The 103,943-nt window shown below is 62.3% G+C and carries 138 protein-coding genes, 2 tRNA genes and 1 pseudogene (2 of these 141 running past the window's edge); 88 read left to right on the top strand and 53 right to left on the bottom strand.

All coding sequences use genetic code 11. The annotated features are described in order from the left end of the window. The 10 genes from AC2T3R_RS16135 to AC2T3R_RS16180 form a co-directional block, all read right to left on the bottom strand. Nucleotides 1-221, bottom strand: the 5' portion of a protein-coding gene (locus AC2T3R_RS16135) for a phiTE_015 family protein (RefSeq protein WP_486743948.1). It extends 106 nt beyond the left edge of the window; 221 of the gene's 327 nt are visible here — the first part of the coding sequence; the start codon lies at nt 219-221; its stop codon lies beyond the left edge, outside the window. Beyond that, the gene (locus tag AC2T3R_RS16140) at nt 218-433 is read right to left on the bottom strand and encodes a hypothetical protein (RefSeq protein ID WP_486743949.1); all 216 of its coding nucleotides are present in this window, start codon (nt 431-433) and stop codon (nt 218-220) included. Before AC2T3R_RS16140 ends, AC2T3R_RS16135 begins: the two co-directional genes overlap by 4 nt. Beyond that, nucleotides 433-642: a hypothetical protein gene (locus AC2T3R_RS16145; RefSeq protein WP_156510870.1), complete on the bottom strand. Its 210-nt coding sequence runs from the start codon at nt 640-642 to the stop codon at nt 433-435. Before AC2T3R_RS16145 ends, AC2T3R_RS16140 begins: the two co-directional genes overlap by 1 nt. Continuing rightward, nucleotides 642-1,403 (bottom strand): replication protein P, encoded by a 762-nt coding sequence (locus tag AC2T3R_RS16150; RefSeq protein ID WP_486743950.1) that lies wholly within the window; start codon nt 1,401-1,403, stop codon nt 642-644. The genes AC2T3R_RS16145 and AC2T3R_RS16150 overlap by 1 nt, the downstream gene beginning before the upstream one ends. Continuing rightward, nucleotides 1,400-2,179 carry a helix-turn-helix domain-containing protein gene (locus AC2T3R_RS16155; RefSeq protein ID WP_486743951.1) on the bottom strand — a complete coding sequence of 260 codons (780 nt, stop codon included), beginning with the start codon at nt 2,177-2,179 and terminating at the stop codon, nt 1,400-1,402. Before AC2T3R_RS16155 ends, AC2T3R_RS16150 begins: the two co-directional genes overlap by 4 nt. Beyond that, nucleotides 2,176-2,598, bottom strand: a complete 423-nt coding sequence (locus AC2T3R_RS16160; protein ID WP_486743952.1) for a hypothetical protein — start codon at nt 2,596-2,598, stop codon at nt 2,176-2,178. The genes AC2T3R_RS16155 and AC2T3R_RS16160 overlap by 4 nt, the downstream gene beginning before the upstream one ends. Then, nucleotides 2,595-3,443, bottom strand: coding sequence for a phage antirepressor KilAC domain-containing protein (locus AC2T3R_RS16165; RefSeq protein WP_486743953.1), 849 nt, complete (start codon nt 3,441-3,443; stop codon nt 2,595-2,597). Before AC2T3R_RS16165 ends, AC2T3R_RS16160 begins: the two co-directional genes overlap by 4 nt. A gap of 92 nt (nt 3,444-3,535) precedes the next feature. Beyond that, entirely contained in the window at nt 3,536-3,715 is a 180-nt protein-coding gene (locus tag AC2T3R_RS16170) for a hypothetical protein (RefSeq protein WP_064614162.1), read from the bottom strand. Between the two features lie 18 nt (nt 3,716-3,733). Then, nucleotides 3,734-3,922, bottom strand: a complete 189-nt coding sequence (locus AC2T3R_RS16175) for a hypothetical protein (RefSeq protein ID WP_004573832.1) — start codon at nt 3,920-3,922, stop codon at nt 3,734-3,736. Between the two features lie 30 nt (nt 3,923-3,952). Continuing rightward, complete coding sequence (locus tag AC2T3R_RS16180; RefSeq protein ID WP_024086961.1) at nt 3,953-4,162, bottom strand: hypothetical protein; 210 nt, start codon at nt 4,160-4,162, stop codon at nt 3,953-3,955. Nucleotides 4,163-4,252: 90 nt separating this feature from the next. On the opposite strand from AC2T3R_RS16180, the gene AC2T3R_RS16185 reads away from it, so the two are divergent. The 3 genes from AC2T3R_RS16185 to AC2T3R_RS16195 are packed head-to-tail and all read left to right on the top strand — an operon-like array spanning nt 4,253 to nt 6,343. Further along, entirely contained in the window at nt 4,253-5,074 is an 822-nt protein-coding gene (locus tag AC2T3R_RS16185) for a S24 family peptidase (RefSeq protein WP_024086960.1), read from the top strand. A 2-nt stretch (nt 5,075-5,076) separates the two neighbouring features. Then, nucleotides 5,077-5,307 (top strand): hypothetical protein, encoded by a 231-nt coding sequence (locus tag AC2T3R_RS16190; protein ID WP_486743954.1) that lies wholly within the window; start codon nt 5,077-5,079, stop codon nt 5,305-5,307. Nucleotides 5,308-5,356: 49 nt separating this feature from the next. Continuing rightward, entirely contained in the window at nt 5,357-6,343 is a 987-nt protein-coding gene (locus AC2T3R_RS16195) for an SDH family Clp fold serine proteinase (RefSeq protein WP_486743955.1), read from the top strand. A gap of 166 nt (nt 6,344-6,509) precedes the next feature. On the opposite strand, the gene AC2T3R_RS16200 is transcribed toward AC2T3R_RS16195, so the two are convergent. Beyond that, a complete protein-coding gene (locus tag AC2T3R_RS16200; RefSeq protein ID WP_392502034.1) occupies nt 6,510-6,824 on the bottom strand; it encodes a DUF1654 domain-containing protein in 315 nt (104 codons plus the stop codon). A 529-nt stretch (nt 6,825-7,353) separates the two neighbouring features. Between AC2T3R_RS16200 and AC2T3R_RS16205 the strand changes: the two genes are divergently transcribed. Further along, nucleotides 7,354-7,563, top strand: coding sequence for a hypothetical protein (locus AC2T3R_RS16205; RefSeq protein WP_486743956.1), 210 nt, complete (start codon nt 7,354-7,356; stop codon nt 7,561-7,563). Nucleotides 7,564-7,626: 63 nt separating this feature from the next. Continuing rightward, nucleotides 7,627-7,803, top strand: a complete 177-nt coding sequence (locus AC2T3R_RS16210; RefSeq protein WP_284384996.1) for a hypothetical protein — start codon at nt 7,627-7,629, stop codon at nt 7,801-7,803. Here the strand turns inward: AC2T3R_RS16210 and AC2T3R_RS16215 are convergent. Beyond that, nucleotides 7,788-8,081: a hypothetical protein gene (locus AC2T3R_RS16215; RefSeq protein ID WP_486743957.1), complete on the bottom strand. Its 294-nt coding sequence runs from the start codon at nt 8,079-8,081 to the stop codon at nt 7,788-7,790. The genes AC2T3R_RS16210 and AC2T3R_RS16215 overlap by 16 nt on opposite strands. A gap of 483 nt (nt 8,082-8,564) precedes the next feature. Here AC2T3R_RS16215 and AC2T3R_RS16220 point away from each other — a divergent pair, with 483 nt between their 5' ends. The 12 genes from AC2T3R_RS16220 to AC2T3R_RS16275 all read left to right on the top strand — a co-directional run bounded on the left by AC2T3R_RS16220 (nt 8,565) and on the right by AC2T3R_RS16275 (nt 12,987). Continuing rightward, nucleotides 8,565-8,843: a hypothetical protein gene (locus tag AC2T3R_RS16220; RefSeq protein ID WP_196183924.1), complete on the top strand. Its 279-nt coding sequence runs from the start codon at nt 8,565-8,567 to the stop codon at nt 8,841-8,843. Then, entirely contained in the window at nt 8,840-9,052 is a 213-nt protein-coding gene (locus AC2T3R_RS16225) for a DUF551 domain-containing protein (protein WP_207833645.1), read from the top strand. Before AC2T3R_RS16220 ends, AC2T3R_RS16225 begins: the two co-directional genes overlap by 4 nt. A 20-nt stretch (nt 9,053-9,072) precedes the next feature. Then, nucleotides 9,073-9,327 (top strand): hypothetical protein, encoded by a 255-nt coding sequence (locus AC2T3R_RS16230; protein WP_207833647.1) that lies wholly within the window; start codon nt 9,073-9,075, stop codon nt 9,325-9,327. After that, nucleotides 9,324-9,554 carry a hypothetical protein gene (locus tag AC2T3R_RS16235; RefSeq protein WP_279839608.1) on the top strand — a complete coding sequence of 77 codons (231 nt, stop codon included), beginning with the start codon at nt 9,324-9,326 and terminating at the stop codon, nt 9,552-9,554. The genes AC2T3R_RS16230 and AC2T3R_RS16235 overlap by 4 nt, the downstream gene beginning before the upstream one ends. Continuing rightward, nucleotides 9,551-9,745, top strand: a complete 195-nt coding sequence (locus AC2T3R_RS16240; RefSeq protein WP_486743958.1) for a hypothetical protein — start codon at nt 9,551-9,553, stop codon at nt 9,743-9,745. Before AC2T3R_RS16235 ends, AC2T3R_RS16240 begins: the two co-directional genes overlap by 4 nt. A 120-nt stretch (nt 9,746-9,865) precedes the next feature. Next, nucleotides 9,866-10,012, top strand: coding sequence for a hypothetical protein (locus tag AC2T3R_RS16245; protein ID WP_172227661.1), 147 nt, complete (start codon nt 9,866-9,868; stop codon nt 10,010-10,012). Between the two features lie 10 nt (nt 10,013-10,022). After that, nucleotides 10,023-10,889 (top strand): ATP-binding protein, encoded by an 867-nt coding sequence (locus AC2T3R_RS16250; protein ID WP_486743959.1) that lies wholly within the window; start codon nt 10,023-10,025, stop codon nt 10,887-10,889. Continuing rightward, nucleotides 10,886-11,557, top strand: coding sequence for a 3'-5' exonuclease (locus AC2T3R_RS16255; protein WP_180689651.1), 672 nt, complete (start codon nt 10,886-10,888; stop codon nt 11,555-11,557). The genes AC2T3R_RS16250 and AC2T3R_RS16255 overlap by 4 nt, the downstream gene beginning before the upstream one ends. An 8-nt stretch (nt 11,558-11,565) precedes the next feature. Continuing rightward, nucleotides 11,566-12,066 carry a single-stranded DNA-binding protein gene (locus AC2T3R_RS16260; protein WP_486743960.1) on the top strand — a complete coding sequence of 167 codons (501 nt, stop codon included), beginning with the start codon at nt 11,566-11,568 and terminating at the stop codon, nt 12,064-12,066. Between the two features lie 2 nt (nt 12,067-12,068). Then, entirely contained in the window at nt 12,069-12,257 is a 189-nt protein-coding gene (locus AC2T3R_RS16265) for a hypothetical protein (protein WP_486743961.1), read from the top strand. Between the two features lie 81 nt (nt 12,258-12,338). Further along, nucleotides 12,339-12,704 carry a DUF7740 domain-containing protein gene (locus AC2T3R_RS16270; protein WP_486743962.1) on the top strand — a complete coding sequence of 122 codons (366 nt, stop codon included), beginning with the start codon at nt 12,339-12,341 and terminating at the stop codon, nt 12,702-12,704. Continuing rightward, a complete protein-coding gene (locus AC2T3R_RS16275; protein ID WP_486743963.1) occupies nt 12,679-12,987 on the top strand; it encodes a hypothetical protein in 309 nt (102 codons plus the stop codon). The genes AC2T3R_RS16270 and AC2T3R_RS16275 overlap by 26 nt, the downstream gene beginning before the upstream one ends. Nucleotides 12,988-12,991: 4 nt before the next feature. On the opposite strand, the gene AC2T3R_RS16280 is transcribed toward AC2T3R_RS16275, so the two are convergent. Beyond that, nucleotides 12,992-13,684 (bottom strand): hypothetical protein, encoded by a 693-nt coding sequence (locus tag AC2T3R_RS16280; protein WP_486743964.1) that lies wholly within the window; start codon nt 13,682-13,684, stop codon nt 12,992-12,994. 11 nt (nt 13,685-13,695) lie between these two features. Here AC2T3R_RS16280 and AC2T3R_RS16285 point away from each other — a divergent pair, with 11 nt between their 5' ends. Next, a complete protein-coding gene (locus AC2T3R_RS16285; RefSeq protein WP_486743965.1) occupies nt 13,696-14,241 on the top strand; it encodes a phiTE_072 family protein in 546 nt (181 codons plus the stop codon). Nucleotides 14,242-14,264: 23 nt separating this feature from the next. Here the strand turns inward: AC2T3R_RS16285 and AC2T3R_RS16290 are convergent, their stop codons facing one another. Continuing rightward, nucleotides 14,265-14,486, bottom strand: coding sequence for a sigma-70 domain-containing protein (locus AC2T3R_RS16290; RefSeq protein WP_028697923.1), 222 nt, complete (start codon nt 14,484-14,486; stop codon nt 14,265-14,267). Between the two features lie 273 nt (nt 14,487-14,759). Further along, on the bottom strand, nt 14,760-14,939 hold the full coding sequence (locus AC2T3R_RS16295; protein ID WP_100413979.1) for a hypothetical protein: 180 nt from the start codon (nt 14,937-14,939) through the stop codon (nt 14,760-14,762). A 134-nt stretch (nt 14,940-15,073) separates the two neighbouring features. Between AC2T3R_RS16295 and AC2T3R_RS16300 the strand changes: the two genes are divergently transcribed. Next, nucleotides 15,074-16,858 carry a DNA cytosine methyltransferase gene (locus AC2T3R_RS16300; protein WP_486743966.1) on the top strand — a complete coding sequence of 595 codons (1,785 nt, stop codon included), beginning with the start codon at nt 15,074-15,076 and terminating at the stop codon, nt 16,856-16,858. Between the two features lie 17 nt (nt 16,859-16,875). On the opposite strand, the gene AC2T3R_RS16305 is transcribed toward AC2T3R_RS16300, so the two are convergent. Further along, a complete protein-coding gene (locus AC2T3R_RS16305; RefSeq protein ID WP_414933522.1) occupies nt 16,876-17,208 on the bottom strand; it encodes a hypothetical protein in 333 nt (110 codons plus the stop codon). Nucleotides 17,209-17,436: 228 nt separating this feature from the next. On the opposite strand from AC2T3R_RS16305, the gene AC2T3R_RS16310 reads away from it, so the two are divergent. The 10 genes from AC2T3R_RS16310 (at nt 17,437) to pbpG (ending at nt 22,436) form a co-directional block, all read left to right on the top strand. Further along, nucleotides 17,437-18,117 (top strand): morphogenetic protein, encoded by a 681-nt coding sequence (locus AC2T3R_RS16310; RefSeq protein WP_486743967.1) that lies wholly within the window; start codon nt 17,437-17,439, stop codon nt 18,115-18,117. Next, the gene (locus AC2T3R_RS16315) at nt 18,114-18,365 is read left to right on the top strand and encodes a hypothetical protein (RefSeq protein WP_486743968.1); all 252 of its coding nucleotides are present in this window, start codon (nt 18,114-18,116) and stop codon (nt 18,363-18,365) included. Before AC2T3R_RS16310 ends, AC2T3R_RS16315 begins: the two co-directional genes overlap by 4 nt. Continuing rightward, complete coding sequence (locus AC2T3R_RS16320) at nt 18,362-18,658, top strand: hypothetical protein (protein WP_486743969.1); 297 nt, start codon at nt 18,362-18,364, stop codon at nt 18,656-18,658. Before AC2T3R_RS16315 ends, AC2T3R_RS16320 begins: the two co-directional genes overlap by 4 nt. Beyond that, nucleotides 18,655-19,050 (top strand): DUF2591 domain-containing protein, encoded by a 396-nt coding sequence (locus AC2T3R_RS16325; protein ID WP_486743970.1) that lies wholly within the window; start codon nt 18,655-18,657, stop codon nt 19,048-19,050. Before AC2T3R_RS16320 ends, AC2T3R_RS16325 begins: the two co-directional genes overlap by 4 nt. Continuing rightward, entirely contained in the window at nt 19,047-19,202 is a 156-nt protein-coding gene (locus AC2T3R_RS16330) for a hypothetical protein (protein ID WP_023661632.1), read from the top strand. The genes AC2T3R_RS16325 and AC2T3R_RS16330 overlap by 4 nt, the downstream gene beginning before the upstream one ends. Before the next feature lie 49 nt (nt 19,203-19,251). Beyond that, nucleotides 19,252-19,425 carry a hypothetical protein gene (locus AC2T3R_RS16335; protein WP_023661633.1) on the top strand — a complete coding sequence of 58 codons (174 nt, stop codon included), beginning with the start codon at nt 19,252-19,254 and terminating at the stop codon, nt 19,423-19,425. 62 nt (nt 19,426-19,487) lie between these two features. Continuing rightward, the gene (locus tag AC2T3R_RS16340; protein ID WP_486743971.1) at nt 19,488-19,964 is read left to right on the top strand and encodes a hypothetical protein; all 477 of its coding nucleotides are present in this window, start codon (nt 19,488-19,490) and stop codon (nt 19,962-19,964) included. 38 nt (nt 19,965-20,002) lie between these two features. Beyond that, nucleotides 20,003-20,344 carry a hypothetical protein gene (locus AC2T3R_RS16345; protein WP_247727032.1) on the top strand — a complete coding sequence of 114 codons (342 nt, stop codon included), beginning with the start codon at nt 20,003-20,005 and terminating at the stop codon, nt 20,342-20,344. After that, nucleotides 20,245-21,378 (top strand): tyrosine-type recombinase/integrase, encoded by a 1,134-nt coding sequence (locus AC2T3R_RS16350; protein ID WP_285691317.1) that lies wholly within the window; start codon nt 20,245-20,247, stop codon nt 21,376-21,378. The genes AC2T3R_RS16345 and AC2T3R_RS16350 overlap by 100 nt, the downstream gene beginning before the upstream one ends. Before the next feature lie 131 nt (nt 21,379-21,509). Further along, nucleotides 21,510-22,436, top strand: a complete 927-nt coding sequence (gene pbpG, locus AC2T3R_RS16355) for a D-alanyl-D-alanine endopeptidase (protein ID WP_023662495.1) — start codon at nt 21,510-21,512, stop codon at nt 22,434-22,436. A gap of 151 nt (nt 22,437-22,587) precedes the next feature. Here pbpG and AC2T3R_RS16360 read toward each other — a convergent pair whose 3' ends face one another. Next, nucleotides 22,588-23,034, bottom strand: coding sequence for a hypothetical protein (locus tag AC2T3R_RS16360; protein WP_013973129.1), 447 nt, complete (start codon nt 23,032-23,034; stop codon nt 22,588-22,590). 171 nt (nt 23,035-23,205) lie between these two features. On the opposite strand from AC2T3R_RS16360, the gene AC2T3R_RS16365 reads away from it, so the two are divergent. The 9 genes from AC2T3R_RS16365 to AC2T3R_RS16405 all read left to right on the top strand — a co-directional run bounded on the left by AC2T3R_RS16365 (nt 23,206) and on the right by AC2T3R_RS16405 (nt 30,881). Further along, a complete protein-coding gene (locus AC2T3R_RS16365) occupies nt 23,206-24,540 on the top strand; it encodes a lysine N(6)-hydroxylase/L-ornithine N(5)-oxygenase family protein (RefSeq protein ID WP_486743972.1) in 1,335 nt (444 codons plus the stop codon). A 307-nt stretch (nt 24,541-24,847) separates the two neighbouring features. Next, the gene (locus AC2T3R_RS16370; RefSeq protein WP_015270822.1) at nt 24,848-26,041 is read left to right on the top strand and encodes a PepSY-associated TM helix domain-containing protein; all 1,194 of its coding nucleotides are present in this window, start codon (nt 24,848-24,850) and stop codon (nt 26,039-26,041) included. Next, a complete protein-coding gene (locus tag AC2T3R_RS16375; RefSeq protein ID WP_486743973.1) occupies nt 26,038-26,577 on the top strand; it encodes a thiamine pyrophosphate-binding protein in 540 nt (179 codons plus the stop codon). Before AC2T3R_RS16370 ends, AC2T3R_RS16375 begins: the two co-directional genes overlap by 4 nt. Beyond that, nucleotides 26,574-26,894: a hypothetical protein gene (locus tag AC2T3R_RS16380; RefSeq protein WP_013973133.1), complete on the top strand. Its 321-nt coding sequence runs from the start codon at nt 26,574-26,576 to the stop codon at nt 26,892-26,894. Before AC2T3R_RS16375 ends, AC2T3R_RS16380 begins: the two co-directional genes overlap by 4 nt. After that, nucleotides 26,891-27,460, top strand: coding sequence for a DUF6162 family protein (locus AC2T3R_RS16385; protein ID WP_367245590.1), 570 nt, complete (start codon nt 26,891-26,893; stop codon nt 27,458-27,460). The genes AC2T3R_RS16380 and AC2T3R_RS16385 overlap by 4 nt, the downstream gene beginning before the upstream one ends. A 16-nt stretch (nt 27,461-27,476) precedes the next feature. Further along, on the top strand, nt 27,477-28,379 hold the full coding sequence (locus tag AC2T3R_RS16390) for a metal ABC transporter substrate-binding protein (protein ID WP_015270825.1): 903 nt from the start codon (nt 27,477-27,479) through the stop codon (nt 28,377-28,379). Beyond that, entirely contained in the window at nt 28,376-29,122 is a 747-nt protein-coding gene (locus AC2T3R_RS16395) for a metal ABC transporter ATP-binding protein (RefSeq protein WP_486743974.1), read from the top strand. Before AC2T3R_RS16390 ends, AC2T3R_RS16395 begins: the two co-directional genes overlap by 4 nt. Continuing rightward, nucleotides 29,122-30,021, top strand: a complete 900-nt coding sequence (locus tag AC2T3R_RS16400; RefSeq protein WP_013973136.1) for a metal ABC transporter permease — start codon at nt 29,122-29,124, stop codon at nt 30,019-30,021. The genes AC2T3R_RS16395 and AC2T3R_RS16400 overlap by 1 nt, the downstream gene beginning before the upstream one ends. Beyond that, a complete protein-coding gene (locus AC2T3R_RS16405) occupies nt 30,018-30,881 on the top strand; it encodes a metal ABC transporter substrate-binding protein (protein WP_486743975.1) in 864 nt (287 codons plus the stop codon). The genes AC2T3R_RS16400 and AC2T3R_RS16405 overlap by 4 nt, the downstream gene beginning before the upstream one ends. A 125-nt stretch (nt 30,882-31,006) precedes the next feature. Here AC2T3R_RS16405 and AC2T3R_RS16410 read toward each other — a convergent pair whose 3' ends face one another. The 5 genes from AC2T3R_RS16410 to AC2T3R_RS16430 form a co-directional block, all read right to left on the bottom strand. After that, entirely contained in the window at nt 31,007-32,059 is a 1,053-nt protein-coding gene (locus AC2T3R_RS16410) for a DUF1615 domain-containing protein (RefSeq protein WP_486743976.1), read from the bottom strand. A 26-nt stretch (nt 32,060-32,085) separates the two neighbouring features. Beyond that, complete coding sequence (locus tag AC2T3R_RS16415) at nt 32,086-32,637, bottom strand: hydrolase (RefSeq protein ID WP_025338669.1); 552 nt, start codon at nt 32,635-32,637, stop codon at nt 32,086-32,088. A 58-nt stretch (nt 32,638-32,695) separates the two neighbouring features. Next, complete coding sequence (locus AC2T3R_RS16420; RefSeq protein WP_486743977.1) at nt 32,696-33,415, bottom strand: thioesterase II family protein; 720 nt, start codon at nt 33,413-33,415, stop codon at nt 32,696-32,698. Next, entirely contained in the window at nt 33,412-33,633 is a 222-nt protein-coding gene (locus tag AC2T3R_RS16425; protein ID WP_486743978.1) for an MbtH family protein, read from the bottom strand. The genes AC2T3R_RS16420 and AC2T3R_RS16425 overlap by 4 nt, the downstream gene beginning before the upstream one ends. A 103-nt stretch (nt 33,634-33,736) precedes the next feature. Continuing rightward, nucleotides 33,737-34,138, bottom strand: coding sequence for a hypothetical protein (locus AC2T3R_RS16430; protein ID WP_015270832.1), 402 nt, complete (start codon nt 34,136-34,138; stop codon nt 33,737-33,739). Nucleotides 34,139-34,378: 240 nt separating this feature from the next. On the opposite strand from AC2T3R_RS16430, the gene purU reads away from it, so the two are divergent. From purU to AC2T3R_RS16460, 6 genes are read left to right on the top strand one after another with little or no spacing between them, the layout of a single operon-like run. Continuing rightward, nucleotides 34,379-35,245: a formyltetrahydrofolate deformylase gene (gene purU, locus AC2T3R_RS16435; protein ID WP_013973142.1), complete on the top strand. Its 867-nt coding sequence runs from the start codon at nt 34,379-34,381 to the stop codon at nt 35,243-35,245. After that, nucleotides 35,242-36,153, top strand: a complete 912-nt coding sequence (folD, locus tag AC2T3R_RS16440) for a bifunctional methylenetetrahydrofolate dehydrogenase/methenyltetrahydrofolate cyclohydrolase FolD (protein ID WP_486743979.1) — start codon at nt 35,242-35,244, stop codon at nt 36,151-36,153. The genes purU and folD overlap by 4 nt, the downstream gene beginning before the upstream one ends. Further along, the gene (locus AC2T3R_RS16445; RefSeq protein WP_100412867.1) at nt 36,135-37,376 is read left to right on the top strand and encodes an FAD-dependent oxidoreductase; all 1,242 of its coding nucleotides are present in this window, start codon (nt 36,135-36,137) and stop codon (nt 37,374-37,376) included. The genes folD and AC2T3R_RS16445 overlap by 19 nt, the downstream gene beginning before the upstream one ends. Before the next feature lie 12 nt (nt 37,377-37,388). Beyond that, nucleotides 37,389-37,694: a sarcosine oxidase subunit delta gene (locus AC2T3R_RS16450; protein ID WP_486743980.1), complete on the top strand. Its 306-nt coding sequence runs from the start codon at nt 37,389-37,391 to the stop codon at nt 37,692-37,694. Continuing rightward, on the top strand, nt 37,691-40,594 hold the full coding sequence (locus AC2T3R_RS16455; RefSeq protein ID WP_486743981.1) for a 2Fe-2S iron-sulfur cluster-binding protein: 2,904 nt from the start codon (nt 37,691-37,693) through the stop codon (nt 40,592-40,594). Before AC2T3R_RS16450 ends, AC2T3R_RS16455 begins: the two co-directional genes overlap by 4 nt. 3 nt (nt 40,595-40,597) lie before the next feature. Beyond that, nucleotides 40,598-41,203: an aminomethyltransferase family protein gene (locus tag AC2T3R_RS16460; RefSeq protein WP_015270838.1), complete on the top strand. Its 606-nt coding sequence runs from the start codon at nt 40,598-40,600 to the stop codon at nt 41,201-41,203. Between the two features lie 236 nt (nt 41,204-41,439). Here AC2T3R_RS16460 and AC2T3R_RS16465 read toward each other — a convergent pair whose 3' ends face one another. Then, entirely contained in the window at nt 41,440-42,324 is an 885-nt protein-coding gene (locus AC2T3R_RS16465; RefSeq protein ID WP_486743982.1) for a LysR family transcriptional regulator, read from the bottom strand. Nucleotides 42,325-42,469: 145 nt separating this feature from the next. Between AC2T3R_RS16465 and AC2T3R_RS16470 the strand changes: the two genes are divergently transcribed. Continuing rightward, on the top strand, nt 42,470-43,489 hold the full coding sequence (locus AC2T3R_RS16470; protein WP_024087356.1) for an alpha/beta hydrolase: 1,020 nt from the start codon (nt 42,470-42,472) through the stop codon (nt 43,487-43,489). Nucleotides 43,490-43,543: 54 nt separating this feature from the next. Continuing rightward, entirely contained in the window at nt 43,544-44,266 is a 723-nt protein-coding gene (locus tag AC2T3R_RS16475; protein ID WP_486743983.1) for a pirin family protein, read from the top strand. 126 nt (nt 44,267-44,392) lie between these two features. Here AC2T3R_RS16475 and AC2T3R_RS16480 read toward each other — a convergent pair whose 3' ends face one another. Then, nucleotides 44,393-44,686: a DUF1330 domain-containing protein gene (locus tag AC2T3R_RS16480; protein ID WP_025339641.1), complete on the bottom strand. Its 294-nt coding sequence runs from the start codon at nt 44,684-44,686 to the stop codon at nt 44,393-44,395. Nucleotides 44,687-44,764: 78 nt separating this feature from the next. Between AC2T3R_RS16480 and ribBA the strand changes: the two genes are divergently transcribed. From ribBA to AC2T3R_RS16515, 7 genes are all read left to right on the top strand, one after another. Continuing rightward, nucleotides 44,765-45,886 (top strand): bifunctional 3,4-dihydroxy-2-butanone-4-phosphate synthase/GTP cyclohydrolase II, encoded by a 1,122-nt coding sequence (gene ribBA / locus AC2T3R_RS16485; protein ID WP_085720577.1) that lies wholly within the window; start codon nt 44,765-44,767, stop codon nt 45,884-45,886. Between the two features lie 329 nt (nt 45,887-46,215). Beyond that, on the top strand, nt 46,216-47,241 hold the full coding sequence (locus tag AC2T3R_RS16490) for an ABC transporter substrate-binding protein (protein WP_013973153.1): 1,026 nt from the start codon (nt 46,216-46,218) through the stop codon (nt 47,239-47,241). Continuing rightward, nucleotides 47,238-48,155, top strand: coding sequence for an ABC transporter permease (locus AC2T3R_RS16495; protein WP_015270844.1), 918 nt, complete (start codon nt 47,238-47,240; stop codon nt 48,153-48,155). The genes AC2T3R_RS16490 and AC2T3R_RS16495 overlap by 4 nt, the downstream gene beginning before the upstream one ends. Nucleotides 48,156-48,161: 6 nt before the next feature. Then, complete coding sequence (locus AC2T3R_RS16500) at nt 48,162-48,971, top strand: ABC transporter permease (RefSeq protein WP_015270845.1); 810 nt, start codon at nt 48,162-48,164, stop codon at nt 48,969-48,971. Between the two features lie 19 nt (nt 48,972-48,990). Then, on the top strand, nt 48,991-50,139 hold the full coding sequence (locus AC2T3R_RS16505; protein ID WP_061304049.1) for an ABC transporter ATP-binding protein: 1,149 nt from the start codon (nt 48,991-48,993) through the stop codon (nt 50,137-50,139). A 239-nt stretch (nt 50,140-50,378) separates the two neighbouring features. Next, the gene (locus tag AC2T3R_RS16510) at nt 50,379-51,686 is read left to right on the top strand and encodes a substrate-binding domain-containing protein (RefSeq protein WP_486743984.1); all 1,308 of its coding nucleotides are present in this window, start codon (nt 50,379-50,381) and stop codon (nt 51,684-51,686) included. A gap of 300 nt (nt 51,687-51,986) precedes the next feature. Further along, nucleotides 51,987-53,051 (top strand): TerC family protein, encoded by a 1,065-nt coding sequence (locus AC2T3R_RS16515; protein ID WP_322264302.1) that lies wholly within the window; start codon nt 51,987-51,989, stop codon nt 53,049-53,051. Between the two features lie 139 nt (nt 53,052-53,190). On the opposite strand, the gene AC2T3R_RS16520 is transcribed toward AC2T3R_RS16515, so the two are convergent. Further along, entirely contained in the window at nt 53,191-54,420 is a 1,230-nt protein-coding gene (locus tag AC2T3R_RS16520; protein WP_013973159.1) for an acyl-CoA dehydrogenase, read from the bottom strand. Between the two features lie 140 nt (nt 54,421-54,560). Between AC2T3R_RS16520 and AC2T3R_RS16525 the strand changes: the two genes are divergently transcribed. Both AC2T3R_RS16525 and AC2T3R_RS16530 read left to right on the top strand, forming a co-directional pair. Next, nucleotides 54,561-55,487 (top strand): LysR family transcriptional regulator, encoded by a 927-nt coding sequence (locus tag AC2T3R_RS16525; protein ID WP_015270849.1) that lies wholly within the window; start codon nt 54,561-54,563, stop codon nt 55,485-55,487. Between the two features lie 171 nt (nt 55,488-55,658). Beyond that, on the top strand, nt 55,659-56,813 hold the full coding sequence (locus tag AC2T3R_RS16530) for a cysteine desulfurase family protein (RefSeq protein ID WP_410952283.1): 1,155 nt from the start codon (nt 55,659-55,661) through the stop codon (nt 56,811-56,813). Between the two features lie 7 nt (nt 56,814-56,820). Here the strand turns inward: AC2T3R_RS16530 and AC2T3R_RS16535 are convergent, their stop codons facing one another. The 3 genes from AC2T3R_RS16535 to nfsB all read right to left on the bottom strand — a co-directional run bounded on the left by AC2T3R_RS16535 (nt 56,821) and on the right by nfsB (nt 58,456). Next, the gene (locus AC2T3R_RS16535; protein ID WP_025339649.1) at nt 56,821-57,258 is read right to left on the bottom strand and encodes an RES family NAD+ phosphorylase; all 438 of its coding nucleotides are present in this window, start codon (nt 57,256-57,258) and stop codon (nt 56,821-56,823) included. Beyond that, the gene (locus AC2T3R_RS16540) at nt 57,255-57,704 is read right to left on the bottom strand and encodes an antitoxin Xre/MbcA/ParS toxin-binding domain-containing protein (RefSeq protein ID WP_410952285.1); all 450 of its coding nucleotides are present in this window, start codon (nt 57,702-57,704) and stop codon (nt 57,255-57,257) included. The genes AC2T3R_RS16535 and AC2T3R_RS16540 overlap by 4 nt, the downstream gene beginning before the upstream one ends. 98 nt (nt 57,705-57,802) lie before the next feature. After that, a complete protein-coding gene (gene nfsB / locus AC2T3R_RS16545; RefSeq protein ID WP_486743985.1) occupies nt 57,803-58,456 on the bottom strand; it encodes an oxygen-insensitive NAD(P)H nitroreductase in 654 nt (217 codons plus the stop codon). 104 nt (nt 58,457-58,560) lie between these two features. Between nfsB and AC2T3R_RS16550 the strand changes: the two genes are divergently transcribed. From AC2T3R_RS16550 to AC2T3R_RS16560, 3 genes are read left to right on the top strand one after another with little or no spacing between them, the layout of a single operon-like run. Next, nucleotides 58,561-59,484: a LysR family transcriptional regulator gene (locus AC2T3R_RS16550; RefSeq protein ID WP_486743986.1), complete on the top strand. Its 924-nt coding sequence runs from the start codon at nt 58,561-58,563 to the stop codon at nt 59,482-59,484. 47 nt (nt 59,485-59,531) lie between these two features. Next, a complete protein-coding gene (locus AC2T3R_RS16555; RefSeq protein ID WP_015270854.1) occupies nt 59,532-60,362 on the top strand; it encodes an AraC family transcriptional regulator in 831 nt (276 codons plus the stop codon). Nucleotides 60,363-60,412: 50 nt separating this feature from the next. Then, on the top strand, nt 60,413-60,997 hold the full coding sequence (locus tag AC2T3R_RS16560) for a LysE family translocator (RefSeq protein ID WP_013973167.1): 585 nt from the start codon (nt 60,413-60,415) through the stop codon (nt 60,995-60,997). A gap of 120 nt (nt 60,998-61,117) precedes the next feature. Here AC2T3R_RS16560 and AC2T3R_RS16565 read toward each other — a convergent pair whose 3' ends face one another. Continuing rightward, nucleotides 61,118-62,335: a sugar transporter gene (locus tag AC2T3R_RS16565; protein ID WP_182329416.1), complete on the bottom strand. Its 1,218-nt coding sequence runs from the start codon at nt 62,333-62,335 to the stop codon at nt 61,118-61,120. A 204-nt stretch (nt 62,336-62,539) separates the two neighbouring features. Here AC2T3R_RS16565 and AC2T3R_RS16570 point away from each other — a divergent pair, with 204 nt between their 5' ends. Next, nucleotides 62,540-63,859 carry a PQQ-binding-like beta-propeller repeat protein gene (locus AC2T3R_RS16570; RefSeq protein WP_410952286.1) on the top strand — a complete coding sequence of 440 codons (1,320 nt, stop codon included), beginning with the start codon at nt 62,540-62,542 and terminating at the stop codon, nt 63,857-63,859. A 121-nt stretch (nt 63,860-63,980) separates the two neighbouring features. Here AC2T3R_RS16570 and calA read toward each other — a convergent pair whose 3' ends face one another. Next, nucleotides 63,981-65,033, bottom strand: coding sequence for a vanillin reductase (gene calA, locus AC2T3R_RS16575; RefSeq protein ID WP_486743987.1), 1,053 nt, complete (start codon nt 65,031-65,033; stop codon nt 63,981-63,983). Nucleotides 65,034-65,213: 180 nt separating this feature from the next. Between calA and AC2T3R_RS16580 the strand changes: the two genes are divergently transcribed. Beyond that, nucleotides 65,214-66,119 carry an AraC family transcriptional regulator gene (locus tag AC2T3R_RS16580; protein WP_004375934.1) on the top strand — a complete coding sequence of 302 codons (906 nt, stop codon included), beginning with the start codon at nt 65,214-65,216 and terminating at the stop codon, nt 66,117-66,119. Between the two features lie 329 nt (nt 66,120-66,448). Here AC2T3R_RS16580 and AC2T3R_RS16585 read toward each other — a convergent pair whose 3' ends face one another. Continuing rightward, nucleotides 66,449-67,045, bottom strand: a complete 597-nt coding sequence (locus AC2T3R_RS16585; RefSeq protein WP_486743988.1) for a TetR/AcrR family transcriptional regulator — start codon at nt 67,043-67,045, stop codon at nt 66,449-66,451. A 93-nt stretch (nt 67,046-67,138) separates the two neighbouring features. Here AC2T3R_RS16585 and AC2T3R_RS16590 point away from each other — a divergent pair, with 93 nt between their 5' ends. Beyond that, complete coding sequence (locus tag AC2T3R_RS16590; protein WP_100412871.1) at nt 67,139-67,735, top strand: NAD(P)H-dependent oxidoreductase; 597 nt, start codon at nt 67,139-67,141, stop codon at nt 67,733-67,735. A 1-nt stretch (nt 67,736) separates the two neighbouring features. On the opposite strand, the gene thpR is transcribed toward AC2T3R_RS16590, so the two are convergent. Further along, a complete protein-coding gene (thpR, locus tag AC2T3R_RS16595) occupies nt 67,737-68,282 on the bottom strand; it encodes an RNA 2',3'-cyclic phosphodiesterase (RefSeq protein WP_486743989.1) in 546 nt (181 codons plus the stop codon). A gap of 120 nt (nt 68,283-68,402) precedes the next feature. Here thpR and AC2T3R_RS16600 point away from each other — a divergent pair, with 120 nt between their 5' ends. The 6 genes from AC2T3R_RS16600 to AC2T3R_RS16625 all read left to right on the top strand — a co-directional run bounded on the left by AC2T3R_RS16600 (nt 68,403) and on the right by AC2T3R_RS16625 (nt 73,483). Beyond that, the gene (locus AC2T3R_RS16600; protein ID WP_486743990.1) at nt 68,403-69,206 is read left to right on the top strand and encodes a hypothetical protein; all 804 of its coding nucleotides are present in this window, start codon (nt 68,403-68,405) and stop codon (nt 69,204-69,206) included. A 148-nt stretch (nt 69,207-69,354) separates the two neighbouring features. Beyond that, entirely contained in the window at nt 69,355-70,254 is a 900-nt protein-coding gene (lpxO, locus tag AC2T3R_RS16605; RefSeq protein WP_015270864.1) for a lipid A hydroxylase LpxO, read from the top strand. Between the two features lie 119 nt (nt 70,255-70,373). After that, a complete protein-coding gene (locus AC2T3R_RS16610) occupies nt 70,374-70,718 on the top strand; it encodes a carboxymuconolactone decarboxylase family protein (RefSeq protein ID WP_039614473.1) in 345 nt (114 codons plus the stop codon). A 78-nt stretch (nt 70,719-70,796) separates the two neighbouring features. Next, nucleotides 70,797-71,366 (top strand): GNAT family N-acetyltransferase, encoded by a 570-nt coding sequence (locus AC2T3R_RS16615; protein WP_015270865.1) that lies wholly within the window; start codon nt 70,797-70,799, stop codon nt 71,364-71,366. A 78-nt stretch (nt 71,367-71,444) separates the two neighbouring features. Further along, nucleotides 71,445-72,656, top strand: coding sequence for a serine/threonine transporter SstT (gene sstT / locus AC2T3R_RS16620; RefSeq protein WP_015270866.1), 1,212 nt, complete (start codon nt 71,445-71,447; stop codon nt 72,654-72,656). Between the two features lie 179 nt (nt 72,657-72,835). Next, entirely contained in the window at nt 72,836-73,483 is a 648-nt protein-coding gene (locus AC2T3R_RS16625) for a YceH family protein (protein ID WP_025339663.1), read from the top strand. A gap of 4 nt (nt 73,484-73,487) precedes the next feature. Here AC2T3R_RS16625 and AC2T3R_RS16630 read toward each other — a convergent pair whose 3' ends face one another. The 8 genes from AC2T3R_RS16630 to AC2T3R_RS16665 all read right to left on the bottom strand — a co-directional run bounded on the left by AC2T3R_RS16630 (nt 73,488) and on the right by AC2T3R_RS16665 (nt 81,043). After that, nucleotides 73,488-73,676, bottom strand: coding sequence for a hypothetical protein (locus AC2T3R_RS16630; protein WP_013973178.1), 189 nt, complete (start codon nt 73,674-73,676; stop codon nt 73,488-73,490). Between the two features lie 169 nt (nt 73,677-73,845). After that, complete coding sequence (gene ahpF, locus AC2T3R_RS16635; protein ID WP_100412874.1) at nt 73,846-75,408, bottom strand: alkyl hydroperoxide reductase subunit F; 1,563 nt, start codon at nt 75,406-75,408, stop codon at nt 73,846-73,848. 124 nt (nt 75,409-75,532) lie between these two features. After that, nucleotides 75,533-76,096, bottom strand: coding sequence for an alkyl hydroperoxide reductase subunit C (gene ahpC, locus AC2T3R_RS16640; protein ID WP_004375926.1), 564 nt, complete (start codon nt 76,094-76,096; stop codon nt 75,533-75,535). 325 nt (nt 76,097-76,421) lie between these two features. After that, a complete protein-coding gene (gene gorA, locus AC2T3R_RS16645) occupies nt 76,422-77,777 on the bottom strand; it encodes a glutathione-disulfide reductase (protein ID WP_015270869.1) in 1,356 nt (451 codons plus the stop codon). A gap of 188 nt (nt 77,778-77,965) precedes the next feature. Beyond that, nucleotides 77,966-78,805 carry a UTP--glucose-1-phosphate uridylyltransferase GalU gene (gene galU, locus AC2T3R_RS16650; RefSeq protein ID WP_013973181.1) on the bottom strand — a complete coding sequence of 280 codons (840 nt, stop codon included), beginning with the start codon at nt 78,803-78,805 and terminating at the stop codon, nt 77,966-77,968. Nucleotides 78,806-79,044: 239 nt separating this feature from the next. Next, a complete protein-coding gene (locus AC2T3R_RS16655; RefSeq protein WP_054572095.1) occupies nt 79,045-79,959 on the bottom strand; it encodes a c-type cytochrome in 915 nt (304 codons plus the stop codon). After that, nucleotides 79,956-80,606 (bottom strand): c-type cytochrome, encoded by a 651-nt coding sequence (locus tag AC2T3R_RS16660; protein WP_015270871.1) that lies wholly within the window; start codon nt 80,604-80,606, stop codon nt 79,956-79,958. Before AC2T3R_RS16660 ends, AC2T3R_RS16655 begins: the two co-directional genes overlap by 4 nt. Nucleotides 80,607-80,683: 77 nt before the next feature. Next, complete coding sequence (locus AC2T3R_RS16665; protein ID WP_015270872.1) at nt 80,684-81,043, bottom strand: hypothetical protein; 360 nt, start codon at nt 81,041-81,043, stop codon at nt 80,684-80,686. A 160-nt stretch (nt 81,044-81,203) separates the two neighbouring features. Between AC2T3R_RS16665 and AC2T3R_RS16670 the strand changes: the two genes are divergently transcribed. The 8 genes from AC2T3R_RS16670 to csrA all read left to right on the top strand — a co-directional run bounded on the left by AC2T3R_RS16670 (nt 81,204) and on the right by csrA (nt 86,959). Then, nucleotides 81,204-81,506 (top strand): DUF1883 domain-containing protein, encoded by a 303-nt coding sequence (locus AC2T3R_RS16670; RefSeq protein ID WP_004375922.1) that lies wholly within the window; start codon nt 81,204-81,206, stop codon nt 81,504-81,506. Nucleotides 81,507-81,513: 7 nt separating this feature from the next. Next, entirely contained in the window at nt 81,514-81,684 is a 171-nt protein-coding gene (locus AC2T3R_RS16675) for a hypothetical protein (RefSeq protein ID WP_013973186.1), read from the top strand. Between the two features lie 43 nt (nt 81,685-81,727). After that, complete coding sequence (locus tag AC2T3R_RS16680) at nt 81,728-82,816, top strand: NAD(P)H-dependent flavin oxidoreductase (protein WP_015270873.1); 1,089 nt, start codon at nt 81,728-81,730, stop codon at nt 82,814-82,816. A gap of 80 nt (nt 82,817-82,896) precedes the next feature. Beyond that, a complete protein-coding gene (gene modA / locus AC2T3R_RS16685) occupies nt 82,897-83,655 on the top strand; it encodes a molybdate ABC transporter substrate-binding protein (protein ID WP_054572097.1) in 759 nt (252 codons plus the stop codon). Continuing rightward, nucleotides 83,655-84,335 carry a molybdate ABC transporter permease subunit gene (gene modB / locus AC2T3R_RS16690; RefSeq protein WP_015270875.1) on the top strand — a complete coding sequence of 227 codons (681 nt, stop codon included), beginning with the start codon at nt 83,655-83,657 and terminating at the stop codon, nt 84,333-84,335. Before modA ends, modB begins: the two co-directional genes overlap by 1 nt. A 1-nt stretch (nt 84,336) precedes the next feature. Then, nucleotides 84,337-85,428 carry a molybdenum ABC transporter ATP-binding protein gene (gene modC / locus AC2T3R_RS16695; RefSeq protein ID WP_054572098.1) on the top strand — a complete coding sequence of 364 codons (1,092 nt, stop codon included), beginning with the start codon at nt 84,337-84,339 and terminating at the stop codon, nt 85,426-85,428. A gap of 57 nt (nt 85,429-85,485) precedes the next feature. Next, nucleotides 85,486-86,508, top strand: a complete 1,023-nt coding sequence (locus AC2T3R_RS16700) for a DNA topoisomerase IB (protein ID WP_015270877.1) — start codon at nt 85,486-85,488, stop codon at nt 86,506-86,508. A 253-nt stretch (nt 86,509-86,761) separates the two neighbouring features. Then, nucleotides 86,762-86,959: a carbon storage regulator CsrA gene (gene csrA, locus AC2T3R_RS16705; protein WP_004375914.1), complete on the top strand. Its 198-nt coding sequence runs from the start codon at nt 86,762-86,764 to the stop codon at nt 86,957-86,959. Between the two features lie 45 nt (nt 86,960-87,004). Here the strand turns inward: csrA and AC2T3R_RS16710 are convergent, their stop codons facing one another. Genes AC2T3R_RS16710 through AC2T3R_RS16725 form a run of 4 tightly spaced genes read right to left on the bottom strand, consistent with a single transcriptional unit; the run spans nt 87,005 to nt 90,297 of the window. After that, nucleotides 87,005-87,358 carry a response regulator gene (locus AC2T3R_RS16710; protein ID WP_015270878.1) on the bottom strand — a complete coding sequence of 118 codons (354 nt, stop codon included), beginning with the start codon at nt 87,356-87,358 and terminating at the stop codon, nt 87,005-87,007. An 11-nt stretch (nt 87,359-87,369) separates the two neighbouring features. Beyond that, nucleotides 87,370-88,815 (bottom strand): ATPase domain-containing protein, encoded by a 1,446-nt coding sequence (locus tag AC2T3R_RS16715; protein ID WP_015270879.1) that lies wholly within the window; start codon nt 88,813-88,815, stop codon nt 87,370-87,372. Nucleotides 88,816-88,821: 6 nt separating this feature from the next. Further along, nucleotides 88,822-89,979: a two-component system sensor histidine kinase NtrB gene (locus AC2T3R_RS16720; RefSeq protein ID WP_486743991.1), complete on the bottom strand. Its 1,158-nt coding sequence runs from the start codon at nt 89,977-89,979 to the stop codon at nt 88,822-88,824. 42 nt (nt 89,980-90,021) lie between these two features. Then, a complete protein-coding gene (locus AC2T3R_RS16725; RefSeq protein ID WP_043935716.1) occupies nt 90,022-90,297 on the bottom strand; it encodes a hypothetical protein in 276 nt (91 codons plus the stop codon). 201 nt (nt 90,298-90,498) lie between these two features. Between AC2T3R_RS16725 and AC2T3R_RS16730 the strand changes: the two genes are divergently transcribed. After that, a tRNA-Leu gene (locus tag AC2T3R_RS16730) sits at nt 90,499-90,583 on the top strand. A 103-nt stretch (nt 90,584-90,686) separates the two neighbouring features. Beyond that, on the top strand, nt 90,687-91,100 hold the full coding sequence (locus tag AC2T3R_RS16735) for a DoxX family protein (protein WP_015270882.1): 414 nt from the start codon (nt 90,687-90,689) through the stop codon (nt 91,098-91,100). Between the two features lies 1 nt (nt 91,101). Here the strand turns inward: AC2T3R_RS16735 and AC2T3R_RS16740 are convergent, their stop codons facing one another. Further along, nucleotides 91,102-91,299 (bottom strand): hypothetical protein, encoded by a 198-nt coding sequence (locus tag AC2T3R_RS16740; RefSeq protein WP_015270883.1) that lies wholly within the window; start codon nt 91,297-91,299, stop codon nt 91,102-91,104. 459 nt (nt 91,300-91,758) lie between these two features. On the opposite strand from AC2T3R_RS16740, the gene adhP reads away from it, so the two are divergent. Together adhP and AC2T3R_RS16750 are read left to right on the top strand one after the other, a co-directional pair. Further along, nucleotides 91,759-92,769, top strand: coding sequence for an alcohol dehydrogenase AdhP (adhP, locus tag AC2T3R_RS16745; RefSeq protein WP_013973198.1), 1,011 nt, complete (start codon nt 91,759-91,761; stop codon nt 92,767-92,769). 165 nt (nt 92,770-92,934) lie between these two features. After that, a complete protein-coding gene (locus AC2T3R_RS16750) occupies nt 92,935-93,171 on the top strand; it encodes a hypothetical protein (protein ID WP_013973199.1) in 237 nt (78 codons plus the stop codon). A gap of 317 nt (nt 93,172-93,488) precedes the next feature. On the opposite strand, the gene AC2T3R_RS16755 is transcribed toward AC2T3R_RS16750, so the two are convergent. Further along, the gene (locus AC2T3R_RS16755) at nt 93,489-94,703 is read right to left on the bottom strand and encodes an aldose 1-epimerase family protein (RefSeq protein WP_264209573.1); all 1,215 of its coding nucleotides are present in this window, start codon (nt 94,701-94,703) and stop codon (nt 93,489-93,491) included. A gap of 217 nt (nt 94,704-94,920) precedes the next feature. On the opposite strand from AC2T3R_RS16755, the gene AC2T3R_RS16760 reads away from it, so the two are divergent. The 6 genes from AC2T3R_RS16760 (at nt 94,921) to AC2T3R_RS16785 (ending at nt 98,997) form a co-directional block, all read left to right on the top strand. Then, the gene (locus AC2T3R_RS16760; RefSeq protein ID WP_054572100.1) at nt 94,921-95,814 is read left to right on the top strand and encodes a LysR substrate-binding domain-containing protein; all 894 of its coding nucleotides are present in this window, start codon (nt 94,921-94,923) and stop codon (nt 95,812-95,814) included. Between the two features lie 98 nt (nt 95,815-95,912). Then, entirely contained in the window at nt 95,913-96,617 is a 705-nt protein-coding gene (locus tag AC2T3R_RS16765; protein ID WP_015270889.1) for an SDR family oxidoreductase, read from the top strand. Between the two features lie 55 nt (nt 96,618-96,672). Next, nucleotides 96,673-97,227 (top strand): pyridoxamine 5'-phosphate oxidase family protein, encoded by a 555-nt coding sequence (locus AC2T3R_RS16770; protein ID WP_217191291.1) that lies wholly within the window; start codon nt 96,673-96,675, stop codon nt 97,225-97,227. Between the two features lie 40 nt (nt 97,228-97,267). Further along, nucleotides 97,268-97,558: a DUF1330 domain-containing protein gene (locus tag AC2T3R_RS16775; protein ID WP_015270891.1), complete on the top strand. Its 291-nt coding sequence runs from the start codon at nt 97,268-97,270 to the stop codon at nt 97,556-97,558. A 721-nt stretch (nt 97,559-98,279) separates the two neighbouring features. Then, entirely contained in the window at nt 98,280-98,573 is a 294-nt protein-coding gene (locus AC2T3R_RS16780) for a hypothetical protein (protein ID WP_054572102.1), read from the top strand. A 202-nt stretch (nt 98,574-98,775) separates the two neighbouring features. Beyond that, a complete protein-coding gene (locus AC2T3R_RS16785) occupies nt 98,776-98,997 on the top strand; it encodes a hypothetical protein (RefSeq protein WP_015270895.1) in 222 nt (73 codons plus the stop codon). Nucleotides 98,998-99,455: 458 nt separating this feature from the next. Here the strand turns inward: AC2T3R_RS16785 and AC2T3R_RS16790 are convergent, their stop codons facing one another. Further along, nucleotides 99,456-99,680, bottom strand: a complete 225-nt coding sequence (locus tag AC2T3R_RS16790) for a hypothetical protein (RefSeq protein WP_080604889.1) — start codon at nt 99,678-99,680, stop codon at nt 99,456-99,458. A gap of 52 nt (nt 99,681-99,732) precedes the next feature. Next, nucleotides 99,733-99,918 (bottom strand): hypothetical protein, encoded by a 186-nt coding sequence (locus tag AC2T3R_RS16795; RefSeq protein ID WP_015270896.1) that lies wholly within the window; start codon nt 99,916-99,918, stop codon nt 99,733-99,735. Nucleotides 99,919-100,266: 348 nt separating this feature from the next. On the opposite strand from AC2T3R_RS16795, the pseudogene AC2T3R_RS16800 reads away from it, so the two are divergent. Beyond that, a pseudogene (locus AC2T3R_RS16800) lies at nt 100,267-100,705 on the top strand (Rad52/Rad22 family DNA repair protein); the annotation flags it as partial. A 35-nt stretch (nt 100,706-100,740) separates the two neighbouring features. Further along, a complete protein-coding gene (locus AC2T3R_RS16805; RefSeq protein WP_241523203.1) occupies nt 100,741-101,028 on the top strand; it encodes a hypothetical protein in 288 nt (95 codons plus the stop codon). Here the strand turns inward: AC2T3R_RS16805 and AC2T3R_RS16810 are convergent. The 3 genes from AC2T3R_RS16810 to AC2T3R_RS16820 all read right to left on the bottom strand — a co-directional run bounded on the left by AC2T3R_RS16810 (nt 100,989) and on the right by AC2T3R_RS16820 (nt 102,531). Next, nucleotides 100,989-101,672 (bottom strand): SLATT domain-containing protein, encoded by a 684-nt coding sequence (locus AC2T3R_RS16810; protein WP_486743992.1) that lies wholly within the window; start codon nt 101,670-101,672, stop codon nt 100,989-100,991. The genes AC2T3R_RS16805 and AC2T3R_RS16810 overlap by 40 nt on opposite strands. Before the next feature lie 235 nt (nt 101,673-101,907). After that, nucleotides 101,908-102,204: a hypothetical protein gene (locus AC2T3R_RS16815; protein WP_043935719.1), complete on the bottom strand. Its 297-nt coding sequence runs from the start codon at nt 102,202-102,204 to the stop codon at nt 101,908-101,910. Between the two features lie 114 nt (nt 102,205-102,318). Further along, nucleotides 102,319-102,531 carry a hypothetical protein gene (locus AC2T3R_RS16820; protein WP_139657807.1) on the bottom strand — a complete coding sequence of 71 codons (213 nt, stop codon included), beginning with the start codon at nt 102,529-102,531 and terminating at the stop codon, nt 102,319-102,321. A 399-nt stretch (nt 102,532-102,930) separates the two neighbouring features. Between AC2T3R_RS16820 and AC2T3R_RS16825 the strand changes: the two genes are divergently transcribed. Further along, nucleotides 102,931-103,197, top strand: coding sequence for a hypothetical protein (locus AC2T3R_RS16825; protein WP_139657808.1), 267 nt, complete (start codon nt 102,931-102,933; stop codon nt 103,195-103,197). Between the two features lie 92 nt (nt 103,198-103,289). Here AC2T3R_RS16825 and AC2T3R_RS16830 read toward each other — a convergent pair. Continuing rightward, nucleotides 103,290-103,363: transfer RNA gene (locus tag AC2T3R_RS16830), tRNA-Cys, on the bottom strand. Nucleotides 103,364-103,517: 154 nt separating this feature from the next. After that, nucleotides 103,518-103,943: the 3' end of a protease SohB gene (sohB, locus tag AC2T3R_RS16835; protein ID WP_015270902.1), read on the bottom strand. The gene runs 594 nt beyond the window's last position; 426 of the gene's 1,020 nt are visible here — the last part of the coding sequence; its start codon lies beyond the right edge, outside the window — the gene reads right to left on this strand; it ends in the stop codon at nt 103,518-103,520.

A 103,943-nucleotide genomic window follows, 5' to 3' on the forward strand; every position in this document is an offset into this window, starting at 1 on the left:
ACTGAGCCCAAGTGCTCGGTCAAGCCTTCGTATGCACATGCCGATGGAAGCTCCACCAGCACGGCCTCGCGGGAGGCCTGCCAGGCCCACGCTGCAGCCTTCAGCATGGCGGCAGCATCGTCGTTGGCGGTGGCGGTCATCTCGCCGAAGCCGAATTCTGCGCGGAAGGCGCCGAGGAATTCGGCCTTCATGGCCTCAGTCATACTGTGGATGTCGTTCATTTGCTCACCGCCTGCCAGTAGGTTGTCTGCGTCGGGGAAGTGACCACCAGGCCTTTTCGCTTGAGTCGCTGACAGGCCTTGGATACCTCTTCGCGGCTCAACCGGACGGCGCCGGACATGGCCCAAGCCGTCGAACCCAGGCAGCGTTGGAGGTACTGCAGCACTCGCGCATCAGCTTCTGCGCGCTGCTCGCGCATCTTGTTGGTGTCCATCAGTGCTTCTCCTCAAGCTTGTTCAGCAGCCAGGCGGTAGGAATGGCAGCCAGCAGGATCGCCGGGCCTGCCATGAGGACCAGCTTCGCGGGCAACCAAAGATCCAGCCCTACGGCGAACTTGACCCACAGGGTGAAGGCAGCAGATGCCGCGATGATCACGGTCGGAGCCAGGACGATCATCAGGACTGCCTTGAGGTAATTTCGCATCACACCCCTTCCCCGGCCGGCTGCCCAGCGCGCTTGATGTTCAACTTGGCCAGCAGGTGTGCACGGCACGCGGCGGCGCTGGTTGGGATCTGCTGGATCTCCAGCAGGCGGACCTGCTTCTGGGCGGCGTACTCGTCGGCCAACTGCGCGGCGCTCTTCTGGCTGTCGTGGCCGATGCCGGTGGCGATATCGCCCAGTGGCTCGCCGGCGACCAGCATGCGGATCGTGATGTCGTAGGCCCGGGCGAATACCTTCTCGGCTCGCTCCACCTCCATCGATCCAAGGTTCTGCGCCTCGCACTGCAGGGCCGCGTGGCGAACCGCTGCGTGCGTCCAAACGCGTGACCCTGCCCTGCTGGGGTGGAAGTTCTCCAGCGCCTCTGCCAGGGCCCGCGCAAGCGGCGGAATGCCCATCTCCTCCGGGGTCGGCTGGCACAGCTTGATGAACTTGCCGCTGCTCGGGGCGAAGTCGGTACCCAGCACCCGGCATTTCTGGATGCCGAAGCGGATCTGCTCGAGCGTGTTTATGCCAGCGGCGATGAAGGACTTGATCCAGCTGCGCTTGGCGGCCTTCAGCGCCTCGTCGTCCGGCCAGGCCTGCTTCCACGCCGGGAAGATGGCCTGCAGCTCCTTGAACAGGGCATTGACCACTTCGGTGGCGCCAGGGTCAAGCTGCTTGGCCGGAGCCTGCGCTTCGGCGGGCAGGTTACGGGCCGTGGCCATGATCTGCGTGACGCTGCGCAGTTTCGGTTGTGCGGTCATAAGCCCCCCAGGTCATCAGCCCAGCTGGTGTCATTGAAGTCCGGACCGCTGCGGCGCTGGCCCTGCTGGCCACCCGGCAGTACCTTCTCCGGGAACAGGCCGGTCCAGCCGTTGCTGATGGACTGGTTGATCACGGCGTCGGGCGCGTGGTGGCCGGCCAGGGTCTTGGCTTGGCGGTCACAGGTGGTCTTGGTCAGTCGCTTGCCGATCTCGCGGCGGTGCTGGCACCAGTCGGCCCATACGGCGTCGCTGACGTTTGCCGGCTTTGCAGTCATCGGATCGAACTTAGGAGCCTTCTTCAGAGCCGTAGGAGCGTCAGCGACTGGCCCCTTCGGTTCTTTGGTGGTTCCTTGATGGTTAATTGATGGATTGGGTGCAGCTCCTGCACCCCGTTCTGTCGTGGTTTGCACCCCGTTCTGTCGTGAGCTGCACCCCGTTGCGTCGCCATTTGCACCCCGTTCGGAACCGGGTGCAGCTGGTGCACCCCGTTCTACGCACAGGTCATAAACGGTTGGGCGGCGGTCGTGACGGTCGATGTAGGCACCGGCAATAGCCTGATTCCCAAGGCGAATTACCCCGATCTCCAGCAGGTGGTCGAGCTTGTACTTCACCGTGCGGATGGACAGGCCGGTGTCATCGCTGATGCTGGCGGAGGACGGAAAAGCCCCTCGGCCGTTCTTGTCGGCATAGTTGGCCAGGACCAGCAGCACGTAGCGCGCAGTGGCGTCTACGATGTCGCGCTGCTCCAAGGCCCAGGACATGGATTGAACGCTCACTGGGCACGCTCCAGGGACGCAGCATCACGCTGTTGGCAAACGAGCAGGAGCTCGGCATTACGCTCTTCACGTGCCGCTTTTCCACGGCGCCGCATGCCCACAACGTGCCGGTATGCCCTGAACTTCAGGCCAGTCCCCGGTGGAATGTCATTCGCAGCCTCCTCCAGATCGCAGCGGACTTCTCTGTAGCAGTAGGCGCCTTCCTCGTGGTCCCGGAAATCGGTTGAGTTGAGCTCGTTGACATAGAAGTCACGGGCTGCTTCGCACTGGGCGCAAGTCTTGTAGGTAGAAACGTCACCATCCCAGAGACCAGAGACGAATTCGTAGCGGTCGCCAGGCTCAATGTAGCCACGGCATTCCGTGCAGGTGTGACGTTTGCGCGCGATGCGGTGCGTCTCAGTGTGGAATGCGGGACTCATGCTGCACCCCCAAGCAGAGCAGCTTCACGACCAGCCCAGAGCGATTGCAACTTGGTGAAGCCTTTGCCAGTTACCTTGCAGGTGAACTTGGTCTTGCGCTCGCCTGTTTCAGGGCACTTGTAGGAGTGCGGCTCCGCAACCAGATACCCTGCCTCTACCTTCCCCTGGTACGGGGTGTTGTGGCGATCCAGCCAGCGCTGCTGCCGCATGAAGGCAAACAGCCGGTTCTGCCCGGTACCAATTGACTGGGCGACTTCGCGGACAGAATGAATGCTGGTCGAAGTAATGACGGCATTGAAGAACTCTACCTTCGGTGCGTCAGCCACCACCTTCTGCTCGAGCAGCTGATTTTCCTGGGCCAGCTCGGTGTTGTCTGCCTCAAGCGAGACGACCTTGCGCACGTTGTCGGTGAGCAGAGCAAGCAGGACTTTCGGGTCGCTTAGCGAGGAAATGTCAAAGGCGGGCTTGGCATGGGCCATCCTCCAGAACTCCTTGACCAAGCGCTTCTTGAAGTCGCGGACGATCGAAGTGTTACGCATGTAGGTGAGCAAGAGGGTCGCTTGCTGCTCGTTCAGCAGCGCGATCTCGCGGGACTGGGCGCCGCCAGCAGTTTCAAAGGGTTCGATTTGAAATCTGACCCCTCCGAATTCGCTGAAATCGGCCTGATACTTGCGAACCAGCGCGATCACGCTGGCGTGCTCGTTGTCAGTTTCGCGGGCGACGGTGACGGTGCTGGTGACAGCTTCACCATCGAAAACCGTGACTATTTCCGTGCGCGCCACGAAATCGTGGTTCGCATTTTGTGGCGCGGGCCGATTGAGGGCCTGTACACTTTGGGTCTGCATATGCATAATTCCCTTCAGAGTTTTGTGTTGCAGAGAGCCGGGCCGTAATCCCGGCTTTTTTGTGCCCGCAATTCGGGCTTATCAGGGCCTGTTCAGGCCTTGCGCTGGAACGGAAGAACCGCCCCCCTCGCGTTTCGAGGTTTCGTTCGGCTGGCCAGCTCTCGATCAATCAGCTCGGCTGCTAGCGCTTCCGGGGTAATCCCCCGCTTTCGCGCCTCTCGCTCAAGCAACTCCATCGATCCCTGATCCAGACCGAATTGTTCGGTCGGCATAGGGCCTCCTCGCGGCCTTCAGGCTGCGGTTTGATCGCCGGTATTCTCCGAAGCCAGGGCAGCCAGCTGCGCTTCCAGCAGTTCGCGGCACAACACGGCACGCTGGGTGCGGTGATACGCGGCTAATGCCTGGATCAGGTTGAATGTGTCCTCGTCGACCCGGACCTTGATCTCGCGGTCATGCAGGTGCTTGGGGTTGGCGTACATGCGGGGATAGCTCCTTGCAGTTGGAAATGGTTAGGCGGCGGATTTCTTGAGCGAGTTGGCCGGGTCGTCCTCACGTTTCGCGATCAGCGCCCCGCTCGACTCCTTTTCCAAAACGCATTGCATTGGGTAGGAGAACCCGCCTGTCGTACGGCACTGAGAAACGCGGCTGCCGGTAACGCCAAGGGCGTCTCCGATTGCGCGGCCGGTGCCGAAAAATTTCAGGGCTTCGTCGTAGGTCATGGGTGTTTCTCCGATGTCTGCCACCGAGTTTAGAGTTCTAAACAAAACAAGGCAAGTTATCTAAACAATGAAGTGTTTAGAATCCTTAATATGGAATTCAAAGACCGCGTCGTAGCGCGCATGAAGGAGCTAAATCTCAGCTCCACCGACCTCGTCAAACTGACTGGCGTGTCCAAGGGAACCGTGAGCTTCTGGATCAACGGAACGAACGGCGCCAAGGGCAAGAACCTGCTCGCCCTGGCGAAAGCACTTGAGTGCTCAGCCGAATGGCTGTCGGACGGCACTGGCCAGGCTACTGATCAGTTCTCATCTGCCGGTGCTGCGTCGACTACTGCAGAGCTGGTTGCGCAGATGCTGGCCTCCAAGGCCGGGAAGAACCTCTCCGAAAAGGCACGCGAGGTGATGATGGCCGCCGCGGCTGAGGCTGACAGCCCGGACCATGGCCAGGAGTACCTGCCTTCTGCCTACTCAAGCCTGAAGCCGACGCAGGAAGAGATTCTCATCCCCCAGTACGACGTTCGGGCAGCGATGGGCCATGGCCAGGTGCCGGCCGACTACAACGAGGCGGTACGCAACCTGGTGGTGCGCGAGGAGATCCTGCGCGAGAAAGGCGTGACCTATACCGCTCCCTCGGCACTGGCGATGATCACCGGCTGGGGCCAGAGCATGGAAGGCACGATCAACGACAAGGACCTGGTCATTGTCGATCGCGGGATCAACGAGTTCATCGGCGAAGGCATTTACGTGATCACCTGGCACCAGGAGCTGTACATCAAGCGCCTGATGCGCCTCGATGAGGACCACTTCCGCCTGATCTCGGACAACAAGCACTACGAGAACCAGACCGCGCGGATCGATGACGTTACGGTGCACGCTAAGGTGCTGCTGATCTGGAACGCAAAGAAGGCGTAGCCATGCCCCTAACCAAGCCCAACCAGCAGTTGCGCCGAGACCTGAAGGATGCAGCCTTCGCCTTGGAAAGCGCCGCCCTGGAGATCTTCCACAAGGCCCAAGGCGGTGAGGAAGCCCAGTTCCTAGAGGCGATGAAGCGTGTCGGGGAACTGCATGAGCTGGCGGATAGGTTGGTGGGGTATGGGGATGAGGTGAAGGTGGGAAGGATCTGCAGAGAAGCTGTGGGTAAGTAGGCTAGTGTCGGCCTTTCGAGCGACACAAACACGGAAGAGGTGTGTCTAATTGGCGATAGTTGAGGAAATCGCGAAGCTTAGCGCTCGCGCAAAGAAAGACTGCTACGTCTATGTCGGAGGCATTAGCAGGAATGGGTATCGAGAAATAAGCGACCACTTCAGGAAAAAGACCTTCCCTGAAGCTTACCTATTCCTAGCTACCTACGGCGGGGATCCTGACGCCGGCTTCCGCATAGCACGAGGGCTTAGACACCATTACGACAAGCTAACCATCATCGTCCCGTCCTACTGCAAGAGCGCCGGCACGCTTTTGGCTATCGGCGCGGATGAGCTCGTTATTTCCGACTTGGGTGAGCTTGGGCCTTTGGATATGCAGTTGAAAAAGCCGGATGAGCTTTTCGACATGTCATCGGGGTTGGACATTACCCAGGCAATGGCCTTCCTTCGAACCCAGTCAACAGATATCTTGAAATCGACGCTTGTCGACCTCAAGGTAGATCTCGAAGTGACGACAAAGCTTTCGGCGGAAATTGCGACGAAAATGGCGCACGGCCTGGTGTCACCTATCTATGCGCAAATCGATCCTTATAAAATCGGCGAATCGCAACGAGCAATTTCGATAGCATTTGCCTATGGAAAGCGCCTGAACGATAAGATCAAGAATCTAAAATCTGACGATTCCCTTCGCTCACTTGTCCTCGACTATCCGTCACACGGGTTCGTAATCGACCGTAAGGAGGCATCCAACGTTTTCAAAAACGTTCGCGCCCCAAACGAAATGGAACAAGCGGTCGTGGATGAAATCTACGATGTGTGCAAGAATCCATCTGGTGGACCACTGGTCTTCCTGATACCCCCTTCTTCTGATGATGACAACCTTGAAGGCAATGAAAATGCTGAAAATGGAACAGATAGAGAATCTGCTCAAGACAGCTCGCCAGAGCGATCAGGCGAGCTCGCTGCAGAGCCTGATGCGCGAAGTAACCAAGGATCAGATCAAAGCAGCCAACCAGTATCCGATTCCCAAAGCGAATAATCACTCCAGGCCCCACGCCTGCGCTTGAGATTTACTGGACCCTGAAAGCCCGCCTCGGCGGGCTTTTTCATGCCTTCACGCTTTTTTCACGCCCTACCCTGCACAGTGAAGGCTCATCCGATTCCCTACGTTAGCCCGCATAGCAGTGCGGGCTTTTTTGTGCTCGTCAGAAAGGCGCCTCCTCCTCGATCGCAACAAATTCATCATGAGTTTCTGCCTGGGGATCGTCCTCGGAGAATGCCTCCCAACGCAACGTGACCGAGGCATCCTCCTCGTTGAATTCCATTTCTATCCCATCAGTTTCCTTGAGAACCCCCATAACCTCTTCCCACTCGCGGTCGCCATCGGTATCCAGCCGGTGAATTACAACCCATCTCTGCTGCTGCGCGGTCGGGTGGTTGATCATCGACGACACCCGAAGGCCCAGGCGCTCCACGCCCGACATGACCGCTCTCTCCTGCTGCTTCTGGGACTTTGCCATCTGTCACTCCAATAACTGTATATCCATACAGGAACGGCACAAGAGTAGCCGATCTCCTACAGGCCCGGAAGTCTTGACATTGCGTCGCTTGTAGAGGCTTCCGTTCGTCTTGCCTGTTTAGATTCCTAAAATAATTCTTGACGCATTCTGTTTAGTTTTCTAAATTTGGCTCAAGCAGTCACTCACGAGGGACTGCAGAGGCCCTCAAGCCTCACCGCTCTTTCACATTGATGGGAACCTCGCGGATCGATCCCGGCAACGGCACAGCGCGAGCAATAAATTCGATCCCCATGCCAGCTCTGGAACTGGCCAGCTCGAAGCCATGCGGCGCGCTCCCTCACTGAAAGCGTCAAGCGGGCCAAGGGTTGAGCTGCAAACGCTCCCTGCCGGGTAGCCCTCAGAACGGGCTGGTGCACTGGTACAGCGGGTCACGCCGGGGAACCGGTGGAGGCTGCAGCAAGCAAGATCACGATTTCACTGATGCAGCTTGGCGACAGGCTGCATTGGGAAATCACAACGGATTACCCAAATGAAAATCACGTCACAGCAGAAGAAATTCAGCCTTCCATTGGCCGGCTTCATCGCCTCATGCATTGCCTGGTATCTGACCTTGGGCACGTTGTGGGCGATTCTCTGTGTGGCGCCTATGGTTGCCTGCTTCATGGTTTTCGCCACCTACAACGGTGACCGGATCCTCAAGCTGATCAAGTCTTGGCTTGAGCGAGACGGCTGGAAGTAACAGACGATTCCCCGGTGCGCCTCAAGCGGGTCGCATCAGGGGGAATCCACTGGAGGAATGGCGATGAACGAATCCCAGGTCAAGCAAGTTGAAGAGATTGTTCAAGAGGTCGCTATGAGCTGCGGTATCAGCTTCGATGCTGCCTTCGAAATGGCGATGGGCGTGCTAAGCCTGCACGCCATCGACACTGTACCCAGTGGCAAGGGGAAGGCTGGAGGCCCCGTTCAATCTGCTGTGTAGAGGAAGGCTGCCCACTGGTTCTGCTGAATTGCGCAAACAAAGACCGCTGCGTCTTTAGATGGCGATAATGGCTTTGAGGTAGCTCTGACCTTGTCTCTCAAAGCATCAAGGCTGAGCCCGCTGTCTCCGAAGTAAGTGCCAATTGGCATTGCGTAATCTTTTCCGTCACTAAACCTAACAGACCTCTTCATGCCCAAGATTTCCATCGACTCATGGAGATCTTCATAGCTACTGGCGCTGGCCCCAAACAGCTCAACACGCACTAAGTATTGCGTCATGCAGATGTTCCTTATCTCGACTGTGGAGCTAGGAGCATATGGTTTTCCCTCGACTGTGGAAAGCGAGGAAACAGGGAGCCTGCCCCTGTAAAAACAGGCGCCTATTCCCTTGACTGCCAGGAACAGACTGGCCCGATGCCCTGCTCCCCATCGCAGGCTGCATCGGAGTGTGATCTGAGTACCGTCACCCAGCGCGAGAGCAATGGACGGCAAACGTCATACAGATCACACCCCGATGCAGAGTAGCGCCCAGCTCAGGGCGCGGTTACCGAAGCACCTGTGGACGTCCCTTCCCTCGCACCGGGGGTAAACGAATTGCGCCGCTGGATGGGTCCACGCCAAGCCAGCTGCTGGGGTAGCGCCCGGCATCTGCATCCCCTTCCCTTCACATCGACCGCATTAGTCAGGCGCCAGGCCACCTTTCACGGTGGGTTTGGTCACCCGCGCATGGCGCCTGGCCAATGCGGTCCAGAGGATCACCACATGCACAATTGCACCGATACCCAGGCTGTGTGCCGGGGCTGCGGCCTCAAGTTGCGCGGGTCGCCTTCTTGGAAAGGCGGGCTGGCCTATCACCCCGACCCAAAAGGAGAAGTGCACCGCTGCCACTACGGCGGCTGGGTGTGCTCGCGGCGCTGTGACATCAAGGCCTGCGTCGAGCTGGAAGGAACCATGCCCGGGTGCGGCGGCGTGGATAGCTTCAGTCGCCTGTCGATCTACGCGAGACAGAGCATCAACAGCAATTGGCCGGAGGCAGCATGAGCGAATGGATCAAGTGCAGCGATGCTCTGCCCGGTGATCAGTACGACGGTGTCGCAGTGATCGTTGCTGCGCTCAATCACGCAGGACAGCTCATCTCGGAAACAGATGTTTGGCACAAGGGCCGCGGCCAAAATCGTCAGGGGCACTTCGAGTTTTGGACGAATACGGCCACCCACTGGCAGCCCCTCCCTTCCCCACCCACCGAGTAACCCACCACCTGGAGGCGACCATGGCTCGCGAGCATGAGCTTTACGCAGACAGCGCCCAGGCCCGCGAGGTCGACCGCCAGTACCAGCTCTTTGGTGACCCGTCGTGGGTTGACCATATGACTTCGGAGCAGGCCCGGGCGAACAACGAGGCCTGGAACACGATGATCCGCGAGCGTGATGAACGCCAGCAGGTTGAAACCCGCCGGGTGATCGCCTCGGCACTCGACAAGATGGAAGCCATGTGCGGCTCAGGTGCCGCCCGGAGGACAGCATGAACAAGAGTACCCGCCAGGCAGTGGTCGATATCATCGACTCTCGATTCACTGCCATCTGCGAGAACTTCAGCGACACGCTTCGCGGCGAACTGGTCATGGCCATTGACCTGGCCGGCCTGACTGGCGCCATCGACATTGGCGAGCAGCGCAGCTACACCGAGCGCCTTAACCGCATCATTGCACGCGACCACGAACAGTGGATGGAGATGCACGGGAGGGTGGCATGAGCACAACGCCTGTGAAATCGCTCATCGATGAGCAGTTGGAGCAGATCGAGCGCACCCTGGCGGTGATCAGCTTCGGCCTTCCGTTTAACGAGGCCGTCGGCCTTCCGCGAGAGACGCCAGTCTCCAGCCTGACCCGTCGCCTCGGCGCAACCATGAAGGGCCGGCGAATCGCCGTCCGTGTGCGGCCATGACCGGATATCAGCGCGCCCGACGATTCGCCATGTGGCGCGGGGGCTTCTTCACCATTTCCCTTTGCACTGCCTGGATGCTCGCCAGCGCTTACGCAGGCTGCATCACCTCCTGAGGCAAACATGAACACAACACCCCGCCTGGCCGCCCAGCTCGACTGGATGACGGTCGGATCGTTCTCGCCTGAGCGGTACCAGGGCGAAGAGCGCAAAGAGTACGAAGAAGAGGCCGCTCGCATTGAGCGGCAGTGGGACAACCAACCGAACTGAGGGCATCCCAATGTTCAAGAAAGCCGAACGTAAGCAGGCAAGGCTACGGCTAGCACTTACCGGCCCATCTGGATCAGGCAAGACCTATTCCGCGCTGCAACTGGCCATCGGCCTGGGCGGCCCGATCGCGGTAATCGATACCGAGCACGAAAGCGCCTCGCTGTACGCCGACCTGACCGACTTCGACGTCATGGGGCTGAGCGCGCCGTACTCGCCGGAGCGGTACATCGAGGCCATCAAGGCCGCTGAGGCCGGCGGCTATTCGACGCTGATCATCGACAGCTACTCGCATGAATGGGTCGGCTCCGGTGGCTGCCTTGAGATCAACGACACGATCGCCAAGCAGCGCTACAAGGGCAACACCTGGTCGGCTTGGAACGAGACGACGCCGCGCCATCGCAAGCTGGTCGACACCATCCTGACCAGCCCGCTGCACATCATCTGCACGATGCGCAGCAAGACCGAGACGGTCCAGGGCGAAGGCAAGAAGATCCTCAAGCTTGGCATGAAGTCCGAGCAGCGTGACGGATCTGACTACGAGTTCACCGTAGTGCTCGACCTCCTCCACGACGGCAACGTTGCCGTGGCCACCAAGGACCGTACCCGGCTCTTCGATCAGCCTGAAGTGATCAGCCCAGATACCGGCCGGCGCCTCTTGGCCTGGCTGAACGATGGCAAGTCTCAAGCTGATCTCCAGGCTGCGGCACTCGACGACGCCCTGTCGAAGATTCCGATCACAGAAACGATGCAGGAGCTGCAGAGCGTGTTCTCGGCAGCCTATCGCGTCCTCGAGCAGTCCCCTCACCTCCTTGCGCAGTTGAATGCCGCGAAGGACCAGCGCAAGTACGAACTCACCCCTCAGGAGCAATCAGCATGAAAGCCTGCATCTTCGACAGCGAAACCACCGGCCTGAACGACCCTCAACTGGTCGAGGCCGCCTACCTGCAACTGGCTGCCATTCCTGGCCTGCCGGTGGCTACCGAGTTCCTCCAGCGCTACAAGCCGGGCAAGCCGATCGAGCTCGGAGCCCTGGCCACCAGCCACATCCTCGACGAGGAGCTGGCGGATTGCCCGGACCATACGGAATTCCAGTTGCCCGCCGAGATTGAATACCTGGTCGGGCACAACGTCGACTACGACTGGGGCGTCATCGGAAAGCCAGAGCTCAAGCGCATCTGCACCGCGGCGCTGAGCCGTCGCCTGTGGCCTGACGCCGACAGCCACTCGCAATCGGCGATGATCTACCTCCACTACCGCGAGCAAGCGCCAGGCCTCCTGCGCAACGCCCACGCCGCGCTGGACGACGTGAAAAACTGCCGCCTGCTGCTGGTCAAGATCCTCGATGCACTGGCTACTGAGCTGGGCCGCCCGGTGACCGACTGGGAAGAGCTCTGGAGCATATCGGAAGACGCCCGCATCCCGACCGTGATTGGCTTCGGCAAGCATCGTGGGGCCAAGTTCAGCGACCTGCCAGCCGATTACCGCCGCTGGCTGCTCAACCAACCTGACCTCGACCCGTTCGTTCGCAAAGCACTGCAGCGCTAGGAGACACCATGGCCCGCGGAGTAAACAAAGTCATCCTGGTCGGCACCTGCGGCCAGGACCCCGAGGTCCGCTACATGCCCAATGGCAACGCGGTCACCAGCCTGAGCCTGGCTACCAGCGAGGCATGGACCGATAAACAGACCGGACAGAAGGTCGAAAAGACCGAATGGCACCGGGTAGTGCTGTTCGGCAAGGTCGCCGAGATTGCCGGCGAGTATCTGCGCAAAGGCTCGCAGTGCTACATCGAAGGCAAGCTGCAGACCCGCGAATGGGAAAAGGACGGAATCAAGCGGTACAGCACCGAGGTGCACGTCGATATCAACGGCACCATGCAGCTGCTGGGTGGTCGTCCAGACAACCAGGGCGGCGGCCAGCAGCAACATCGCCAGCCTCAACAGCAACGCCAGCAGCAACGCCAGGCCCCCCAGCAGAATCAGCAGGCCGCGCCGCCGGACAATTTCGACGACGACATCCCGTTTGCCCCGCTCCACGACCTCGCAGGTGCATAGCCATGCCACTCGCAACCATCCTCGACCTGCTCCAGCGCCGGAAGGAACTGGAGCAGCACCTGCAGCTGCTGTTCAACCGCAGCTGCCAGTGGGGCCGTGCCGAACGTGTGCGCGGCGCTGCCACCATCGAGAACCTGACCCAGCAGCTGTTCGAGATCACCGAGCAGATCGACGCGGCGCGCGCGGCATGAAGCGCATCAACACCCTGGTCCGCCAGCGCCGGCGGCAAGATCAGTTCCACCTGCCGCCAAGCGGCCTCACGGAGCAAAGACATGCAGAAAGCACCCTCTGGAGTCGTAACCCTACCGGCCTGGATGAATCGGCCGGTCAAGAAGCTGTACAACACCCGCAGCGGCGGCCAGTACCGGCCTGATGATGTGGCCCTGGCCTTTGCGCTGAGCCTGCGCGAGCACGACAGCGCCGATCACCTGCGCAGGCTGGCCCGGCGCCTGGTCGAAAAAGTCTGCCTCGAGCACCAGCCGAACATGAAGCGCCTGGCCCGCGAGCCGGACGACGCCAAGGTGTTCGACGCCGCGCTCAAGATCATCAACCGGGTGTGCGACCTGCTCGACATCGGGCCGGGCGCCACCTTCGTGCGCAATGGAGGCGATGATGGCTCTGACGCAGCAGCAGCGTGATGAGCGCCGGCGCGAGAAGGCCGAGCGCCTCCAGGAAGAAGACCTGCGCTTGAAGGTTCGACCAGGGACAAAACAGGCCCTGCAGGAACTGATGGAGTGGGCCGGCATCGAGGAACAGGGCGAGGCGATGACGCTGATGATTCATCACCTGCATGGGCTTGGGCCTGGCGGCGCGCTGCCGCTGCTGACACCTCCGCGCCACGAAATCACGGTTTCACCGGCTGTGGCGCTCAAGCTTCAACTGGCATATCTGCGTGAAGCCAGTAGACCGGCACTTGAGTGAGGCCCTAGACGTAAGATCGCAGTTTGTGTCCTGATAGCGCCTCTCCCGTGAGCCGCCGACATAACACATCCATGGCGACCTCACATTCTTTGATGCGGTCAATACCATACGAGTGCAGGCCCTTGATGAACGGTTTAATTTCGTCATCTTCCGAGAAGTTGATGAAGTGATCCCGAACATGCTTCACCTCGGCTAGCTTTTCGTAAAGCTCACTCGTCGCTTTGAAAAGGTCAGCATCAATCTCTGCCAGCCCGACGTAGAGCTTCTCGAAGACAGAGGTGTGTACCGGCCACAGTACGCTCGACTCCGAAAGCTTTTTTATGTGGAAGTGAATTCTCTCACTACCCGCTGAGGTCTTGTGGTACGAGATGCCCGTCAACCCAGGGTTGTCGATTAGCTCACACATCTCCTTGAGGGTAGAGACTGTCCAGGCATTTTTGCGCAACTCCTCCAGTAGAAGCTGCTTGTAAGCGGTCACCTTCCTGCTCCTCTCCTTCCGTCGCTTGCAGTACTCGATGATCTCTTTGAGGGTGAACAACCCGATAGCCGCGATGACGGTTGCTGGAAGAATGCTCTCTATATTCAACTGTTTGCCTCGCCGAGGTTTCACCGGCCATGCGCCGGCGGCAACCATATACCCCACCCAACAACAAATATCCACCATGCCGCTTCCGGCCACGGAGGGCGGCACATGCATGGAGTACCGTAATGCAAGTCGAGACCTCGACAGTCACCAAGCTGCTGATCACCGGCGCCGAAGGCCTGGACCCGATCAGCGTCTACCTCGAAGACTTCGAGCCCTGTAAGGGGAAGATCACCGTCAGCTGCTACGACAAGACCTGGCACGCTTACTGGGGCGGTATGTGGGATGACCTGACCATCGGCCAGTTCTTCTGCAAGCTGCACGACGCCTACATCATCGGCTACTTCGACCGGTCGCTGAGCTCTCGCCGGTTCAGCGCCGAGGCCTTGGCCGACAAGGCGCGGAAGGTGATCGTGCAAATGCGGCGGGACCGGGATCTGGACGCAGAAGACGCCAGGAGCCTGATCGACGAGGCCGAAGATGTTCGATACACCAGCTCGCTCGATGAGTGCGGCGGCGCCCACCGCGAGTTCCTGCACCGCGTATTCGGTGACGACTGGTGGAACCTGCCGGCCGACGCCATGGAGCGCAACCCTGACTGGGACTACCTCTGCAGCATCATCGCAGCAGTTCAGCAGGCCCTTGCCAAACAGTTCCCGATAGCCTCCTGACTGTCCTTCGCTGCCAGCCAGCCTCAGTCGACTGCGCGCCCGTCAACACAAGATTCAACGCACGCAACAATCGCCGTAAAGCTACCGGTGAAGCTGTGCCGAAGCTCTCTCGGCATGTCGTAGGAAAAGTGGACAAGCCAAGATCCGTCGCCCAGCAGCACAGCCTCCTGACGGTACTTATCAACCTGATCCTCATCAATGCCGAGAGCTGCTGCGATTTCCTGGTTTGTTGGCTCGCGGTCCATCGGGTATTCATCTCGTTGACTGGTATTACAATGAATAACCCAAATGCCATTAAATTGCCACTATCAGGTACAACACCGGCCAAGCCGGTGCATGCATGGAGAAAACCATGAGCGATAACCAGACCCCAATCGGCTGCATGGACCACGGAAAGACATAAAGGCGACCGAATGCCTGACTGGGTTGGCCAAAGCCACTGCTCGAACCTCAACTGCAGGTGCCAGGAATTCCTGAATCGAGCCTGACCCTCCGGCGCTGCCCGCGAGCGCCTTCCCCTATTCAACGACGGGGTCGGCACCCAGGCCTTTCCGGTAGCGCGCAATCGCGATGATCTGGCGCAGGCAGATGACCACTTCCTTCTTCAGGTGGTCATCCGGCAGACCGATCTTTTTCAGCATGGCCTGGGCTTCTTCCTCGATCGAGGCAAGGGCCTCGGTATCGCTTTTCAGCGTCATGGCGACCTCCTCCAGGTCGAGTCAGCCATGAATTGATAGCTCATCAGAACAATGCGCGCCAACTGCGGCGCCTTCCCCTATTCAACGATAACGCCTCCCCGGCGAGGGCGGCGCCTGCACGCAAGGACCACAACATGACCTGTATGACCTCCCTCGCCCTGCCCTTCGAAAAGGAGCTGGTCGTCGATCTCTTCGCCGGCGGTGGCGGCGCCAGCAGCGGCATCGCCGAGGCGTACCGCGAACCGGATGTGGCGGTAAACCACAACCCAATCGCCCTGGCCGTGCACCGCGCCAACCACCCGCAGACCGAGCACTACGTTGCGGACGTGTTCGAGGTCGACCCGATCTTGGCCACCAAAGGGCAGCCGGTCGGCATCCTGTGGGCATCGCCCGATTGCCGCCACCACAGCAAGGCCAAGGGCGGAAAGCCGCGCAACCGCAAGATTCGAGGCCTGGCCTGGGTGATCATCCGCTGGGCATACCAGACCAGCCCGCGGCTGATCTTCCTTGAAAACGTCGAAGAGTTCGCCGACTGGGGGCCGCTCGATGATGAAGGCAAGCCGATCAAGGCCGAGAAGGGGCGGACCTTCAAGGCTTTCGTTGCCGTTCTGGGTAACGGCATCCCGGAGGATCACCCAGACCTGCCAGAGATACTGGCCGAGATCGGCGAGCACGTACCGAAAGAGGCCCTGATCCGGGGCCTGCGCTACAACTTTGATCACCAGGTGCGGGTCGCTGCGGACCAGGGCGCACCTACCATCCGCAAGCGTCTGTACGGCATCGCCCGACGCGATGGCAAGCCGATCGTCTGGCCGGCGGCGCAGTACCACAAGAATCCAGCCAAGGGCCAGAAGGCCTGGCGCTCTGCCGCCGAATGCATCGACTGGGAACTGGAGGGCCGCACGATCTTCCGCGAAGACGCCCTGGTGGAGAACACCATGAACCGAATCGCGAAAGGCCTGTGGCGGCACACCCTGGCTTGCAACGACCCGTTCATTGTCCCTCTGCGCGGCACCTCGAAGTCGCACACCAGCACGCACAGCGTTGACGATCCAGTTTCCACCATCAGCGGCGGCGGCACCCATCACGCACTGGTGCAGCCCACAATGGCCGTGGCGTGCTGCCTCACTGAGCACGCCAACAGCTCTACACAGCGAACCTTCGATGCCGAAGAACCTCTGCGCACGCAAGTTGCTCAGGTCAAGGGCGGTCATTTCGCACTGATCACTGCCAACCTGGTGACGCTACGCAACGGCTGCGTGGGGTCACCGGCAACCAGCCCTGTCGGCTGCATCACACGCAGCGGCGGGCATCACGCCATAGCCTCGGCTCACCTTGAGCAAGCGAACGGCGGGTTCTACAAGGGCGACGGTCGCAGCGCGGATGATCCGTTCTCGACGATCCTGGGCAAGGGCTCCAATCAGCGCCTAGTCACGGCCTACATGGTCAAGTACTACGGCGCGGAGAAGGACGGCATCTCGATGCGGGAGCCGGTGCACACCATTCCGTCAAAGGATCGGATGGCAGTCGTACAGGTCGTCCAGCTGCACAGCCACACGCTGACCGACGAGCAACTGACTGGGGCTCGCAAGTGCGCAGCCTTCATGCGGAAGTACCTGCCCCAGCACTTCACCGAGCACGCCGACGTTGTGATGGTTGGCGATTACGTGATGGTCGACATCACTCTGCGCATGCTCAAGCCGCACGAACTGAAGCGCGCCCAAGGTTTCCGGCCCGACTACATCATCGACCGCGGGCTGTTCCTCGATGAGGAAACCGGCCAGCTGTACTGGAAGGGGATTTCTGGTGCAGACCAAGTCAAGCTGCTAGGCAACAGCGTCTGCAAGGACGAAGCCCGGGCGCTGGTCGCAGCCAATGCATCTGAGCTCATTGAACTCTACCAGCGCCTTGCAGCATAAATTAAATGGGTAGGCCTTCAGGCCTGCGGCGTAAGGGCAACGCCACTGGCGAGATAGAGCAGTCTGTTGATTTGGCGGACCGAGCTGGCGAGCTCATCCCCAACCACGCTTTCCAGCTCTGGTTCAAGATAATCGCTAAGCTCAGCAAGGATTGATTTGATGTCCTTAAGTGATAGTCGAACCTGCAGATCATACTGACCGGTCAAGGTAGGGTCTTCGGTAGCCTGCAATGTCATTGTCAAAGCAAGATTCTTCTTTGAATCCCCTTCAATGGCAAGAACGGGGTCTTTCTTCGACCGTATGACGGACCATCCTGTGCGGCGATTGGATCCCTGACGCTTGATTTCCATAGCTTTCTCCTGGTGGGTAGGTTCATCAAGGCGAAGATACCGGCAACAAAATAGAATTGGAAGAAATTAAAACTTCTTTACCCAAGCATTAATTCTATTTTAGGCGTTAGAACCCCCCGCTTCGCTATCCAATCTGCCCCGCTCAGGGGCTCTAGAATCGAGCTTTCAGACGCACCATCTACCCCTCCCCTCTATTCAATGCCGCGATATGGCGGCCAAGGCGAAGCTATGTCTCAAGCAAAGGAACGCCCGATGCTGTTCAACGGGCCGATGGCCAGCGCTGTGCTGGATGGCCGCAAAACGGTTACCCGCCGCGTGGTCAGCGCAAGGTCACTCAAGGAAATTGGCTATGGCGTTCAGTTGGGCGAGTGCCATGAGCTGCCGGCGGATGGCAAGGTGCACCCGAACAGCGCCGGCTACTACGCCGACCTCTGCCCTTATGGCCAACCAGGCGACCTGTTGTGGGGGCGAGAAAGCTTCTGGCAGGCGGGCGAATGGACGTCCTCATACCCCGAGGGCGACTGCGACAAGTGGAATGGCTCTCGCCGCATCCACTACCGCGCTGATGGCGAGCCGCCAAATGAGCCGAACCGCCACTATCCCCGCGCCTTGCGCAATGGTTCGTACTCTGCCGCCGACCCTGACCGTATCTGGCGTGCACGGCCAAGCATCCACATGCCCCGCTGGGCCAGCCGCATTCTGCTGGAGATCACCGAGGTTCGAATTGAGCTGCTGCAGCACATCACCATCGGCCAGATCTGCAAAGAGGGCCTGGCCCGGTCGATGTACGAATTCATTCCGGCAACCGCCGCTTTTGATGCCTTCGCCGAGCTTTGGAATTCCACCGGCGGGGACTGGGACGCCAACCCTTGGGTCTGGGCCATCGAGTTCAGGAGGGTGCAGCCATGACCCGCCTCGTCCTCTGCCTCCTGCTGCTGGCCACAGGCGCCAGCGCAACCGAGAACGTCATCGACGTGCAGCACGACAGCCAGCGCGGCGTCACCTGCTACCTGCTGAATGGGGTCGGCATCAGCTGCATCCCCGACAGCCAGCTGCAGGCCGGCAACCAGCGCCAGCTCTCCCCGCACGAAACCCAACCCGAACCTACACCCGCCATGGCGCCTGGGCGCTGGATTGATGAGAGGTATGAGCTGTGACCGAAACGACGACAGTGCAAGCGCAGTTCGAGGCCTGGCATCGGAACACCTTGAGAGTGCTCCAGGGTAGCGGGCAGGTCAGTGCTGCGCGGAAGATGATCGACCACAAGGATCTGATGCAGGTTGTTTGGGAAGAGTCTCGAGCAGAAGCCGTCGTGCAGTTCCCGATGCGAACGCCATACGTGGAGTACTTCTCTGATGTCGAGGGAGGTGAGTTCAACTACAGCCGCTACCTGGATGATCTCAAGAAGAACATCACCTCCCTGGGCTTGGGTGTGGAGGTGACGACATGACCGACCTGATCGAAGTGAAGACGGCAGACCTGGTCGGCGAGGCCTTGGGCTGGGCAGTAGGCAAGGCTGAAGGCCTGGACCTGCAGCTGGCTCCGCCCGGCTACAACGGCGTGCCGTGGCGGGTGTTCGCCCTGTACCGCGCCGCAGTGACCGAGCGCACCGAGCGCTTTAACCCGTCGGAGGACTGGGCGCTGGGCGGGCCGCTGGTCGAGAAACGCATGGTCAGCCTCCATTGCCCACAGAGCACAGACGACATCTGGGCCGGCTGGGTGATCACCGACAAGGGGGAGTTTTGCCAGGCCGGTGACAGCGCCCTGATCGCCGCCTGCCGCGCCATCGTCGCCGCCAAGCTCGGCGATACCGTCCAGGTGCCGAAGGAACTGTGCCAATGAGCAACTACCAATTCTGCCTGATCCTGTCGCTACTGTTCTTCATCGCGGCCAATGGCGTCGGCTCCAATGGCGCCGCGGCGATCGGCTACCTCATCGGTATTGCCTGCAGCTTTGCTGCGCTGGTCTGGTGCTTCCTGGAGCGAAAATCATGATCCTGCCCCTGATGTACATGGCCTACCTGATCTACAAAGGACCGCGACCATGAAAGCGCGCATGACCTACTGGAACGGCTCCTGGTGGTGCCGGCGAATGGGGTGCACCGGCCAGGGCTCGACGATGAAAGAGGCCTGGGACGACATGTGGAAGCTGTACTTCGAAGCCGTCCGTCCTGCTCGCCCGCAAACCTTCCATTCGCCGCGCGTCCGCTGCGGCTGAATAAAACTCACCCCTCCCCCCTACTACTCAAGCCCGCCGACATGCGCGGGCGAGGATTCCCTATGTCCGCAACTCAGCAATTTCATCAAACCGCCAATGACTGCCTGGAGCGCATCGCGGCCGATCTGTGGCCAGGCGCAAAGCTGGCCCTGGTCATCTATACCCCGGGCAAGCCCGAGCTCGACATCGTGCTCAAAGACAGCGGCCTGAATGTCGACGAGGTCGTCAACACTCTGCGCCGACGCGGTGGCCTGGGTCTGGATGGCGAGAACATCTACAAGCGGCTGCTCTGTGACGCAATCATCGGCGCCATGGCCTTCGGCAAGCAGAACAGCAACCCGCCGCCGGAAGGCCATTGGGGCAAAGAGTTCTGGGATATCGGCCGGGCCGAGGGCAAACAGCGCGATGAGCTTGTGGCCGCTCTTGAGCACCTGGTTGCCGTGACCACGCCTGATGCCAATGGCCGAGTCGGTGCCGAGGAAGAACACCTGGCATCCCTCGAGCATGCCCGCGAAATGATCAGGCTGCACCGCGGCTAACCACCAACCTGCCGCCACCGGCGGCGTGGAGAGCACCTATGCAGGAAGACCATAAGCCGTTGACTTGGGCCTTGGACAAGGTACCCGAGAAGAAAATGGCTGAATTGATTGGAATCACGCAACGCGCGCTGGAAGGAAAGCGCGTCCGTGGCGTGATCCCGGAAGGCGTTTGGAAAAAGATTGACAACCGGATTTTCTACAGCATTAGGAGATACGAAGCGTGGCTGGAAGGAGCATGGGGCTACCCGCTGGAGTTGAGTTCCACAGAAGCGCAATCCGCATCCGCTTCATTTGGAATGGTGAACGTCGAACTGAAACCCTCCCGTATCCCCAAACCGCAAAGGGGATCAAGGCGGCCGCAGATCTACGCGCTCAAGTAAAGAGCCTGATAAGGCATGGCGTACTGGATGAGCAGCGGTACGCCGAATTGTTCCCCAAATCGACTTACATCGACAGGGCAACAGAGATCACTTTCGGCGAATACGCTCAAAGCTGGCTTGACTGCCTTGAGGTCGTGAACGACACCAGGTCGAATTACAAAGGATTGTTGAATAGGTACTGGATGCCCAAGCTGGCGACACGCCCTATCAAGGGCATATCAACGCTGGACCTGAGGAGGGTGGTATCTGGTACCGCGTGGAAGAGTTCTACAGTGAAGAGAGCTGCGATTGCGATCGCGAAGCGGATGTTCAAGCAGGCAGTTTTTGATGAGGCAGTAGACAGGAGTCCTGCTGAGGCCATTCAGCTGCCGCAAAAGAATCGCAAGGCAGTAGAGCCATTCTCAGTAAAGGAAGCAGAAGTTCTGCTGGAATGGATGCGGTCGAACCTGTCCCGATGCAACCAGATCTACACTGCATTCTTCGAGTTTGCCTTCTTCACCGGCATGAGAACCGGCGAGATCATGGCGCTTCGATGGGACGAGATCGACCTTGAGAAAAAGACCGCGTTCATTTGTCGAATCGTGGTCGAGAAGCAGGTTATAGAGCGGACCAAGACAAAGTACACCCGGACCGTGATGCTCAACGCACGCGCTTTGGAGGCTCTGAGCAAGGCGCGTGAGATTGCAGAAGATCGGGCAACGCAGAAGCGCCGGGTCTCAACCTCGTCGCCGTATGTTTTTCAACCGTCAGGGTCATCGCCACACATGCTTTCCCCTGACACACCTGGAACACACTTTATCCAGGCCCTGAAGGGGACCGGCATACCTGCGCGGCCCCAGTACAATTGCAGGCACACATATGCAACGATGTGCCTAATGGCCGGCATGAATCCAGCCTTCATTGCAGGCCAGCTGGGGCACTCAGTTCAGGTTCTTCTGAGTACCTACGCAAAATGGCTAAACTCGGCGAACGACTGGGCAGAAATTGAAAAGCTTGGTCTGTCAGAAAATGGTACCAAAATGGTACCGGATTAAATTTCGTTCACGTTGCGCCCTTTAGTCATAAGGCATTCGACAGCAAATCAGCCATACTCCAGAATGCAGCGGTTTTTTGGGGGAAAACCCTTGCACAGCCAACGACATACCAACTTTTAGTGAGCCTCAACGTGAAAACATCCCTGTCCATCCTCAGCCTGCTGCTGTTGCTCACAGGTACTGCGACCCTTCCGTCGACCGCTGCTGCACAACCCCCGGCCCAGGTTCAACGTGACCCATCCAAGCTGCACCTCGCCTCGGGCAGCGCCCTGCTGATCGACCTGAACACCAACCAGGAGCTGTATTCGAGCCACGCCGACCGCGTGGTGCCGATTGCCTCGGTGACCAAACTGATGACGGCGATGGTAGTGCTGGATGCCAAGCAGCCCATGGATGAGATGCTCACCATGACCATTGCCAACAACCCGGAAATGAAAGGCGTGTATTCGCGTGTGCGGCTGGGCAGCCAGCTCGACCGCCGCGAAACCTTGCTGATTACCCTGATGTCATCGGAAAACCGTGCGGCCAACACCCTGGCCAACCATTACCCCGGCGGCTACCCGGCGTTCATCAAGGCGATGAACGCCAAGGCCCGCAGCCTGGGCATGGCGCACACCCGCTACGTCGAGCCGACCGGCCTGTCGACGCAGAACGTGTCCACGGCCCGTGACCTTGCCAAGCTGCTGATGGCGTCGCGCAAGTACCCGATGCTGAGCGAACTGTCGACCACCCGCGAGAAGACCGTGGCCTTTCGCAAGCCCAACTACACCCTGGGCTTCCGCAACACCGACCACCTGGTGAACAAGAGCAACTGGGACATCAAGCTGACCAAGACCGGCTTCACCAATGAAGCCGGCCACTGCCTGGTGCTGCTGACCCGCATGGACAACCGCCCGGTGGCCATGGTGATCCTCGACGCCTTTGGCAAGTACACCCACTTCGCCGATGCCAGCCGCATGCGCCAGTGGCTGGAAACCGGTGCTGCCAAGCCGGCGCCGGCGGTGGCCATGCAGTACAAGGCAGAGCGGCAGAACAAGGGGCGCCTGGCGGCCGAATGACCGGAGCCGGAATGATGGGGCCTGCACCGGCCCTATCGCCGGCAAGCCAGCTCCCACAGTGACAGCACCAGGCCTGCGAGAGCAACTGCCCTGCGCGGTCCATGTGGGAGCCGGCTTGCCGGCGATGGGCTGCACAGCAGCCCCAAGTTCGTCAGGCCGTGGCGCTGACCATTCCGCCCGCGCTGCTGCCACCCTCTTGCTGCAACAACTCCAGTAACTGCGCCGTGGCCGCCATGATCTGCCCGTTGATAGTGGCAATGCTCGCCTGCTTGGCTCCCACCGCAGCCGCCTTGGCAGCCTCGTCCATTTTGCTGTCCATCAATGCAGCAAGCTGCTTCTGCTCCTCGGCCAGCTGCTTCTGCAAATCCTTGATCAACTGACGCAGCTCGGACACGGCCTGTGACTCCCCACTGCCTTCACTGTCCGTGGATTGCGCCTGGCCAGCCCCGCCAACCTTCATGCTGTCGCTACTGATGCTCAAGGGCCCCAGTGCCTCACCAGCCTGTTTCGCCTGCTCGCGATCGGCAGTTGCGTTCGCACTCAGCGTCTGGGCCGAAACGCCGTTGATTATCAAATTGCTTGCTGTTATCCCGCTCATCTCGGTTCCTTGCCTCGAGTTGGCTCCTTGTCGTACCCCCTATCGGCCACCCCTCACAGTTCTTTAGTCCGCTTAAATTCCCCCCCGACTGGCTCGTTCCAACACATGTACTTGCGCAGGAGCCGGAGCCCCGGCGGGCGTCCAAATTCGACCATTCAGGGAATCGCAGCCATGAGCCAGCCCTCACAGCAGGAAACCATCAAAGATCTGATCGGCGTGGGCTTCGGCCCTTCCAACCTGGCCCTGGCCATCGCCCTGGAGGAACTCGCCGAGTCTCAGGGCCATGCCCTCGACGCGCTGTTCATCGACAAGCAGCAGGACTATCGCTGGCACGGCGAAACCCTGGCCACTCAGAGCGAGCTGCAGATCTCGTTCCTCAAGGACTTGGTGTCGCTGCGCAACCCCACCAGCCCCTACAGTTTCGTCAACTACCTGCACCAGAAGCAGCGCCTGGCCGACTTCATCAACCTCGGCACCTTCTACCCGTGCCGCCTCGAGTACAACGACTACCTGCGCTGGGCCGCCGAGCACTTCGCCACCCAGGCGGTATATGGCGAGGAAGTGCTGCGCATCGAGCCGGACGTGCAGGCCGGCCGGGTCGAGCACCTGCGCCTGGTCTCGCGCGACGCCCAAGGCCGCGAATACAGCCGCCGCACCCGTTCGGTGGTGGTAGGCAGCGGCGGCACGCCGAAAATCCCGGAAAAGTTCGGTGCCTTCAAGGACGACCCGCGGGTATTCCACCACTCCCAGTACCTGAGCAGCCTGAACAAGCTGCCATGCACCACCGGCAAGCCGATGCGCATTGCCGTGATCGGCTCGGGCCAGAGCGCCGCCGAGGCGTTCATCGACCTCAACGACAGCTATCCGTCGGTCAAGGTCGACATGATCCTGCGCGGTTCGGCCCTCAAGCCCGCCGATGACAGCCCGTTCGTCAACGAGATCTTCTCGCCGGACTACACCGACCTGGTCTACAACGAACCGGCCGACCAGCGCAGCAAGCTGCTGGGTGAATACCACAACACCAACTATTCGGTGGTCGACCTCAACCTGATCGAACGCATCTACGGCATCCTCTACCGGCAGAAGGTCGCCCACCAGTACCGCCACAACGTGCTGTGCCGGCGCCAGGTCGAAGCCGTGGTGGCCACCCGCGAAGGCCTGGAGCTGACACTGCGCGACCTCGCCACCGGCCAGCAGCAGACCCACCGCTACGACGCGGTGATACTCGCCACCGGTTACGAGCGCCGCTCGCACCGTGACCTGCTGGCGCCCCTGGCCGGCTACCTGGAAGATTTCAGCGTCGACCGCAACTACCGCGTGCTGGCCAGCCCCGACCTGCAGGCCTCGGTGTACCTGCAGGGCTTCTGCGAAAACAGCCACGGCCTGAGTGACACCCTGCTCTCGGTGCTGCCGGCGCGCGCTGCGGAAATTGGCCGCGCGCTGTACCAGGACCTGGCGCAGCTGCACGGCAAGCCGCAACCGGCCGTGGCCCTGACCCGCGCCTGATCCCCTGCAAGACCAGCACTGCCCTCCAGGCATGTACAGGTCCTGTAGGAGCGGCCTTGTGTCGCGAAAGGGCTGCGCAGCAGCCCCTGGGTTTCAGCGCAGGTGCACAAATTGCCGGGGCTGCTTTGCAGCCCTTTCGCGACACAAGGCCGCTCCTACAGGGTCGCGCCAGCTTTCAGGTTCCTTCGCATCCTGAAACATTTGCTTGCATTTAAAACGGCAGGTTTTCGATTCTCATTCGTCCTTATCAATACAGCCCCTCTTTGGCTGGGCACACGCTCGACTCCCCATTGCAGAAGACCGTCAGATGGCCAAATCACCAAAAAAATCCAAATCCAGGCTGTGGTTCCTGGTCCACAGCTGGCTCGCCTTGCCGATCTGGTTCTTTGTCCTGATCGTCTGCTTCACCGGCATGCTCGCGGTGGTCAGCCAGGAAATCGTCTGGCTGGCCGACCCCGCCGTGCGCGCCAACAAGCCCGACGCCGACGCCGAGCGCCTGAGCTTCCAGCAGGTACTGGACGCCCTGCACAAGGCCGAGCCGGACATGGTGGTGGAGCGGCTGATCCAGCCCGACGGTTCGCACTTCGCGGTCAAGGCCAATGTCACCCTGCCTGACGGCACCAGCCCGACGCTTTATGTAAACCCCTACACCGGGGCCATCCAGGGCAAGACCCCGGACTTCAACTTCGAAGCCTTCACCCGCGCCTTGCACGGCTGGTGGCTGGTGCCGTTCACCAGCGGTTTCAGCTGGGGCTGGTACCTGGTGTCGTTGCTCGGGCTGCCCATGCTGGCTTCGCTGGTAACCGGCCTGGTGGTGTACAAGAAGTTCTGGAGGGGCTTCTTCAAGCCGGTGCGCACCGGCCACGGTTCGCGAATTTTCTGGGGCGACCTGCACCGCCTGGCCGGGGTCTGGTCGATCTGGTTCATCGCGGTTATTTCCATCACCGGCACCTGGTTCCTGATCCAGGCAATCCTGGCCGACAACCACATCACCATTTCCAGCCGGCCCATCGTGCCGGTAATCGCCCGTGAAGACGTGCCGCAAACCCCGAATGGCAGCCCGGCAGCGCGCATCGACCTGGATGAAGCGGCACGCATCGCCGGCCTGGCGGTCCCGGGGCTGGAGATCAGCTTCATCTCGCTGCCGGCTACCGCCTACAGCCACATCACCCTGGCCGGACCAGGCTGGTACCCGCTGATGTTCCAAAGCGCCTCGGTCAACCCGTACACGCGCAATGTCGACAGTCAGTTCCTGATCAGCGACCGCTCCGCCCTGGAGTTCGTCACCGAATCCATGCGCCCGCTGCACACCGGCGATTTCGGCGGCCTGCCGATCAAGCTGGTGTGGTTCTTCTTCGGCCTGGTCCTCACCCTGATGGTGTTCAGCGGTTTGCTGATCTGGACCAAACGCACCGCCCAGGCCACCGCCGCCGCCCTCAAGCGCAGCGAACGCGCACCGCGCATGGCGCGCCATGAACCCACCGTGGAGATCCGCCCATGAGCCAGGCCCAAGCCGTGCCCATCAGCCCGCTGAAGCAACTGTGGCTGAAGTGGCGTTTTCACTTGAACATCCTGCTGATCCTCATCCCGCTGGGCTTCATGCCCAAGTACTTCGCCGAGGCCAAGCTGTTTCGCGGCGAAGCGGGGCTCGGCGCCAATGTGATCCACGACATCCAGGTCGGCCCCTATACCCTGGACCTGGCCGAGATGCGTGACGAGGCTCCCCGCGCCGATGGCCCGGCCGGCCACTTCAAGGTCTTCAATGCATCGCTGTGCAAGGCCTGCGTCAACGGCGTCAAGGCGGCCTACCTGCGCATCGGCAAACCGCGCAGCCTGCGCGCCGCCGGCACGATTTTCTTCGGCGCGCCGTACAACATGGGCACCTCGTTGCCGATCCCGCCACGCACCAAGCCCGACGCGCAGATCTGGATCACCCTGGAAGGCTGGGACGGCAGCATGCACCAGGCGTCCGTCCCTCTGGCCAAGGCATCGCCAGCCACCGTGGCCTGGCTCGAGAAACAAGGAGGCAAGAAATGAAACACCTGATACGCACCCTCGCCCTGCCCTTGCTGGTGCTGGCCGCCTGCCCGGCCCTGGCGCACAACCCGATGTGCGAGTGTGAAGAGCTGGCCGGCGGCCAGGTCAAGTGCACCGGCGGCTTCTCGGACGGCAGCGGCGCCCCCGGAGTTACCCTGGATGTGATCGGCTACGACGAACAGGTGCTGGTCGGCGGCAAGCTCGGTGATGACTCGACCCTGACCTTCAAGCGCCCGGACGGCGAGTTCTACGTGCTGTTCGATGCCGGCCCCGGGCACGTGGTGGAAGTCGACTACGCCGATATAGCCCAGCCATGAGCCGCGCCCAAGTGATTCGCCCGGCCGGCGCCGGGCACGAAACCCTGTACGTGCTGCTGGTCAGCCTGCTGATCGTGGTACTCGCCACCGGCGTGGTGCTGCTGCGCGGCGAACGCGAGGATGAACAGGCCATCGCCAGCCACCAGATAGACGCCCGTCGCGACCTGACCGCCGCCGAGCAAGGCCTGTACACCGACTTGCGGGTGGCCTTCGACGAAATCCAGCTGCTGCGTGAAGAGAACACCGCTGCGCCCAGCGTACAGGCACTTGCCGAGGAAGGCCTGCCACCGTTCGTGGTCGATGCCGGCAGCCAGAGCCGCGGCAGCCACCAATGGTCGTGGCTGGAGACCGGGGCCTACCTTGGCCGCAGCCAGGCCCCGGAAGTGGCCGGCAGCCTGCTGCTGATCCTGCCGGCCGACAGCACCGGCCAGGCCGATGTCTGGCTGCGCCGCGACAGCGCCGCCGTGACCCCGGACGACCTTGGCCAGGCCGCCCTGATCGCCGCCGGCTGGCAGCAGGTGGTCAGCCATTACGACGCCGGGGTCACCCGCGAACACCGTCATTGAACCCAAGGACTTCCCCATGCTCCGCTCCGCCCTCGCCCTGCTCCTGGCCATTGCCCTGCCGGCACAGGCCCTGGCCGATAACGGCAAGCCCCTGCGTATCGGCATTACCCTGCACCCCTACTACAGCTATGTGAGCAACATCGTCGGCGACAAGGCCGAAGTGGTGCCGCTGATTCCGGCAGGGTTCAACCCCCATGCCTACGAGCCACGGGCCGAGGACATCAAGCGCATCGGTACCCTGGACGTGGTGGTACTGAACGGCGTCGGCCATGACGATTTCGCCGACCGCATGATCGCCGCCAGCGAGAAGCCCGACATAAACACCATAGAGGCCAACCAGAACGTACCCTTGCTGGCGGCCACCGGCATTGCCGCCCGCGGCGCCGGCAAGGTGGTCAACCCGCACACCTTCCTGTCGATCAGCACCACCATCGCCCAGGTCAACAACATCGCCCGCGAACTGGGCAAGCTCGACCCGGACAACGCCAAGCTGTACACGCAAAACGCCCGCGCCTATGCCAAGCGCCTGCGCGCACTGCGCGCCGAAGCACTGGCCAAGGTCACCGAGGCGCCCAGCGCCACCTTCCGGGTCGCCACCATCCATGCCGCCTACGACTACCTGGTACGTGACTTCGGCCTGGAGGTGACTGCGGTGGTCGAGCCAGCCCATGGCATCGAACCCAGCCCGGCCCAGCTGAAGAAGACCATCGACCAGCTCAAGGCGCTGGACGTGCGGGTGATCTTCTCGGAAATGGACTTCCCGTCGGCCTATGTCGAAACCATCCAGCGTGAATCCGGCGTGCGCCTGTACCCGCTTACGCACATCTCCTACGGCGAATACACCAAGGACAAGTACGAAGTGGAGATGAAGCGCAACCTCGACACCGTGGTCCGCGCCATCCAGGAGAACCGCGCATGACCGCCGCCGCCAACCTGGTGACAGCCTGCGGGCCGCGCATCGAGTTTGCCGGCATCGACCTGACCCTGGGCCGCACCCGCATCCTCGAACAGGTCAGCTTCAACGTCGCCGCCGGCAGCGTGCATGCCATCGTCGGCCCCAACGGCGGCGGCAAGAGTTCGCTGATCAAGACCCTGCTTGGGCAAATGCCACACCAGGGCCAGCTGAGCCTGCACTGGCCCGGCGAACGCGAAGTGATCGGCTATGTGCCGCAGGCGCTGGAGTTCGACCGTGGCCTGCCGATGACCGTGGACGACTTCATGGCTGCCATGTGCCAGCGCCGCCCCGCCTTCCTCGGCCTGTCGCGCCGTGTGCAGCCAGCCATCGACGCGGCCCTGGCGCGGGTCGGCATGCTCGACAAGCGCAAACGGCGCATGGGCGCGCTTTCCGGTGGCGAACGCCAACGCGTGCTGCTGGCCCAGGGCCTGATTCCCGAGCCGCAACTGCTGGTGCTGGACGAGCCGATGTCGGCGCTGGATGAAGCCGGCATCCAGGTGTTCGAACAACTGCTGCAGGGCTGGCGCCAGGCCGGCACCACCGTGCTGTGGATCGAACACGACCTGGAAGCTGTGCTGCGCCTGGCCGACCGGGTTACCGGCCTGAGCCGCCAGGTACTGTTCGACGCCCCGCCCGCCCAGGCCCTTACCCCGGAGCGCCTGCTCGGCCTGTTCTCCGTTCACCCGCGTAGCGAGAGCCTTGCCTGATGAGTTTCGAAATCTTTCGGCAAACAGTCCAGGACTGGGCCACTGCCGGCTACCTGCCCGAGGCGCTGGCCTACGGCTTCGTGGTCAACGCTTTGCTGGCCGGTTTGATGATCGGCCCGGTGCTGGGCGGCCTGGGCACCCTGGTGGTGGTCAAGCGTTTTGCCTTCTTCTCCGAGGCGGTCGGCCATGCCGCGCTGACCGGCGTGGCCATCGGCATCCTGCTGGGCGAGCCCTACACCGGCCCCTACGGCAGCCTGTTCGGCTACTGCCTGCTGTTCGGCATCTTGCTCAACTTCCTGCGCAACCGCACCGGGCTGTCGCCGGACACACTGATCGGCGTATTCCTATCGGTGTCGCTGGCGCTGGGCGCCAGCCTGCTGCTGATGCTGGCGGGCAAGATCAACGTGCACATCCTCGAGAACGTGCTGTTCGGCTCGGTGCTGACCGTCAGCGGCCAGGACCTGGTGGTGCTGGGCATCGTCGCGGTGCTGGTGCTGGCATTGGCCGTGCCGCTGTACAACCGCATCATGCTGGCCAGTTTCAACCCACAGCTGGCGGCCGTGCGCGGGGTGGCGGTGAAAACCCTGGACTACCTGTTCGTGGTGCTGGTGACCCTGGTCACCGTGGCCTCGGTGAAGGTGATCGGGGCGATCCTGGTCGGGGCGCTGCTGGTGATCCCCGCTGCCGCCGCACGCCTGGTCAGCCAGTCGCTGAAGGGCTTTTTCTTCCTGTCGGTGCTGATCGCCACGCTGAGCACGCTGCTGGGCATCCTGCTGCCAATCGTTTTCGACCTGCCGGTGCCGTCCGGCGCCGCGATCATCCTGGTCGCGGGCATCTGCTTCGCGCTGGCGGCGCTGGCCCGCGCCCTCGTCCCCCGCCTGCAAGGAAACCCGGCATGAACCTGAAACGCCTGACCCTGGCGCTGGCCCTGGCCAGCCTGCCGTCGCTGTCTTTCGCCACGCAAGTGCTGACCACCCTGCCCGTCACCCACAGCCTGGCCAGCGCCTTGCTCGAGGGCACCAAGGTGCAACTCAAGCGTGCAGCACCCGCCAACCTGCCTGCCAGCCGCCAGCCTTCCTATTTCAGCGGTCGCGGTGGCGCCAGCCTGCACAAGGCCGCGCAGCAGGCCGACGCGGTGATCGGCGTGCGCTCGATCTGGCGTGACGACCCGCTGTACCCGATGGCCCGGCGTAGCAATATCCGGATCGTCGAAATCGACGCAGCACGGCCAGTGGATGGCGCGCTGCCGGGCATAGCGGTGAGCGGCGACGAGGCCTATGGCGCCTACCCCTGGCTCAACCCGACCAACTTCGGGCGCATGGCCGACGTGGTAGCCAATGACCTGGAGCGGTTGGCGCCGGGCGACAAGGCGCAGATCCAGGGCAACCTGGCCGGGCTCAAACGCCAGTTGCTGGAGCTTTCGGCCAGCAGCCAGACACGCTTGGCCAAGGTCGACAACCTGACGGTGGTGAGCCTGTCGGAACGGCTGGGTTATCTGGCCAGCGGGTTGAACCTGGACGTGGTCGAGCAGCCGCTGCCAGCCGAGTGGGATGCGACTGCGCTGAAGGCGCTGGGGGACAACCTGAAAGCGCAGGATGTGGCGCTGGTGCTGGACCATCGGCAGCCGGAAGCGGCTGTGGCCGAGGTGATCAAGGCGTCCGGGGCGAAGTTGGTGGTGGTGGAGAGTGACCCTGAGGATGCGTTTGCCGGGTTGAAGGCCAGTGTGGATCTGGTGGTTGCCGCCCTGGGCGAAAGCTGATGTTGGCTGTGCCGGCCTCTTCGCGGGCTTGCCCGCTCCCACAGGGATAGCACAGGGCCAGAGAACAGTGAGGTACCTGTGGGAGCGGGCAAGCCCGCGAAGAGGCCGGTGCAAGCAATGGACAGCTAGCGCTTCATGCACCGCTGATAACGCTCATCCACCCGCCCGGCAAACCACGCCGTGGTCAGCTTGCGGGTGATCTTCGGGCTTTTCAGCTGGATCCCCGGCAGCACCGCCCGTGGCACCGGCTTGCCGGCCGCTGCATCGGCCAGGGCGAACACCCCGCTGTACAGCTTGCTGTCCTCGAAGGCCAGACTATCGCCCTGCTCCAGCTGGCTGCGAATCTGCGGGTTGCGCAGGCCCAGCTTTCCTCCCAGTTTGCGTGCCGCCTTTTCAGTGGTCCCGGGCATGATCGAGCCCGGCGCCACCAGGTCGCCATCCAGCGCCAGCGTCGCCCCCGTCGCCTTGCTCAGTGCCGCCTGAAATGCCGCATTGCGGCTTGCGTACCAGCCCGCGTTGAAATCGGCAAAGCGATACAGCTGGCGATCATAGTTGGCCGAATAGCCTAGCAAGTGGGCGATACCGAAATACATGCCGCCGCGCCGGGTGAACACTTCCTGGCGAATGCTGCCATCATGGCTGTAGGGGTAATCCCGCGCATGCTTTTCGGCAAAGTCGATGCTGACCTGCATCGGCCCACCGGTATGCACCGGGTTCAGCCCGCCCAGCAAGGTCTTGCCCAGCGGCACGCGAGCGATGACTTCGTCATACAGTTCGCTCAACTGCTTCTCGCTGCGCACCGCCTGCAAACGCTGCTGGTAGCTCTTGCCATTACCCGACGGCGTCTTCAGTGCACCATCGACCAGCAGCTTGGGGATATGCAGGCGCGCGGCGCGGCGGTCGATTTCCTCCCGGGCGATACGCCCCAGGTTGGGCACCTGCGGGTCGGCATTGAAGGTCGATTCCTGTTCGGTCACCGCCAGCACCGCACACAGGTTGCTCTTGCTGGGGGCAATACGCTGGGCCTCGAACGCCACCTGAATGTCCCGGGCCCAGCCCTCGCGGTCCTTGGCCTGGGCGGGTAACAGCCGCAGCAGTTGGGAGCGGACCTTGGCCGGGTCCGCCTCGGGTGCTTCCTCACGGCGCCCGGCGCAGCCTTGCAGCAGCGCCAGGGCCATCAACCCGGCAGCCAGTAACCGGCCGTTCAGGGCTGTTCACCGACCAGGTAGGTCTTGCTGATGTGCCGGAACAGCGGGTGGCCGGCACTGCCCATAAGCTCGAACAAAACCATTTCGCGGGTCACCACCTGCGCCCCCGCAGCCCGCATGCGCGCCAGCCCTGCAGCCTTGCTCGCCGGGGTACGGCTGTCACAGGCATCCTCGACCACGAACACCTGCTTGCCCAGCGCCAGCAGGCCGAGCACGGTCTGCAGCACACACACGTGGGTTTCCATGCCACAGACAATCACTTGCTCGCGCGCCATCAAACTCGCTGGCAGGCATTCGGCGGCCACGCAGGAAAAATGGCTTTTCTCCACCACCTCGGCGGCCGGCGCTGCGGCCAGCAGTTCGGCCAGGGTATGGCCCAGGCCCTTGGGGTACTGCTCGGAAATCACCGTCGGCAGTTCCAGCTCGTTCGTCGCCGCCAGCAACCAGCGTGCCCGTGCGCGGGTGCCTTCAGGGTCGCTCATGGCGCCGATGAGTTTTTCCTGGATGTCGACGACCAGCAGCGTGGCCTTGTGGGGATCGATCAGCATTGTCTGCCTCTTGCCTGGGAAAAGGCCTAGCCTCCCCCAAGGCAAGCGGTGCCGTCAATCAGGCGGACAGCCGAAGCGGTTGCAGCGACGCGGTCAGCGCAGCGAGCACCCGGTCCTCATGCTCATGGATGAAGAAGTGGCCGCCAGGGAACATCTGCAGCGAGAACGCCCCGTGGGTTTCCTTGCGCCAGGCCTGCAACTGCTCGTCACTGGCGCGGTCCTGCATGCCGCCCAACACGTGCAGCGGGCACTGCAAGGCCGGCCGCTGTCGGTAGGCGTAGGTACCACACAGCAGGAAGTCGGCGCGCAGGGTGGGCAAGGTCAGGCTCATCAGCTCGGCGTTGGCCAGCACTTCCTCGGGCGTGCCCTGAAGCTCGCGCAACTCGCCGATCAACTCGGCGTCGCTCTTGGGCTCGCGCCAGTTCTTGCCGTCGTAGTCCTCGCGGCGGGTCGGCGCTGCGGTGCCGCAGGCAAACAGGGCCAGTGGCGCCGGGCAGCCCAGCGCCTGCAGCTCATGGGCCAGCTCGAAGGCCAGCAAGGCGCCCAGGCTATGGCCGAGCAGCGCGTAGGGGATGCTGGCCGCCAGGCGCTGTTCGGCGGCCAGTTGCCGGGCCAGGGCCTGCATGTCGGTGTGCAGTGGCTCGGCCATGCGCGCACCACGCCCGGGCAGTTCCACCGGGCGCACCTGCAGCCACGTCGGCAGCTTGCGCCGCCAGCGGCTGTAGACCATGGCGCTGGCCCCGGAATACGGCAGGCACAGCAGGTTCAATGCAGTCACTGGGCGACGGCTTCGGCCATTTTCTGGCGCAGGCTCAGCGGGCGCATGTCGGTCCAGACTTCATCGATGTAGGCCAGGCAGTCCTTCTTCAGGCCGCTCTTGCCTACGGCACGCCAGCCGCTGGGGATGGCTTTGTAGTCGGGCCAGATCGAGTATTGCTCTTCGTGGTTGACCACTACCTGGAACTGGATATCGTCGCGGTCGAAAACGGAAGTCATTGCCTGTCTCCTTGAGTGATGGGTGCCGCTGCGCGCCTGGCGCAGGGGGGCTTTCAAGTAGACGTGGCGTGCGGCGAAAAAATTAGTGGGGCTGACGCGGTCTTCAGGTATCCCGCAACAGGTCGTGGGTATCGAGCAAGCGGAAGGCCACCTGCGGGTTGCGCTCCAGCCCACGGCGGATCGCCGCCGGGATCGACTGCCGGGTCTTGCGGCATAGGCCGGGCTGGTCGTCCAGTTCGATGACGATGCCGCGCATGGTTCGCACTTCGTTGAAACCGGGGGCAATGTGCACGCGAATGCCGAGGTTTTCATACATCCGCTGCTGCAGGCGTTGCAGGTCTTCCAGGTCCTTGAGGTTTTCCAGGCGGTCGAGCAGGCGTTTCTCTTCCTGGCGGGTCAGCAGGAGGATGCGCTGAGCGGCCTGCGGGTGATCGACCAAGTGTTCGCGGCCGCAGTCGCAGGCGCCAGGGGGGCAAGGTTGGCGCAGAGGCGGTGTAGTGCTCATGGAGCAATCATAGCCTGTACCGGCCTATTCGCGGGTGAACCCGCTCCTACAGGTCCCGGCTAAAACTTTCCTGCCAGGCAAAAAAAATTCACAAACCTCTAGACCGTCACCCGCCTCTTCGCCTATAAATCGCCTAAAGGAAATTTATATTCCTACCAAGAAATATTTCTTCGCCTCCACGCGAAGCCTCTTTTGCCCTTGTGCCCGACCTGCCCCACTCCATCACGAGGCCTATCCGACATGCATCCCGCTCCCGATCACTTCATCCTGCGCGTCAGTTGCCCGGCCGTGTCCGGCATCGTCGCCGCGGTGACCACCTACCTGGCCGAGCACGGTTGCTACATCAGCGAGATGGCGCAGTTCGACGACGAGGACAACGGGCGCTTCTTCATGCGCGCGGTGTTCCGCTACAACACCGGTGTCACGGGTGACACACCGCAGCTGGAAGCCGGCTTTGCCGATGTCGCCCAGCGCTTCGACATGCAGTGGAGCCTGCACAGCAGTGCCCGGCCGATGCGCGTGCTGCTGATGGTGAGCAAGTTCGACCACTGTCTGTCCGACCTGCTGTACCGCCATGCCAAGGGCGAGCTGGACATGCAGATCACCGCCGTGGTCTCCAACCACCTGGACCTGCGCCCGATGGCCGAGCGCCAAGGCATCCGTTTCGTCTACCTGCCGGTCAGCAAGGACACCAAGGCCGAACAGGAAGCCGCGCTGCTGCGCATCGTCGAGGACACCGGCACCGAACTGGTGGTGCTGGCGCGCTACATGCAGATCCTCTCCGACGACCTGTGCCGCCAGCTGTCAGGCCGGGCGATCAACATCCACCATTCGTTCCTGCCCGGTTTCAAAGGCGCCAAGCCTTATCACCAGGCCTACCAGCGCGGGGTGAAGCTGATCGGCGCCACCGCCCACTACGTCACCAGCGACCTGGACGAAGGCCCGATCATCGAGCAGGAAGTGCAGCGCGTGGACCATGCCTACGCACCGGATGACCTGGTAGCCATCGGCCGCGACACCGAGACCATCGCCCTGTCCCGCGCCGTGAAATACCACCTTGAGCATCGGGTGTTCCTGAACCACGACCGCACGGTGATCTTCAAATGAACGCCACTCCCAGTATCAAGCTGATCGACGGCAAGGCCACCGCGACGCGGGTGCTGGCCGAGGTACGCGAGCAGGTGCAAGAGCTGCGCCAGGGCGGCGTGCAACCGGGCCTGGCGGTGGTGCTGGTCGGCGCCGACGCTGCCAGCCAGGTGTACGTGCGCAACAAGGTGCTGCGTGCCGAAGAGGTGGGCATCCGCTCGCTGGAGCATCGCCTGCCCGCAGGCACCAGCCAGGCCGAGCTGCTGACCCTGATCGACCGCCTCAACCGCGACACCGAGGTCAACGGCATTCTCGTGCAACTGCCGTTGCCGGCCCATATCGACGAACACCGCATTCTCCAGGCGATCAGCCCACTGAAGGATGTGGACGGCTTCCACAGCGAGAACGTCGGCGGCCTGGCCCAGGGCCGCGATGTGCTCACCCCGTGCACGCCCAGCGGCTGCATGCGCCTGCTGCGCGATGCCTGTGGCGAACTGCGTGGCAAGCATGCGGTGGTGGTCGGCCGCTCGAACATCGTCGGCAAGCCCATGGCCGCCCTGCTGCTGCAGGCCGACTGCACGGTGACCGTGGTGCACTCGCGCAGCCGCGACCTGCCGGCCTTGTGCCGCCAGGCCGACATCCTGGTGGCCGCAGTGGGCAAGCCGCGGCTGATCGGTGCCGACTGGCTAAAGCCCGGCGCGGTGGTGATCGATGTCGGTATCAACCGCATCGACGAAGGCGGCCACAGCCGCCTGGTCGGCGATGTCGACTTCGCCGCCGCCCTGCCCCAGGTGGCCGGCATCACCCCGGTGCCCGGCGGCGTCGGCCCGATGACCATCGCCTACCTGATGAAAAACACCCTGCTCGCCCTCGACCTGCAACAACAGGCCGCCCACCAGGAGCGCACCGCATGCCTTTCGCCCTGCTGAAATACGGCCTGAGCGCCGATTACCCGGTGGAGGTCGACCTGCCACCACCGTGCGAACTCAAGCCACGCTATGACGTGGTGATCATCGGCGGCGGCGGCCACGGCGTGGCCATCGCCTACTACCTGGCCAAGTACCACGGCATCACCAATGTCGCCGTGCTGGAAAAGGCCTACCTGGGCGGCGGCAATACTGCGCGCAACACAGCGGTGATCCGCTCCAACTACCTCACCAGTGAGGGTGTGCGCTTTTACGCAGAATCGGTGCGCATGTTCCAGAACCTGTCGAACGAGTTCGACTTCAACATCATGTATTCCGAGCGCGGTCAGCTCACCCTCGCGCACACCGACGCCACCGTGCGCGCCTTCCGCCAGCGCGCCGAGGTCAACAAGCACTTCGGTGGCCGCACGGAGATGATCGACCGCCAGCAGATCCACGAACTGGTGCCAAGCCTGAACCTCGACCCCGGTCACCTGCCGGTGCTCGCCGGCCTTTGGCACATCGATGGTGCCACCGCCCGCCACGACGCAGTGGCCTGGGGCTACGCCAGGCAGGCGGCCAAGCGCGGCGTCGAGATCCACCAGCTGACCGAAGTGCAGGACTTGCTGATCCGCAACGGGCGCATCGAGGCGGTGAAGACCAACCGTGGCACCGTGCAGTGCGGTTGCGTGGTGCAGGCCGTGGCCGGGGCCAGTTCGCTGCTGATGGCCAAGGCCGGCATTCGTGCGCCGATCCACACCTACCCGCTGCAGGCCATGGTCACCCAGCCGTTCAAGCCGTTTCTCGACCCACTGGTGAGCTCCTCGGCGCTGCACTGCTACGTGCAGCAGACCAGCCGCGGCGAGATCGTCTTTGGCGGCGGCTCCGACCCATACCCGCTGTACAACACCCGCTCCACCCTCGACCTCAAGGAGAGCCTGCTGGCACACGCCATCGAGATGTTCCCGTTCATGGCCAACGCCAAGCTGATGCGCCAGTGGGCCGGGATCACCGACATGACCCCGGACTACAGCCCGATCATGGGCCTGTCGCCGGTGCACAACTATTACCTGGACGCCGGCTGGGGCACCTGGGGTTTCAAGGCCACGCCGATCTGCGGCAAGACCATGGCCGAGCTGGTCGCCAGTGGCGGCAAGGTGCCGGAACTGATCGCACCCTTTGCCCTGGAGCGCTTCAGCCGCTTCCAGCAAGTCAACGAAATGGGCGCCACCGCGGCCAGCCACTAAGGAGCGACGACGATGAAGATCCTGACCTGCCCCTTGAACGGCCCGCGCAATATCAGCGAGTTCACCTACGGCGGCGAATTCAGGCATATGCCCGACCCGGCCAGCTGCAGCGATGCGGAATGGGCCGACTATGTGTTCAACAGCGACAACCTTGCCGGCGTGGTGATCGAATGGTGGCTGCACAACGCCTCCAGCTACTGGTTCCTGGCCGAACGCCACACGGTGAGCGACCAGGTGCTGCGCACCTTCGACCCGAAAGAACTGTTCGACCGCCGCGCCGACTTCACCCCCGCCGCCACCCCGGAGATTGCCGGATGAACAGCCACACTCGCCTCCCCGCGCCCATGGGCCTGCTGATCGACCGCGAGCGGCCCCTGCACTTCCAGTTCGACGGCCAGGCCTGCCAGGGCTTTGCCGGTGACAGCATCGCCAGCGCCCTGCTCGGCAGTGGCCGCTGGCTGCTGTCGCGCTCGTTCAAGTACCACCGCCCGCGCGGCCCGCTGAGCATGGCCGGGCAGGATGCCAACACCCTGGTGCAGCTGCCGGACGAGCCCAATGTGCTGGCCGACCTGGAAGCCGCCCGCGATGGCCAGGTAGTCGAAGGGCAGAACTTCAACGGTAGCCTGACGCACGATCGCGACGCCTACCTGGGCAAGTTTTCGCGCTTCATGCCGGTGGGCTTCTATTACCGCTCGTTCTACAAGCCCAAGGGCATGTGGAAGGTGTGGGAGCCGCTGATCCGCAAGAAGGCCGGCCTGGGCGTGCTCGACCTAGGCTTCAGGCCGCAGTATTACGACAAGGCCTATCTGTTCGTCGATCTGGCCGTCATCGGCGCTGGCCCGGCGGGCCTGCGTGCGGCACTGGACGCGGCCAATGCCGGGGCCAAGGTGTTGCTGATCGAGCAACAGCCGGTGCTTGGCGGCTCGCTCACCTACGCCCGCTTCGACATTGCAGGCACCCGCGCTACCAGCTTGCGCCAGGAACTGCTGGCTGCCGTCGAGGGCCACCCGAACATCCAGGTGCTGCTGGACGCCACCTGCAACGGCTGGTTCACCGACAACTACCTGCCGGTGATCCAGCACAAACGCCTGTACAAGGTGCGAGCCAGCCGCTGCCTGGTGGCGGCCGGTTCGTTCGACCAGCCAGTTGTGTTCCGCAACAACGACCTGCCGGGGGTCATGCTGACCAGCGCCGTGCAGCGGCTGATGAAGCTGTACGCGGTAAAACCCGGCCAGCGCGCGGTAGTCCTCACCGGCCACGATGACGGCTACCTGGCCGCCCTCGACCTGCAGGACCAAAGCGTGGCCGTGGCCGCGGTGGTCGACATGCGCGCTGCGCCAGCCGATGCCGCACTGGCCGCAGAACTGAAGCGCCGCGATATACCCGTGCACCTGGGCAGCACCGTGTACGAAGCCCTGCACGAAGCGGGCATGCGCCACGTGAGTGGCGTGGATATTCGCCCGATCACCGGCCAGGGCAAGGTCGGCCCGCATGGCCTGCGCCTGGCCTGCGACCTGCTGTGCATGTCGGCAGGCTACATGCCGGTGTACCAGTTGCCGTGCCAGGCTGGCGGCAAGCTGGCCTACGACGTCAACCGCGACGAGTTCGCCATCAGCAACCTGCCGGCCGGGCTGGACATCGCCGGCTCGGTGAACGGCCGTCACGCACTGGGCAATGTGCTGGCCGACGCCACTCGCGGGGCTGCCGATGCGCTGGCAGCGCTGGGCCTGGAAGCGCCGGTGCAGCCAGTGTTCAGCGCCGAAGCCAAGGTCAACTTCACCTGGCCGATCTTCCCCCACCCCAAGGGCAAGGATTTCGTCGACTTCGACGAAGACCTGCAAGTGCGCGACATCGTCAACGCCACGCGCAGCGGCTACCGCGATGTGCAACTGGTCAAGCGCTTCTCCACGGTCGGCATGGGCCCGTCCCAGGGCCGCCACTCGGCGCTGCCGACCGCCCGCCTGGTGGCCCACGCCACCGGGCGCAGCATCAGCGAAACCGGGGTGACCACCGCCCGTCCACCGTTCCAGGCGGAAAAACTGGCCCACGTCGCCGGCCGCGCCTTCGACCCGTACCGGCAAACGCCCATGCACCGCCGCCACCTGGAAGCCGGGGCGAAGATGATGCCGGCCGGCATCTGGCAGCGCCCTGCCTATTATGGCAAGCCCGAGGAACGCGAACGCTGCATGCAGGAGGAAGCCCGCCATGTGCGCGAGAAGGTCGGCCTGATCGACGTTTCCACCCTCGGTGGCCTGGATGTGCGCGGCCCCAACGCCGCCGAACTGCTGGAGCGCCTTTACACCTTCGGCTTCGCCAAGCTGGCCATCGGCCGCACCCGCTACGCGCTGATGACCAACGAGCATGGCGTGGTGATCGATGACGGCGTGTGCGCCCGGCTGGGCGAGCAGCACTTCTACGTCACCGCCACCACCAGCGGTGTCGACCGCATCTACCAGCAGATGCTGAAGTGGAATGCGCAATGGCGCCTGGATGTGGACGTCACCAACGTCACCGCCGCCCTGGCCGCGGTCAACCTGGCCGGGCCGCTGTCACGCCAGGTGCTGGCCAAGGTGTGTGACGATGTGGACCTGTCGGCCGAGGCCTTCCCTTATCTCGGCGTACGCCAGGGCACAGTGGCCGGCATTGCCGCGCGCATCCTGCGGGTGGGCTTTGTGGGTGAACTGGGCTACGAAGTGCACGTGCCGGCGCGTCACGCCGAGCGCCTGTGGGATACCTTGATGCAGGCCGGCGCGGGGTTGGGCATTCGCCCGTTCGGCGTCGAGACCCAACGCCTGCTGCGCCTGGAAAAGGGCCACGTGATCATCAACCAGGACACCGACGGCATGACCCACCCGGCGGAGATCGACATGCAGTGGGCCATCGGCCGCAAGAAGCCATTCTTCGTCGGCAAACGCTCGATCGAGATCCTCGAAGCGCAGCCGCTCAAGCGCAAACTGGTCGGCTTCACCCTGCCCAAGGGCAGCCCGCAGCCGCTGGAGGGGCATCTGGTGCTGGACGGGGCGGACATCAGCGGCAACGTCACATCCTGCGAATACTCGCAAACCCTGGGGCAGATCATCGGCCTGGCTTACGCCGGTGCCCATCAGGCCACGCCTGGCATGCACATCCCGATCCGCGTGGAGGGCGGCGTGATGGTCAATGCCAAGGTGGTGCCCCTGCCGTTTCACGATCCCGACAACCTGCGCCAGGAGCTCTGAGCCATGACCAGTTTGCAAGCCAAAGCTTTTATTTCACCCGGCCCGCGGGCCGAACTGCTGCATACCTGCGCGTTGACTGACCTGACCGATCTGGCACGGGTCGGGTTTCGTGGGGGCGACAGTGCCGCTTGCCTGCAGGCGCGTGGCTACCGCTTGCCGTCGCTACCCAACCAGGCCGTGCGCCAGGAAGACAGTGGCTGGGTAGCACGCTTGTCGCAGACCGAGTACCTGCTGCTGGGCAGCCTGGCCGACGGCGGTGCACGGGTGGCTGCCGAAGAGGCTGGGTGGGTGCAGGATGCTCGGCGCAACTACCTGCTGCCGCGCCAGGATAGCCATGCCTGGCTGCAGCTGTCGGGGGTGCATTGCAGCGCGGTGATGGCCAAGTTGTGCGGGGTGGACTTGCGCGCCCGGGCGTTTCCCGTTGGGGCGGTGGCGCAGACCTCGGCGGCGCGGATCAACGTGATCGTGCTGAATGTGGGGAGCGATGAGAGGCCGGCGCTGCAGTTGCTGTTTGATCGGGCATCGCTGGCGTATTTCCGTGAAGCGGTGCTGGATGCCATGGATGAGTTCGATGGTGGGTGGGTCGGGGTAGATGAACTGATGCGTTGACCTGCACCGGCCTCTTCGCGGGTAAACCCGCTCCCACAGGGTAATCACTGGGCTTGGGGCTGTGGAGTACCTGTGAGAGCGGGCAGGCCCGCGAAGAAGCCAACGCGGTGGCTGGCACCGGCTGCGCCGGTGTTCGCGGGCTCGCCCGCTCCCACAGGGTCATCACTGGGCTTGGGGGCTCTGGAGTACCTGTGGGAGCGGGCGTGCCCGCGAAGAAGCGCACTCGGTACCGAAGGTCAGAGCTGCACCAAGCGCTCACGCAGGAAGTTCACAAACCCCTGAACCGGCCGCGCCACCTGCCGGTGCTGGGGGTACACCGCCGACAACTGCAGTGCTGGCGGCTGCCACTCATCCAGCACTTTCACCAGTCGCCCATCCGCCAGCGCCTGTCCCACGATGAAGGTTGGCAGATAAGTCACCCCCATCCCGGCAATCGCCGCATCCCTTAGCAGCTCGCCATTGTTAGCCCGCATCCGCCCGACTACCTGGATCGCCTGTACCTTGCCGCCCTGGCAGAACTGCCACTGCACCTGCCGCGAATGACCATACGGCAGGCAATCATGCCCAGTCAGTTGCTCCGGCCTGGCCGGCACGCCCCGAGCCTTCAGGTACGCCGGGCTCGCACAATACACCCGCTCGACACTGGCAATGCGCCGCGCAATCAGGCTGGAATCCTCCAGCGCACCAATCCGTAGCGCCAGGTCATAGCCCTCGCCGATCAGGTCCACTGCGCGGTCGCTCAAATCCACCTCCACATCCACCTGCGGGTGCAACTGCAGGAACTCGGTCAGCAGGCACCCCAGGTGCGCCATGGCGAACGACAGCGGCGCACTCAGACGCAAGGTGCCACGCAAGGCCTGGGCCTGGCCGCTGATGTCGTGCTCCACCTGCTGCACTTCGCCGAGCAGGCGCAACGCCGACTGGTAGTAGTGCTGGCCCAGTGGCGTGGCATCCAGGCGCCGGGTGGAGCGGTTGAGCAGGCGCACGCCCAGGCGCTCCTCAAGCTGCATCAGGCGCCGGCTGACCGATTGCTTGGACATCCCCAGGCGGTCGGCAGCCGCAGTGAAACTGCCAGCTTCCATGACCTGGGCAAAGATCCGCATGTCTTCGTAAGGGTTCATTGTCTCGCTCTTGGTGACAGTCAAACGCTTTATAGCGGCTTTTTCCCATCAACGCATCTCCCTAATCTACGCACAAGTCGCAGCGATGGCCCTGAAGGCCAGGCAAGACGCCCACTACCAACATTCAACAGAAAAGGATTCGCTCATGAACATTGTCCACAAAACCCTTACCGCTTCCCTTCTGGCCCTGTCCGTTTCCAGCGCCTTCGCCGCTGGCAGCCCGGGTATCGAACAGCACACCCAGGCCTTCCTCGAAGCCCTGGAACAAGGCGGCGGCAAGCCACTGGAGCAGCTCAGCCCGAAAGACGCCCGCGCGGTGCTGACCGGTGCCCAGGCCTCGGTAAAGGTCGATCTCTCGGGTATCGAGGTGAAGGAACGCACCATCCAGGCCAATGGCGAGTCGATCAAACTGCAAGTGGTGCGCCCGGCCAACGTGAAGGGTGACCTGCCGGTGTTCATGTTCTTCCACGGTGGCGGCTGGGTGCTCGGCGATTTCCCGACCCACCAGCGGCTGATCCGCGACCTGGTGGTTGGCTCTGGCGCAGTGGCGGTCTACGTCGACTACACCCCATCGCCGGAAGCGCACTACCCGACCGCGATCAACCAGGCCTACGCCGCCACCCGCTGGGTGGCCGAGCATGGCAAGGAAATTGGCGTGGACGGCAAGCGCCTGGCCGTGGCCGGCAACAGCGTCGGCGGCAACATGGCGGCAGTAGTGGCCTTGAAAGCCAAAGAGGCCGGCACCCCGGCCCTGCGTTTCCAGCTGCTGTTGTGGCCGGTGACCGATGCCAGCTTCGAAACTGCGTCGTACAAGCAGTTTGCCGAGGGGCACTTCCTGACCACCGGGATGATGAAGTGGTTCTGGGACAACTACACCACCGATGCCAAGGCGCGGGAACAGATCTACGCCTCGCCGCTGCGGGCCAGCAGTGAACAGCTCAAGGGCCTGCCGCCGGCCCTGGTGCAAACGGCCGAGTTCGACGTGCTGCGCGATGAAGGTGAGGCGTATGCCCGCAAGCTGAATGCCGCTGGCGTGACTGTGACCTCGGTGCGCTACAACGGCATGATCCATGACTACGGGCTGCTCAACCCGCTGCATCAGGTGCCGGCCGTGCAAGCGGCCATGCGCCAGGCCGCCGGCGAGCTGAAAGTGCACCTGCAGTAACCTCATCCACGCATGCGGCAGGGCCTGGTGCCCTGCCGGTTCAGGAGACCCGTCATGCTCACCGTACGTAACGCCAAAGACCGCGGCCTGGCCTTTCATGGCTGGCTGAAATCGTTCCACACCTTCTCCTTCGGCCACTACCGCAACCCGGACGAGCAAGGGTTCTCGGACCTGCTGGTGATCAACGACGACCGCGTCATCCCCGGCAAGGGCTTTGGTCAACACCCGCACCGCGACATGGAGATTTTCTCCTACGTGCTGGAAGGCGCACTGGAGCACAAGGACACGCTGGGCACCGGTTCGGTGATCCGCCCGGGCGATGTGCAACTGATGAGCGCTGGCCACGGCGTGGCCCACAGCGAGTTCAACCACAGCCAGGTGCAGCCGGTGCACTTCCTGCAGATCTGGATCGTACCGAACGTGCAGGGGGCAACGCCGCGTTACCAGCAACAGCATTTCAGTGCCGAGGAAAAGCGCGGCAAGCTGCGCCTGATCATCTCGCCGGATGGCGCCGAGGGGTCATTGCAGGTACGGCAGAATGCGCGGGTGTATGCCGGCCTGTTCGACGGTGACGAGCGTGCCATCCTGACCTTGCCGGAAAACCGCCATGCCTATGTGCATGTGGCCCGGGGCAGCATCGAGCTCAATGGGCAAGTGCTGAATGAAGGGGATGGGGTGCGAATGAGGCAGGAACAGCTGCTGGAGCTGGGCAACGGGGTGGATGCCGAGGTGCTGGTGTTCGACCTGCGGCCGCATGAATTGCCGGGCATGCCTTGAGTTTCTGCTTCGACAGTAATGGCCCTATCGCCGGCAAGCCAGCTCCCACAGGTACTGCACAGGTCTTCAAGGCAGTGTTTAACCTGTGAGAGCTGGCTTGCCGGCGATAGGGCCAACAGCCATCACTCAGGGCTCGAACCCTTCGACGATGATCACCTCAGCCTTCGCCACCCCCTGGCGATGGCTGCAAGCCTCCTGGTACAGCTCGGACCGGTAACACGCCAGCGCCTGCTCGTACGAATCGAACTCGATCACCACGCTACGCTGAGGGGTAGGCCGCCCTTCCATCGCCTCGCTACGCCCGCCACGGGCCAGGAAACGGCCGCCGAATGCCTTGAAGGCAGCCGGGGCGCGCTGGGTGTACTGCTGGTATTGCTCGGGGTCGGTCACGTCCACATGGGCGATCCAATAGGCCTTCATGCGCTGCTCTCCTGTTACGGCGATATTTGTGTATGATGGTATACCATAATAATCATCCCACCACAGTGAGCGTGCAACATGGCTTTCAACACCATCGAAGAACTTCTCGAGGACTACCGGCAAGGCAAGATGGTCCTGCTGGTGGATGACGAGGACCGGGAAAACGAAGGCGATCTGCTGATCGCCGCCGAGCGTTGCGACGCCCAGGCCATCAACTTCATGGCCCGTGAAGCGCGCGGGCTGATCTGCCTGACGCTGACCGACGATCACTGCCAACGTCTGGGCCTGGAGCAGATGGTGCCGGCCAACGGCAGCGTTTTCAGTACCGCCTTCACCGTGTCGATCGAGGCTGCCACGGGCGTTACCACCGGTATTTCCGCTGCTGATCGGGCACGTACGGTGGCAGCGGCGATGGCCCCCAACGCCCGCCCGGAAGACCTGGTGCAACCCGGCCACATCTTCCCCCTGCGCGCCCGCGAAGGCGGTGTACTGACGCGCGCCGGCCACACCGAAGCCGGCTGCGACCTGGCGCGCCTGGCCGGGTTCACCCCGGCGTCGGTTATCGTCGAAGTACTCAACGATGACGGCACCATGGCCCGCCGCCCGGACCTGGAGGTGTTCGCTGCCCGGCACGGCATCAAGATAGGCACCATCGCCGACCTCATCCACTACCGCCTGAGCACCGAGCAGACCATCAAGCGCATCGGCGAACGCGAACTGCCGACCGTGCATGGCACCTTCCGCCTGGTCACCTACGAAGACCGCATCGAAGGTGGCGTACACATGGCCATGGTCATGGGCGATATTCGCCGCGAGCAGCCGACCCTGGTGCGAGTGCACGTGATCGACCCGCTGCGCGACCTGGTCGGCGCCGAATACGCCGGCCCCGCCAACTGGACGCTGTGGGCGGCGCTGCAGAAAGTGGCCGAGGAAGGCGCCGGCGTGGTGGTGATCCTGGCCAACCATGAGTCCTCGCAGGCGCTGCTGGAACGCGTGCCGCAGCTGACCCAGCCGGTGCGGCCTTACCAGCGTGGGCAATCGAAGGTGTACTCGGAGGTAGGTACAGGCGCGCAGATTCTGCAGGATCTGGGCGTGGGCAAGCTGCGCCACCTGGGCCCGCCGCTGAAATACGCGGGGCTGGCGGGGTATGAGCTGGAGGTCGTGCAAAGCATCCCCTTCGAGCCGGACATGGTCGGCTAAAACACCGAAGCAACTGACTTGGCAGGGCCCTGTAGGAGCGGGTTCACCCGCGAATGCGATGGTGAAGCCACCAACGCATTCGCGGGTGAACCCGCTCCTACAGGGCCCGCGCTGTTTCTGAAAGGGACGGAGTGATGGCCGGTAGCCTCATACCTCTTGCCAAAAGTTTGGAATACCATAATATGATATCCCGTAGACCTTGAATCTGCAGGCCGGCACCTACAATCAAAAACGGCCAAAAAACACTTTGTTTTAGCTGCTCCCCGAACACTGTTGGCGGGCGCACCACAAGCCCCGCCTCGAATAACAAAAGCAACGAGGGCGTAACCATGCTGTTGAGCAAACGTGTAACCGCAGTGCTGTCCGCCAGCCTGCTGACCCTGGCATGTCAGGCCGCCCAGGCCGCCGACAGCCTGAACTTCGTCAGCTGGGGCGGTACCACCCAGGACGCCCAGAAAGAAGCGTGGGCCGTACCTTTCACCAAAGCCACCGACATCAAAGTCGTCCAGGACGGCCCCACCGACTATGGCAAGCTCAAGGCCATGGTCGAAAGCGGCAACGTGCAGTGGGACGTGGTCGACGTCGAAGCCGACTTCGCCCTGCGTGCCGCCAGCGAAGGCCTGCTCGAACCCCTCGATTTCACCCAGATCAAGCGCGACAAGATCGACCCGCGCTTCGTCTCCGACCATGGCGTCGGCTCGTTCTTCTTCTCCTTCGTGCTCGGCTACAACGAAGGCAAGCTCGGTGCCAACAAACCGGTGGACTGGACCGCACTGTTCGACACCAAGACCTACCCCGGCAAGCGCGCCCTGTACAAATGGCCCAGCCCAGGCGTACTGGAACTGGCCCTGCTGGCTGACGGCGTAGCCCCCGACAAGCTGTACCCGCTGGACCTGGACCGCGCCTTCAAGAAGCTCGACACCATCAAGAAAGACATCGTCTGGTGGGGCGGTGGCGCCCAGTCGCAGCAACTGCTGGCCTCGGGTGAAGCCTCGCTCGGCCAGTTCTGGAACGGCCGCGTCTATGCCCTGCAGCAAGACGGTGCACCGGTGGGCGTGAGCTGGAAGCAGAACCTGGTCATGGCCGACTTCCTGGTCATCCCCAAAGGTGCCAAGAACAAGGACGCGGCCATGAAGTTCCTGGCCAACGCCAGCAGCGCCGAAGGCCAGGCCGAGTTCGCCAACAAGACCGCCTACGCGCCGGTGAACGTCGACAGCGTGGCCAAGCTGGACAAAGACCTCGCGCAGAACCTGCCGACCGCCTATGCCCAGGACCAGGTCACCCTCGACTTCGCCTACTGGGCCAAGAACGGCCAGGCCATCGCAGCCCGCTGGAATGAGTGGTTGGTCAAATGAAAGTCGCCATCAACGCCCTGCATAACGCGCAAGGTGCCCCCACGGGCACCGGCGCCCCGGGAACGGCCCCCCGCCGCGTCAGCCTGAGCCAGCGCTGGAAAGGCAGCCGCAATCTGCTGCCGGCCCTGCTGTTCCTTGGCCTGTTCTTCTTCGCCCCGCTGGCCGGCCTGTTGCTGCGCGGTGTGCTGGAGCCGACGCCGGGCCTGGGCAACTACGAGCAGCTGTTCGCCAACTCGGCCTATGCGCGGGTGCTGTTCAACACCTTCTCGGTGGCCGGCGTGGTCACCCTGATCAGCGTGCTGCTGGGCTTCCCGCTGGCCTGGGCAATTACCCTGGTGCCCAAGGGCTGGGGCCGCTGGTTGCTGAACATCGTGCTGCTGTCGATGTGGACCAGCCTGCTGGCGCGCACCTACTCGTGGCTGGTGCTGCTGCAGAGCTCGGGGGTGATCAACAAGGCGTTGATGGCCATGGGTATCATCGATGCCCCGCTGGAAATGGTGCACAACCTGACCGGCGTGGTGATCGGCATGAGCTACATCATGATCCCGTTCATCGTGCTGCCGCTGCAGGCGACCATGCACGCCATCGACCCGATGGTGCTGCAGGCCGGCTCGATCTGTGGCGCCAGCCCGTGGACCAATTTCTGGAAAGTGTTCCTGCCGCTGTGCCGCTCGGGGCTGTTCTCCGGGGCACTGATGGTGTTCGTGATGTCGCTCGGTTACTACGTCACCCCGGCCCTGCTGGGCGGTGCGCAGAACATGATGCTGCCCGAATTCATCATCCAGCAGGTGCAGTCGTTCCTCAACTGGGGCCTGGCCAGCGCCGCCGCCGCACTGCTGGTGGTGATCACCCTGGTGCTCTTCTACCTGTACCTGAAGCTGCAGCCGGAATCCCCGGTCGGCAACGCGAGGTAAACCGCCATGCTCCTGTCTCCCAATGCCATGGGCCGCCCGCTGCGTACGGGCCTGTACCTGACCACCGGGGTCATCGCGGCCTTCCTGCTGCTGCCGGTGGTGTTCATCGTGTTGCTGTCGTTCGGCTCGTCGCAGTGGCTGGTGTTCCCGCCACCGGGCTGGACCTTCAAGTGGTACGGCCAGTTCTTCTCCAACCCGGAGTGGATGGACGCCGCGCTGGCCAGCCTGAAGGTGGCCGTGCTGACCACCATCGCCGCCGTGCTGCTCGGCCTGCCCACCGCGTTTGCCCTGGTGCGCGGCCGCTTCCCGGGCCGCGAGCTGCTGTACGGGCTGTTCACCATGCCGATGATCGTGCCGCTGGTGATCATTGCCGTGGCGGTGTACGCGCTGTTCCTCAAGCTCGGCTACACCGGCACGCTGTTCGCCTTCGTGGTCAGCCACGTGATCGTCGCCCTGCCCTTCACCATCATCTCGATCATCAACTCGCTGAAGCTGTTCGACCAGTCGATCGAGGATGCCGCGGTGATCTGCGGCGCCTCGCGCCTGCAGGCGATCTTCAAGGTGACCTTCCCGGCCATTCGCCCGGGGATGATCGCCGGCGGCCTGTTCGCCTTCCTGGTGTCGTGGGATGAAGTGGTGCTGAGCGTGATGATGGCCAGCCCCGACCTGCAGACCTTGCCGGTGAAGATGTGGACCACCCTGCGTCAGGACCTCAGCCCGGTCATCGCCGTGGCCTCGACCCTGCTGATCGGCCTGTCGCTGCTTGTCATGTTCATTGCCGCCGCCTTGCGCCGGCGCACCGAAGCCAACGCCTGAGCGCGCGGAGAAAACAACAATGAGTGCAGTGATCAAAGACAACGCGCACGGCAAGACCCTGGTCAGCCTGCGCGGCCTGAACAAGCACTACGGCGACTTCACCGCCGTGGACAACCTCGACCTGGAAATCCAGGACGGCGAGTTCCTGACCTTCCTCGGTTCCAGCGGCTCGGGCAAGTCCACCACCCTGTCGATGCTGGCCGGCTTCGAAACACCGAGCAGCGGCGAGATCCTGGTCGATGGCCAGTCACTGGTCAACGTGCCGCCGCACAAGCGTGACATCGGCATGGTGTTCCAGCGCTATTCGCTGTTCCCGCACCTGAATGTGCGCGACAACATCGGCTTCCCGCTGGCCATTCGCAAGCTCAGTGCCAGCGAAACCAGCAAGCGCGTCGATGCCATGCTCAAGCTGGTGCAGCTGGAGAAGTTCGCCCACCGCAAGCCGTCGCAGATGTCCGGTGGCCAGCAGCAGCGCGTGGCTATCGCTCGGGCGCTGGTGTACGAACCGCGTATCCTGCTGATGGACGAACCGCTCGGCGCACTGGACAAGAAGCTGCGTGAAGACCTGCAGGACGAACTGCGCCAGTTGCACCGGCGCCTGGGCATCACCATCGTCTACGTCACCCACGACCAGGAAGAAGCCATGCGCCTGTCCCAGCGCATCGCCATCTTCAGCCATGGCAAGATCGTCGGCCTGGGCACCGGTTACGACCTGTACCAGAACCCGCCGAATGCCTTCGTCGCCTCGTTCCTGGGCAACTCCAACTTCCTGCGGATCAAGGCCAGCAGCAATGGCGCGGGCAGCTTCGAGGGCCAGCCGGTAGCCATCCGCCTGACCCCGGGCCTGGCCGCCTCGCAGGATGCACTGATCATGGTGCGCCCGGAAAAGGCCCTGGCCCTGACCGCCGAACAGGCCGCGCGCGAGCCGCTGCCGGCGGGGTGGAACCAGGTCAGCGCCAAGGTTGGCGAAGTGCTGTTCCTGGGCGAGAGCCAGACCTGCCATGTGGTGACAGCGGGCGGTACAGAGCTGACGGTAAAGGCGTTGTCGGCGGCGGGCATGCCGATGCAGCCGGGGGATACCGTGAAGGTGCGCTGGGCGGTGGCGGATGCGTGCATCTATACCGAGTGGGCAGAAAGTGACCTGAGCAAGTCTGCCGGGGCGCATTGATACCGCTGGGGCCGCTTTGCGGCCCTTTCGCCGGCAAGCCAGCTCCCACAGGTACAGCGCAGATTTCAGGATTGGCACGGCCCCTGTGGGAGCTGGCTTGCCGGCGATGGGCTGCACAGCAGCCCCATTAACGCGAACTTACAAGCATCAGGCAAAGCCCACTGCCCCATGGACTGTCACATTATCATCACGCCACTGTCGTAATCTGCCGGCCATCTCTATGCCATAGGCCTTCCGGCATGCCCCGCCTGCTTGTCTTGCTGCTCACCCTGCTACCGCTGGCGACCCTGGCCGAGCCCGCTCACCTGCGCGTGCAAGGCTCCAACACCATCGGCGCGGCCTTGCTGCCGGCGCTGGTGCAAGGGCAATTGCGCGCGCAGCAAGCTACCGCCATCGAACAATACCCGGGCAAGCTGGCCAACGAGACTGTCATCACCGCTCGCGATACGCGTGGCCAGCCTTTGCGCATCGACATCGCCGCACACGGTTCCAGCACCGGCTTCGTCGCCCTGGGCCATGGCGAGGCCGACCTGGCCGCCGCGTCGCGGCCTATCAACGACAACGAAGCAAGCCAACTGCAGGCTTTGGGCGACCTGCGCGCCGCTGCCGCCGAACAAGTCATCGGCCTGGATGGCGTCGCGGTCATCGTTCACCCCGACAACCCGCTGCCACAGCTCACCACGGGGCAACTGGCACAGATCTTTGCCGGGCAGATCCAGCGCTGGGAGCAATTGGGTGTTGCCGGCGGGGCCATCCACCTGTACGCCCGTGACGACCGCTCCGGCACCTTTGAGACCTTCAAGGCCCTCGTGCTGGAACCCCAGCAAAGCGAACTTTCAGCCCAGGCCCAACGTTTCGAGTCCAGCGACGAGCTGGCCGCGCGAGTGAGCACCGACCGCCAGGCCATCGGTTTCAGCAGCCTGGCGGCGGTGCATGGGGCCAAGGTGCTGGCGGTGGCCGAAGGTGACGCGCCGGCCATGCTACCGGAGCGTGCACTGGTGGCCAGCGAGGACTACCCGCTATCGCGGCGCCTGTATTTCTATCTGCCGGCCAACCCCAAGCCCCAGGCCAAGGCCCTGGCCGATTTCGCTCAGAGCCCGGCGGGCCAGGCGATCGTCGCCCAGCAGGGTTTCGTTTCGCAGCAGATCAAGGCCCAATCTGTAGCCCCCCAGGCCGACATGCCGCCGCGCTATCGCACCCTGGCCCAGCAGGCACAGCGGTTGAGCGTTAACTTCCGCTTTCAGGAAGGCAGCGCCAGCCTCGACAACAAGGCCCTGCGCGATGTCCAGCGCGTTGCCGACTACCTGCGCCAAGCGGGCAAGTTGCAGCGCAAGGCGGTGCTGGTGGGCTTTGGCGACCCCAAGGAGACACCCGGTCGCGCCGCCCTGCTCTCCCGCCTGCGGGCCCAAGCGGTGCGTCGTGAGCTGGCGCGCGATGGCGTGGAGGTGCTGGAGGTGACGGGGATGGGGGATGAACTGCCAGTGGCAGGGAACGAACTGGAGCAAGGGCGACTGCGTAATCGCCGGGTGGAAGTGTGGGTTTATTGAACGATAGGCCTGCTCTGGCCTGACTGGTGTAGGAGCGGCCTTGTGTCGCGAAAGGGCCGCAAAGCGGCCCCGGCAATTCTGTGGCGATGCCAAGACCGTGGGGGCGCTGCGCACCCCGTTCGCGACACAAGGCCGCTCCTACACAGCGCCCTGGCAAAGAAATGTAACAGCTCCCCATTCGGCATCACCGGCAAACGGGTCTAGGCTCAAGCCCATGTGATACCGGGCCCCTCTGACGGCTGCCAGGCCGCCATGTCGGATCACTGTTGCCATGCAACGTCGACATTCAAGGAGGGGCTCATGACAGCTCTACACACATTCCTCACCACCCCGTTCCTCGGTACCAGCACCTGGTTGTGGCTGGTGTTCATGGCCATCGTCATCGGTTTGCTGATACTCGACCTGGGCGTGCTGCACCGCCACGACCGGGAAATCGAAATGCGCGAGAGCCTGCTGCTGTATTCGGGCTATTTCAGCGTCGGCGTGCTGTTCGGCGTCGGGGTCTGGTACCAGTTGGGCGCGCAGTCGGCGCTGGAGTTCTACACCGGGTTCCTGGTCGAACAGTCGCTGTCGATGGACAACGTGTTCGTCATGGCGATGATCTTCAGCTATTTCGCCATCCCCCGCCGCTACCAGCACCGCGTGCTGTTCTGGGGCATCCTCGGGGTGGTGTTCCTGCGGGCGATCATGATCGGCGTGGGCGCGGCGCTGGTGCAGAACTTCGCCTGGGTACTGTATATCTTCGGTGCCTTCCTGCTGTTTACCGGGGTGAAGATGGCGCTGTCGAAGGAAGACAGCCGCCCCGACCTGGCCAACAACCCGATCCTCAAGTTCGTGCGCCGGCACATGCGGGTCACCGAGCAGATCCACGGCTCGCACTTCTTCGTGCAGCAGACCCCGCCCGGGCAGCACAAGGCGCTACGCCATGCCACCCCGCTGTTCATGGCGCTGGTGCTGATCGAACTGGCCGACCTGGTGTTCGCCGTCGACAGTGTCCCGGCAATCTTCGCCATCACCCAGGACCCGTTCATCGTCTACACCTCGAACATCTTCGCCATCCTCGGCTTGCGCTCGTTGTATTTTGCGCTGGCGGCGCTGATGCACCGGTTCGTTTACCTCAAGTACGCGCTCGCGCTGGTGCTGATCTTCATTGGCTGCAAGATCTTCTACCACGGCATGGTGGGCAAGGTGCCGGCATTGCTGTCGCTGGGGGTGACGTTCGGGTTGTTGCTGGGTGGGGTGGTGGTTTCGTTGGTCAAGACGCGGGGGGAAAAGCCGGAAATCAAGGGTGCTCAATCCAGACAGCCTTCAAATGCCGATCGCACAGTCAGCGAGAAGGAGGAAGACCCGCAGATGCGGGTCTGACCATCCAGAGGAACCAGTGAGCCTTCAAGGGCCTCTTCGCGGGCAAGCCCGCTCCTACAGATATTGTGCACAGCTTGGAGGCGGCACAGTACCTGTGGGAGCGGGCAAGCCCGCGAAGAGGCCGGAACAAGCCGGTAAATCATCGTCCGCTACGCATCATCTCCGCCGGCACGTACTTGCCGATCTCATACTTGCCGATCGCCGCCCGGTGCACTTCATCCGGCCCGTCGGCCAGGCGCAAGGTGCGTTGCATGGCGTACATGTAAGCCAGCGGGAAATCGCCACTCACCCCTGCCCCACCATGAATCTGGATCGCCCGGTCGATCACCTTCAGTGCCACGTTCGGCGCCACTACCTTGATTTGCGCAATCTCGCTGCGGGCCACCTTGTTGCCGACCGTGTCCATCATGTAGGCCGCTTTCAACGTCAGCAGCCGGGCCATGTCGATCTCCATGCGCGAGTCGGCAATCTTGTCGACGTTGCCGCCCAGACGCGCCAGTGGCCGGCCGAAGGCGGTACGCTCCACCGAGCGCTTGCACATCAGTTCCAGCGCGCGCTCGGCCATGCCGATCGAGCGCATGCAGTGGTGGATACGGCCAGGGCCAAGGCGCCCCTGGGCAATTTCGAAGCCACGGCCTTCACCCAGGATCACGTTCTCATACGGTACCCGCACATTCTCGAAGAGCACCTCGGCGTGGCCATGGGGAGCATCGTCATAGCCGAACACCGGCAGCGGGCGGACGATCTTCACCCCAGGCGCATCGGTGGGCACCAGCACCATCGAGTGCTGCTGGTGGCGTGGCCCTTCAGGGTCGGACAGGCCCATGAAGATCATTACCTTGCAGCGCGGGTCGCAAGCGCCGGAGGTCCACCACTTGCGGCCGTTGATTACCCATTGGTCACCGTCACGCACGGCGGTGGCGGCCATGTTGGTGGCATCCGAGGAGGCCACGTCCGGTTCGGTCATGGCGAACGCCGAACGGATCTCGCCGCGCAGCAGCGGCTCCAGCCACTGGCGCTTCTGCGCTTCACTGCCATAGCGCACCAGCACTTCCATGTTGCCGGTGTCCGGCGCCGAGCAGTTGAACGGCTCCGGGCCGAGCAACGAACGGCCCATGATTTCCGCCAGCGGGGCGTATTCCAGGTTGCTCAGGCCGGCACCGTATTCCGATTCGGGCAGGAACAGGTTCCACAGCCCTTCAGCGCGGGCCTTGGCCTTGAGTTCTTCCATGATCGCGGTGGGCTGCCAGCGGTCACCCTCGGCGACCTGGCGCTCGAACACCGCCTCGGCGGGGTAGACATAGGCGTCCATGAACGCGCTGACGCGCTCACGCAGTGCCTGGACCTTGGGCGAATAGGCGAAATCCATCGGGGCTACCTTCACGGTTCGGAGTACATGGGCCAGAGCCTAGAGCAGCATGGCCTCATCCACCTAGCCTATTTTCCGCGTGTATAAACATTCATAACCGATATATGATCGGCCAATAATTCCAACAAAGAGCGGCGCCCATGAACCTCAGCAAGGTCGACCTCAACCTGTTCATCGTGTTCGATGCGATCTACACCGAAGCCAACCTGACCCGCGCCGGGCAGATCGTGGGCATCACCCAGCCGGCAGTGTCCAACGCCCTTTCGCGGCTGCGCGAAACCTTCAATGACCCGCTGTTCGTGCGCACCGCGCAAGGCATGGTGCCAACGCCCATGGCGCAGAACATCATCGGCCCGGTGCGCAATGCCTTGGCACTGTTGCGCACCTCGGTGCAGGAAAGCCGCATTTTCAACCCGCAACAGGCCAACAAGACTTTCCGCATCAGCATGACCGACCTGACCGAAGCGGTCATCCTGCCGCCGCTGTTCCAGCGCTTGCGCCGCCTGGCGCCGGCGGTGCTGATCGAAAGCTTTTTGTGCAAGCGCCGCGAGACCACCAAGGAACTTGCCGCCGGCCGCCTGGACTTCGCCATCGACGCACCGTTGAACACCGACCCGCAGGTACGCCACGTCAAACTGATGCAAGACCGCTATGTCTGCGCCCTGCGCCAGGGCCACCCGCTGGCCGACAGCAAGCTGACCCTCGACAACTACCTGGGCATGACCCACATCCATATTTCCAGCCGCCGCAACGGCCTGGGCTATGTCGACCTGGCCCTGGGCAAGATGGGCGTACAGCGCAAGGTTGCCTTGCGCTCGCAGCATTACCTTATGGCCTCGCAGGTGTTGCAGCAGACCGACATGGCGATGACCGTCCCCGAGCGCTTCGCCCGCCGCCATCAGCTGCGTTACCAGCCACTGCCGGTGGAAGTGCCTGCGCTGGAAACGCACCTGTACTGGCATGAAAGCACCGATCAGGACCCGGCCAACCGCTGGATGCGCGAGCAGATCACCGAGTTGTGCGAACGTGTGGTGGCCGAGGAAGAGAGGGCCTCGGAACCAGCCTGAACAGAATGGCGGGATGCGGAGAAAAAAATTCCAAGAAAAACTCGATAGAGAGAAAATTTTCTTGATCATTTCCAGAATAGAGCCGCTGGAAGTGAAAAATATCTCCGAAGTAGCGGGTACGCTTGCTCCAACGATTGCCGATTTCACGGCGACAGACACGGACCCGCCCTCATGCCCAGCGCCCCGCTCTATTTCGATTACGCCGCCACCACTCCGGTCGACGACCGGGTCATCGAAACCATGCTCGCCTGCCTTGGCAGCCAGGGCAACTTCGGCAACCCGGCGTCCAGTGGCCATGCCTTCGGCCAGGCAGCCCGCCACGCCGTGGAGCAGGCCCGTCAGCAAGTGGCCGAACGCGTCGGCGCACAGGCCGATGCACTGGTCTGGACCTCAGGTGCGACCGAGTCCAACAACCTGGCGCTCAAGGGCATTGCCCAGGGCCTCGGCCAGCCCGGGCACCTGATCACCAGCCAACTGGAACACAAGGCCGTGCTCGACACGGTGGCCGAACTGGAGCGCCAGGGTTGGGCCGTTACCCGCCTGGCACCGGATGCCGCCGGCCTGATTCAGCCTGCGGCGGTGCAGGCAGCGTTGCGCGCCGACACCCGCCTGGTATCGCTGATGGCGGTGAACAATGAACTGGGCACGATCACCGACTTTGCCGCGATTGGTGAACAGGTACGTGCCCACGGTGCCCTGCTGCACGTGGATGCGGCGCAGGCGGTGGGCAAACTGGCCATCGACCTGAACGCCATGGCCGTGGACCTGATGTCGTTCTCGGCGCACAAGGTGTATGGGCCCAAGGGCATCGGTGCGCTCTACGTGGGGCCACGCGCCCGCACGCTGATGCGTGCGCAGATGCACGGCGGCGGCCATGAGCAAGGCCTGCGTTCCGGCACCCTGGCGACCCACCAGATTGCCGGCATGGGCAACGCCTTTGCCCTGGCCGGCCAGCCCGGCGACAGCGAACACCTGCGCCTCGAACAACTGGCCAGGCGCCTGCGTGAAGGCCTGCTGGCCCTGCCCGGCGTCACCCTCAACGGCTGCGCCAAACAACGCATTCCCCATACGCTGAACCTGTGTATCGACAGCAAGGGCTTCAACAGCGCGGCGCTGGCCAGCGAGCTGGCGTTGTCGACCACCTCGGCCTGCAATTCGGCGAGCAATGCAGCCTCGCATGTGCTGCTCGCGTTGGGGCTGGATGAACGCCAGGCACGTAACAGCGTGCGCCTGAGCATCGGGCGTTTCAGCAACGAGGCCGAAGTGGACAAGGCCCTCGAAGTGTTTGGCCGGGTGCTGACAGCGGCGTCAGCGGCACTTTGGTGAAACTTCCCTAAAACAGCCGGCTGTCCGGGGTGAAGTCCTCGACCTTTAGCCTGGCGCTGTTTGCCTGCGGATGGCGCGGGTTGAACAGGTAATTGGTGGTGCTGGGCATGATCGCGCTCGGCACCGGCAGCAGCAACGCCGAACACTCATCCAGAAAACGGTTGCCCAGGCCCCGGGTCAGTTCGGTCTGGCTCGACCAGCCAGGCTGCAAGGCGGGCAACTGCGCTTGCGAAACGGTGTCGGGCAACTCGATACGCAGCAGCCGCATGGTGGTGGGGAAATCCTCAGGGTCGATCTCCAGGTGCACCAGCACCTCCAGCATCGCCCCGGCCGGGCTGGTGGCGGCATACACCACTGGCCGGCCCGCCTGGTGCCAGCGGCCGCTGACACGCAAGCCGCCCGTTCCGCTCAAGTCTGCATAGGCGCTGATACGCCACAGAATCACAGGCCGAAGCCCTCGGCGATCTGCAGCAACATCTCTTCGACCTGGGTGGTGCCCTGCTGGGTGGTTAGCATCTGCATCGGCGTCAGCCCCGAGAAGCGCTCCTTGGGCTTGGACAGCCAGCGTTTTGCCTTGCCCGCTTCACCGAACACGGCTTCTGCCATGGCGGTGATATGGGCCGAGCGGAACAGCCGGTCGCTTTCTTCCACGGTCAGCGGCTGGTCACGTTCGATGCGGGTTTTCAGCGTGCGCAGGGGAATGATCTGGTCACGCTCCACAGGGGTGAACACGCCGAGTTCGGTCAGTTTCACCAGCCAGGTGGCAGCGAAGCCATGGGTGATGCGGGTGTGGATTTCGAAGTCACTGGCGAGTTCGGGGATTTGCAGCAGTGCATGCAGGCGCGCCCGGTACTCGTGGTAACCGTTGTCGCGAAGCACTTCGGCAAGCATGGCTCTCTCCTTTCCGGCGTTTGCCGACAAGTATGCGGCATATGCCGTATTTTGCAAGCCGACCGGAAAGACGGGGCCGCAGAGCGGCCCCGGCAACCTCACAGGAAGGTGAACACCTGCGAAGCCGGCAACCGCGACTTGTTCAGCCCGGCATTGAAGTCCGCCTCGCTGCGATAGCCCAGGCTGAGAATGACCACACTGGTGAACCCACGCTCACGCAAGCCCAGCTCGGCATCAAGAATCTTGCTGTCGAAGCCTTCGATCGGGGTGGCATCCAGCCCATGTGCCGCAGCCCCCAGCAAGGCAGTACCCAACGCCAGGTAGGTCTGCTTTTCCATCCAGTGCTGCAGGTCCTTCTGATCGAAGCGGTGCAGGTCGACGTAATGCCGGCGGCTCTGGTTCTGCCCGGCACGCGCCTGCTCATCGCGGAAGCGGCCATCGGCGGCTTCCTGGTGGAGCACGGCATCCAGGTGCGCTTCGGTCATCTCGGTTCGGGTGCAGAACACGATCACATGCGAGGCATCGAGGATCTTCGGCGAATTGTAGGCATAGCGCTCTGCGGTGCTTTTGGCCAGGCGAGCCTTGCCTTCGGCGCTGTCGGCAACGATGAAATGCCACGGCTGCGAGTTGACCGAGGACGGGCTGTGGCGCAGTTGTTCGAGCAAGGCATCGACAGTGGCCTGGGGAATACGGCGCGAGGCATCGTAGGCTTTGGTGGTGTAGCGGCGCTTGGCCAGAGAGACGGTATCCATGCAACAACTCCGGGAATGAACAGAGGATTTGCCGGGCATCTTATCTTTCCTGCCGAAAAGAAAAACCGGCACAATGCAGCAACACTTTCATCCCTGGAGTGAAAATGCTGCGCATCGCTGACCTCGAACTGTTCGTCCGCAGCAGCGTGCTGGGCAGCTTCACCGCCGCCGCCCATGAGGCCGAACTGCTGCCGGGGCAGGTGGCCGCCGCGATCAAGCGCCTGGAGCGCGACCTGGATGTGCGCCTGTTCGCCCGCACTACCCGCAGCCTGCGCCTGACCGCCGAAGGCGAGTTGTACCTGCCGACTGCCCTGAATGTGCTGGAGAGCCTGCGCCAGGGGCGTGAAGACCTGCATGGCAACGCCAACACCCTGCGCGGTACCCTGCAGGTTTCGGCACCGTCCGACCTGGGCCGCAACATGTTGCTGCCGTGGCTGAGCGCCTTCCGCCGCGAGCACCCGGCCCTGCACGTTCGCTTCTTCCTGTCTGACCAGATTGCCGACCTCAACCGCGACCCGGTAGATGTGGCGATCCGCTACGGCCTCAACCAGGACGCCAACTACATTGCCCTGCCGCTGGCAGACTGGAACCGCCGGGTGCTGGTGGCGGCGCCCGACTACCTGGCCCGTCACGGCCGCCCCCTCACGCCCGACGCCCTGCAGCAGCATGCCTGCCTGCTGTACATGCAGTACAACCGGGTCTACGACAAGTGGCGGGTGGGCAACCGCACCGTGCAGGTGAGTGGGCCGCTGGTCAGCGACGATGCCGACGTGATCCGCCGCCTGGCCTTGCAGGGCGAAGGCATCGTCTACAAGTCGTGGCTGGACGTAAGCGCCAACATCGCGGCCGGCGAACTGGAAATCATCCTGCCCGAGCACTTTGGTGAACCCGCCCCGGTCACCCTGGTGTGCCCGCACCGCAAGCAGCTCACGCCCGCAGTGGCGCAACTGCATCTGTGGCTGCGCGAACGCTTCGAGGCCTTGCGTAACCGGGCGCTGGCCAACGGCTGCACAATCGTTCCAGACTGAGCCTGGCCGTTGCGCTAAGGTAACGATTTCTGCCACGGCACGCCCCCATGAGCAACTGGATCGACCTCAAGCAAGACGCCGACACCGGCATCGAGTCGGTCCGCGCGCATTTCGTCGGGCATGCCTACGACCCGCACTGGCACGACAGCTTCCTGGTTGGCGTTACCGAGCAGGGCGTGCAGCAATTCGATTGCCGGCGAGTGCGCCATCGCAGCACGCCGGGGAACGTATTCCTGCTGGAGCCCGGTGAAATCCATAACGGCCATGCGCCCACCGAGGACGGCTTCACCTATTCGACCCTGTACCTGGAACCCACCTGGGTGGACAGCCAACTGCGGGCACTTTTCGAACACGCGCCGGGCGACAGCCTGCCCAGCTTCGCCGATACCTTGTGCCACGATGAGCGCCTGGCGCGTGCCACTGCCCTCGCCTTCCAGGCCGTGCATACCCAGGACTTGCGCATTGTCCGGCAGACGGCCATGGACGACCTGCTGGCCTGCCTGACCCGCCACCTGCACTGGCGCCGGCGCCTGAACCCGGACCCGCGCCTGCCGCTGACCGCGCAGCGCGCGCGGGATTACCTGCACGCCAACCTGGAGCGCGACATCGGCCTGGAAGACCTGGCCCAGGCCTGTGGCATCGACCGCTTCCGCCTCACCCGCGCATTCAAGGCCGCATTCGGCCTGGCGCCGCATGCCTATCTGATCCAGCTGCGCCTGGCCCGGGCGCGGCGCCTGCTCGCCCAGGGCCAGACTCCCACCGAAGTGGCCATGGCCCTGGGCTTTGCCGACCAGAGCCACCTAGGGCGCTGGTTCCGCCGTGCCTACCAGCTGACCCCGGCCGACTACCGCAGGCGCTGCTCAAACCTTCCAGACTGAAAGGCAGCGGGCAGCGAGCATGGTGCTTCGTTTATCCGGAGCCCTTGATCATGTCGCAGTCGTTGTTGCCCTTCATCCTGTTTGCGTTGGTATCCAGCATCAGCCCCGGGCCGACCAACCTGTTGATTCTTGCCCATGGGGCCCGCTTTGGCCTGTGCGCGAGCCTGGCGCCGGTCGTTGCGGCCTGCGGTGCCGCAGCGGCGATCGTGCTGATGGTGGGCCTGGGGCTGGGTGAACTGCTGCTGCGCCACCCGCTGGCCCAGCAGTTGATGAGCTGGGCCGGGGTTTTGTGGTTGAGCTGGCTGGCGTGGCAGATGCTGCGCAGTGCCGCCGCCCCGCTGCAGGCGGCCACGGCGCAAGGCTTCAGCGCACTCAGCGCAGCCTCGTTGCAGGTGGTGAACCCCAAGGTGTGGTTGATGGCCGTGGCGGTGGTCGGGGTGTTTGCCTCGCCGTCGTTGCCGGTATGGCAGCTGGCGCTGGTGTTCTGGCTGATTGCCCTGCCATGCATGGCGGCGTGGGCGCTGCTGGGGGTGGGCAGCGCGCGATGGTTGCAGGCACCGCGGCGGTTGCGGGTGTTCAACCAGGTATTGGCGGGGGTGCTGTTGATTTCTGCATGGGCTGCCGTACTGGCTTGAGCCCGCTATTGCCAGTACCGGCCTCTTCGCGGGCACGCCCGCTCCCACAGGTACTGCATCGCGCCTGAAGTTGATGCAGTACCTGTGGGAGCAGGCGTGCCCGCGAAAAAAACAGCACGGTCATTCAGGAATGCCTTGCCCCCCGCCCAGCGCCTCGCGGAACTGCCGGGTGCTGGCCACAGCCAGCAGCAACCCGGCCACCGCCACGCTACCGCCCACCAGGCCGATATCCGCCACATCCAGCTGGCTGCTGACGATACTGCCCAGCAACGCGCCACCGCCAATACCGATGTTGTAGATACCCGAGAACAGCGCCATGGCCACATCGGTGGCATCGGACGCCAGTTTCAGGGTCTTGGACTGCAGCGACAGGCTGAAGCTGAGGATCGCCACACCCCAGAACATGCTCAACGCGGCGAAAACAAAGAAGTTGCCCGACAGCGGCAACAGCAGCAACAGGCACGCCGCCAGCAGGCCGATCGAACCTACCAGGAAGCCATGCGGGAAGCGGTCGCTGTAACGGCTGAACAGCACCGAGCCGAACACCCCGGCGCCGCCGAACAGCAGCAGCAATAGCGTGGTGCGCTCTCCGCCTATCTGCGCCACGTGCAGGGCAAACGGTTCGATGTAGCTGTAGGCAGTGAACTGCGCGGTAATCACCAGCGTCACCAGCACATAGGTGATCACCAGCGCCGGGCGCTTGAACAGTATCGGCAGGCTGCGCAGCGAGCCCGAGTTCTGGCTGGGCAGCAGCGGCAACGACTTCATCAGGCACAGCATGGTCGCCAGCGCCACCCCGGCAATGCTCAGGAAGGTGATGCGCCAGCCCAGCGCTTCACCCACTACGCGGCCCAGCGGGATACCCAGGACCATGGCCAGGGTGGTGCCAGTGGCCAAAAGGCCCAGCGCCTTGGCCTGCTGCCCGGGCGGCGCCACGCGCACCGCCAGGGAAGCCGTGATGGCCCAGAACACCGCATGCGCCAGGGCTATACCGATACGGCTGACCAGCAACATGGCAAAGCTCTGTGACATCCACGACAGCAAGTGGCTGACGATGAACACCAGGAACACGAACAGCAACAGCCGCCGCCGCTCGATGTTGCGCGTCAGCAGCATCATCGGCAGCGAGGCCAGTGCCACTACCCAGGCGTAGATGGTCAGCATCAGGCCGACTTGCGCGGTGCTCATGTCGAAGCTGCGGCCAATGTCGCTGAGCAGCGCCACCGGGACGAACTCGGTGGTGTTGAAGATGAAGGCCGCCAGGGCCAGGGCAATGACGCTCAGCCAGCTGCCGCTACCCGCCGTGGGTGGCATGTTGGTGGGTATGGGTCCATTCATGGGTACAAACCGCTTCTCCGCAGGCAAGGCAACAGGACGCACGTCGGCCACCCACTTGCCGGGGTGTCGACGCACGCTTTGTTATTGAAAGGAATGCCCGGCATGGTACGCGTCAAGCCGGGGGCTCACAACCGCGAGGCGGGCAGAAGGAGTAACATGCGCGCTTTGTGCGAACGCGTATGCAACAAGGAGCCCGATCCGCTCATGGACCAGCAGCACTCCCAGCAGCAACAGTGGCAGCAGGCGGTCACCGCCTATGCCCAGGCCATCAACGACTATGTCGCGCAGGGCCGCGCGCAAGGCTGGGATGACCTCGAAGAGCCCCTGCCGCAGGCCACCGAGCACTTGCTCGATGCCTGGCTGCAGGCCCTGCAAGCAGCCAACCGGCCCGGCGTCGAAGCCTTTGAGCAGCAAGCCTTCCGCGAAGCCTGGCCGCCCGCCCACCACCCCTTGCTGCCGCTGATCAAGGAGCACGGGCAAGGTATCGGCAACGTCCTGCTGCTGGAGGATGGCAGCCTGCTGGCACGTATCGGCATGCCGCATGACAAAGGCCAGGTGGTGCGCATTGACCCTCTCGGGGTGACCCCGGTGATCGGCGTCGATCACTTCGGCCGCTGCCCGGCCCGCCGCTATTTCGCCCTGGCCAATGCCGAGGGCATACGCGTGACAGATGGCTGGGGCGGCCCGCAGGTGCTGCGCCTGGCCTGGCCCACGGGGTTGGAGGGGTTGCCGCCGGGTTACCCGTTCGAGCCCTTCGACCTGCCGCCCACGCCGACCACGCTGATCCCCTTCCCGGATGGCCAGCGGGTGCTGCTGGTGAGCGCCGAGGGTATCTTCCTGCTGACCCGCCACGGCGCGACCCGCCTGCTGCCGCACCAGGCGCGGGTGCTCGACGAACTGGACGAAGGCACCGACCCGGACGACATCAGCCTGGGACTGAGCATGGAGCACGGTGCGGTATCGGCGGATGGTCGGTTGATCGTGGTTGGCGAGCAAGGCAGCCGCCACCTGGTGCTGGATGACCAGCTCCGGCCCGTGGCGGCCATCGGCCCGGCCAGCGAGTATCCGCACTTTGCGCTGTTCAATCGTGCAGGTGACCAGTTGATAGTCAATGCCTGCCATTTCTATAGCGGTGCCACGCTGGCCGTCAGGGTGGCCGACTTGCCGGGGCTGGATACCGACTACTACAGCCAGGACCCGCGTACCCCGCTGGTACAGGATGGCGCACGGGTGTATGCCGGCGTGGCGCGCGAGGGCGAATATATCGTGGGGGATGCCTATGGTTACCTGCGGGCATTTGGCGAAGATGGCACCGAGCATTGGCAGCATTACCTGGGGTCGACCATCAGTGCCCTGGATATCAGTGCCGACGGGCGTACGCTGGTAGCGGCGAGCCATGCCGGGTTCGTTTCGGTGATTGCCCTGGACAACGGGCGGCCAGCCTGGCAGATCGGTACCGGGGCGCATGGCGAGGTACGGCGGTGGTTGTTCTGGAAAGGCTGGGACAGGGCATTGGCCTGGTAACAGTTGCAGCATCTTCATTGCCTGTACCGGCCTTTTCGCGGGCTCGCCCGCTCCCACAGGTACTGCACAGATTTCGAAAGCTGTGATTTACCTGTGGGAGCAGGCCGGGGCAGGCAACCAATCAGTTCTGCAAAGTCGCCATATCGATCACGAACCGATACTTCACGTCCCCGGCAATCATCCGCTCATACGCCTGGTTGATGTTGCGGATATCCAGCAACTCGATATCACAACGAATCGCGTGCTCGGCGCAGAAATCCAGCACTTCCTGTGTCTCGGCAATACCACCGATCAACGACCCCGCCAGCACCCGGCGCTTCATCACCAGATTGGCCGCATGAACCGCCGGGTCGATTGGCTCGATCAGGCCGACCAGGATGTGCACGCCATCGAATTTCAGGGTTTCCAGGTACGGGTTGAGGTCGTGCTGCACCGGGATGGTGTCGAGCAGGAAGTCGAAACGGCCTGCTGCTGCTCGCATCTGCTCGGCATCGGTGGACACGATCACATGGTCGGCACCCTGGCGGCGGGCTTCGTCGGCCTTGGCCTGGTTACGGGTGAACAGGGTCACTTCGGCGCCCAGCGCCTTGGCCAGCTTGATAGCCATGTGACCCAGGCCGCCCATGCCGAGGATGCCGATCTTGTGACCAGGGCCGACGCCGTGGTGCTTGAGTGGCGAATAGGTTGTGATGCCGGCGCAGAGGATTGGCGCAGCGCTGGGCAGGTCCATGCCGGCCGGGATGCGCACCACGAAGTGCTCGCTGACCACGATGCTGCTGGAGTAACCGCCCATGGTGTTGCTACCGTCGATTCGGTCCGGGGTGGCATAGGTCATGGTCGGGCCTTCCAGGCAATATTGCTCCAGGTCCTTGGCACAAGCTTCGCAGTGTCGGCAGGAGTCGACCATGCAGCCAACGCCGACCAGGTCGCCGACCTTGTGCGTGGTCACTTTGTCGCCCACGGCGGTGACGCGGCCGATGATCTCGTGGCCAGGCATCAGCGGGTACACGGCAATGCCCCATTCGTTGCGCGCCTGGTGGATGTCGGAGTGGCATACGCCGCAGTAAAGGATGTCGATGGCGACGTCGTCAGGGCGCGGGCTGCGACGCTCGAAGGTCATGGGAGCCAGAGGGCTGGTGGGGGTCTGGGCGGCGTAACCGATGGCGGTATACATGCAGGGCCTCGCTATGAAGTGAAACGATTCAGGCTGCGCATTCTGCGCGCCATGCGTCGCTTCGCCCACGACTGATTCTCCGGTATCGATGCCTGATTCTCCGAAGATGCCATGCAGCATCTGGCGCCGAGCGTTCATTCTGCGATGATCAAACTGTCTGATTCTCTGCCCAGGTCCATCATGCAACTGACCCGCCACGTCGACGCCAATGCGCCGCTTTGCACACTGATCCGCAGCCTTGCCACGCGCCCGGGCTTCGTGCCCACGCATCTGCCCCAGGTGCAGGTGCTGAGCTGGGACCACTATGTGGCCAGCAGCCCGCAGATCTACGAACCCAGCCTGATGATCCTGGCCCAGGGCAGCAAGCTGGCGCGCCTGGGGCCGCGTACCCTGGAATATGGCGCCGGGCATTATCTGGTGCAGGCATTGTCGGTGCCGTTCATGTGCGAAACCTTTGCCACCCCCGAAGCACCGTTGCTGGGCGTGGCGGTGGACATCGACCGTGGCGTGCTGGGTGAACTGGTGCAAAGCATGGCCCTGGCGCCGGATGCCGCGGTGCAGGCGCAAACCCCGCATTCAATGACCTCGGCTGCACTCGATGCGCCGATGCGCGAATGCGTGGAACGGCTGCTGCGCTGCCTGCAGGACCCGGTGGACGCCAAGGTGCTGGGCCCGGCGCGGGTACGCGAGGTGCTGTACACCGCCTTGCGCGGCCCACAAGCGGGCGTGTTGCGGGCGCTGGTGGAGCAACAAGGGCACTTCGCCCGCATCGGCGCCGCCCTTGCCCACCTGCGCGAACACTACACCGAGCCGCTGAGCGTTGAAGCGCTGGCCGCACGCGCCAACATGAGCGTTTCGACCTTCCACGAGCACTTCAAGCGCTGCACCGACATGGCGCCGATGCAGTACCTCAAGCGCCTGCGGCTGCTGAAGGCGCAGCAGATGCTGATCGGCGAAGGCCTGGGGGTGGCGCAGACCGCGCACCGGGTGGGGTACCAGAGCACCTCGCAGTTCAGCCGCGAGTACAAGCGCCAGTTCGCCCGCAGCCCGGGGGATGAATTGCCGTACCAGAGCCTGCCGGTGTAATCGCCTGCCCTGGCCCCATCGCCGGCAAGCCGGCTCTCATGGAACAACACATGACTTATTGGTTCAGCAAGGTTCTGTAGGAGCAGCCTTGTGCTGCGAAGAGGCCGATACTGCCAAAGCCTGTCTATTGCTTGTGCCGGCCTCTTCGCAGCACAAGGCTGCTCCTACAAAGGACGCGGCAAACGAGCGATAGTTGTTCTCTGCGCGACAGCGCAGCCCAAAAGGGCTGGGCAATCTCCCGCAGATACTGCACAAGGCTTGAGGTCGATGCAGTCGAGGTGGTGCTTGCCGGCGATGGGCTGCAGAGCAGCCGCGGCATTCTCAAGGCTTCATTGCCGCTCGACCATCGCCACTATTGCTGCCTGCAATTCGGCCTTGGCCTGTCCCACCTCCAGTTCCCCCGCAGCAGCCGCCTGCGACAAGGCATCCGCCGCCCCCACCAGCAAGCGCATGCCCGCCACCCCGATGTTGCCACTGGGCGAAAACCCGGCCAACGCCTCACGGCATTTGTCCAGAAACGGCTGCTCATAGGCCCGCTTCAGCGCTTCCATTTCCGGCGAGCCGGCCAATGCCGCCGACACTCCGGGTATCTCCAGCCCCTGGCTCATCACACAGTCCACATACGCCTCGGCAATCACCCCGGCGCGACTGGCCAGGCTAGCGTCACAACACGCCAGCGCCTGCTCCAGCATCCGCGACTGCCGTGCATCGTATTGCTGGTACAGCGCCACCAACAGCCCGGTGCGGGTCTCGAAATGGTCATAGACCACCGGCTTGGTCACCCCCGCCTGCTCGGCCAAACGCCCCAGGCTCAAGGCATCGGTGCCCTCCTCCCGTACCAGCTGCCAGGCCACATCGAGCAACTGTCGACGGCGCTCTGCGCGGCTCAGGCGCTTGCGCGAGCGGCCTTGATCATCGCTTGACATCGTTTACCTACCAAAAGTAACTTACTAAACGTAACTTACCTTGAGTATATAGCGCTCCGGGTAACCCTGCATCCCCATCTTGGAGAGCCCACCATGCATGCCCTGATCGTCGTCGGTCATCACGACCCGCAATCCCTCACCCATGCCCTGGCCCGACAGATCGCCGCCGGCCTGGCCAACGCCGGCCACGGCAGCGAAATCGCCGACCTTGCCAGTGAAGGTTTCGACCCGCGTTTCGGCCTGGCCGACCATGCGGTGCACCGCAGGCTGGCAGCCCCGCCGGCGGATGTACTCAGGGAGCAGGCGCGTATTGAACGCGCCGATGCGCTGGTGCTGGTCTACCCCATCTATTGGTGGTCGCTGCCGGCCTTGCTCAAAGGCTGGGTCGAGCGGGTGTTCAGCAATGGCTGGGCCTTCGATTATGAAGGGGGCATCACCGTCAAGAAGCTGCGCGGCATGAAGGTGCACCTGGTCGGTGTCGCCGGTGCCGACAGCGGCACTTTCGAACGTCACGGCTATGGCGAGGCGATGCGCGTGCAGATCGAGCACGGCATCTTCGACTACTGCGGCGCCGAGGTACTCAGCTCCACCCTGCTGGACGACAGCGAAGGCGCAGCCCCGGCACTGCACCTGCACACTGCACGCACGCTGGGCGAGCAGATGTTCGCAGACTGCGAGGCCATGGCCTGAATCAGCCTGAAAGCGGCCATTGCGCCAATGGCCAGTAGGCGCCCTTGCGCGACTCGTACAGTGTGAAATGGCGGGCGGCGAGGTAGAAATCCGGCGCGCTGCTGGCCTCTGGCGGCTGGCCGCGGTAATCCCTGGCCAGCGTCAGGTGCGGGCGATACTCACGGTCGGCCGCGTACACCCCCAACGGCAGCAGCGCCTGCTGCAAGCTGTACACCAGTTGCAACAGGGCCGGTGGGGTCTGCTGCGCCTCCAGCACCAAGGCGCTGGCCCGCTGCCACACCTGCAGGCGGTCCAGCAACAGCCGTGGTGCCGTGGCCGGTAGCTCCAGCTGGTCGACCGCCGCGCAAATAGCAGGCACATGGGCGGTATCCACATCGCCGAGAAACAGCAGTGTCACATGGAAGTTGGCGGCCGGCACCGGTCTTCCGCTGCGCAGGCCCAGGTCACGTCGCCACTGGGCCAAAGCGCGGCGCAGGGCATCGCTGACCGGCAAGGCGAAGAACAGGCGCCTGAATGGTTTTTCGATACGTCCGCTGACCGGTGTCATCGTGCCGCTCCTCAAGATGCGCAAAGCGCGTACTGATGCAAACTAGCAGTTTTACCAGTTTCGCCGGCAGTGACCCAAACCATACGCTGGGGTCTCAATTCAATTACCCCGGATACGGTTATGAAACAACACCAGCACACACGGAACACCCAGCCTGCCATGCAAGCGCAACTGAAGTGGGACCAGCGTGAATACGCGTTCAAGGCTAATGAAGTAGATACGGATATCAGTTCTGGCAACTGCTCGTTCTTTGCCCCTCATTACAAGGATAATTCAGAGAACGTTCATAGCTTCATAATCATGAATATCCCGGAGAGCCGCCTGGTAACAGGCGAATCCCACAAGATCGGTCCAGGCGAGAAAGCCGAGATCAACGCCTATTTCGGCTCGAGTTCAATTGGCCGCTCAGGCTGGGCGACCGAAGGGGAAATCCGAATTGTCCAGATGGATCAGACTACCAAGGCGCTAGTGGCAACGTTCCACTTCACCATCGTAGACACCATGGGCCAGGTTGATATCGTGGATGGCTCGCTGTCCTTGTCGCTGGCCGACCATGCGACGCAATACATCTCCGGCACCGGCTGGGTCAAGGCCAACCTCGACCCCGCTATCTTCCCCTTGCTAGGCAACCTTGACGCTCAAACCATCAAATCCAAGGAGTTGGAGGACGGGCGCATCCTACTCACCGCAAAACAGCAAGTGGACAACGCTACCCAAGGCATCATGATGGTGTTCAGTGAACAACATGCACGCCTGTTCTTCTCGATTGGCGGTATGCACTATCTCTTGAGCGGAGGCCGCCTGCAGCATGAGTGGAACGTGGATAAAAAGACCCTGACCGCCGACTTTACTGATTATGTAGTCAGTTACCAAGGCAGGGACCATCGCATCACGGATGGCCGCATCGAGGTCACTCTGGCCTGATGCATCGCCATGCAGACCTTGGTACAGCGGTGACGCTTGTACCAAGGTCTGCCATCGTTGGGTAACATTCTCCTACAAAGCATCGGCTCGATTGTTTATGCTGGCGGGCTTAGCCATCACGCATGGCCATTACTTGACGTATCCGCCCATGAAAATCGCCTTAGTCCTCATCTTCATCCTCTCGATCGCCTATGTTCACCTGCGCGGTCGCGTCCGCCACAAGCTGACCCGTCAGCTGGGCGACCACTCCAGCTTCCTGGCGCCGATCAACAGCTTCCTGTACCTGTTTTCCCGGCACCCTGCAAAGCCGTACCTGCCGGTGGAGGCCTTCCCCGAACTGCAGACGCTGCAGGACCATTGGCAGGAAATCCGCCAGGAAGCCCAGCAACTGCTGCATGTGGGCGAAATCAAGAAGTCCGACAATTACGATGATGTCGGTTTCAACTCATTCTTCAAGACCGGCTGGAAGCGCTTCTACCTGAAGTGGTACGGCGAAAGCCACCCGTCGGCGATGACCCTGTGCCCACGCACCACCGAGTTGCTCAAAGGCATCGGCACGGTCAAGGCCGCCATGTTCGCCACCCTGCCACCGGGCGCCAAGCTGGTGCGCCACCGCGACCCGTATGCCGGCTCGTACCGCTACCACCTGGGCCTGGACACGCCGAACGACGATGGCTGCTACATCGATGTGGACGGTGAGAAATATTCCTGGCGCGATGGCGAGGGCGTGGTCTTCGACGAGACCTACATCCACTACGCGGCCAATACCACCGAGCACAACCGCATCATCCTGTTCTGCGACGTGGAACGCCCGCTCAAGTACCGCTGGGCAACCGCGTTCAACCGCTGGTTCAGCCGCAACGTCATGGCCGCTGCCGCCGCCCCCAACGATGCCGGCGACAAGACCGGTGGCATCAACCGGCTGTTCACCCGCATCTACAAGATCCGCGAACGTGGCAAGGCGCTGAAGAAGCGCAACCGCACGCGCTACTATCTGGAGAAGTGGGCGTTCGTCGCGGCGTTGGTGCTGGTGTTCATCTATATCTGATCGATATGGTTGCGCGCAGTCCAAAGGCCTGCGCGCAAACAACCAAAGTACAAGCCTCACACTTTCCACTCTTCGACTAGCCTGAAAGCTCCACTCGCAACCTCCCCAAGGTGAAGACGATGAGCATGATGGACTGGGACGCCTACCGTAAGCAGTTGATGGCCGGCATCGGCGATCTCAAGCAGCTATCCCCTGACACCGTGGCTGGCTACATGACCGCCAGCGGCGCAGGGGCCAAGACCAACCACCTGGACGCCAAGACCCGCGAGCTGATCTCCCTTGCCGTGGCCGTGACCACCCGCTGCGATGGCTGCATCGCCGTGCATTCACAGCAGGCCGTCAAACACGGCGCCAGCCGCGAGGAAATCGCCGAGGCCCTGGGCGTGGCCGTGGCGATGAATGCCGGCGCCGCGCTGGTCTACTCGGCACGTGCCATGGATGCAGTGGGCAAGGCCAACAGCTGAGCGCAAATGGCGTCGCCGCCCTTGCGCGACGGCGCCGCGCCACCCAGACTGGGCGGCCCAGCCCTTGCAGGAACCCGCATGATCCACATCCGCCCCATGACGCCGGAAGACTTCGAGCGCTTCTGGCCCACCTTCCAGGCCGTCGTACAAGCCCGTGAAACCTACGCATTCGACCCGGCCCTCAGCTTTGAACAGGCCCGCCAGCTGTGGCTGGAACTGCCCATGCGCACATTCGTGGCCGAGGAAGACGGCGCGATGCTGGGGTCGTATTACCTCAAGGCCAATGCCGCCGGGCCCGGTGGGCACGTGGGCAATTGCGGCTACATGGTCTGTGAAACGGCACGCGGCCGCGGCGTCGCGCGCTTGATGTGCGAGCACTCACAGAAACAGGCACGCCAGGAGGGCTTTCTGGCCCTGCAGTTCAACTCGGTGGTGGCCACCAACGAGGTGGCAGTGGCGCTGTGGCACAAGCTGGGCTTCGAAACCGTTGGCCGCTTGCCCAAGGCCTACCGCCATGCCCGCCTGGGGCTGGTGGACTGCCTGGTGATGTACAAATGGCTGGCGGACGAGCCGGTAGTGGAGAAGCCGCCACTGCTGATCGGGCGCAAGAACATCGAGGCGCGGGTGTCGCGGCGGCGCGGGCGCTGACTTCTTCAGGCCGCCCTGCTCGACGAAGGTCTATGGTAAAGTCGCGCCCTTTTTGAACATGCTGGGATATCGTTGCACATGACCCCCGTCCTCCGCTTCCTCAACCGAACCAGCCTGGTGACGCAGATCGTCATCGGCCTGATCGCCGGCATCGCCCTGGCCCTGCTTGCGCCCGCCATCGCCCGCGACATGGCCTTCCTCGGGAAAGTCTTCGTCAGCGCCCTCAAGGCGGTGGCGCCCGTGCTGGTGTTCATTCTGGTCATGGCATCGATCGCCAACCACCGTCACGGCCAGGAAACCCATATTCGCCCGATTCTCTGGCTGTACCTGCTGGGCACCTTCAGCGCTGCGGTAGTCGCCGTGGTCGCCAGCATGCTGTTCCCGTCCAACCTGGTGCTGACTACCAGCGACGCTGCGCTGAGCGCGCCGGGGGGCATTACCGAGGTGCTGCAGAACCTGCTGCTGAGTGCGGTCGACAACCCGATCAACGCCCTGCTCAACGCCAACTTCATCGGCGTACTGACCTGGGCCATCGGCCTGGGCGTAGCCCTGCGCCATGCCGGCGAAACCACCCGCACCGTGGTAGAGGACCTGTCCAATGGCGTGACCCTGATCGTACGCGTGGTCATCCGCTTCGCCCCGGTGGGCATCTTTGGCCTGGTCAGCGCCACGCTGGCCCAATCGGGCCTGGGCGCCCTGCTCGGCTACCTGCACCTGCTGGCGGTGCTGATCGGCTGCATGCTGTTCGTGGCGCTGGTGATGAACCCGCTGATCGTATATTGGAAAATCCGCCGCAACCCCTACCCGCTGACCCTGCTCTGCCTGCGCGAAAGCGGTATCACCGCGTTCTTCACTCGCAGCTCGGCAGCCAACATCCCGGTCAACCTGGCCCTGTCGGAGCGCCTTGGCCTGCATGAGGACACCTATTCGGTGTCGATCCCGCTGGGTGCGACCATCAACATGGCCGGCGCCGCCATCACCATTACCGTGCTGACCCTGGCGGCGGTGCATACTCTGGGTATTATGGTGGACCTGCCGACCGCCGTGCTGCTCAGCGTGGTGGCGGCGGTCTGTGCCTGCGGCGCCTCGGGCGTGGCCGGTGGCTCGCTCCTGCTGATTCCACTGGCGTGCAGCCTGTTTGGTATCCCTAGCGAAATTGCCATGCAAGTGGTGGCGGTTGGCTTCATCATCGGCGTGCTGCAGGATTCGGCCGAGACGGCGCTGAATTCTTCGACCGATGTGCTGTTTACCGCGGCGGCGTGCCAGGCTGAAGAGCGGCGCAACGCTTGAGTTTGCCGGGGCCGCTTTGCGGCCCTTTCGCAGGCAAGCCAGCCCCCACAGGGATAGTGCCGGCCTTACGGCTTGTGCTGTACCTGTGGGAGCTGGCTTGCCGGCGATGATCCCAGTGATTGCTTAAGCCTGGCGCTTTACCTAGGCTAGTGGCCTTTCCCCAGCAATGAGACAGGGCCATGTCAGAACACGAAACCGCCGGCGAAGGCCGCTTCAACAGCATCGAGATCCGTATTCTCGGCTCGCTGATCGAGAAGCAGGCCACCAGCCCGGAAAGCTACCCGCTGACCCTCAACGCCCTGGTCCTGGCCTGCAACCAGAAGACCAGTCGCGAGCCGGTCATGAACCTCACCCAAGGCCAGGTCGGCCAAGCCCTGCGCGCCCTCGAAGGGCAGGACATGACCCGCCTGCAGATGGGCAGCCGCGCCGACCGTTGGGAACAACGGGTGGACAAGGCGCTTGAGCTGGTGCCGGCGCAACTGGTGCTGATGGGCCTGATGTTCCTGCGCGGGCCGCAAACCCTCAACGAACTGCTGACCCGCAGCAACCGCCTGCACGACTTCGACGACACCGAGCAGATCCAGCACCAGCTGGAGCGCCTGATATCGCGCGGCCTGGCCTTGCACCTGCCGCGTCAGGCCGGCCAGCGCGAAGACCGTTACACCCATGCTTTGGGCGACCCGGCCGAAATCGAGGCAATCCTGGCTGCCCGGCAACAAGAAGGTGGGGCACGCAGCAGCGGCGGCAATGTGTCGGAAGAACGCATCGAAGCCCTCGAAGCGCGCATCGCGGCGCTGGAAGCACGCCTGGCCGAACTGGAAGGCTGAGCCGTCACGGCTCGGGGTCGGGGAAGTTGCGGCAGCTCTTGCGCTCGGCCAGCTCCCGGTCACTGGGGCGCTGGTCGACGAACACGGTGCGGCCGTCGGCATAGATTTCCAGGTAGCCCCAGTGCAGGTCCTGCTCTTGCTGCCCGGGCTTCGGGGGGACTAGCCACCAGGGTTCGCGGCTGATCAGGGTCATGGGTGTGATTCCTGAGGGTGTCTGCAGTAATCATAGACATCCTCAGATTCAGCTTTGTCAGTTCTGACGCATTCGCGGGCATGCCCGCTCCTACAGGGTTCCTCACAAATCTCAAGACCTGTGCAGAACCTGTGGGAGCGGGCATGCCCGCGAAAGGGCCGGTACAGGCTTACGCCGGTACCGAAGTGCGGATCAGGTGGTCAAAGGCCGCCAGCGATGCCTTGGCCCCCTCACCTACCGCAATCACGATCTGCTTGTACGGCACAGTCGTCACGTCACCCGCCGCAAACACACCAGGGATGCTGGTCTGGCCCTTGGCATCGACGATGATCTCGCCACGTGGCGACAGCTCGACGGTGCCTTTCAGCCAGTCGGTGTTCGGCAGCAGGCCGATCTGCACGAAGATGCCCTCCAGCGCCACTTCATGCTGCTGGTCGGTGGTGCGGTCCTTGTAGCGCAGGCCAGTCACCTTTTCGCCATTGCCAAGCACTTCGGTGGTCAACGCACTGGTGATCACCTTCACGTTCGGCAGGCTGTGCAACTTGCGCTGCAGTACCGCATCGGCACGCAGCTGGCTGTCGAACTCGATCAGCGTTACCTGGGCGACGATACCCGCCAGGTCGATGGCCGCTTCCACACCCGAGTTGCCTCCACCGATCACCGCCACGCGCTTGCCCTTGAACAGTGGGCCGTCACAGTGCGGGCAGTAAGCCACGCCACGGGCGCGGTATTCCTGTTCGCCCGGCACGTTCATCTCACGCCAGCGGGCACCGGTAGCCAGGATCACGGTCTTGGCCTTGAGCGAGGCACCGCCGGCCAGACGTACTTCGTGCAGGCCGCCATCGGTGGCCGGGATCAGCGCTTCACCGCGCTGCAGGTTCATGATGTCCACGTCGTACTGCTTGACGTGCTCTTCCAGCGCCGTGGCCAGCTTCGGCCCTTCGGTTTCCTGTATCGAGATGAAGTTCTCGATGGCCAGGGTATCGAGCACCTGGCCGCCGAAACGCTCGGCCGCAATACCGGTGCGGATGCCTTTACGCGCGGCATAGATGGCTGCCGAGGCGCCGGCCGGGCCACCACCGACCACCAGCACATCGAAGGCGTCCTTGGCGTTGATCTTTTCGGCCTGACGGCTGCCTGCGTTGGTGTCGATCTTGCCGAGGATTTCTTCCAGGCCCATGCGGCCCTGGCCAAACACTTCGCCGTTCAGGTAAATGCTCGGCACCGCCATGATCTTGCGCGATTCCACTTCCGCCTGGAACAGCGCGCCATCGATGGCCACGTGGCGTACGTTGGGGTTGAGGACCGCCATCAGGTTCAGCGCCTGGACCACGTCCGGGCAGTTCTGGCACGACAGCGAGAAGTAGGTTTCGAAGGTGAACTCGCCTTCCAGCGCCTGGATCTGTTCGATCACTTCGGCACTGGCCTTGGACGGGTGGCCCCCGACCTGCAGCAGTGCCAGCACCAGCGAGGTAAATTCGTGGCCCATGGGGATGCCGGCGAAGCGCAGGTTTATGTCGGCTCCCGGGCGGTTCAGCGAGAACGATGGACGACGGGCATCGCTGCCGTCCGCGCTGAAGGTAATAAGGTTCGACAGGCTGGCAATTTCCACCAGCAGGTCGTGCAATTCGCGGGATTTCGCGCCGTCGTCGAGGGAGGCAACGATCTCGATCGGCTGGGTGACCCGCTCCAGGTAGGTTTTCAGTTGCGATTTAAGCGTGGCGTCCAACATACGGGCGATTCCTTTTTCAAAACTCGGATACAAAAACGCCCAGGCGAACTCGCCCGGGCGCTTTACGGGGCGGTAGGTACTTCAGCTTTGGCGGCTGGCTACCGCCCGCGACATACACATCGGCTTAGATCTTGCCGACGAGGTCCAGCGACGGGGCCAGGGTGGCTTCGCCTTCTTTCCACTTGGCCGGGCAAACTTCGCCTGGGTGAGCGGCAACGTACTGGGCAGCCTTCACCTTGCGCAGCAGTTCGGCAGCATCGCGACCTACACCACCGTCGTTCAGTTCGACGATCTTGATCTGACCTTCCGGGTTGATCACGAAGGTACCGCGATCGGCCAGGCCGGCTTCTTCGATCAGCACGTCGAAGTTGCGCGAGATGACGTGGGTCGGGTCACCGATCAGTGGGTACTGGATCTTGCCGATGGTGTCCGAAGTGTCGTGCCAGGCTTTGTGGGTGAAGTGGGTGTCGGTGGACACACCGTAGATTTCCACGCCCAGCTTCTGGAACTCGGCGTAGTTGTCAGCAAGGTCACCCAGCTCGGTCGGGCAGACGAAGGTGAAGTCGGCCGGGTAGAAGAACACGACAGACCACTTGCCTTTCAGGTCGGCTTCGCTGACCTGGACGAACTCGCCTTTGTGGTAGGCGGTGGCGTTGAACGGTTTGACCTGGCTGTTGATGATTGGCATGAGAGACGCTCCTTCATGGGGTTGGAATCAGTTGATGGAGAGAATCCTAACCGCTGGTCCCGATAAAGGCTCATTGGCAAAGCTCATGCTTTTGATTGGTTTTGGCTATAACCGGTAGTAACTAATAGAAGGGAATGGGCTGAGCAAAGGATTGCGGGGTCATACCCCTGACTCCATGGTCGTGTCACTCCTGTAGGAGCGGCCTTGTGTCGCGATGGGCTGCGAAGCAGCCCCTGTGTATCTCACGATTGCAGAAATACTGGGGGCTGCTTCGCAGCCCATCGCGACACAAGGCCGCTCCTACAACGGTATGCGTTCCGTTGAGTCAGCGCGTCGCGGTGCGCATGGTCACGAACTCTTCGGCCGCCGTCGGGTGCACGCCGATGGTTTCGTCGAACTGTTGCTTGGTCGCACCGGCCTTCAGGGCAATGCCCAGGCCCTGGATGATCTCGCCGGCGTCGGGGCCAACCATGTGGCAGCCCAGCACCTTGTCGGTCTCGGCATCGACCACCAGCTTCATCAGGGTCTTTTCCTGGATGTCGGTCAGGGTCAGTTTCATCGCACGGAAGCGGCTCTCGAATACCTGCACCTTGTGCCCGGCCTCCAGCGCCTGCTCCTCGGTCAGGCCCACGGTACCGATGGGAGGCTGGCTGAAGACTGCGGTGGGGATGTTCTGGTAGTCCACCGGGCGGTATTGCTCAGGCTTGAACAGGCGCCGGGCCACGGCCATGCCCTCGGCCAGAGCCACCGGGGTCAGTTGCACGCGGCCAATCACGTCGCCAATGGCCAGGATCGACGGCGCGGTCGTCTGGTACTGCTGGTCAACGCGAATGTAACCGCGTGCATCCAGCTCGACGCCGGTGTTTTCCAGGCCCAGGTTGTCCAGCATCGGGCGCCGGCCGGTGGCATAGAACACGCAATCGGTGACCAGCTCGCGGCCATCCTTGAGGGTGGCCTTGAGGCTGCCGTCCTCGAGCTTGTCGATGCGCTGGATGTCGGCATTGAACTGCAGGTCGAGGCCGCGCTTTTCCAGTTCTTCCTTCAGGTGCGTGCGCACCGAACCGTCGAAGCCACGCAGGAACAGGTCGCCACGGTACAGCAGTGTGGTAGCCGACCCCAGGCCCTGGAAGATGCCGGCGAACTCGACGGCAATGTAGCCACCGCCCACCACCAGCACCCGGCGTGGCAGGTCCTTGAGGTAGAAGGCTTCGTTGGAGGTGATGGCCAGTTCCTTGCCCGGAATGTCCGGCACCTGTGGCCAGCCACCGGTGGCGATGAGGATGTGCTCGGCGGTGTAGCGCTGGCCTTCCACTTCCACTTCATTGGCACCGGTCAAGCGCGCATGCCCCTGCAGCAAGGTAACCCCGCTGTTGACCAGCAGGTTGCGGTAGATGCCGTTGAGGCGCTCGATTTCCCGGTTCTTGTTGGCAATCAGGGTGCCCCAGTCGAAGTGCCCTTCTTCCAAGGTCCAGCCGAAGCCTGCGGCCTGCTCCAGTTCGTCGGCGACGTGTGCGCCGTACACCAGCAGCTTTTTCGGCACGCAGCCGACGTTGACGCAGGTGCCGCCCAGGTAGCGGCTCTCTGCCACTGCCACCTTTGCCCCGAAGCCGGCGGCAAACCGCGCCGCGCGCACACCGCCGGACCCGGCACCAATCACGAACAGATCAAAATCGTAGGCCATGTATTCACTCTCCTAGGCAGGCGCCCAGCATAACGCACTGGGGCCGCTTTGCGACCCTTCGCGGGCCCGCCCGCTCCCACAGTACCGGCGCAACCTTAAAGGCCTGCACAATACCTGTAGGAGCGGGCGTGCCCGCGAAGGGCTGCAAAGCAGCCCCAGTTATCAGCTTTGATACAAGTAGCGGCTTATCAGTAAGCCTTGCCAGTCTTGTAGTAGTTCTCGAAGCAGAAGTTGGTCGCGTCGATGTAACCCTCAGCGCCACCGCAGTCGAAACGCTTGCCTTTGAACTTGTAGGCGATCACGCAGCCGTTCTGCGCCTGTTGCATCAGGGCGTCGGTGATCTGGATCTCGCCACCTTTGCCCGGCTCGGTGTTGGCGATGATGTCGAAGATGTCCGGGGTCAGGATGTAGCGACCAATGATCGCCAGGTTCGACGGGGCGTCTTCCGGCTTTGGCTTCTCGACCATGTTGGTGACACGGAAAATGTCGTCACGGATCATGTCGCCGGCGATCACGCCGTACTTGTTGGTTTCCTGCGGATCGACTTCCTGGATGGCGACGATCGAGCAACGGAACTGGTTGTACAGCTTGACCATCTGGGTCAGTACGCCGTCACCTTCCGGGTTCACGCACAGGTCGTCCGCCAGCACCACGGCGAACGGCTCGTCGCCGATCAGCGGGCGGCCAGTCAGGATGGCGTGGCCCAGGCCTTTCATTTCGGTCTGGCGGGTGTAGGAGAACGAGCACTCGTCGAGCAGGCGACGGATACCAACCAGGTATTTTTCCTTGTCGGTGCCCTTGATCTGGTTTTCCAGCTCGTAGCTGATGTCGAAGTGGTCTTCCAAAGCACGCTTGCCGCGCCCGGTGACGATGGAGATCTCGTTCAGACCGGCATCCAGTGCCTCTTCAACGCCATACTGGATCAGTGGCTTGTTGACCACCGGCAGCATTTCCTTGGGCATGGCTTTGGTAGCGGGCAGGAAGCGGGTGCCGTAACCGGCTGCCGGGAACAAGCATTTTTTGATCATATACGTCCTTACAAAAGGCTAGGCCAGTGGAATTCGGCGCAGTCTAATCAGGCGGCAGTCACCTTACAATGCCCTACCTGTGGCCGATCGATGGGAAGATAGAGATAACCCAGTGTAGATAGTTCCGGTGGATCGTAAATATTGCTGTCATCCATGACAGATGGATGACAGGAAATCGGGGTTTCCTGTACTGGCCTCTTCGCGGACAAGCCCGCGAGGAGGCCAGTACAGGCAATACATCAGCTACCGGTGCCCTGCCCTATCAGCACACCATCGACCTTCTGCCCATACAGGTTCACCCCGTCATTGGCATGGAACTTCACCCGCGTCTTCTCGATGGAGCCTTCCACCAGCCGCGGATCCTGCGGCCGTTCATGGCGGTTGACCCAGGCCGCCACATCCCAGGCCTGCTGATCGCTAAGGCTGCCCGGCTTGCCCAGCGGCATGTTGTACTTGATGAACGACGCCGCGGTATTGATCCGGTGCATGCCGGCGCCCCAGTTGTAGGAGTCCTTGCCCCACAACGGCGGCATCACGTACTCGCCCGCCACCTTCTGCCCTTCGCCATTGTCGCCGTGACAAATCGCACACTGCTCACGATAAACCTGCTGACCGCGCTTGAAGTCGTATCCGCCCTTTGGCTGCGGCACCTCCGGGTACCCGCGCCCGGCAATCTCGACGCCGGTCGGCGCCTTGGTCGACAGCCAGTACGAATACACCGCCAGCGCCGTCATCTGCGGGCTATCGGCCGCAGGCGGCTTGCCGTTCATGCTGAACTGGAAGCAGCCCTGGATGCGCTCGGCATAGGTGTTGACCTTGTCATTTTTCTTGCGGTAGGCGGGGTACATCGGGTACGCCCCCCACATCGGCGCGGAATGCGCCAGCCGCCCCTGGTCAAGGTGGCAGTTGCTGCAGTTCATGCCGTTGCCCACAGCCTCGGGCATCAACCTGCGGGTGTCGACGAACAAGGCATGCCCCTCGCGTACCATCTTGCCAAAGGCATTGTCAGGCAACTCGCTTTCCGCTGGTGGCACGAACTGCGGCGCGGCCTGCACGCCAGGCACTTTCAACTGCGACTGGTCTTCCATGGCAATCTGGGCGGCGTGTGCGCTGCCCATGGCCAGCAGCAGCAGGGCTGGAATCATCGGTTTCATGGCTTGACCTCCTGGCTGGCGGGGCGGGCGAAGAACTCGGCAACGGCCTTGATCTCGTCATCGGTCATGGCCTTGGCCACGCCGACCATCAGCTGGTTGGGGTCATTGCTGCGCGTGCCGTCACGCCAGGCATTGAGCTGCGCCACCAGGTAACTGGCGGGCTGGCCGGCCAAGGGCGGGAAGTGTTCGCCAACCCCGCCACCGCCCGGGCCATGGCATTGCACGCAACCAGGAATCTGCCGGCTCCAGTCACCGTACAGGGCCATGCGGGTGGTGGGGTCATCGGCGATCTGCTGGCGACGCAGGTCGCCTGCAGGGTCTGCCGGCAGGCTGGCCAGATAGGTGCTGACCGCCTCGATCTCATCCTCGCTCAGGGCATTGGCAAGCGGCTCCATCACCGGCTGCTTGCGGCTGCCGTTGCGCCAATCATGCAATTGCTTGCTGAGGTAAGCGGCCGGCAGCCCGGCCAGGCGTGGGAAGCCGGCAGCGGCAATGCCTTTGCCGTCCGGGCCATGGCAACCCAGGCAAGCCATGGCGGCGGGGTTGGCCCCACCCTGGGTGAAGACTTTCTGGCCATCGGCGGCATGCGCCGTGGGCCAGGCCAGGATCAGCAGGCTGCCGACCAAGGCGCGACTCAACGGTGTCATCACGAATCTCCCTTTCTATTGTTATAAGCTTAGGCTTAAAACATATAAGTAAAAGGAGCGTGATCAGTTGCCCTGGATCAACTACCGGAAATGCATTGGGTGGCTGCGGTGCGCACGTCGCCCAGGCGCAGCGGGAAATTGTTCAGCCGCTCGTGCAACTTGATGCTGCTGCCGCTGCCACGCTTGTCGATATCCACCAGCGCCGCCGGGCCCACGCCCGAGCTGATTTTTTGCGGCACGATCAGCCGCAGGCCATCGCCACGCTGCTCTTCCACAAGCGGGTCCCGGGTATCGGCCAGCTTCTGCTTGACGCAATCGGCATACGCGCGTGGGGACTTGCCCGAGATTACATCCAGCGTTTCATGCGACTGTTCCAGTTCCGTAACACTCACACAGCCACCCAGCGTCATCGCCAACGCCGCCACCATCCACTTCATTTGCAGCACCTCTGCCTTCAAGAATCCGCTTTGACCACAGCCAGGCTGTTTTGCTCCCTGCTTTGGCAGATTTATCTATGCCTGGCGGAACAGCGCGGCAGTGTAACCCGACATCGTGGTATCTTTTGCCTTTGCAGAACCAATCCTTGCGGAGCATCACATGAAATTCGTACACCAGCGCGAGCACCTGAACGAGGACGATATCGTCGTCATCGAGTGCTCCCAGCGCTGCAATATCCGCCTGATGAACGACGCCAACTTCCGCAGCTTCAAGAACGGCGGCCGTCATACCTACCACGGTGGCCATTTCGACAAGTTCCCGGCGAAGATCACCGTGCCAAGCACCGGTTTCTGGAACATCACCATCGATACCGTGACCACCCGCCCGATCTCGGTTACCCGCAAGCCAACCTTGACCCACAAGATCAAGATCGTCCGTCGTTCATCGTCGAAACTCAGATAAGGCCACCATGACCCAGACCACCAAGTACGTCATCAAGTACAAGCTCGACGGCCAGCGCCGCTGGGACTTCGCGCTGATGCCCGACGCCTCCCTCGAACAAGCCCTGGAAGCCCTGCGCAAGATTCACGGCGAAGACGCCGAGAAGATCAGCGACATCCAGGTCAGCAAAGCCTTGTAAATACCCGCCCCACCGTACCGCCCGCCCGCGCAAGGAGAATCGCATGAGCCACTGGCCCGACCGCCGCATCCTCGACCTGCTGGGCATCGAGTTGCCCATTCTGCAGGCCCCCATGGCCGGTGCGACGGGCTCGGGCATGGCCATTGCCGTGGGCCTGGCGGGCGGTTTGGGCGCCCTGCCCTGCGCCATGCTCACGGGCGACCAGGTGCGCACCGAGATCGCTGCCTTCCGCGCCGGCTGCCCGGGCCGCCCGTTGAACCTGAACTTCTTCTGCCACCAGCCGCCAGCGCCCGATGCCGAGCGCGATGCACGCTGGAAGCAGGCGCTACAGCCCTATTACAGCGAAGTGGGAGCCGACTTCACGGCGCCCACGCCGGTGTCCAACCGGGCGCCTTTCGACGAACATAGCTGCCAGCTGGTCGAGCAACTGCGCCCGGAGGTGGTGAGCTTCCACTTCGGCCTGCCACATGCCGACCTGCTGCAACGGGTAAAGGCCAGTGGTGCCAAGGTGCTGTCCAGCGCCACTACAGTAGAGGAAGCCGTGTGGCTGGAGCATCACGGCTGTGATGCGATCATTGCCATGGGCTATGAGGCGGGCGGCCATCGCGGCATGTTCCTCAGCGACGATATCACCAGCCAGATCGGCACCTTCGCGCTGGTGCCGCAGGTGGCCGATGCGGTCAGCGTCCCGGTGATTGCCGCTGGCGGCATTGCTGACCACCGCGGCCTGTTGGCGGCATTGGCCTTGGGTGCTTCGGCAGTGCAGATCGGAACGGCGTACCTGTTCTGCCCCGAGGCCAAGGTGTCGCCGGCGCATCGCCAGGCCCTGGACAGCGCACCTGCCAGCGACACGGCGCTGACCAACCTGTTCACTGGCCGACCGGCGCGTGGCATCAACAACCGCATCATGCGCGAGCTGGGGCCGATGAGCGATTTGGCCCCGCACTTCCCGCTGGCCGGCGGGGCCTTGATGCCTTTGCGGGCGATTACGGATCCGCAGGGCAATAGCGATTTCAGCAACCTCTGGTCGGGGCAGGCGTTGCGGCTGGGCAGGCATATGCCGGCGGGTGAGTTGACCCGGGAGATTGCCGAAAAGGCGCTGGCCATGATCGGCCGCCAGGCGTCTGCATAAGCAGGTCTGGCCCCTTCCCGGCCCATGGCCTACCGCTATATAGTTAAGGATATAACGATAAGCCCCAAGGAGCTGTCTTCATGCGTATCCGCCCACCCCACTTGGCTGCCACCGCCCTGACCAGCCTGCTTGCCTTCAACACTGCCTGGGCCGATGAAGTCCAGGTCGCGGTCGCAGCGAACTTCACAGCCCCTATCCAGGCCATTGCCAAGGACTTCGAGAAAGACACTGGCCACAAGCTGGTCGCTGCCTATGGCGCCACCGGCCAGTTCTACGCACAAATCAAGAATGGCGCGCCGTTCGAGGTATTTCTCGCTGCCGACGACAGCACCCCAGCCAAGCTCGAGCAGGAAAACGCGATTGCCCCGGGCTCACGCTTCACCTACGCCATCGGCACCCTGGCGCTGTGGTCGGCCAAACCCGGCTATGTCGACGCCAACGGCGAAGTGCTGAAGAACAACCAGTTCAAGCACCTGTCCATTGCCAACCCGAAAACCGCGCCCTACGGCCTGGCCGCCACACAGGTGCTGGACAAGCTGAAGCTGACCGAAGCCACCCGGCCCAAGCTGGTCGAAGGGCAGAACATTACCCAGGCGTTCCAGTTCGTATCCACCGGCAACGCCGAGCTGGGCTTTGTCGCCCTTTCGCAAATCTACAAGGACGGCAAGGTCGAAAGCGGTTCGGCCTGGATCGTTCCCTCGTCCCTGCACGAACCCATCCGCCAGGACGCGGTAATCCTCGAAAAAGGCAAGGACAACCCCGCCGCCAAGGCCCTGGTCGACTACCTGAAAGGCCCGAAAGCCGCGGCAGTGATCAAATCCTACGGTTATGAAATCTGATGCCACTGGATGCCAGTGACCTGGGTGCCATCTGGCTGACCGTGAAACTGGCCAGCATGACCACCCTCATCCTGCTGATCGTCGGCACGCCCATCGCCTGGTGGCTGGCGCGCACGCGCTCGTGGTTGCGCGGGCCGGTGGGCGCGGTGGTGGCCTTGCCGCTGGTACTGCCACCCACAGTGATCGGTTTCTACCTGCTGATCGCCCTCGGCCCACATGGCTGGCTGGGCCAGGCGACCCAGGCGCTGGGCCTGGGCAGCGTGGTGTTCAGTTTTACCGGCCTGGTAATAGGCTCGGTGATCTACTCCATGCCGTTCGTGGTCCAGCCGCTGCAGAATGCCTTCGGCGCCATTGGCCAGCGCCCGCTGGAAGTGGCCGCGACGCTGCGCGCCAGCCCCTGGGACACCTTCGTCCACGTGGTGCTGCCGTTGGCCCGTCCGGGCTTCATCACCGCCAGCATCCTCGGTTTCGCCCACACGGTGGGCGAGTTCGGCGTGGTGTTGATGATTGGCGGCAACATCCCCGACAAGACACGCGTGGTCTCGGTGCAGATCTTCGACCATGTCGAGGCCATGGCCTATTCGCAAGCGCACTGGCTGGCCGGTGCCATGCTGGTGTTCTCGTTCCTGGTGCTGCTCCTGCTTTACGCAGGACGCCGCGGCAAGGCTGGCTGGAGCTGAAATGAGCGCATCGATTGTGGCGCGCCTGCAACTGGCACGCGACGACTTCACCCTGGACGTAGACCTGCACCTGCCCGGCCGCGGCATCAGTGCGTTGTTCGGCCACTCCGGTTCTGGCAAGACCAGCTGCCTGCGTTGCCTGGCGGGGCTGGAACGGGCCGCCAGCGCCTACATCGAGGTCAACGGCGAAGTCTGGGAAGACAGCGCCCGCGGATTCTTTCTGGCACCACACCTGCGCCCGGTAGGCTACGTGTTCCAGGAGGCCAGCCTGTTCCCGCACCTGTCGGTACGCGGCAACCTGGAGTTCGGCTGGCGCCGGGTGGCCGCTGCCGAGCGCAAGGTCAGCCTAGACCTGGCCTGCCAGCTGCTGGGTATCGGCCACTTGCTGGCACGCCGGCCGGCGACCTTGTCCGGTGGCGAGGCGCAGCGGGTGGGCATTGCCCGCGCCCTGCTCAGCAGCCCGCGCCTGCTGTTGATGGACGAGCCACTGGCTGCCCTCGACGGGCCGCGCAAACGCGAAATCCTGCCCTACCTGGAACGCCTGCACGACGAACTGGACATCCCGCTGGTGTATGTCAGCCATGCCCAGGAAGAAGTGGCGCGGCTGGCCGACCACCTGGTGTTGCTGGAGCAAGGCCAGACAGTGGCCAGCGGCCCGATCGGCGAAACCCTGGCCCGTCTCGACCTGTCGCTGGCCGAGGGCGAGGATGCCGGCGTGGTGTTTGAAGGCCTGGTGGTGGCACATGACGCGCACTACGACCTGCTCGACCTGCGCCTGCCCGGCAACGACGGGCCGCTGTTGCGTATCACCCACCCTGCCCAGGTGATGGGCAGCACCTTGCGGGTCAAGGTGCAGGCGCGTGACGTCAGCCTGGCCCTGGCAGCTGACAGCACTTCGAGCATTCTCAACCGCTTGCCGGTGCGCGTGCGCGAAAGCCGCCCGGCCGCCAACCCGGCCCATGTATTGGTCAGCCTGGATGCTGGCGGCAACGCCTTGCTCGCGCGCATCACCCGCTTCTCGGCAGACCAGCTCGGCCTGCACCCGGGCCAGGTGCTGTTTGCCCAGATCAAGTCGGTGGCGCTGCTGGGCTGAGCATCGGCCCCGTCGCTGGTGTCCATTGATCAGTGACCTGATCGAGGCCTGCCAACCATGCTTGACTGCCCCCTGCCGCGCACCCTGCACTACGTCGACGACAGCCAGCCGGGCCTGACCCGGCGGCGCTGGAGAGAGCGCTTCATCTACCTGGATGCCGACGGCCAACGAGTGCGCGACAGCGATACCCTTGCCCGCATCGCTGCACTGGCAATCCCACCGGCCTATACCGAGGTGTGGATCTGCGCCGACCCGCAAGGCCACCTGCAAGCCACAGGTCGCGATGCCCGTGGCCGCAAGCAATACCGCTACCACGCGCAGTGGCGCGAAATACGCGACCAGCACAAGTACGGGCGCATGCTGGCGTTTGCCCAGGCCCTGCCGAAATTGCGCGCACAGCTGCACGACCACCTTGCCCGGCCAGGCCTGGACCGGGAAAAGGTGATGGCGCTGGTGATCAGCCTGCTGGACCACACCCTGATCCGCATCGGCAACCAGCGCTACCTGCGTGACAACCAGTCCTATGGACTGACCACCCTGCGCAACCGCCATGTCGAGGTGAAGGGCAGCAGCATCCGCTTCCAGTTCCGCGGCAAGCGCGGCGTCGAGCACAACGTCAGCCTCAACGATCGGCGCCTGGCCAACCTGCTCAAGCGCTGCATGGAACTGCCCGGCCAAGCGTTGTTCCAGTACCTGGACGACGACGGCCAGCGCCATAGCGTCGGCTCCAGCGAGGTCAACCAGTTTCTGCAGCAGCTGACCGGTGCCGACTTCACCGCCAAGGACTACCGCACCTGGGCCGGTAGCAGCCTCGCCCTGGACCTGCTGAGGCCCTTGGCCTGGGAGCCCGAGAGCGAAGCCAAGCGCCAGGTCGCCGCCATCGTCCGTCAGGTAGCATCACGCCTGGGCAATACACCGGCAGTGTGCAGGCGCTGTTACATTCACCCGGCTGTACTTGAACACTATGCCCTGGGGCGCCTTGCCAACTTGCCGAAGAACCGTGTGCGCAAAGGCCTGGACCGTGAAGAAGTAGCCTTGCTGTTATTTCTTCAGGCACTCGAGGAACAGGATGACCATTAACCCGGTCTATTCACACCATGATGCGAAGAAATTTCCCATTGGCCGCCAAGCCCCCTATTCTTGCCACCGAGCACCTTGGCCGACAAACCGCTGGCGGTTTGCTTCGGCACCTGCGACTGAAGACACGCAACAGAATTTGTCTGTCGGGGAATTACTATCCGCCGAAAGCGTCTTTAATGAGAAGGAAGAGGGACAAGCTCCCGCCGCCGTGGCAACTAGCCCGACGGACTTTTACATCACCAAGGAGAACTACATGCTGATACTCACCCGCAAGGTTGGCGAAAGCATCGTCATCAACGATGACATCAAAGTCACCATTCTGGGCGTCAAAGGGATGCAGGTGAGGATCGGTATCGATGCACCGAAAGACGTCCAGGTCCATCGAGAAGAGATCTTCAAGCGTATTCAGGCCGGCAGCCCGGCCCCGGAAAAGCACGACGACTCGCACTGAGCGACCTGCCTCAAGCCGCACGGACGCGCTTGATCGCGCCGCGCCTCAGGTGCCCAGCAGTTCGCGCACCTTGGCGATCATACAGTCCATGTCGAACGGTTTGTCGAACACCGCGGCGAACAGTTCCGGGCATCCCTGGTTGGCCTGCGCGCCACTCATGAGGATGACCGGCAACTCGCTCAAGGCCGGGTCTTCACGCATCGAGCGCACAAGCTCCTCACCGTTGAGCAGTGGCATCATGTAGTCGGTGATGACCAGCTGAACGCGCTTTTCCTTCAGTGCCTCCAGCGCCTTGTAGCCGTTGCTCGCCTTTTCCACCAGAAAACCCTCGTCCTCCAGGGCAAAACCGAGGATGTCGGCAATCAGGTACTCGTCATCGACGATCAGGATGGTGTTCATCGCCCGCCTCGTCACCCGCTCCCCTGCGGCACCGGCGTTCCCGAAAGCACACCGCAAGCGCCTTCGAACGCCTTGCGCAGGGTAATGCCCTGCGGCCCGATCAGCAGCTCGTGCAAGGCAGGGTCATGGTGGCTGTCACGCACCTTGAGGATCGACAGCATGCGCCGCAGCTGCGAATCCAGCTCGACGAAGCGCATCAGCATCAAGTTGTCGACGATGCTTGACAGGTCCGGGGCCGGGGCGCTGATTTCCGCGCCGAAAATGTCGCGCATTTCCCAGGTCAGCATCACGCTGACATCGCGCGCGCGCAGTTCGCCGACCAAGGCGCGGAAAAACGCATTGAGCCGCGCCGGGTCGATGGCCAGGCGGCTGAACGCCCCCAGGCTGTCGATCAGCACGCGCTTGCTGCCTTGCGCTTCGACCCGCTCGAGCAGGCGCGCCCCGACCTGGTCCAGCAGGCCCTCGGTAGTCGGCTGCCAGCAAAGCTGCAGGATGCCTGCCTGCTCCATGGCTGCAAAATCGTAACCCAGCGACGCGGCCTTGATACGCAGGCGCTCCGGCGTTTCGTAAAAGCCGAAATGCAGCCCCGGCGCCTGCGGGCTGCTGGCACCGAGAAATGCCAGGCCCAATGACGTCTTGCCAATACCCGAGGGCCCGATCAGCAGGCTGACCGAGCCCGTGGCCAGGCCGCCACCGAGCATTTCATCCAGGGTCGCCACCCCGCTGCGGATGCGCTCCAAGGTGGCGCTGCCCGCCTGGCTGGGGTGGCTGAACAGTGACTCCAGGCGCGGGTATACATGCATGCCGGTTTCATCGATGAGGCATTCATGGCGCCCCGACAACGCCGCACTGCCCCGCGTCTTGCGCAGCTGGATATGACGCACGGCGCGGCTGCCAAACAGTTGCTCGCCCAGTTCGATCACCCCGTCGACCATCGTGTGCTCCGGGCTGCCCTCGTCCAGCCGGGCGCTGGTCAGCAGCAGCACGGTGCAGCCCGCAAAGGCCGCATGGCCCTGTAGTTCAGAGACGAATTTCTTGGTATCCAGCGCGGTTTCCGCACGCACCCGGGCATTTAGCACGCCATCGACGATCAGCAGGCTGGCCTGCTGGCGGGCGATTTCCTGGCGCAGCAGCCGTACCACGGCGTCCAGGCCTTCCTGCTCCAGGGTATCGAAGGCACTGACGAACTGGATCGGATCACCTACCAGCGCCGGGTCGAAGAACTCCAGGGTCGCCAGGTACTGGAACAGCCGCTCGTGCGACTCGCTGAGCAAGGTGGCCACCAGCACCCGGCCACCACCGCGCACATGCCCGCAGGCCAGCTGATTGGCGAGGATGGTCTTGCCCGCCCCCGGCGGGCCCTGAATGATGTAGGACGCGCCAGCCACCAGGCCACCCTGGAGCAACGCATCGAGCCCATCGATCCCCGTCACCAGCCGCCTGAGTGCCTGTGCCATGGTGTTCTACCTGTCGAGTTGGCTGTCCGTGTGCTGATAGATTGGCAAGTAAAGCTGCATGCAAGTTCCCCGGCCGGGCTCGCTGTCGACGCAAATGGCACCACCGCTCTGCCTGGCAAAACCATACACCTGGCTGAGGCCCAGGCCAGTCCCCTTGCCAAAGGGCTTGGTAGTGAAAAACGGTTCGAAGATCCGCGGCAGTACCGCTGGCGCGATGCCCTCGCCGCTGTCTTCGACCTCGAAACGCACAAACCCGCCGTGCAGGCCCTCCACCTCACCGGTCAGCTCGACCACCTCGACTGTCAAGCCGATCCGGCCCTGCCCCGTGATGGCATCGCAGGCATTGAACAACAGGTTGAGCAGTACCATCTGCAATTGCCCGGCATCCACCTCGATCAGGGGCAGGTCCGGTTGCAGCACCACCTCCAGGTCAATCGATCCAGGCAGCGCATGCTCCAGTAGACCACGGGTGGCGGCAACAAGGTTCGCCGGGGCGACGCAAGCCACATCAAGCTTGCGGTGGCGGGCAAAGCTGAGCAACTGCTGGGTCAGCTCGGTGCCCCGCTGCCCGGCATCGAGAATGTGCTGCAACATGCGCTGGGCGCGTGCCGGGTCCTGGGTGGCCAGCGCCAAGCGCGCCGAGCTGATGATGATGGTCAGCATGTTGTTGAAGTCATGCGCCAGGCCACCGGTCAACTGGCCGAGGGCCTCCAGCTTCTGTGCCTGGAACAGCTGGGCGCGCACCGCGTCCAGTTGCAGCGCCGACTCGCGGCGGTCGGTGATGTCCCGGGTCACCTTGGCCAGGCCGACAATCTGGCCCTGGTCATCGCGAATCACATCCAGGGCGGCCAGCGCCCAGAACTGCGTGCCATCCTTGCGTACGCGCCAGCCCTCATCCTGCGCCTCGCCCTGCTCCAGCGCCTGGCGTAGCAAGCGCTCCGGGCGGCCCTCGGTGCAATCCTGCGGAGTGAAGAACAACGAGAAATGCTGGCCGATCACTTCATCGGCACGGTACCCCTTGATACGTTGCGCGCCTGCGTTCCACGACACCACATGGCCGGAAGGATCAAGCATGTAAATGGCGTAATCCACCACCGACTGAACCAGCTGTTCATAGCGTTGGGCAGTCATGACAGGGTGATCGAGACAGTCAGCTGAAACCATGCGAACTCCACCGGCACAGCAGGAGGGAAAATATTGCGAGGTTCAACGCCCAGGCTCAACCAGCACAAGGCTGATGCGCCGAGGCATCGCCACTTTCAGCAGCCACAAGCCGACCAGCAGGATAAGCCCTCCACCGGCCAGGGCCATCAGCCGCTGCGGTTGAGAGTGTTCGGCATCGAACCCAAGCATCAGCAGATAACCGCCCAGGCTGATCAGGCTCAGGTAGAGAAATGCCGCCAGCACGACGACCAGCACGAACAAAAGTCGCCACAATAGCCGTGGGTGCACTATACGCTCGGGAGTATCGGACAGAGTCATCACCGCACACTCTTTGGATCCAATAAAAGGGCAACAGTGGCGTAATGATAGCAAGGTGTCAATTGCCCATTCGATCGACCTTCATTCTGTTGATCATAGGCGCTGTGGTTGACTCAACTATAACAATGGGTTATAAAGCGCGCTTGATTGCGAAGCCCTTCTGCTTAGAAGCGAGCTGGTCGTTACGGCCCCTTCAAGCGTGCGAGTGTGGTGGAATTGGTATACACAGCAGACTTAAAATCTGTCGGCGTGAGCCTTGCGGGTTCGAGTCCCGCCACTCGCACCAAATTCCTTGCGAAGGCGCCCTTGCGGCGCCTTTTTGCTGCCCGCCAGCAATCCTTTGCGCAGCTGCTAGAGTGGTGCTTGTACTCGTCCACTGGAACGCCGCCATGCGCTACTCCCTGTTCGATGGTCAACGCGACATCATTATCCTGATTGCCCGTGTGCTGCTGATGATCCTGTTCGTCTTGTCTGGCTGGGGCAAGCTGACCGGGTTCGAAGGCACGGTCGGCTACATGACTTCACTGGGCGCTCCTGCCCCCATGCTGGCAGCGGCAGTAGCCGTGCTCATGGAATTCGCCGTTGGCATCCTGCTGATCCTCGGATTCTACACCCGGCCGCTGGCCTTCCTGTTTGCGTTGTTCGTGCTGGGCACGGCGCTGCTGGGCCACCCGTTCTGGAACATGGTCGACCCTGAGCGCAGCGCCAACATGACCCAGTTCCTGAAAAACCTCAGCATCATGGGCGGCATGTTGTTACTGGCGGTAAGCGGCCCCGGGCGTTTTTCGGTGGACGGGCGCTGACTCAGTCGTCTTCGCAGTCGTCGAACCAGGCTGGGTGACCACGCTCTTCTTCATCAAGGTCATCCAGCGTTTCTTCGTCTTCCTCGATGTCATCCTCGACGCCTCGGGCATCGGCTTCTGCCTCAGTGTCGTCGTAGAGGAATTCGTGATCAAGCAGGTGATCATGTTCGGGTTCGTGCAGGTCATCTTCGTCGCGCATGCTGACTCCTGGGCTGGTGGCAGGCCTGTATAGGCGGATCGGCTGCACAGGTCAATGCATTACCGCTTAATGCTGGGTTAACCGGCCGGACCCAAGCTGCAGGCTCTCCCTTCAAACGTTGCTTGCCCGCCATACCCGGCGGGCTTTTTTATTGCTGCCACTCCCCCTGCGTCCAGTGCAGTGAAATCACATGGAACCCGGCCCATGCTGACCACACTCGAGCTGAGCCATGCATGACAAGTCCATCACCTGAGCTTCACAAAATGCTGACATCCCGCTGGGCACACTAACCCTGCTCCCTATGTTCTTACAGCCCGCCGCATCGTTGCCGCGGGCTTTTCTTTTTGTGGCATGCACAGTGCCTCTGACCATGACCTGAGGCAGTTTTACCGTATCGGCCCAGGGCTATGCTTAGCCGGCGATAAGCAAGCCCATTCGGAACAGGATACGGAGGCTCGTATGAAAGCTGCTGTTGTTGCACCAGGCCGTCGCGTGGAAGTGGTGGAGAAAACCCTGCGCCCCCTCGAGCACGGTGAAGCGCTGCTGAAGATGCAATGCTGCGGTGTGTGCCACACCGACCTGCATGTGAAAAATGGCGACTTCGGTGACAAGACCGGTGTGGTGCTAGGTCACGAAGGCATCGGCGTGGTCCAGGCAGTAGGGCCAGGCGTCACCTCGCTCAAACCGGGCGACCGCGCCAGCGTGGCCTGGTTCTACCAGGGCTGCGGGCATTGCGAGTATTGCAACAGCGGCAACGAAACCCTGTGCCGCGAAGTGAAGAACTCCGGCTACACCGTGGACGGCGGCATGGCCGAAGCCTGCATCGTCAAGGCCGACTACTCGGTCAAAGTGCCCGACGGGCTCGACTCCGCTGCCGCCAGCAGTATTACCTGCGCCGGCGTCACCACCTACAAGGCGGTGAAGATCTCCAACATCCGCCCCGGCCAATGGATCGCCATCTACGGCCTCGGCGGCCTGGGCAACCTTGCCCTGCAATATGCCAAGAACGTCTTCAACGCCAAAGTGATCGCCATCGACGTCAACGAAGAGCAACTGCGCTTCGCCAGCGAGATGGGCGCTGACCTGGTCATAAACTCACGCACCGAGGATGCCGCCAAGGTCATCCAAGCCAAGACCGGTGGCGCCCATGCCGCCGTGGTTACCGCCGTTGCCAAGGCTGCCTTCAACTCGGCCGTTGACGCCCTGCGTGCGGGTGGCCGCCTGGTTGCGGTCGGCCTGCCGTCGGAAGCCATGAACCTGAACATCCCTCGCCTGGTGCTGGACGGTATCGAAGTGATCGGCTCGCTGGTCGGTACCCGCCAGGACCTGCAGGAAGCTTTCCAGTTTGCGGCGGAAGGGAAAGTGGTGCCGAAGGTGACCCTGCGACCGATCGAGGATATCAACCAGATCTTCGATGAGATGCTGGAGGGCAAGATCAAAGGGCGGATGGTGATTCAGTTCGAGGGGTGATGACCCATGTGCGCTGGCTGTTGGTGCAGCGCACACTACCCTGAAATGGGCGCGCCTTAGGTCCTGGTTTCAGGTAAGCGCTATGCTTGATACACGATTTTATCCAAGTCGTGGTTTGTAGTCGGTTCGCAAGCAGAAGACTGGCTAGCACATCGGAGTGAACGTATGGGCATCCGCAGCTTGGCGAAAAACCTGCCACCCGACCCGGACAATGACGGCTGGGTACTTGGATGGGGCGTACTGAGAGACCGGCATCCCTGGCATTTCGTCGATGTGTTTGCCGACCAGAGGACCGCCAGGGCCGAGGCGGTGCGCCGCGGGGCAGGCTATGTTGTGGAGTTCGGCTCGCACCGCCTGGGATCGGATGAATTCGTTTGTGGGATATCCCCGCCTGAAGGCTAGCGTTTGAATGGGCGGAGCGGCGGGCGATGGATCCTAGGGCCGTAGTCGACAGACAGCTATCGACCCATAGCGGAAATCTGTAACCAGGGCCGCTTCGCGGCCCATCGCCGGCAAGCGCGACTCCCACAGGTACAGCGCATGCCTGACGGCTGGTGATATTCCTGTGGGAGCCGGCTTGCCGGCGATGAGGCCGGTACTGACTACAGAGCTTTGGATCAGTGTCCGCCGTGGGTCGAAAGCAGCCTTTCAGCAAAGGTATGAACCCAACAACTTGATAGATCTGACTAGTCGACAGGGCCGACATGCCCTGGTCGGCGTTACCCCTTGGTCAGATCAACCAATGGCGTCTGCCGCACCTCGGTTTCGCGCCCACCTTGTATCTCGCCAACCTGCTTCAAGGCCTTGTCCACTGCCACCTTGTCCGCCAACAAGCTGTAGCTGATGTGGAACTGCCTGTGTTCCTTCGGCCCGATTGTCGGCACCAGGTTCAGTGGCCGCTGGTAACGGCGGTTGTAGGAAAAACTCGTCCCCGGCTCGAGCCCGGTCACATAACCCTGGCCTTGTGTATCGGTATTTTTCCACAGGGAAAATACAGGCAATGTCCGAGTATTGAAGCCGACCGAAACGCCCAGATTGCCAGCCTTGTCATGCAACACGGTCAACGTATTGCCCTGGTCATCGGCATACGGCACCACGTTGTAAACCGTTTCGTCATAGTCCTTGGTCGGCGCTCGGTAGGTTTGCCAGTCGGGCAGATCTGCCCTTGCCTTGTCGTTGAATGGCGACACTTGCTTCACTGGCGCGGCAAAACGAGCGCCCTGCTCCAGAAACGGGGTGCTGAAGTTACTGTGATAAAGCGCCTGGTATTCCTTCGGATAGTCACCGTTGTTGGTCAAGGTGTCGTTGAGGGCGAACTTCACGCTGCCGGGTTCGGTGACCAGTTCGGTCACGACGGAGAAGTCGACTTTCTTGAATGCCTGCTCTTTCATTACACCACGCAAGGTAATGGCGTAAGGGGGCTTCTCATCAATGTGCAGGGTGACTTGGTTCGCAGGAGTGTTGGCAGCCCGACCGTGCAGGGTCAGCAGTTCGCCGTTGTCGACGCCAGGGTGGCCGACCCATTCGTAACCGCAGCGGGTGACCAGTTCATTGAAACCTTCCAGCCAGCCCAGGCCATTGCGCCCGTTGAGGTCGATGAAGGACGGGTTGACCACTTCCTTGACCGGCGAATCCCAGCCCATGCGCACATTGCCGACCGACGCCTGCAAGACGTTCATTCCACGGGTCGGCACGACCGAAAGTTTCATCGTACCGTTATCGATGTCGACGATGCTGACACCCTCTTGCCGACCGCCGTGCAAGGTGCGCAAGGTAACGCTGAAGGGCTTGTCGGTTTTTACGCCAAGTTGCTGGCTGGTGATCTGCCAGTTCTGGGCGGCTTTGTCGGTGTCGAGCAGAACGTAATCCCAGGCCAGGGTGTTGGAAGCCGCAGTCAGGGCGCCAAGCGCAACGAAGAGTTTGAGGAGGGGCATGGCAGGTTGCCTTTCTTGGAGTTGTTCCCTTTTATAGACTCGAAGAAACGTTTCAGCAAGCTAGCCAAGCGATGCTTTCGATTGGCACGGGTTTCTTTAGCTATTTTCGGGGAGTAGCCTCGGCACAGTGAATCTTTCGAGCCCGATCAGGTTATCAACCTTGTGAAGGCATCAGAGAAACAGAAAAACTGCACAACTCGATAGAATTTTCATTGCCATGCCAGACGGTTTCCCTGATTTGCCCTCACTGAACGCGTTGCGTGTTTTTGAAGTGGTGGCTCGCCGCTTGAACTTCCGTGTGGCTGCCGAGGAACTGGGTGTGACCCAGGCCGCAGTTGCCCAGCAGATACGCGGGCTGGAAGCGAGCCTGGATCTGCGTTTGTTTGAACGCCTACCCCGCGGTTTGGCGTTGACTGATGCAGGCCTGGGCTATAGCGGGAGCATTCGAAGTGCACTGGCCATGATCGACGAGGCAACACGCCTGCTTCGGCCACAGACTTCTCACCTGACAGTCAGCGTTACACCTACCTTCGCCTCAAAATGGCTGATTCCCAGGCTCGGCAATTTTGCGCAGAGTCATCCAGACATCGATTTGCGTGTGCTGGCAACCGATCGGCTGTCGCACTTCAGCACCGATGGTGTGGATATCGCTGTCCGTTATGGCAAGCCCGAGTTCGGAGCGGGCTTGAATAGCGAACTGCTGATGGAGCAGCTAATCGTTGCGGTGGCCAGCCCAAAGCTGTTCGAAGGCAGCGAAATACCTGCAAGCTTTGCGCAATTGCAGGATTTCGTCATGTTGCACGATGCCCATAATTTCTGGCCTCAGTTCCTTGCAGAGCTGTTCCCACAACACATGCAGCCCACAGCCAGAAACCTGCGTTTCAATCAGACCTCATTGGCCATTGAAGCGGCAATCAGCGGTCAGGGCATTGCCCTGGCCAGCCCTGCGTTCGTCGGTGATGACATTGCCGCAGGCCGGCTGATGCAGGTTTTTACCCAGCAACTCAGGATCGACAAGTCGTTTTATCTGGTCTGGCCACGCAAGATGAAACAGCCGGACTCGTTGAGCGTGGTCCAACGCTGGCTCAAGCAACAAGCTGCCGATAGTTAATCTATCGTAATAGTGAAGTTTAGCTGTCTCCCTCACCAATGGGGCTGCTGCTAAGGTGAATGCACCTGAAAAATCAGCATTGGGAGATTGGAGGCAGCATGTCAGTAGAAAAAGTTGCGATTATCACGGCAGGTGGCAGCGGCATGGGCGCCGCAGCAGCGCGACGCCTGGCCGCCGAAGGCTTCAAGGTTGGGGTTCTTTCCTCTTCGGGCAAGGGCGAGGCGTTGGCTGCCGAGCTCGGCGGTATTGGTGTAACCGGTAGCAACCAGTCGGTTGAAGACCTGCAACGCCTGGTCGATGCTGTCGTGGAGAAGTGGGGCCGTATCGATGTGCTGGTCAATAGCGCCGGCCATGGTCCGCGCGCGCCAATCCTGGAAATCAGCGACGAGGATTGGCACAAGGGCATGGATACTTACCTGCTCAATGTCATTCGCCCGACTCGCCTGGTGACGCCTTACATGCAGCGTCAGAAGAGCGGAGTGATCATCAACATCTCCACTGCCTGGGCGTTCGAACCCAGCGAGCTGTTCCCGACTTCTGCTGTATTCCGCTCGGGCCTTGCCGCGTTCACCAAGATCTTCGCCGACAATTTCGCCGGCGATAATGTGCGCATCAACAACGTCCTCCCGGGCTGGATCGACAGCTTGCCGAGCACCGAGCAACGCCGCGACAGCGTGCCGCTCAAGCGCTACGGCACCAGCGAAGAAATCGCTGCGACCATTGCGTTCCTTGCTAGCGAAGGCGCGGCCTACATCACTGGGCAGAACATCAGGGTCGATGGCGGCGTAACACGCAGCATTTGATCGTCCGTGGCCGCAGCATTGCTGCGGCCCTCGTTTCATGGAGCCTGGTTTTTTCATGCTGGACGATCTGTTTCAGAGCATATGGGCGCAACTGGCGATCCCGGTCGGCCCGGTGCGCAACCCTTATCGGCTCATGCAACTGTCCACCCTGGACGAGCAAGGATGGCCCGTCTCCAGGACAGTTGTACTGCGAGATGCCGATGCCCGTGCAGGCGCGCTGTACTTTTACGCGGACAGGCGCTCGGCAAAATGCACGCAGATTGCCGTTGATCCACGCGTTGCACTAACGGCACTGAGCCCTTGCGGCCTGACCCAGGTGCGCATGGAGGGGCTTGCCACCCTGATCGAGGACATCGAGTATCGACGACGCTGCTGGTCGGCGGCGCGTGACAAGACACAGGCATTGTTCCGTCATGGCGCTGTGCCGGGGCAGGTGATTGAAAGCCCTGAAGTCGCCTACGAACGCATCCAGGGCGGTTTCGAGCACTTCGCAATCCTATGCATCGAGCCGCGAGCGCTGGAGTGGCTGGATCTCACACGACCCGTTCAGCAACGGGCGCGCTTCCTGCGCCATGAAGGATTGTGGCAATCCTGCTGGCTGGCTCCCTGAGGCAGGCTTCTCGTACAGAACATGCAAACAGGAGTAATTGATGAAAGGTTACTGGATCATTCTGGGGACTGCTGTTACCGACACGCAGGCGCAGCAGGAATATGGCCGGTTGTGGGCGCCAATCGCCGAGCATTATGGCGCCAGGCTCAAGGCTCTCGATTCGACAGCGCTGGTCGAGTCGCATACCAGCACACGGGCGCTGGCGGTCGAGTTCGACAGTTATGCCCAGGCCCAGGCGTGCTATGCCGATCCCGCCTATTCGCAAGCAAAGGCGATGGCATTACGCGCCTATCGTCGTGAGTTGCTTATCGTTGAGGGGGATTTAGGCTGATCAAGGGTTCGCTGATACGGATGCCATGGGACGATAGCGTCCGGCATTGTTCCTCTCCTCCAGCGCAATACTGAACAGCTCTGCCAAAAGAAAAGGCACCCGCAGGTGCCCTCTCAATACCGTTTACGGAATGAATCGAGTGCCACAAGCGTGGCACATCCAAGTGCGGCGCCACTCTTCCAATTTGTCGTACTGTGCGACGTTGAATTTCCAGTGGCGAACGAATCCAATTACACCGACGGTGATAAATGTCGCGCCTATGAAGAACCTTGACCAATCAACGCCCCAGAAGGTGTTCATAAGCTTGAGGCCATCGTACAAGATGATTGCACCAACCCCCGTAAGGATGACCGGGCCAAGCAAGCGCTTACCTGGAGGTGGACCGACGCTTGCCGCCAAATTGGTCTGATGCCGACCTGAAGTTTCAACGGTCACGCTTGGTCCGAATCCGGATTGGGACTGCGCTTGGTGGGTTGCTTGTATGTGAGAAGTGCCAGCAGCATGGATGATAGACAGAAGCTGGACGTTTTGACCTTGGCATTGCGGGCAGCAGATTGCGTTATTGCTCACCACGTATTCATTCCTTTGAGGGGTGAAAGGCGAGCATTCTAAGGCAATTGCATACATCAGCGCACTACGCGACTTTATCCGAGCGCTATTCACGACTTACCACGCCCACAAACAAACCTACCATCCACCCCATCTGTGTAGGAGGACCGCCATGGGCGCACTTCGAGCAGCACAATGGCAGTACGACAACCAGTTGCCGCCTCCGGTGAGCGAGAGCGCGGCTGAGGAAGCTGAGGCGCGCTGGTTCGATGATGGCATCGCGGAGCTGTTGGCGCGCCGTAACGTAGTCTTCCAGCGCAACTTCCACCAGCGTGGCGTGACCTACGAGCGCTTCGCCCAAGCGGTGGATGAGTTCGCGATGGGCCAGCTTGAAGAGATAGCTCGGCAGCTACTCACTCCTTTTGCCAAGGAAGCGGTGCTGGCCCAGGCCGAGGACGCGGAATGAATCCCCACAGCGTGGCGGTGAGCGCCATCGAGGCAGCAATCGAGACGATGCTTCTACCGGGTCTGGCCCGGTGGAGGATGCGAAGGCGGAGACGATGGTCGTCGCCTACTTCTCCATCCTCGATCCTCGTCATCGACTCCAACGAGTTCAAACATTACTGCGAGCGCATTCGGCGTATTGCCGTTCGGCGCAAGGAGGCTGCATGACAACGCCACTGATCACCACGCTCATTGATGAGCAGGTCGCTGAACTGCCCGAGAGTCAGGCAATGCCCGGCGACCGGGTGCTGATGTTGTTCAAGGGTCCAACCTTCGCGGCCGCGATGCACCAGGCCGAACTGGCCAGTATCGAAAATCCGCAGGCCTGGAACTGCCGGGCCTGCATCTGCGGAGAGTCGACCTTGGGCTACGAGGTTCGGGTGTGAACTCCTACCAGCGGGCCCGCCACTTGGTCATTTGGCGCGAAATCAACACCCAAAGAGCCCGGCACCGGGCCAGGCTTTTACATTTAGGCCCATCTACAGCTGAACGTTATTCCAATGGGCGCTTGTGATAACTATAACGCTCTGCATGGGATACCCTCGATGGGTCCGGCGGGCCCTGCTTCTGCCCTCTTCGAAAGGGAGGGCTGTCGAAATTGTCGTCACAGTTCTCTTGGAAAGCGCTCTCACTCTGATCGACTGATCTCTGTAGCCGCCCCTCATTATCGGCTGGCTGACTGACCTGTCTGTCACTATCTACGCCATACCTATCTCTGGACATACACACCTCTCAATGCTCAGAAGTCCTGAGCTATTTGAGTATGCGCTTCCCACTCTTCCAGAAGAGATAAAGCGGACCACTGGGACAGGGCTTGGGCTGAGTTGGCATCCAGATCGTATGCTCAATCCAGCTCACTCATACGCCTGTCGCCTGTTTCTTTCATTTTGAAAAGGAGGGTGAAACTGCCGGTAAGGCTTTGCCGTAGCTCTTGGGGCATTGCGAAGGAAAAATGGATGAGCCACGAACCATCTTTCAATCGAAATGTATCACCCCGGTAAAGAGCTACATCCGCCTCGCTCACTCCAATCCGCACGGCAATATCTGAATCACTTGGCGCATCAAACACGGTTGTGCCCTCACGTTCACCATGGAGCGAGCAAGCAGTGCATCTGGGCGCGCTATCGTTTGTGAATCGGCTTGGCCGTGTGAGGGTTCGTCCAAACGACCTTCGGCTTGCTCGCTAGCACGCCGCTGACTCCAGAAGGAACGCTTTCAATCTGGCCTCCCTGCTTGATGAACAAGTCAGTCTGTTCATTCAAGCGCTCATGGGCACGCTGCGTCTCTGGGGATATGGCCTGGTGCATAAAAGCTACCTCTTAAGTGAGAAGCCGCAGAAAACGGCTACGCAGTCACTATACAGGGAATTTGAAGCACCCGTGGGAATTAGAGCAAGATACTGAAAAATGACGACATAATAAACGCAAAATCCTGCAAGTTTTGTTTAGAAATCCGTAAACCAAACCATCCGCCGCCGCTATAGCGCAGCATCTGCAAGAATTTATCGCCGCTTTTCTTCGCGTCCCGGTGAGGCGCAAATGCCCGCTATAGCGCACAACCATAGCCGACGCACAGGCCGCTTGGCCTACATCAGGGCTTGACCTGGCATTTCCCCTATTTCAACTGACGGCGCCGGCCTGGCGCGAGGTTTTCCAATGTCCACAACCAACATGCGCATCTGGGAGCAGGTGCAGACCACCGATACCCGCTGCACCAAGAACGCCGAGGTCGGCGCCCAGAAGATCACCAGCCTGAACGGCACCGCGATGGTCATGAAGGCGTCCGAAATGTTCGGCCCGGTGGTATCGGTTGGGGCTGGAAGGTGCTTGAGGAGCGATTCGACGACGGTCACGAGGTGTTTTCCGGCGAAGGCGACAAGCGAATCTGCTTGGGCTGGGAGATCGGCCACACCGACAAAATCCAGCTCTGATTCATGCAGGACGGCAGCGCGGCGAGGTCGAGCAGTACGGGTGCACCCGGCACCAGTACAAGACCAAGTACGGCATGACCACTGATGGTGAGGCGCCGAAGAAGTCGTTGACCGACGCCATCAAGAAAGCCCTGTCCATGCTGGGCTTCAGCGCCGATGCGTATGCCCATCCTACGTCGCCGGCGTCATCAAGGTGGACGTGGCAGCTTTCTGGGCCGAGCAACCTTTTGACCTTGGCATGGACTCGGACTACGGCAACTGCGACCTTTGCTGGAAGAAGAACGAGGCCAAGCTGATTAGGACCATCCAGGAAGATCCTTCCCGGGTGATCTGGTGGTCCGGCACCGAAGAACGGTTCGGCCAGGTGTTCAGACAGGACCGGCCTAATTACCGGTCGCTTGCCTGGTCAGCGGACCAACGCGCCAGGCAGACGGATTTTGATTTCGACTACTTAGCCGAAGACATCGACTGCTTCCGTGGGGACTGAAGAGTCGCTACAGACTCACCAGTTGCAGGCTGAAATCCAACCCAGACCCAATAAAGAGCAAGAACCAAAACAGCAGCAACCATGGGGTAGGTTGCGAAATTCAAGACGTAAGAGCCCCAAACCTTTGCCGACATCGTAAATTTCTGCCACCCATCCATAGGGTAGTCCTCAGGCATTTCAAGCTTTGCCCGGAGGTAATCGCCTCGAAAATCGTTGTTCGAGTGGGTCTCGTAAAGCTTCAGGACGTCGTGGTACCCCTTCCAGCTCTCGTCATATTTCTTCTGGTCGAAGGTACCTGCAGTTTTATGTGGGTGAGCCTCCAGCTTCAGCTCGTCTAGCTTAGAGGCGCAGGAATACATCTTCTCTGACCTGTTGGAAAAGTCGTTCTTCTCGATCAGCAGCGAATACACAAGCACCGCGATCGATGCAAAAACCTGAAGAAGGACTACCTCCTTCCTTTTGATATTTGCGCCTAGATCGTAGGCCTGCATTAGAGATACCAGGATCAGAACCAGAGACAGGATGACGACCGTATAGGTCGAAAGCTTCGCATGCAGGCGCAGGCGCCGAGAGGCATGAAACCTAGTTTTCGACGTGGCATCCATCTTCTTGTACAGATTCTTAAAGCTATCAGTTCCCGACATTGCGCGTCCTCCGTGCGACAGGCGCGCATCTTATAATTGAGGCTTTCCCAGCCCACAGAAAACCGATCCAGCAACACCGACCCACGCGATGTGCTCATCAGGCTCAACCCGCTAGGCCTGAGCGAGCAAGAACTGCGCAAGGACAGTAATGGCTTCGAAGACCAGCGCACCCACAGCGACTACCTGCTGTTCCTGGCTGGCTACCGCGAAACGCACCAGCAACCCCTCTCCCCTATCACGAGCAGGCTACCTGGTCGGATTTTGGGAGAGTTTCTGTGGCAATGCGGCGAGCCCGTCCGACGCCCCAGGCTAAAGCCCTGGTCATTGATTCACCGGGACGGGAATCGAACGCCTCCTCGTGAAGGGCCATGCCCGTCGAGGCATAGACTCCAATGAACATTTGCGTGTTACCTGCGCGCGACAGTCGCACCTGGACATCTATGTGCGTTCCATCGCCAAGGGTCTCGTCATGAGTGCGGTGGTGAAGCGAAGGATCAGCCCATTGCCAGAAAACTTCACCGCGTATCCTCATGTCGATCTCCTACGACTTTAGTTGTATGCGATAGGTGAACGTTCACAATAGCGAACACGAAGCGGTTATCAACCGCAGCGGGAGATACTGAAAACTGAATCGGACAAGCGGCGATCAGCCTTCGTCCGGCGGCTCAGGCAGGTGCATCGTTGCAGCAAAAGCCATCCATTCTTCAAAAATGCGTCGGTGCTGGTCGCAATCCGATCGCCAGTTGGAGGAGGACGTCACACCATACACAACCTGACTCATCGTTTGAGCCGTGTAGGTATCGAGCTTTCGAAGCAGTTCGTACGCATGAAACTGTTGATCCTTGCTAATAGAGCTCATGTGATCCACCGCTGATGAGGAGCGAAGCACTCCTCGTGACCGGTGGACACCCCGCCACAGATTAAAGTCACCAGAACTTAAACTTTTTTCGCCAACTGCCGCGATATGGCGGCCAAGGACGAAGTCATGCCTGAAGACAGCAACCGGCTTGGCCGGACCACTTCCGCTATATCGACGAGATTAGCACTGACGGGATAGGCGCCGGTTTGCGTATCCGGATAAAGCGAAGGCCCTTCATTCCTACAAAGTGAGGAAGCGGCACCAGCTCGGACATGCCCAGCTCGCCATGGAGCGTGCCAAGACTGCTCTGGAAGATCTCAATGGCGTGGACGCGATTGCAGACGAGCGACTGTGCTCGGGTGGCGACTTCATCAAAGAACTGAACTGGGATGACTATTAATGACCCGCCTCGCCCTCTGCCTCCTGCTGCTGGCCACCGGCGCCAGCGCAGGCGAATTGCGCAAAGGTGTTGACGCCTTCCAGGACGACGAGCGCGGCGCAACCTGCTGGACCTTCGGTTTCGACTGGCGCGACGGCATCAGCTGCATCCCCGACAGCCAGCTGCAGGCCGGCAACCAGCTCCAGCTTTCCCCGCACGAAACCCAACCCGAACCTACACCCGCTCTGGCGCCTGGGCGCTGGATTGATGAGAGGTATCAGCCGTGAGCCCCAGGATTGTCCCAAATGGCCGGGGTCAACAAAATCCGCAGGCATTAAAAAAGCCCCGCAACCTCAATGGTTGCGGGGCTTTCGAATGGTGGAGGCCGAGGTCGGAATCGAACCGGCGTAGACGGATTTGCAATCCGGAGCATAACCACTTTGCTACTCGGCCTCAAATGTCGGATCTAGCAGCTTGCGCTTCGCTATCTCCTTGAAACGCTGAACCTTTTTCAAAGTTTGCTGCGTTTCGATGGGCGCCATTATGTCTTCATTCCTTTAACCTTGCAACCCCCTGAACGAAAAAAAATTTCAACGGGTTCAAGGTGTTAGCGCAGGCGGCCGAGTTTACTCCACAAGCCCACCACTGTGTTCTCCACGGTGCCACTGGCAGCCATGCCGATTCGCTCCTGCAGGCTCTTGCGTTCGGCGTAGTGCAGGTGGAACAGGTTGGCGTTGCGCGCGCGTTCGCTGAGGTACTCGTCGCTGGTCTGCAACTCGTCCACCAGCTTGCGGTTGAGTGCCGCGACGCCCAGCCAGACTTCGCCGGTGGCCACTTCGTCGATGTGCAGCTGCGGGCGATAGCGGGAAACGAAGTCCTTGAACAGCTGGTGGGTGATGTCCAGGTCTTCCTGGAACTTCTCCCGGCCTTTCTCGGTGTTCTCGCCGAACACGGTCAGGGTGCGCTTGTATTCACCGGCGGTCAGCACTTCGAAATCGATGTCGTGCTTCTTCAGCAGGCGGTTGACGTTGGG

Source organism: Pseudomonas sp. PVC-5-1, from assembly GCF_057444345.1.

Bases quoted from the DNA above. Each gene is read 5' to 3' on its own strand.
- AC2T3R_RS16430 (WP_015270832.1), bottom strand. From the start codon at position 34,138: ATGAGCACTACACCGCCTCTGCGCCAACCTTGCCCCCCTGGCGCCTGC.
- AC2T3R_RS16590 (WP_100412871.1), top strand. From the start codon at position 67,139: ATGCATGCCCTGATCGTCGTCGGTCATCACGACCCGCAATCCCTCACC.
- AC2T3R_RS16205 (WP_486743956.1), top strand. From the start codon at position 7,354: ATGAAAATCACGTCACAGCAGAAGAAATTCAGCCTTCCATTGGCCGGC.
- AC2T3R_RS16150 (WP_486743950.1), bottom strand. From the start codon at position 1,403: ATGACCGCACAACCGAAACTGCGCAGCGTCACGCAGATCATGGCCACG.
- AC2T3R_RS16460 (WP_015270838.1), top strand. From the start codon at position 40,598: ATGACCAGTTTGCAAGCCAAAGCTTTTATTTCACCCGGCCCGCGGGCC.
- AC2T3R_RS16825 (WP_139657808.1), top strand. From the start codon at position 102,931: ATGACCCGCCTCGCCCTCTGCCTCCTGCTGCTGGCCACCGGCGCCAGC.
- AC2T3R_RS16725 (WP_043935716.1), bottom strand. From the start codon at position 90,297: ATGACTCTGTCCGATACTCCCGAGCGTATAGTGCACCCACGGCTATTG.
- calA (WP_486743987.1), bottom strand. From the start codon at position 65,033: ATGTATACCGCCATCGGTTACGCCGCCCAGACCCCCACCAGCCCTCTG.
- modB (WP_015270875.1), top strand. From the start codon at position 83,655: ATGCCACTGGATGCCAGTGACCTGGGTGCCATCTGGCTGACCGTGAAA.
- AC2T3R_RS16445 (WP_100412867.1), top strand. From the start codon at position 36,135: ATGCCTTTCGCCCTGCTGAAATACGGCCTGAGCGCCGATTACCCGGTG.
- purU (WP_013973142.1), top strand. From the start codon at position 34,379: ATGCATCCCGCTCCCGATCACTTCATCCTGCGCGTCAGTTGCCCGGCC.
- AC2T3R_RS16410 (WP_486743976.1), bottom strand. From the start codon at position 32,059: ATGGCCCTGGCGCTGCTGCAAGGCTGCGCCGGGCGCCGTGAGGAAGCA.
- AC2T3R_RS16475 (WP_486743983.1), top strand. From the start codon at position 43,544: ATGCTCACCGTACGTAACGCCAAAGACCGCGGCCTGGCCTTTCATGGC.
- AC2T3R_RS16715 (WP_015270879.1), bottom strand. From the start codon at position 88,815: ATGGCACAGGCACTCAGGCGGCTGGTGACGGGGATCGATGGGCTCGAT.
- AC2T3R_RS16415 (WP_025338669.1), bottom strand. From the start codon at position 32,637: ATGCTGATCGATCCCCACAAGGCCACGCTGCTGGTCGTCGACATCCAG.
- AC2T3R_RS16540 (WP_410952285.1), bottom strand. From the start codon at position 57,704: ATGCTTGCCGAAGTGCTTCGCGACAACGGTTACCACGAGTACCGGGCG.
- thpR (WP_486743989.1), bottom strand. From the start codon at position 68,282: ATGACACCGGTCAGCGGACGTATCGAAAAACCATTCAGGCGCCTGTTC.
- AC2T3R_RS16395 (WP_486743974.1), top strand. From the start codon at position 28,376: ATGACCGCCGCCGCCAACCTGGTGACAGCCTGCGGGCCGCGCATCGAG.
- AC2T3R_RS16525 (WP_015270849.1), top strand. From the start codon at position 54,561: ATGAACCTCAGCAAGGTCGACCTCAACCTGTTCATCGTGTTCGATGCG.
- modC (WP_054572098.1), top strand. From the start codon at position 84,337: ATGAGCGCATCGATTGTGGCGCGCCTGCAACTGGCACGCGACGACTTC.
- AC2T3R_RS16380 (WP_013973133.1), top strand. From the start codon at position 26,574: ATGAAACACCTGATACGCACCCTCGCCCTGCCCTTGCTGGTGCTGGCC.
- AC2T3R_RS16675 (WP_013973186.1), top strand. From the start codon at position 81,514: ATGACCCAGACCACCAAGTACGTCATCAAGTACAAGCTCGACGGCCAG.
- AC2T3R_RS16615 (WP_015270865.1), top strand. From the start codon at position 70,797: ATGATCCACATCCGCCCCATGACGCCGGAAGACTTCGAGCGCTTCTGG.
- AC2T3R_RS16230 (WP_207833647.1), top strand. From the start codon at position 9,073: ATGGCTCGCGAGCATGAGCTTTACGCAGACAGCGCCCAGGCCCGCGAG.
- AC2T3R_RS16425 (WP_486743978.1), bottom strand. From the start codon at position 33,633: ATGACTTCCGTTTTCGACCGCGACGATATCCAGTTCCAGGTAGTGGTC.
- AC2T3R_RS16165 (WP_486743953.1), bottom strand. From the start codon at position 3,443: ATGCAGACCCAAAGTGTACAGGCCCTCAATCGGCCCGCGCCACAAAAT.
- ribBA (WP_085720577.1), top strand. From the start codon at position 44,765: ATGGCTTTCAACACCATCGAAGAACTTCTCGAGGACTACCGGCAAGGC.
- AC2T3R_RS16740 (WP_015270883.1), bottom strand. From the start codon at position 91,299: ATGCGCGACGAAGATGACCTGCACGAACCCGAACATGATCACCTGCTT.
- AC2T3R_RS16530 (WP_410952283.1), top strand. From the start codon at position 55,659: ATGCCCAGCGCCCCGCTCTATTTCGATTACGCCGCCACCACTCCGGTC.
- AC2T3R_RS16250 (WP_486743959.1), top strand. From the start codon at position 10,023: ATGTTCAAGAAAGCCGAACGTAAGCAGGCAAGGCTACGGCTAGCACTT.
- AC2T3R_RS16275 (WP_486743963.1), top strand. From the start codon at position 12,679: ATGGCTCTGACGCAGCAGCAGCGTGATGAGCGCCGGCGCGAGAAGGCC.
- AC2T3R_RS16255 (WP_180689651.1), top strand. From the start codon at position 10,886: ATGAAAGCCTGCATCTTCGACAGCGAAACCACCGGCCTGAACGACCCT.
- AC2T3R_RS16580 (WP_004375934.1), top strand. From the start codon at position 65,214: ATGCAACTGACCCGCCACGTCGACGCCAATGCGCCGCTTTGCACACTG.
- AC2T3R_RS16700 (WP_015270877.1), top strand. From the start codon at position 85,486: ATGCTTGACTGCCCCCTGCCGCGCACCCTGCACTACGTCGACGACAGC.
- ahpF (WP_100412874.1), bottom strand. From the start codon at position 75,408: ATGTTGGACGCCACGCTTAAATCGCAACTGAAAACCTACCTGGAGCGG.
- AC2T3R_RS16145 (WP_156510870.1), bottom strand. From the start codon at position 642: ATGCGAAATTACCTCAAGGCAGTCCTGATGATCGTCCTGGCTCCGACC.
- AC2T3R_RS16720 (WP_486743991.1), bottom strand. From the start codon at position 89,979: ATGGTTTCAGCTGACTGTCTCGATCACCCTGTCATGACTGCCCAACGC.
- AC2T3R_RS16265 (WP_486743961.1), top strand. From the start codon at position 12,069: ATGCCACTCGCAACCATCCTCGACCTGCTCCAGCGCCGGAAGGAACTG.
- AC2T3R_RS16750 (WP_013973199.1), top strand. From the start codon at position 92,935: ATGGGCATCCGCAGCTTGGCGAAAAACCTGCCACCCGACCCGGACAAT.
- AC2T3R_RS16370 (WP_015270822.1), top strand. From the start codon at position 24,848: ATGGCCAAATCACCAAAAAAATCCAAATCCAGGCTGTGGTTCCTGGTC.
- AC2T3R_RS16455 (WP_486743981.1), top strand. From the start codon at position 37,691: ATGAACAGCCACACTCGCCTCCCCGCGCCCATGGGCCTGCTGATCGAC.
- AC2T3R_RS16510 (WP_486743984.1), top strand. From the start codon at position 50,379: ATGCCCCGCCTGCTTGTCTTGCTGCTCACCCTGCTACCGCTGGCGACC.
- AC2T3R_RS16555 (WP_015270854.1), top strand. From the start codon at position 59,532: ATGAGCAACTGGATCGACCTCAAGCAAGACGCCGACACCGGCATCGAG.
- AC2T3R_RS16245 (WP_172227661.1), top strand. From the start codon at position 9,866: ATGAACACAACACCCCGCCTGGCCGCCCAGCTCGACTGGATGACGGTC.
- AC2T3R_RS16375 (WP_486743973.1), top strand. From the start codon at position 26,038: ATGAGCCAGGCCCAAGCCGTGCCCATCAGCCCGCTGAAGCAACTGTGG.
- AC2T3R_RS16785 (WP_015270895.1), top strand. From the start codon at position 98,776: ATGACAACGCCACTGATCACCACGCTCATTGATGAGCAGGTCGCTGAA.
- AC2T3R_RS16310 (WP_486743967.1), top strand. From the start codon at position 17,437: ATGTCTCAAGCAAAGGAACGCCCGATGCTGTTCAACGGGCCGATGGCC.
- AC2T3R_RS16215 (WP_486743957.1), bottom strand. From the start codon at position 8,081: ATGACGCAATACTTAGTGCGTGTTGAGCTGTTTGGGGCCAGCGCCAGT.
- AC2T3R_RS16160 (WP_486743952.1), bottom strand. From the start codon at position 2,598: ATGAGTCCCGCATTCCACACTGAGACGCACCGCATCGCGCGCAAACGT.
- AC2T3R_RS16360 (WP_013973129.1), bottom strand. From the start codon at position 23,034: ATGAGCGGGATAACAGCAAGCAATTTGATAATCAACGGCGTTTCGGCC.
- AC2T3R_RS16820 (WP_139657807.1), bottom strand. From the start codon at position 102,531: ATGAGCTCTATTAGCAAGGATCAACAGTTTCATGCGTACGAACTGCTT.
- AC2T3R_RS16710 (WP_015270878.1), bottom strand. From the start codon at position 87,358: ATGAACACCATCCTGATCGTCGATGACGAGTACCTGATTGCCGACATC.
- AC2T3R_RS16365 (WP_486743972.1), top strand. From the start codon at position 23,206: ATGAGCCAGCCCTCACAGCAGGAAACCATCAAAGATCTGATCGGCGTG.
- AC2T3R_RS16735 (WP_015270882.1), top strand. From the start codon at position 90,687: ATGCGCTACTCCCTGTTCGATGGTCAACGCGACATCATTATCCTGATT.
- AC2T3R_RS16625 (WP_025339663.1), top strand. From the start codon at position 72,836: ATGTCAGAACACGAAACCGCCGGCGAAGGCCGCTTCAACAGCATCGAG.
- sstT (WP_015270866.1), top strand. From the start codon at position 71,445: ATGACCCCCGTCCTCCGCTTCCTCAACCGAACCAGCCTGGTGACGCAG.
- AC2T3R_RS16470 (WP_024087356.1), top strand. From the start codon at position 42,470: ATGAACATTGTCCACAAAACCCTTACCGCTTCCCTTCTGGCCCTGTCC.
- AC2T3R_RS16315 (WP_486743968.1), top strand. From the start codon at position 18,114: ATGACCCGCCTCGTCCTCTGCCTCCTGCTGCTGGCCACAGGCGCCAGC.
- AC2T3R_RS16565 (WP_182329416.1), bottom strand. From the start codon at position 62,335: ATGAATGGACCCATACCCACCAACATGCCACCCACGGCGGGTAGCGGC.
- AC2T3R_RS16305 (WP_414933522.1), bottom strand. From the start codon at position 17,208: ATGGAAATCAAGCGTCAGGGATCCAATCGCCGCACAGGATGGTCCGTC.
- AC2T3R_RS16240 (WP_486743958.1), top strand. From the start codon at position 9,551: ATGAGCACAACGCCTGTGAAATCGCTCATCGATGAGCAGTTGGAGCAG.
- AC2T3R_RS16810 (WP_486743992.1), bottom strand. From the start codon at position 101,672: ATGTCGGGAACTGATAGCTTTAAGAATCTGTACAAGAAGATGGATGCC.
- folD (WP_486743979.1), top strand. From the start codon at position 35,242: ATGAACGCCACTCCCAGTATCAAGCTGATCGACGGCAAGGCCACCGCG.
- AC2T3R_RS16295 (WP_100413979.1), bottom strand. From the start codon at position 14,939: ATGACGCTGAAAAGCGATACCGAGGCCCTTGCCTCGATCGAGGAAGAA.
- AC2T3R_RS16450 (WP_486743980.1), top strand. From the start codon at position 37,389: ATGAAGATCCTGACCTGCCCCTTGAACGGCCCGCGCAATATCAGCGAG.
- AC2T3R_RS16325 (WP_486743970.1), top strand. From the start codon at position 18,655: ATGACCGACCTGATCGAAGTGAAGACGGCAGACCTGGTCGGCGAGGCC.
- AC2T3R_RS16210 (WP_284384996.1), top strand. From the start codon at position 7,627: ATGAACGAATCCCAGGTCAAGCAAGTTGAAGAGATTGTTCAAGAGGTC.
- AC2T3R_RS16550 (WP_486743986.1), top strand. From the start codon at position 58,561: ATGCTGCGCATCGCTGACCTCGAACTGTTCGTCCGCAGCAGCGTGCTG.
- AC2T3R_RS16270 (WP_486743962.1), top strand. From the start codon at position 12,339: ATGCAGAAAGCACCCTCTGGAGTCGTAACCCTACCGGCCTGGATGAAT.
- AC2T3R_RS16225 (WP_207833645.1), top strand. From the start codon at position 8,840: ATGAGCGAATGGATCAAGTGCAGCGATGCTCTGCCCGGTGATCAGTAC.
- AC2T3R_RS16290 (WP_028697923.1), bottom strand. From the start codon at position 14,486: ATGGACCGCGAGCCAACAAACCAGGAAATCGCAGCAGCTCTCGGCATT.
- AC2T3R_RS16630 (WP_013973178.1), bottom strand. From the start codon at position 73,676: ATGACCCTGATCAGCCGCGAACCCTGGTGGCTAGTCCCCCCGAAGCCC.
- AC2T3R_RS16175 (WP_004573832.1), bottom strand. From the start codon at position 3,922: ATGTACGCCAACCCCAAGCACCTGCATGACCGCGAGATCAAGGTCCGG.
- csrA (WP_004375914.1), top strand. From the start codon at position 86,762: ATGCTGATACTCACCCGCAAGGTTGGCGAAAGCATCGTCATCAACGAT.
- AC2T3R_RS16600 (WP_486743990.1), top strand. From the start codon at position 68,403: ATGAAACAACACCAGCACACACGGAACACCCAGCCTGCCATGCAAGCG.
- AC2T3R_RS16345 (WP_247727032.1), top strand. From the start codon at position 20,003: ATGCAGGAAGACCATAAGCCGTTGACTTGGGCCTTGGACAAGGTACCC.
- AC2T3R_RS16390 (WP_015270825.1), top strand. From the start codon at position 27,477: ATGCTCCGCTCCGCCCTCGCCCTGCTCCTGGCCATTGCCCTGCCGGCA.
- AC2T3R_RS16665 (WP_015270872.1), bottom strand. From the start codon at position 81,043: ATGAAGTGGATGGTGGCGGCGTTGGCGATGACGCTGGGTGGCTGTGTG.
- AC2T3R_RS16330 (WP_023661632.1), top strand. From the start codon at position 19,047: ATGAGCAACTACCAATTCTGCCTGATCCTGTCGCTACTGTTCTTCATC.
- AC2T3R_RS16490 (WP_013973153.1), top strand. From the start codon at position 46,216: ATGCTGTTGAGCAAACGTGTAACCGCAGTGCTGTCCGCCAGCCTGCTG.
- AC2T3R_RS16285 (WP_486743965.1), top strand. From the start codon at position 13,696: ATGCAAGTCGAGACCTCGACAGTCACCAAGCTGCTGATCACCGGCGCC.
- AC2T3R_RS16405 (WP_486743975.1), top strand. From the start codon at position 30,018: ATGAACCTGAAACGCCTGACCCTGGCGCTGGCCCTGGCCAGCCTGCCG.
- AC2T3R_RS16560 (WP_013973167.1), top strand. From the start codon at position 60,413: ATGTCGCAGTCGTTGTTGCCCTTCATCCTGTTTGCGTTGGTATCCAGC.
- galU (WP_013973181.1), bottom strand. From the start codon at position 78,805: ATGATCAAAAAATGCTTGTTCCCGGCAGCCGGTTACGGCACCCGCTTC.
- AC2T3R_RS16755 (WP_264209573.1), bottom strand. From the start codon at position 94,703: ATGCCCCTCCTCAAACTCTTCGTTGCGCTTGGCGCCCTGACTGCGGCT.
- AC2T3R_RS16655 (WP_054572095.1), bottom strand. From the start codon at position 79,959: ATGAAACCGATGATTCCAGCCCTGCTGCTGCTGGCCATGGGCAGCGCA.
- AC2T3R_RS16280 (WP_486743964.1), bottom strand. From the start codon at position 13,684: ATGCATGTGCCGCCCTCCGTGGCCGGAAGCGGCATGGTGGATATTTGT.
- AC2T3R_RS16770 (WP_217191291.1), top strand. From the start codon at position 96,673: ATGCTGGACGATCTGTTTCAGAGCATATGGGCGCAACTGGCGATCCCG.
- AC2T3R_RS16480 (WP_025339641.1), bottom strand. From the start codon at position 44,686: ATGAAGGCCTATTGGATCGCCCATGTGGACGTGACCGACCCCGAGCAA.
- AC2T3R_RS16520 (WP_013973159.1), bottom strand. From the start codon at position 54,420: ATGGATTTCGCCTATTCGCCCAAGGTCCAGGCACTGCGTGAGCGCGTC.
- AC2T3R_RS16670 (WP_004375922.1), top strand. From the start codon at position 81,204: ATGAAATTCGTACACCAGCGCGAGCACCTGAACGAGGACGATATCGTC.
- AC2T3R_RS16260 (WP_486743960.1), top strand. From the start codon at position 11,566: ATGGCCCGCGGAGTAAACAAAGTCATCCTGGTCGGCACCTGCGGCCAG.
- AC2T3R_RS16775 (WP_015270891.1), top strand. From the start codon at position 97,268: ATGAAAGGTTACTGGATCATTCTGGGGACTGCTGTTACCGACACGCAG.
- AC2T3R_RS16680 (WP_015270873.1), top strand. From the start codon at position 81,728: ATGAGCCACTGGCCCGACCGCCGCATCCTCGACCTGCTGGGCATCGAG.
- AC2T3R_RS16610 (WP_039614473.1), top strand. From the start codon at position 70,374: ATGAGCATGATGGACTGGGACGCCTACCGTAAGCAGTTGATGGCCGGC.
- AC2T3R_RS16220 (WP_196183924.1), top strand. From the start codon at position 8,565: ATGCACAATTGCACCGATACCCAGGCTGTGTGCCGGGGCTGCGGCCTC.
- AC2T3R_RS16515 (WP_322264302.1), top strand. From the start codon at position 51,987: ATGACAGCTCTACACACATTCCTCACCACCCCGTTCCTCGGTACCAGC.
- AC2T3R_RS16585 (WP_486743988.1), bottom strand. From the start codon at position 67,045: ATGTCAAGCGATGATCAAGGCCGCTCGCGCAAGCGCCTGAGCCGCGCA.
- AC2T3R_RS16385 (WP_367245590.1), top strand. From the start codon at position 26,891: ATGAGCCGCGCCCAAGTGATTCGCCCGGCCGGCGCCGGGCACGAAACC.
- AC2T3R_RS16300 (WP_486743966.1), top strand. From the start codon at position 15,074: ATGACCTGTATGACCTCCCTCGCCCTGCCCTTCGAAAAGGAGCTGGTC.
- AC2T3R_RS16660 (WP_015270871.1), bottom strand. From the start codon at position 80,606: ATGACACCGTTGAGTCGCGCCTTGGTCGGCAGCCTGCTGATCCTGGCC.
- AC2T3R_RS16570 (WP_410952286.1), top strand. From the start codon at position 62,540: ATGGACCAGCAGCACTCCCAGCAGCAACAGTGGCAGCAGGCGGTCACC.
- AC2T3R_RS16200 (WP_392502034.1), bottom strand. From the start codon at position 6,824: ATGGCAAAGTCCCAGAAGCAGCAGGAGAGAGCGGTCATGTCGGGCGTG.
- ahpC (WP_004375926.1), bottom strand. From the start codon at position 76,096: ATGCCAATCATCAACAGCCAGGTCAAACCGTTCAACGCCACCGCCTAC.
- gorA (WP_015270869.1), bottom strand. From the start codon at position 77,777: ATGGCCTACGATTTTGATCTGTTCGTGATTGGTGCCGGGTCCGGCGGT.
- AC2T3R_RS16235 (WP_279839608.1), top strand. From the start codon at position 9,324: ATGAACAAGAGTACCCGCCAGGCAGTGGTCGATATCATCGACTCTCGA.
- AC2T3R_RS16505 (WP_061304049.1), top strand. From the start codon at position 48,991: ATGAGTGCAGTGATCAAAGACAACGCGCACGGCAAGACCCTGGTCAGC.
- AC2T3R_RS16760 (WP_054572100.1), top strand. From the start codon at position 94,921: ATGCCAGACGGTTTCCCTGATTTGCCCTCACTGAACGCGTTGCGTGTT.
- AC2T3R_RS16190 (WP_486743954.1), top strand. From the start codon at position 5,077: ATGCCCCTAACCAAGCCCAACCAGCAGTTGCGCCGAGACCTGAAGGAT.
- AC2T3R_RS16340 (WP_486743971.1), top strand. From the start codon at position 19,488: ATGTCCGCAACTCAGCAATTTCATCAAACCGCCAATGACTGCCTGGAG.
- AC2T3R_RS16185 (WP_024086960.1), top strand. From the start codon at position 4,253: ATGGAATTCAAAGACCGCGTCGTAGCGCGCATGAAGGAGCTAAATCTC.
- AC2T3R_RS16795 (WP_015270896.1), bottom strand. From the start codon at position 99,918: ATGCACCAGGCCATATCCCCAGAGACGCAGCGTGCCCATGAGCGCTTG.
- modA (WP_054572097.1), top strand. From the start codon at position 82,897: ATGCGTATCCGCCCACCCCACTTGGCTGCCACCGCCCTGACCAGCCTG.
- AC2T3R_RS16465 (WP_486743982.1), bottom strand. From the start codon at position 42,324: ATGAACCCTTACGAAGACATGCGGATCTTTGCCCAGGTCATGGAAGCT.
- AC2T3R_RS16815 (WP_043935719.1), bottom strand. From the start codon at position 102,204: ATGAGGATACGCGGTGAAGTTTTCTGGCAATGGGCTGATCCTTCGCTT.
- nfsB (WP_486743985.1), bottom strand. From the start codon at position 58,456: ATGGATACCGTCTCTCTGGCCAAGCGCCGCTACACCACCAAAGCCTAC.
- AC2T3R_RS16765 (WP_015270889.1), top strand. From the start codon at position 95,913: ATGTCAGTAGAAAAAGTTGCGATTATCACGGCAGGTGGCAGCGGCATG.
- AC2T3R_RS16180 (WP_024086961.1), bottom strand. From the start codon at position 4,162: ATGACCTACGACGAAGCCCTGAAATTTTTCGGCACCGGCCGCGCAATC.
- AC2T3R_RS16140 (WP_486743949.1), bottom strand. From the start codon at position 433: ATGGACACCAACAAGATGCGCGAGCAGCGCGCAGAAGCTGATGCGCGA.
- AC2T3R_RS16170 (WP_064614162.1), bottom strand. From the start codon at position 3,715: ATGCCGACCGAACAATTCGGTCTGGATCAGGGATCGATGGAGTTGCTT.
- adhP (WP_013973198.1), top strand. From the start codon at position 91,759: ATGAAAGCTGCTGTTGTTGCACCAGGCCGTCGCGTGGAAGTGGTGGAG.
- lpxO (WP_015270864.1), top strand. From the start codon at position 69,355: ATGAAAATCGCCTTAGTCCTCATCTTCATCCTCTCGATCGCCTATGTT.
- AC2T3R_RS16335 (WP_023661633.1), top strand. From the start codon at position 19,252: ATGAAAGCGCGCATGACCTACTGGAACGGCTCCTGGTGGTGCCGGCGA.
- AC2T3R_RS16500 (WP_015270845.1), top strand. From the start codon at position 48,162: ATGCTCCTGTCTCCCAATGCCATGGGCCGCCCGCTGCGTACGGGCCTG.
- AC2T3R_RS16400 (WP_013973136.1), top strand. From the start codon at position 29,122: ATGAGTTTCGAAATCTTTCGGCAAACAGTCCAGGACTGGGCCACTGCC.
- AC2T3R_RS16780 (WP_054572102.1), top strand. From the start codon at position 98,280: ATGGGCGCACTTCGAGCAGCACAATGGCAGTACGACAACCAGTTGCCG.
- AC2T3R_RS16495 (WP_015270844.1), top strand. From the start codon at position 47,238: ATGAAAGTCGCCATCAACGCCCTGCATAACGCGCAAGGTGCCCCCACG.